Raw genomic sequence first — 109644 nt, forward strand, 5'->3', positions numbered from 1 at the left:
TCTCGTGGCTGTTCGGCATGCTGGTCATCGCGTGGGCCACGTTCGGCGGTCTGGGCGTTTATTCACACGTCCTGTTCAGCGCCCACATGGCGTCACACATGCTGCTGTCGATGGTCGCGCCGATCTTCCTCGTCCTCGGCGCACCCATGACCTTGGCGCTGCGCACGCTCCCGGGGCCGCGACAGCCGGGCGAGGTGTCACCGCGCGCGATGCTCCTGTCATTCCTGCACTCGCGGTTCTCGCGGTTCTTCACTCACCCGATCATTCCGCCGGTGCTGTTCGTCGGCAGCCTCTACGGCCTCTACTTCAGCGGCGCCTTCGAGTCGCTCATGGGCAACCACTGGGGCCACGCGCTCATGGAGCTGCACTTCCTCGCCGTCGGCACGTTGTTCTACTACGTCCTGATCGGCGTCGACCCCGCGCCACGGGCGATTCAACCGCTCGTACGCTTCGGGATGCTGCTGGTCACCGTGCCGTTCCACGCGTTCTTCGCTGTCGCGGTGATGTCGTCCAACACGGTGTTCGCCGGCGACTACTGGCGTTCCCTGGACCGGCCCTATCGCACGGACCTGCTCGCCGACCAGTACCTCGGCGGCGGGATGGCGTGGGCGATGGGCGAGATCCCGCTGATCCTGGTGATGGCCGCGATCCTCGTGCAGTGGTTCAAGTCCGATGCCCGCGAGGCGAAGCGGTTCGACCGTTCGGAGAGTCGTACGGGCGACGAGCAGCTCGAGGCCTACAACGCCCGCCTGCGCGACCTCGCCGAGCACGGAAAACGGCGAGACCCCTGAGGGATCCCGCCGTCGGCCGTGTCGTCGGTCAGAAGATGATCTGGCCGCCGGAGGTTGCCGCGCTGAAGCGCCGCTGGGCGTCAGCCCAGTTGGCGATGTTCCACCACGCCTTGACGTAGTCGCCCTTGACGTTGAGGTAGTCGAGGTAGAACGCGTGCTCCCACATGTCCAGCTGGATGATCGGGATCAGCGTCGCCGGGATGTTGTTCTGCTGGTCGAACAGCTGCACGTTGATCAGCCGCTGGCCCAGCGTGTCCCAGGCCAGGATCGCCCAGCCGGAGCCCTGCAGGCCCAGCGCCGACGCCTCGAACTGCGCACGGAACGCGTCGAACGAGCCGAAGTTGTCATCGATCGCCGCGCCGAGCTCGCCGTCGGGCTTGTCGCCGCCCTCGGGGGAGAGGTTCGTCCAGAAGATCGAGTGGTTGATGTGACCGCCGAGGTTGAACGCGAGGTTCTTCTCCAGCAGGTTGATCGTGTCGTGGGCCTCGGTGCTGCGCGCCTCTTCGAGCTTCTCGAGCGCGGTGTTCAGGCCGTTGACGTAGTTCTGATGGTGCTTCGAGTGGTGAAGCTCCATGATCTTGCCCGAAATGTGCGGATCCAGTGCGCCGTAGTCGTACGGCAGATCCGGAAGTGTGTAGTCAGCCACGATCCTCCTCGGGACGTGGGCACCTCGTGTGCCCGTTGTGTAGTTGTATGCGTTTCAACTGCCAGTCTGTCAGTCCTGTTCCCGTACGCAACGCCGGTGCCCAACCCGTGGGCAGCGCGCCCGTGTCCGCGGGCCGACGAGCGGTACGCATGTCCTAGTCTGTCTGTGGACATTCCGGGGGACCGACCACGACCAACGGCCACGACGTACGAGGAGGATCGAGATGGAGGAGCGCATCCTCACGATCCCCAACGCCCTCAGCTTCGTGCGCCTGTTGCTCGTCCCGGTGTTCCTCTGGCTCGTGCTCGGGCCGAGATACGACGAGCTCGCGCTGGCCGTCCTGATGGTCTCCGGCATCACCGACTACCTCGACGGCAAGCTGGCCCGCCGGCTCAACCAGACGTCCAAGATCGGCGCGATCCTCGACCCCGTCGCTGATCGGTTCTTCATCCTGGCCGTCGTGATCGGGCTCGGCTACCGCGACATCATCCCGTGGTGGCTCGCCGTGATCCTGCCGCTGCGCGACGTCTTCCTGTTCAGCCTCGTGCCGTTCCTGCGCACGCGCGGCTACAGCTCACTGCCGGTCCACTTCCTCGGCAAGGCCGCCACGGCGAGCCTGCTCTACGCCTTCCCGCTGCTGCTGCTCGGCGACGCGACCGGCACCGTGGCCGACCTCGCCAACGTGTTCGGCTGGGCGTTCACGATCTGGGGTGTGGCGCTCTACTGGTGGGGTGGCGTCCTGTACGCCTTCCAGGTGCGCCGGCTCATGACGTCGACAGCCCCCGTGGTCCGGAGCTGACATGTCCGAGCCGGAGGCGCCACAGCGGGCCGAAGGCCTGCTCGAGCAGATCGCGGACACCGCGCTCGACGACGACTACTACGTCGTACGCGCTGGCGACTACGCCCAGTCGCGGGAGTTCAACACGCCGCTCACGGCGCTCGTCCTCGCGGCCTTCGCCGTGCTCGTGATGATGGCCGCTGTCCAGACCCGCAACGACCGCCCGGCGACCGAGCGCGAGCGCAGCACGCTCATCAGCGACGTCGCGGCGCGCAAGAAGCTCCAAGCCAACCGAGAGGCGACGGCCGAGCGACTCCGCAAGCAGGTGGCCGACCTGTCGGCGTCCGTCGACCGGTTCGACCCGGCCTATCAGGACGTCCGGGTCGAGACCGGCGATCTTGCCGTCTCGGGCCCCGGCATCACGGTCATCGTGAGCCCCAGCACGCAGGACAACCTCGACGGCTCGATCACCGACGGCGACCTCCAGATCCTGGTCAACGGGCTCTGGTACGCCGGCGCCGAGGCCGTGGCGATCAACGGCCAGCGCATCGGCAATCTCACCGGCATCCACTTCGCCAACGATGCGATCAACGTCAACTACACCGACATCGCCCCGCCCTACCGCGTCGTCGCGATCGGCCCGAACGACACGCTGATGCAACGGTTCCAGGACAACCCGGCGGGCCACTACTGGGCTGCGCGGCAAGAGAATGCTGCCGTGCAGTTCGGCATGACACCATCGTCTGACCTGTCCGTTCCCGCAGTACCCAAGAAGCGCATGACGATCCGTCACGCGACAGCCATCAAGGGGGAAGAATGATCCCGGTCATCGGCCTGGCCATCGGCATTGCGGCCGGACTCCTCTTCGAGCCGACCGTGCCAACGGACCTGCAGCCGTACCTCCCGATCGCGATCGTCGCGGCGCTCGACGCTGTCATCGGTGCTCTGCGTGCTCTGGGAGAGCGGCGCTTCAACGACCGGGTGTTCGTGGTGTCGTTCATCTCCAACGTCGTGATCGCCGCGTTCATGGTCTATCTCGGCGACCAGCTCGGTGTGGGTTCACAACTGTCGACCGGAGTCGTGGTCGTGCTGGGCATCCGCATCTTCGCCAACGCGGCGGCGATCCGACGGAGGATCTTCCATGCCTGAGTCGCGGTGGCGGTCGCTCCTGCGGCCGACCTTTCCCCTGGTCACGGTAGCCGTCCTGCTGGGCATTCTCGGTCTCGCGATCGTGGCGCAGGTCCACGAGAAGGACAACGACGACTACTCGAACGTACGCGGAGACGACCTGGTCGAGCTGTTGAAGTCCCTCGATGCCGCCAACGAACGACTCGGCACCCAGATCGACGAGCTCACGAAGACCCGCAACGGCCTCCTCAGCAGCACCAAGCGCACCGAGAAGGCCGAGAAGCAGGCGAAGCTCCGCGCCGAGCAGCTCGCGATCCTCGCCGGCACGTCCGGCGCCACGGGACCCGGCGTGGAGGTCATCATCCAGGACCCCGACAAGGACATCGACGCCTCGGCGTTGCTCGACGCGATCGAGGAGCTCCGCGATGCCGGCGCCGAGGCCATCGCGATCAACGGCGTGGCCCGCGTCATCGCGCAGACCTACTTCCTCGACGAGGACGACGAGATCCGGGTCGGCGGACGCGAGATCAAGCGGCCCTACGTGATCGAGGCGATAGGGGACCCGTCGGTGCTCGCGGGGGCGGTACGCTTTCCCGGCGGACTCATCGACACGATCACGACGCGCGGTGGCACGGCGACCGTGACCAAGCAGGACAAGGTCACGATCACGGCGCTGGCCGACGTCACGACACCTGAGTACGCTCGACCATCATCCTGACCGGCTAGGAGCACGCGGTGATCCCTGAGGACCTCTACTACAGCGAAGAGCACGAGTGGGTGCGCCTCGACGAGGACATCGCGACGATCGGCATCACCGACTTCGCGCAGGACCAGCTCGGCGACATCGTCTATGTCGAGCTGCCTGCGGTGGGGGACCGGGTCGAGGCCGGCGCCGTGATCGGCGAGCTCGAGTCGACCAAGTCCGTGTCCGACATCTTCTCGCCGCTGTCCGGTGAGGTCGTGTCCCGCAACGATGCGCTCGACGGCGGGCCCGAGGTCATCAACTCCGACCCTTACGGCGAGGGCTGGCTCATCAAGCTGCGCACGTCCGAGGAGGAGCCCACCGCGGCCCTGCTCGAGGCCGAGGCCTACTCCGCGCTCGTCTCCGACTGACGATCACGGCGTGTCGCGATCGCGCGGGTGCTAAGTTGGAGATGAAGTCTCAACCCGTACTCAAGACCACGACTTTTCAGGAGTGAACCCGATGTCAACGCCGGACCACGAGCCCGACGGAACCGCCGGACCGGTGCCTCCGAGCGATGACACGACGCACATCCCCATCCTCGACGCCGACACCGAGGAGATGTCTGCGTCCGACGTCTCGGCGGTCGAGAACCTGCCGGCCGGGAGCGCGATGCTGCTGGTGCAGCGCGGCCCCGACTCGGGTGCGCGGTTCCTGCTCGACAGCGATGTCGTGACCGTGGGGCGGCACCCCGACAGCGACATCTTCCTCGACGACATCAGCGTCTCGAGGCGCCACGCAACCTTCACGCGCAGCGAGGCGGGCTACGCGATCGCCGACCTCGGCAGCCTCAACGGCAGCTACGTCAACCGTGACCGCATCGACAGCGAAGTGACGCTGGCGGGCGGCGATGAGGTGCAGATCGGCAAGTACCGCCTGATCTACTTCGCCGGAGCACTGAAGGACCAGGCGTGACGGAGCCGCTGCCGGAGCTGTCTCGCCTCGGCATCGGCAAGGTGCTCGACGAGCTCCTGCCAGAGTTCCCCGATCTCACGATCACCAAGATCCGCTACCTCGAGTCCGAGGGACTGCTGGAGCCGGAGCGTACGTCTTCGGGCTATCGCAAGTTCTCGTTCGGTGACGTCGAGCGGCTGCGATTCATCCTGCGCCAGCAGCGCGACAAGTTCTGGCCCCTGAGCCACATCCGGCAGGTCCTCGACGACCTGGACCGCGGCGTCGTGCCCGACACCGAGCTCGGCGGAGTGACTCGCGTGCCCCGGCTGAGCCTCGCGGCTGACGACCTGCCGACCGCTGACACGTTCGCCGAGCCCAAGAGCCATGTGCGCCTGTCGCGCGAAGAGCTGCTCGAGTCCGCCGGCATCGACTCGGACACGCTAGACGCGATCGAGGAGTTCGGCCTGATCGATCGTCGGCCCACCCAGACCTATTACGACGGCGAGGCCCTGCAGGTTGCCGCGCTGGTGGGACAGTTCGTCGAGCTCGGCATCGAACCGCGGCACCTGCGCATCTTCCGGACGGCCGCCGATCGTGAGGTGGCCCTGTTCGAGCAGGTCGTGACCCCGCGGGCCCGTCAGCTCGACAAGGAGGCCAGTGAGCAGGCCGTGTCAGCCCTCGCTGCGCTGTCCGTGCGCCTGCAGACCGTCCTGGTCAGAAGCCGATTGCGCGGTTAGCCCGGTGCGCGAGGTCGAAGTCGTCGGAGTCCGGGTCGAGATGCCGACCAACCAGCCGCTCGTGCTCCTTCGAGAGCTCGACGGTGGTCGCTACTTGCCGATCTGGATCGGTGCCGTCGAGGCATCCGCCATCGCGTACTCCCAGCAGGGCACTGTGACGGCGCGACCACTGACCCACGAGCTGATGCAGCACATCGTCGAGGCACTGGGCGATGAGCTCACCGAGGTGCAGATCATCGACGTGCGTGACGGCATCTTCTACGCCAACCTGATCTTCGCCTCGGGCTCCGAGGTGGAGGCGCGGCCGTCCGACTCGATCGCCCTCGCACTGCGTTCGGGCGCACGGATCCTGTGTGCCGAGGACGTCCTCGATGAAGCCGGCATCCTGGCGACGACCGACGAGGACGAGGAGATCGAGAAGTTCCGCGAGTTCCTCGACGAGATCTCGCCCGAAGACTTTGGTGAGACCGAGTGAGCTCTGCGAACGAGCGTCGAACCAGGTTGAGCGATCGCGGCGAAGCCGCCTGATGACGAAACCCCGTGAGTCGGAAGAGGCTCGCGCAAGCGGCAACCCTCAACCCTGAAGTGAGACTTCAGGCCGGCGACACGCCCGGTTTTGCGCTTGGTCGTTGCTTTGGCAAAGTCTCACCCTTACCTTGAGAGAACTACCGAAGGTACACGGATGTAGTTCGTGGAGGTAGTCTTCCCCAATACCAGCATTGGAAGGCATTCTCGATGATCGAGTCACGCGACGACGTCACGGCCACCACGCAAGCCGTGGCAGAGGCCAGCGACCAAGGCCTCCTGTTCACCGATGATGTCTCGCCGCTCCCTGAGGACGCGGGATTCCGCGGCCCGACCGCCTGCAGCGCCGCCGGGATCACCTACCGCCAGCTCGACTACTGGGCCCGCACCGGACTGGTCGAGCCGACCGTACGTTCGGCGACCGGCTCCGGCACGCAGCGCCTCTACTCGTTCAAGGACATCCTGCTGCTCAAGATCATCAAGCGTCTGCTCGACGCCGGTGTCTCGCTGCAGCAGATTCGCATCGCTATCGACCACCTCCGCGCCCGCGGCACCGACGACCTGACCCAGGTCACACTCATGAGCGACGGCGCCAGCGTCTACGAGTGCCGCTCCGCCGACGAGGTCATCGACCTGCTCCAGGGCGGTCAGGGCGTGTTCGGCATCGCGATCGGCGGTGTGTGGAAGGAGATCGAGGGCTCGCTCCACGAGCTCCCGAGCGAGCGCGCTGTCGAGATCAGCCTCGCCGACGACGAGCTCGCCGCTCGCCGCCGCGCCCGCCTGAGCTCCTAGGCAGCAGACCTCGGCATCGCCTTGGTAGGCTTGCGGTGCTGTCGACCGCGCGTGGGAGAGTTCGCCCAGGCGGCGCCGAAGGGGCAATTCCTCCCCGGAACCTCTCAGGCACCAAGGACCACGCGACCGAGGCAATTCTGGAGCCCTCAGCCTCGCGGCCGGGAGTGACAGAAGGGGAGGCGTAGTTCGACGCCTCTACCTTCGGGAGCTCCCTCGTGCCATCCGCATTCGCCAGTCGCCACATCGGTCCGACCCCGTCCGACCAGGACGCCATGGTTCGCCGGGTCGGCTACGACTCGCTCGACGCCCTGATGGCCGCCGCCGTCCCCTCCGGGATCCGCAGCGCCACGGCACTCAACCTGCCGGCCGCGCAGACCGAGACCGAGGCGCTCGCGACACTGCGTGACCTCGCCGGACGCAACAACCCTGGCGTGGCGATGATCGGCCTGGGCTACCACCCGACGGTCACGCCGCCCGTGATCCGGCGCAACGTGCTGGAGGACCCGTCCTGGTACACGGCCTACACGCCGTACCAGCCGGAGATCTCGCAGGGCCGGCTCGAAGCGCTGATCAACTTCCAGACCGTCATCGCCGACCTGACCGGTCTGACGACCGCGAACTCGTCACTGCTCGACGAGGGCACCGCGGTTGCCGAAGCCATGACCTTGATCCGCCGGGCGACCAAGGGCAAGGACACGCTGCCGATCATCATCGACGCCGGGCTGCTCCCGCAGACGCTCGCCGTGACGCACACGCGTGCCGAGGCGCTCGGGATCGAGCTCGTCGAGGCCGACCTGGCGGCCGGCGTGCCCGAGGTCGAGGCTGCCGGCACGATCATCGCCTACCCGCGCACTGACGGCCAGATCGTCGACCCCCGGCCAGCGATCGACGCGGCGCACGCTTTTGGCGGCCTGGCCGTCGTGGTGGCCGACCCACTGGCGCTCACGCTGCTCGCGTCGCCCGGCTCGATGGGCGCGGATGTCGTCGTCGGCTCGAGCCAGCGGTTCGGCGTGCCGATGTTCTACGGCGGACCGCACGCGGGCTTCATGGCAGTCCGTGAAGGCCTGGAGCGGCACCTGCCCGGTCGCCTCGTCGGTGTCTCTGTCGACAGCGCGGGCCGTCCGGCGTACCGGCTGGCCCTGCAGACCCGCGAGCAGCACATCCGCCGCGAGAAGGCGACGTCCAACATCTGCACCGCACAGGTGCTCCTGGCCGTTGCCGCGTCGATGTACGCGGTCTACCACGGTCCTGAGGGCCTTCGCGAGATCGCCCGTGAGGTCAACGGCTCGGCCCGGCTGCTGGCCGCCGGCCTGCGAGCTGGGGGAGTCGACGTCGCCGAGGGCGGCTTCTTCGACACCGTCGTCGCGCAGGTGCCGGGCGAGGCGGCCGGCATCGTCGCCAAGGCGCGCGAGGCAGGTGTCCACCTGAGGCTCGTCGACGCCGATCACGTCGGCATCACGACCAACGAGACGACGACGGGTGCGCACCTCGACGCGGTGTGGAACGCGTTCGGTGTGGCCGGGGTCGACGAGGCGCCTGAGTCCCTGCCGGCGGAGCTGCTGCGCACGGACGAGATCCTCACGCACCCGGTGTTCCACGAGCACCACAGCGAGACGCAGATGCTGCGCTACCTGCGCAAGCTCAGCGATCGCGACTACGCCCTCGACCGCGGCATGATCCCGCTGGGCTCGTGCACCATGAAGCTCAACGCGACGGCCGAGATGGAGCCCATCAGCTGGCCCGGCTTCGCCGACCTGCACCCGTTCGTGCCGGCCGAGGACGCCGCCGGGATGATCGAGCTCGTCGAGACGCTCGAGTCCTGGCTGGCTGAGGTCACCGGATATGCCGCCGTGTCGATCCAGCCCAACGCCGGGTCACAGGGCGAGTTCGCCGGTCTGCTGGCCATCCGGGCGTACCACCTGAGCCGTGGCGACGACCACCGCAACGTCTGCCTGATCCCGGCGTCGGCGCACGGCACCAACGCCGCATCCGCGGTCATGGCCGGCATGCGTGTCGTGATCGTCAAGTCGACGGACGAGGGCGAGGTCGACCTCGCCGACCTGCGCGCGCAGTGCGAGGCGCACGCCGACGATCTCGCCGCGATCATGGTGACGTACCCGTCGACGCACGGCGTCTACGAGCACGGCATCACCGAGCTGTGCGACATCGTGCACAGCCACGGCGGCCAGGTGTACGTCGACGGCGCCAACCTCAACGCGCTGCTCGGCCACGCGGCTCCCGGCCAGTTCGGCGGCGACGTCTCGCACCTCAACCTGCACAAGACGTTCTGCATCCCGCACGGCGGCGGCGGCCCCGGCGTTGGCCCGGTCGCCGTTGCGGAGCACCTCGTCCCGTTCCTGCCGACGCACCCGCTGCACCCCGTGGAGAGCAAGCGTGAGGGCGTGGGCGCTATCAGCGCGGCGCCGTACGGATCGGCCGGCATCCTGCCGATCCCGTACGCGTACATCGCGATGATGGGCGCTGATGGCCTGACCGAGGCGACATCGGTCGCCGTGCTGTCGGCCAACTACATCGCCAAGCGCCTCGAGAGCGCGTTCCCGGTGCTCTACACGGGCGACAACGGGCTCGTGGCGCACGAGTGCATCCTCGACGTCCGGCCGCTCTCGAAGGCGTCAGGGCTCAGCATCGACGACGTCGCGAAGCGGCTCATCGACTACGGGTTCCACGCGCCCACCATGAGCTTCCCGGTGCCGGGGACCCTGATGGTCGAGCCGACGGAGTCCGAGGACCTCGCCGAGCTCGATCGGTTCTGCGACGCGATGCTCGCGATCCGCGCCGAGATCGATGCGGTGACTGCGGGGGAGTACGCCGATGGCGACAACCCGCTCGTGCACGCCCCGCACACGATGCGCGACCTGCTCGACTGGCAGCACGCCTACTCGATCGAGACCGGCGCGTTCCCGGCCGGCTCGGTGGACGACAAGTACTGGCCGCCGGTCGGCCGGATCGACCAGGCGTACGGCGACCGCAACCTCGCCTGCTCCTGCCCCCCGATCGAAGCCTTCGCCGACCAACGCTGACGAGTCACTCCGGACGTGGTGACGAGTCACTTCGCGCACTGGAAGTGACTCCTCACCACGTCCGGAGTGACTCCTCAGCGCAACGGGAGTGACTCGTCAGCGGACGGTGGCGAACCAGTCGACGATGCGGTCCACGACGGGGCCCGGGGTCTTGACCCACATGACGTGGTGGGTCGTGCCGCCCTCGGGGACGGCGTCCTTCGTGTAGACCCAGCGGGTGGAGTGCTCGGGGTCGAGGAACGTCTCGACGAAGATCTTGTTGGAGCGGGACACCGCGTACGTGTCGCCCTGCAGCTGCACGACCAGCGACGGGGTCGTGATCCGGTGTGGCACGGCGAACGGGGGCTTGCCGGACCGGACGAACCGGGCCCACTCACGCATCAACGTACGGGCACCGGGCGCCCCGAAGAACGGCTTGGGCACGAACCCCCGGATCCGCGCCACGACCGGCACGCTGACGCCCATGAACAGCACCGGCAGACCAGCCATCGGGTACGACCGGAAGTGCGGCACGGAGGCGCCGATGGCCACGAACCCGTCGCTCGGCTCGTGGTGCAGCTCGTGACCGGCGGAGATCTGTGCGCCGAGGCTGTGTCCCAGCAGGATCACGGGACGATCGGGCTGGTCGGCTCGTGCCTTGGCCACCTCGTCGGCGATCACCGCCATCTCGCTGGCGTAGCTCCAGTCGTGTGAGCGCGACGCGATCGGCTCGCCGCGCTCGAAGCCTCGAGTCGACAGCGCCTTGGCCGCCCAGCCGCGTCGCTCGAACTCCGCGACGAGCGGCCGGTAGAAGCCGGATGGCACCGCCATGGCGGCGGAGATCAGGACGATCGGTTCGGACATGCCGGACATCATGACATGAGCGCTGTCACGGTCGGATGAGTCGGTAGGTTCGTCCCGTGACCGCACGCGACATCGACCTGCTCGAGACGGTCCTGATCACAACTCTGCAGGTCGCCGATGGACTGACGACGCAGGATCTGGAGCGCCCGACGCCGTGTGACGAGTTCAACGTACGACTGCTGCTCGAGCACGTCATCGGCTGGCAGCAGGTGACGGCCGCCTGCGCCGCTGATCGTGAAGCGCCCGTTCTCGACGGATCGCCCACCTACCGAGCGTCTTCCGACCTCGGGGGTGACCTGCGCGCGGCCTCGGCGACGCTGGTCACGAACCTGCGAGCGCGGCACGCCGAGACGATCACGATGCCGTACCGAGGGGAGACCCCGATGCGCGTCATGCTCGCCGAGCTGATCGCCGAGACCGTGATCCACACGTGGGACCTGGCTGTGGCTCGTGGGCAGGCGGTCGACTTCGACGCTGACGTCGTGAGCGCGGCTCACGACGGACTGACGCTTCTGCTGGGAGAGTCGTTCGCCGAGATGGGCTTCCGGGTCTCGGCTGAGACACCACCATCCGCGGATGACCTCGTACGTCTGCTCGTGCGCAGCGGCCGTGCACCAGGTGTCTGGCGAGTGTGAGGTCGCTCGCTTGGCTGTGCGCAGGTTTCGGCCCCGTGACAGCATCGATGACATGCCAGGGCCACGACTCGACCGCTACACGACACCTGATCATCCGAAGGCGATCGTGCTGCTGCTCCACGGCGGGCAGCAGCAGAATGTCGAGCCCGTCGAGAACACGCACGCGAGCTGGTGGCGGATGGCTCTCATGGCACGTTCACTGCGACGGTTCGCCCGCCGCAACGAGATCGCGCTGACCCTGCTGCAGTATCGCGTGCGCGGCTGGAACTCCGAGACCGATCCCGCGCCCGTCCGGGACACGCGCTGGGCACTTGCCCAGCTGACTGCGGAGCACCCGGGCGTACCGGTCGTGCTGGTCGGACACTCGATGGGCGGACGTACGGCCTGCCGTGCCGCCGACGACCCGGCCGTGGTCGGCGTCGTCGGGCTGGCGCCGTGGCTGCCGCCTGGGGAGCCCAACGGAGCGATCGGCGGCCGCTACCTGCGGGTGCTGCACGGCACGGTGGACCGGTGGACGTCACCGGCGGCCAGCAAGGCGTACGTCGAGAGGAGTCGGCACCTTGCGACGAGCGCGACGTGGCAGCCGGTGGAGGGCGCCGGGCACTTCATGGCCCGCCACCTGTCGACGTGGAGACGCTTCGTGGAAGACTCGGTCTCGGAGATCCTGACCGCCACCTCGCACGAGGAGGCCCCGAACGAAGGCATTGCGTGACCGACCTCGTGGCGTACGTCGTCGCCCTGGCTGCTGCCCTCGTCGGAGCATTCGCCGGTTGGCACACCTGGAAGCAGCGCCCGTTCAGCAATCCGCTGTTCTACGCGGTCGCGGCGCTCGAGGTCCTGCTCATCGCCCTGCTGATCGGCGGCTGCATCGCCCTGGGGTCGACCGATCGTGACGTGGACGGGGTGCTGTTCGTGTCCTATCTCGTCACGATCGTGGTCATCCCGCCCGCCGCCGTGCTGTGGGGGATCGCCGAGAAGTCGCGGTGGGGGACCGGTGTCGTCGTGGTCGCGATGCTGACGATCGCCGTGCTGTGCGTACGCCTGCTCGGCATCTGGAAGAACGCCTATGTCTGACACCTCCCACGGCTTCGGCCGCGTCCTCGTCGCGATCTACGCGGTGTTCGCGCTCGCCGCCTCGGCTCGCTCGATCGTGCAGCTCGCGACCAAGGCCGACGAGGCGCCGTTCGCCTACTCGATGTCGGCGTTCGCCGGCGTGGTCTACGTGGTCGCCACGATCGCGCTGGCCCGCAGCCTGCGAGGGCTGGCGCTGCTGACGATCAGCATCGAGCTCGTCGGAGTGCTCGTCACCGGCGTGCTGTCGCTCGTCGACGACTCGCTGTTCCCGGACCAGACGGTGTGGTCGGGATTCGGCGAGGGCTACGGGTTCGTGCCGCTCGTGCTGCCGCTCGTGGGACTGTGGTGGCTGCGGCGCACCACGTCGTCAGGGCAGAGCTAAGGCCCTACGCACTCATACCGCGTAGGGCCAGATCCATTCAATCCCGATGGCCACTCCAGCCTCGGTAGCGACACGGAGAAGTCTGGAATGAATTCCGAGTACGTCCTGCTCTCGCGGTGGCAGGTCGACCGCAGCCGGGAGTCGCTCTGGGACGTGCTCGAGGCCCTGCTCGAGACCCCGGACCCGCTGCCGTGGTGGCCGTCGGTGCAGGTCACGGCGTATGACGGCGACAACCTCGACGTACGGGCGGCCAGCGGTCTCGGGTATGCCGTGACGTTCCGGCTCGCCAACCTGGAGGCGCAGCGTCCCAGCCTGTTGAGCTTCACCTCCGAGGGTGATCTGCGCGGTCGCGGAGTCGTCACGTTCGTCGAGCTCACCGACGGCATCTCGGCGATGGACATCGACTGGCGGGTGGCCACGGACCGGCGGTGGATGCGCTGGACATCGTGGCTCCTGCGACCGGTGTTCATCGCCGGGCACCACATCGTGATGCGGCAGGGCGAGAAGCATCTCAACGCGTGGCTGGCGGCGCAGGACGGCTGACCCGGGCCTCCGGCTCCTCAGTCCGCGACCAGCTCGCGGCGCGCGTCGCCATGCACGCCTGAGCGACCTCGCACCCCTTGCCGACGAAGTGCTCGGCCGGTAGATCGTCGACTTCAACGGGGGCAGGGAGTCAGCGGGTCAGGCTCCGGGCCAGGCGGGGGAGAGCGTGACGACGTCGCCGAGGATCGTGATGGCCGGGGGTTCAGCGCCGACGGCTGCTGCTCGGTCGGCGATCGTGGCCAGCGTGCCGACCGTGACCCGCTGCCCGTCGCTGTAGCCGCTCTCGACGAGCGCGGCCGGTGTCTCGGAGTCGTGACCTGCGGCGATGAGCTCGGCAGCGGTCTCGGCGAGCCGCTTCACGCCCATCAGCATGACGATCGTGTGGGACCGGTTGCGCGGCAGATCGGCCAGTGACTCGTGGCCGGTGACGACCGTGAAGCCACGCGAGACGCCTCGATGCGTCACCGGGATGCCCGCTGCCGCCGCCACCGCGATCGCGCTCGTGACACCCGGCACGACCTCGACGGGTATGCCGGCATCGCGGCAGGCGATGAGCTCCTCGCCGCCGCGCCCGAAGACGTACGGGTCGCCGCCCTTGAGCCGGACGACGATCTTGCCCTGCTTGGCGCGGTCGACGAGGATCGCGTTGATCTCGTCCTGGGGGATGGGGTGATGGTCGGGCTTCTTGCCGACGTCGATGACCTCGACGTCGGGCGACAGCTCCGCGAGCACACCGTGGGGGGCGAGACGGTCGATCACGACGACGTCAGCCTCGGCCAGCAGTCGCCGGCCGCGTGTGGTCAGCAGGCCCGCATCGCCGGGTCCGCCGCCGACGAGGGCGACGAAGCCGTCGGGGTGATGCGTACGGTGGCGCAGCGGGAGCTCGCCCGACTGCAGAGCGGCGGCCACACCGTCGCGCAGCGCCGCAGCCCGTCCGGCGTCGCCGCCACCGCTGACCGCGACCGTGACGTCGTCGACGCGAGCGACGGCGGGGGACCAGGCGGTCGCATGATCGGGGTCGCCGCCCTTGAGGCACCAGATCTGGCGTGCCTCGGCGTCGTCAGCCACCTGGCCGTCGACGGCCGGATCGGCGGTCGCAGTCTGCACGAGCCATGCACCGTCGAGATCGCCGCTCTCATAGGTCCGCGCGACCCACTCGACCTCGCCCCGGTCGATCGACGAGGCGAGGGAGTCGGAGACCACCGGAGCGATCACGACGACCCGTGCGCCGGCGTCGAGCAGCGAGAGCGTACGCCGCGTGGCGACGTGTCCACCACCGACGACGACGACCGTGCGGCCGGTCACACGCAGGGTGAGCGGAAAGCTTCCGTTCGTACCCGAGGTCATACGAGAACTGTAGTCTCGCCGATCGCTTCCACGGCCGCCTTGGTGTCGAGCAGCGCATCGCCCACCATGCCTGCGGCCAGCGTGCCGCCGTCCTGCGCGTCGATCAGCAGGAAGGCGCCGGTGCCGCGGGCGTGGATGTACTCCTCAGCCGGGATCGGTGCCGCAAGACGCAGGGTCACGTGGCCGATGTCGTTGAGGCCGAGCGACTCGGCGGGCAGGAGCCGGGCGTTGTCGAGGTCGAGCTTGCCGCCGATGCCCTTGACCATGGCCTGGACGGTCTTGGTGCCGTGCTTGAGCAGCACCTTCGTGCCGGGCACGAGTGCGCCCTCGGCGAGCCAGGTGATCGTGCCGTCGATGTCCTGCGTGACAGGCGGGACGCTGCGGGACGTCACGAGCAGGTCGCCGCGCGAGATGTCGATGTCGTCGGCGAGCCGCAAGGTCACGGACTGCGGGGCGAACGCCTCGGCCAGCTCCTTGCCGGCGAAGTCGATGCCCGTGACGGTGCTCGTACGTCCGCTCGGCTGCACCGTGACGGCGTCGCCGACGCGCACGAGGCCGGACGCGATCTGGCCGGCATAGCCGCGGTAGTCGCGGAACTCGTCGCCGGCTGCCGACTGCGGGCGGATCACGAGCTGCACGGGGAAGCGGAGCGGCTCGGACTGCGGCGAGCCGACGGGGGAGAGCTGCTCGAGGTACGCGAGCAGGCTGGGCCCGTCGTACCACGGCGTACGGTCCGACCGGTCCACGACGTTGTCGCCGTCGAGGGCCGACACCGGGATCGTCGCGACGTCGTAGAGGCCGAGGCTGCGGGCCGACTCGAGGACCTCGTCGGACACCCGGTTGTAGGTCTCCTCGTCGAAGTCGACCAGGTCGATCTTGTTGACCACGACGATGACGTGTGGGACCCGCAGGAGTGAGGCGACTGCGAGGTGACGGCGGGTCTGCTCCTGGATGCCGTGGCGCACGTCGACCAGCAGCACCACGACGTCAGCGGTGCTGGCACCGGTGACGGTGTTGCGCGTGTACTGCACGTGCCCGGGGCAGTCGGCGAGGATGAACGAGCGCTCGGCGGTCGCGAAGTAGCGGTAGGCCACGTCGATCGTGATGCCCTGCTCGCGCTCCGAGCGCAGCCCGTCGGTCAGCAGGGCGAGGTCGGCCGAGGCGAGGCCACGGTCGCGGCTGACTCGTTCGACGGCGTCGAACTGGTCGGCGAGCACGGACTTGGAGTCGTACAGGAGGCGCCCGACGAGGGTGGACTTGCCGTCGTCGACCGAGCCAGCGGTCGCCAGGCGGAGCAGCGTCCTCATCAGAAGTAGCCTTCCTTCTTGCGGTCTTCCATGGCTGCCTCGGAGGCACGGTCGTCGGCTCGGGTCGCGCCGCGCTCGGTGAGCCGCGTGGCAGCGACCTCGACGATCACGTCGTCGACCGTGACGGCAGCGCTCTCGACGGCGCCGGTGCACGACATGTCGCCGACCGTGCGATAGCGCACCTGGCGCTTCTCGACGGTCTCGCCCTCACGCGGTTGCGACACCTCGCTGACGCTGATCAGCATGCCGTCGCGCTCGAACACCTCACGCTGGTGCGCGTAGTAGAGCTCGGGGAGCTGGATGTCCTCGGCGCCGATGTACTGCCAGACGTCGAGCTCGGTCCAGTTGCTGAGCGGGAACACGCGTACGTGCTCTCCGGGGCGGTGCTTGCCGTTGTAGAGGTTCCATAGCTCGGGCCGCTGGTTGCGGGGGTCCCACTGACCGAACTCGTCGCGCAACGAGAAGACGCGCTCCTTGGCCCGGGCCTTCTCCTCGTCGCGACGTCCGCCGCCGAACACCGCGTCGAACTTGTGGCTCGTGATGCCGTCGAGCAGCGGCTGGGTCTGCAACTGGTTGCGGGTGCCGTCGCTGCGCTCGCGCAGCCGTCCGTCGTCGATGTAGTCCTGCACGCTGGCGACCTCGAGCCGCAGGCCCAGTCGCTCGACCGTCGCGTCGCGGAACGCGAGCACCTCAGGGAAGTTGTGCCCGGTGTCGACGTGCATGACCGGGAACGGCACGGGGGCGGGCCAGAACGCCTTGACCGCGAGGTGCAGCATCACGACCGAGTCCTTGCCACCGGAGAACAGCAGCACGGGACGCTCGAACTCGGCAGCGACCTCACGGATGATGTGGATCGCCTCGGACTCCAGCCACTCGAGCTGGGTGAGACGGCGTTCGTCGATCAGGGTCATCGGTGCCTTTGCGTATGTCTGGTGCAGGGGATCAGGCGTGCAGGCCGCACTCGGTCTTGTCGAGCCCCGCCCAGCGGCCGGCCCGCGGGTCCTCGCCGGGGGCGACCCGGCGGGTGCAGGTTGCGCAGCCGATCGAGGGGTAGCCGTCGTTGACGAGCGGGTTGACGATGACGTCGTTGTCGTCGGCGTAGGCGAGCAGTTCGTCGAACGACCAGTCAGCGAGGGGATTGACCTTGACCAGGCCGTTCTTGTCGTCCCACGTCACGAACGGGGTGTTGGCGCGCGTCGGCGCCTCGTCGCGGCGTACGCCGGTGATCCACACCTCGTAGCCCTGCAGCGTGTCGTGGAGTGGCTCGACCTTGCGCATCTGGCAGCACAGTGCGGGGTCGCGTTCATAGAGCTTCTCGCCGAACTCGGCGTCCTGCTCGGCGACGCTGCGGCGCGGCTTGACGTCGACGATCGAGAGCTGCATCGACGACTCGACGGCGTCGCGGGTGCCGATCGTCTCGGCGAAGTGGTAGCCGGTCTCGAGGAACAGCGTGTCGACCCAGGGGAGGTGCCCGGCGACGACGTGGGGCAGGACGGCGTCGGCCATCGAGCAGGCCACAGCGGTGCGGTAGCCGAACTCCTCGGCGACCCACGCGAGGATCTCGGCGGTGTCGGACTCGGCGAACCGCTCCTGAGCGGCCTCGGCGATCGCCTTGAGCTCGTCGTTGCTGCGCCTCGGCGCGAGCAGCGACTCGCGCGACGACAGGTGAGCCGTACGCTCCTCGTCGTGGGCGATCTGCTGCTGGCGCCGCTCGGCAAGGGTGAGCACCGTGGGGGCCATGCTGCTCACCTCTTTCGGTCGTTGAACGGTCATCGTCCGCGCTCCAGAATAGGTCGCCCCTGTGCGCCGTCCCAGCACGTGGCGAACTGTCCGCATGACGGAACGCATATACGTGACCCAGGTCACATGGCCCGTGATTGAGGACGACGCGGCTGGGTAGTGCTCTCTGCGGTGGCCACCGTCACCCTGAAGAGAGGGAGAACACCCATGGCGTTCATCTTGTGGATCATCGCGGCGATCATCGCGATCTACGGAGTACTGCGTCTCGTCCGCGGAGACATTCTGATCGGCATCGTGCTGCTGGTCGTCGCGTGCGTCGTCGGGCCGGGGGGCTACAGCATCTTCAAATAGCTGAGCGAAGGGCCGCGCACATCGTGCGCGGCCCTTCGTCATGTCCGGCCAGTGGGGCTAGCCTCACTTCTATGCCCCGCTTCATCGACATCCACCCGGACAACCCGCAGCAGCGTTCGGTCGACCAGGCGGCAGCCGTGATCCAGGACGGTGGGCTCATCGCCTATCCGACCGATTCTGGGTACGCGCTCGGCGCCCAGCTGGGCAACAAGGACGCCCTCGACCGCATCCGCACGATCCGCCAGCTCGACGACAAGCACCACTTCACGCTCGTGTGCAAGGACTTCGCCCAGCTCGGCCAGTTCGTGCACGTCGACAACGCGATCTTCCGCGCGGTCAAAGCGGCGACTCCGGGGCCCTACACGTTCATCCTGCCGGCGACCCGCGAGGTGCCGCGGCGGCTGCTGCACGAGAAGAAGAAGACCGTCGGCGTACGCATTCCTGACAGCAGGATCGTGACGGCGCTGCTGACCGCCCTCGGTGAGCCCATGCTCTCCACGACCCTGATCCTGCCGGGCGGCACCGAGCCGATGACGACGGCGTGGGAGATCGCCGATGCCCTCGACGGTCAGGTCGACGCGGTCATCGAGTCGGGCGCCGACGTCATCGCCGAGCCGACGACGGTGGTCGACTTCTCCGACGGCTATGCCGAGGTCGTACGCGTCGGTGCCGGCGATCCTGCACCGTTCGAGTAGCCCCTAGACGTCGGTCGCGGGGCATACGATCGGCACATGGCCCAGCCGACGTATGTCCTGGTCCCCGGTGCCGGAGGCGTCGCGGCTTACTGGGCCCTCGTGCGCCGAGAGCTCGACGGGCGCGGGCTGCCCAGCATCGCCGTCGACCTGCCCGGCGACGACCCGGTCAAGGGTCTGCCGGCGTACGTCGACCTGATCGTCGAGGCGGCTGCCGGCATCGACGACGTCGTGCTCGTCGCCCAGTCGATCGGTGGGTTCAGCGGGTCCTGGGCGGCCGACCGGCTGCCGACGTCGCGCATCGTGCTGCTCAACGCGATGATCCCGCTCCCGGGCGAGACCGCAGGGGAGTGGTGGGATGCCACCGGCTCGGGCGAGGCGAGGCGGGACCACGACATCCGTGAGGGTCGCGACCCGGATGCCAACTTCGACCTCGAGACCTACTTCCTGCACGATGTCCCCGCCGACGCGCTCGCCGCTCTCGGCGACGGGGAGCACGGCGAGTCCGACGCGATCTTCGCCGCACCGTGGGGTCTCGACGCCTGGCCCGACATCCCGACCACGGTCCTCGCCGGGCGCAGCGACCGGTTCTTCCCGTACGCCTTCCAGCAACGGGTCGCGCGTGAGCGACTCGGCATCGAGGTCACGGAGGTGCCCGGCGGCCATCTGGCTGCGCTGAGCCAGCCCGTCGAGGTCACCCAGGCGATCGTCTCGGCACCCTGAACACCGAAAGGACGCATCATGGTCACGTACGGCACACCGTTCAGCGGCTTCTCCGTCTCCGACGTCCCGGCCGCCAAGGCGTTCTACGCCGACGTCATCGGACTGGACGTCGAGGAGTCGGAGGGCATGCTGCACCTCGCCCTGGGCGACGGGCATCACGTGCTGGTCTATCCCAAGGGCGAGGCGCATGTGCCGGCGTCGTTCACGGTGCTCAACCTGCCGGTCGAGGACGTCTCGGCCGCCGTGCGCGAGCTCTCCGAGCGGGGTGTCTCGTTCAAACGCTACGAGGGGATGCCGCAGGACGACGACGGTGTCATGAAGGGCAACGGACCCGACATCGCCTGGTTCACCGATCCGTCGGGCAACGTCGTCTCGGTCATCGGGGCACCCGGTCCGGGGCGATGACGGCGCGGCGAGATCGCGACAGCAGCACCAACGGCGCGGTCAGCACGATCATCGCGACCCCGGCCAGCATGAGCTGCTCGGGGGAGATCGCGTTGAGCGCCAGGGTGCTGAGCAGCGGCGCGGCGAAGCCCACGTAGGTGAGGCTGTAGAACACCGCGTTGAGCGTGCCGAGATCGTCGGGGTGGGCCAGGCTCTCGACCGTCGTCAGCCCGCCGACCAGGATCAGCCCGTACGCCGTGCCGAGCAGCATCGCCGCAGGCACGACGAGCCACGTGGCGCCCGACGAGGCGAGCAACAGGCCCGTGAGCAGCCCTGCGGCGCCTGCGGCGAGCCCGGCGCCGATGATCAGGCGCGGATCGGAGAGCCGCTTGCCCAGCGGCTGCACGGCGACGCCGGTCCACAAGGTGAGGCCGGTCAGCGCTCCGGTTACCGCGACGGGTGCGACGCCGATGTCGACGAAGGTCGGGATCGTCGCGAAGCTCGTCGCTGCGGCGCCAAACACCCACGGCGCCGTGAGCGTGACACCGAGCAGGAACCGCCGGGACCGCATCGCCTGCCAGACCTCCGACCTGCGGCGGCCTTCGTCCTTGGATCTCGGCACGAACGGCTCCGGAGCATGCCACGCGAGCGCGATGACGCCGACCATCAGCACGAGGTGCGGGACGTACGGCAGCACGGTGGGCCCGGGTAGCCACTGCGCGAAGATGCCGGCGACGAGTGGCCCGGAGCCGAAGCCGGCCGACAGGGCCAGCGCCGCGCGTCGAGCACCCGTGCCGGGCGGGCCGTCGGCCGACAGCTCCTTGACCCAGGCGCTGCCGGGCGCGAATGCCGCACCCGAGGCGATGCCCGCCACCAGGCGGCCGAAGAGCAGCACTCCGAGGTGGCCGCCGCCGACGAGCAGGATGACCGTGCCGATGAACGACAGGACGAGCACGGGCCGCATGACGCGGCGCCGACCGATCCGGTCAGAGATCGGTGCGACGATCAGCAGCGCCGGGACGAGACCCAGCGCGTACGCCCCGAACAATGCGGTGACGGCCTCGCTGGAGGCGCCGTCCTCCTCGCGATAGACCAGCAGCATCGCGGCGAACTGATTGGCACCCCAGCCAACGGCGAACAGGGCCGCGGCGACCCGCAGCCACGCAGGGAAGCGGCTCACGGGGTCACTGTAGGGGTGCCACCCCACGGTCAAGCCGTGCGGTCGGCGAGGTCGAGTCCGTAGAGCGCCTTGGCGCCGTCGATCTCGGGGACCAGGACCTGCCAGCCGCGGCCGTCGTAGAGCCGCGCCGCTGCACCGCCGTCAGGGGTGGTGGCCAGCAGCGCCTTCTGCTGCGGAAGGTCGTGGACGAGACGGTCGTGCAGCAAACCGGCGATGCCTTGTCCGCGATGCCTCGGGTCGACCACGATGTCGACGAGCTCGAAGTGGTCGCCGACCCAGTTCTCGACGATGTCCGCCGGTGCCGCGCCGGATAGCCAGTCGCTCCAGAACTGTCCGCGCTTGCCCGTGAACCCATAGGCGTAGCCGGAGGCCTGACCGTCCGTCGTCGCGAGGATCAGGCGGAAGCCTGCCCGGCGTGAGTGACGCGGGATCGTCGAGCTGACGAAGTTGTCGGCATCGAGCTGGCTCTCGGGCAGGCTCGGATCTCCATAGGCGGCGAGGTAGATCGCGGCAAGGGCTTGGCGGATCTCGGCGTCGATCTGCTTGCGCGTCACGGCCTGCACGGTCGTCGTCATGTCATCCCCAACCAGTTGCGATCGGCATTCATTCCGCGAGCTCCTCAGATGTGCCGGTGATCGACCCGCGGCATCCGGGGCCCGCGCCGCTCGCGGGTCGCGAACGGGCTCAGACGGATCAGCTGGACGACCCTGAAACGGTGGGGCCGCCAGGGCTCGAGCACCTCGGCCAGCTCCACGTCGTCGATCGGGCGGCCGAGCAGGGCGGTGCCGACGTCCTTGGCGACGTGATAGTCGCCGAACGGCACGGCGTCGGAGTCGCCGAGCGCCCGGATGCCGACCTCGGCGGCGGTCCACACCCCGACTCCGGGGATGCTCCGCAAGCCTCGATAGACCGCCTCGTGGTCGGCAGCGTGCGTCGTTGCAAGACGATCGACCTGAAGGCCGACGCGGGCGCAGGCCTGAGCCGTCCGGGCGCGCTGCGGGTCGACGCCGGCGCGGTGCCACTCCCACGACGGGATCGCGGCCCACTGCTCAGCAGCCGGGAACACGCGCAAGCCGGCCGGAGCAGGCCCCGGCGGCGGTTCGCCGAAGCGGAGCAGCAGGCGGCGCCAGGCGGCGAACGCATCGAGGCCGACCACCTTCTGCTCGATGACGGCGGCGATCAAGGCCTCGAGGACGCGTCCCGTGCGCGGCGTCCGAAGCCCGGCGTGGCGGCGGAAGGCGTCGATCAGGACCGGGTGCTGAGGCCGGAATCCCGAAGGGTCGTCCTCGGCACCGACCAGACCCGGCAGGCCGTCGAGCAGCTCCGCTGCGCCGGGACCCCACGCCTCTGCGCGCACGAGCGTCGGTTCGACCTGCCGCAGGGCGTACGTCACCGGGCCGCTCGCCATGCGACTCGTGCGCCAGAGGATGTTGCCGTCGCGACGGGTCGTCGGGTCACCCGGGCCGCGCCTGAGCAGGCTCAGGGTCAGCCATACGTTGATGGGGGAGTCGAGGCGCAGCTCGCGGACGAGGGAGACCTCGGACGCCGCGACCATGAGCCCAGTGTGCCTGTCGCCACCGACGGGCATCAGACGAGGCGGCGTCGCCGAGGACTGAGCCAGGAAAGGAGCCGGCGCCACCAGGACGAACGAGCCGTGGCTGCCTCGTCGCGTCGGATCTGCTCGAGCACCACTTTCTGGCGAGCGACCCGCGCGACGCGGCGCTCCTGCCACGCCGTGATCTCGTCGTCCGCGTCACGCAGGCGAGTGATGACCGGCGGGCCACCCTGCAGCTGGCGGCGTGCCTCGACGATGCGCGCGTTGAAGTCGTCGATCACCCGGCGGACGCCCTCCGTGGTGGTCTCGCGGTCGAGTGTCTCGTCCATGCGGGCGTCCTCGGTGCGCAGAGCCAGTGCCGGCGGGAGCACGCCGGTGATGCGTTCACGCTCGATGAGGCGCTTGAGCCACCAGTCGGGATCGTGAGGTGCGTCGAGGTCCGGGATCGGCTTGCCGGTGCCGGCCAGGTTGTCGAAGTCACCGCGCCGCATCGCCTGCTGGACCTGGAGCTCGACCCATTGGGCCTGGTTGGCGAGCCGGTTCTCTCGCGCCTCGGCCTCGGACTGCTCGTCCTCGTGATCGTCCGACGCCGTGGCCTCCGCCTCGAGGCGCGACCGGTATTCGTGCCTCTTGCGGTCGCTGGCACTCATCAGGATCACTCCTTCAGGTCGTACCTCAAGCCTAGCCGTCGCGCCTCAGCAGCACGACGCCGTCGACGAGGTCGCTGAGCTCGCCATGATGCATCGCCGTGCGCTCGCGGATCTCGGCGGTGACGACCTGCCAGCCGGGGAACAACGCGACTACCTCGTCGATGGTGAAGAGTCGCTCGGGGTGGTCCTTGCCGATGTGCGCCGACGGGTAGTGGCCCACGACGAGGAGGTGCCCACCCGGCGCGACGGCTGCGCCGAGTCCGCGGTACGCCTGGGAGCGAGGCGGGTCAGGGAGGTGGAAGAACTGGGCGGACACCAGGTCGTACCCGCCGGGTGGCGGAGGAGCGGCGACCAGGTCGGCGCGCTCGAACGCGATCTCGACGCCGGCCGCTGAGGCATGTCCGCGCGCCCGTTCGAGCGCCACGCCGGAGAGGTCGACGGCGGTCACGTCCCAGCCCCTCTGAGCCAGCCACACGGCGTCGGCGCCCTCGCCGCAGCCCACGTCGAGGGCCGTGCCGGGAGTCATCGTCGTGACTTCGGCGACGAGCTGCGCGTTGGGCTCGCCACTCCAGATCGAGCCTCGCTCGGCGTACATCGCGTCCCAATCGGCCGCATCGGACGTCATGCCACGACGCTATCGCGGCGAGCCACCGGGGCCTACGAGCGAGGACGTGCCGTGTGATTGACTCGGAAGCAGACATGTCGTCACTCCCACGTTCACGAGGCACCCATGACTGACCATCAGCTCATCGATCACATGGAGAAGCTCAGGTCCCGCCTGGAGGCCTGGCTCCGCGACCTCCCTCCGCGCGAACGACTCGACGAGCTCGGCACCGTACACGAGACGCTGCAAGCGATGAACCTGATGGTCAAGGCGTTGCGTCGCGACTCGCTCGTGGAGCTCGTCGACGAGTGGGGGATGGCGCGGGTCAGCGCAGCTCTGGGCGTTTCGGAGGACCGCATCCTTCGACTCATCGCCGAACCGGTTTCCTGACAGATTCTCGCGTCAGGCCGCCTCACATCGTGGGGCTCGCAGGGGTATTGCGGGCCGGTGTGAGGCGCGTTACAGTGCTGATCGACAAACCGAACCGAATTCAGGTTCAAGATCTCACCGGCCACGCACTGCGCGGCGCACGAGGAAGCGAGACCGTGATGACCAGTCCGGCTGAAGAGCAGACCGAGATATCCCAGAGGGTGCCGACCGGTTGTCCGGTCATCCATCTCGACGCATCGGCGCCGCTCGAGGCGGGGGCGCACTGGGCGAAGGCCAATGAGCTGCGGGAGGCCAGCCCGGCGTTCTTCAACAGCCACGCGCAGGGCTACTGGATGTTCACGCGCTACGACGAGGTCCGCGAGATGTATCAGCACCCCGAGATCTTCTCCAGCGAGTCGATCACCCCGTGGGAGCCGGACCCGGTCTACCGCTTCGTGCCCACGCAGATCGACCCGCCTGACCATGCCAAGTACCGCCAGCTGATCAGCCGTTGGTTCGCCCCCAACGCGATCAACCGGATCACGCCGGAGGCCCATGAGATCGGCCGCCGGCTCGTCGCCGACCTGGCATCCAAGGGGGCGTGCGACTTCGTCACCGACTTCGCGATGCGCCTGCCCACCGAGATCTTCCTGACGATCATCGGGGTGCCCAACTCCGACGCCGACCTGTTCGTGCCGTGGGTCGAGGAGTTCTTCGCTGGCTTCGGTGGCGACCTGGAGCAGCAGGCCGCGATGGGCGCCGCGCTCGGCGGCATCCGGGGCTATTGGGAGGACGTGCTGGCGGATCGTCGTCAGGACCCTGCCCCGCGTGAGGACGACTTCGTCTCGCTGCTCGTCAACTCGACGGTCGACGACGAGCCCCTCGGTGACGCGTTGATCCTCGACATCCTCACGGTGCTGGTGCTGGCCGGCCTCGACACGACGCGGGGCCAGCTCGGCTACCTGTTCCGGCACCTCGCCGAGAACCCGGCCGACCGGCAGCGCCTGATCGCCGAGCCGGAGCTGATCCCGACGGCGGTCGAGGAGTCCCTGCGGATGTACACGATCATCTTCGGCGACGGCCGCAAGGTCGCCCAGGACACCGACTTCCACGGCTGCCCGCTCAGCAAGGGAGACATGGTCTACGGACTCGTGTCCGGTGCCAACCGGGACCCGCGGATCTACGAGAACCCCGACGAGTTCGTCGTGGACCGCAAGGCCAACAACCACCTCGGATTCGCCGGTGGCCCGCACCGCTGCCTTGGCGCCCACCTCGCCCGCCGCGTGATGCAGGTCGCCGTCGAGGAATGGCTGAAGGTCATCCCCGACTTCACCATCGCGAGCGAGACGCCATTGATGGAGCGCGGCGGCGGGGCGATGATGACGCTGCTGAGCCTGCCGCTGACGTGGGAGGTCGCCTCATGAAGCTCACGGTCGACGTCAACATCTGCCGTGGTCACGGTCGCTGCTACTCGCTGGCCGAAGGCCTTCTGACGTACGACGAGGACGGCTACGTGACACCGCGTGGTCAAGCCATCGACGTGCCCGCCGACCAGGTGGACGACGCGCGCAACGCCGCGGACTCCTGCCCCGAAGGTGCGATCGACCTGCTCGAGGACTGAGCCGACGGCTCGTCGCGGGAGACCTGCAACGCCATGCTCCACAGCATGAGTCGCAGCTCGGCCCGACCGTCGATGTCCTGGGCGCAGCTCACGTCAGGTCTTCCTTGAAGCCCTGTCGCCACGACGGATAGCGCAGCTCCCAGCCGAGCTCGCGCTTGGCCTTGGCGTTGTCGAATGCTCGTCCCTCGGTCATCATCAGGACCGCGGCCTGGCCGGCGAGCAACCGGGCCAGCCAGACGGGTACGCGCATGGGTCGCTTCGCGCCGGCGCACTCCGCGAGATGGGGAAGCCACTCGTTGGCCGGTGCCGGGTCGTCGTCGGCAATGTTGAAGACACCTCTGGCCTTCTGCTCGATGGCCAGGACGGTGGCGCTCGCCGCGTCGTCGAGGTGCACCCAGGAGCTGTGTCCGGCGCCGTTGCCGACCAACGGGAACTGCCGCTTGCGGACCAGCTCGACCTGGTCGTCGGTCGCGCCGGGCCCGTAGAAGCCGCCGTAGCGCAGGATCGCGCCGTCCGCCTGGAGGACCGCCTCTTCGAGATGCTGGATGGCCTTCATGCCGGCGTTGGCGACCGTGCCAGGCATCAAGTTGAGCGGGTCCGCCTCGGTCTTGACCCAGCCGCCGGTCTGCTCGCCGTTCCAGCTGCCGTAGCTCTGAGCCACGACGTGGGGGACGGCATTGGCCTCAGCGGCGGCCAGCAGGTGGTCGATGCCTTCGGTGCGCAGGCGGTTCGTCGTGGCGAACCAACGATCCATGTGCTTGATGTCCGGCTTGCCCGCGATTGCGGTCATCTGGTTCACGATCACGTCAGGCTTGGCGTTGGCGACCGCCTCGGCGACCGACGCCTCGTCCAGCCCGTCCATCACGACGCCCTCCGCCCCGAGCTGGCCGAGGAAGGCCAGCTTGGCCGAGCTTGTCGTCGTCGCGGTCACATCGTGCCCGCGCGCCACGAGCTGGGGCACCAGCCGCCTCCCGAGAACTCCCGCTCCACCTGCCACGAACACGCGCATCGTCTTCACCCTTCTCGTCGTGAAATCTGTCCTTGAAGGTGTGACGAGACGGCGCGCCGGTATGTGACACGCACGTCTGCGCAACCGATGGTTGCGCATTTGGACATGTGATGCTACCTTGCTGTGCAACCAAAGGTTGCTATATCAGGAGGACGCATGGAGTACGCCAGCATCGACCGTGAGATCCACATCGACGCGCCGCCGGAGGTGGTCTTCGAGGTGATCAGCACCCCCGAGCACGTACGGGAGTGGTGGAGCGTGGACACGGACTTCGAGCCGGCGCCGGGATCGACCAGCGAGCTCGTGTGGGCCGATGGCGACAACCCCAGGGCGCATGTCGAGCAGCTGAGCGTCGTCGTCGCCGATCCGCCGCGGGTGTTCAGCTTCCGCTGGACCAATCCGGCGGGGGAGAGCGCGGTCGAGGGCAACTCCAACCTGGTGACGTTCGAGCTGGAGCCGTCGGGCGCCGGCACGTTGCTCCGCTTCAGCGAGACCGGATTCCGGGAGCGGGGGTGGGAGGCCGCTGTCCTGGAAGAGCGCTACCTCTCGCACAGCGAGGGCTGGGACCGGTTCGTGCCGATCATCAAGACGTACGCGGAGGGGCTGGAGGCGGCATGACGACCGCGATCGATGACGACCTGTGGTCGGCGATCGGCGATCCGACCCGTCGGCGCATGCTCGACCTGATGCTGCGCGGCGACGGCACCGCCACCTCGCTCAGCGAGCAGCTGCCGGTGACCCGCCAGGCCGTGGCGAAGCATCTCGGCGTGCTCGACCGCGTCGGCCTGGTCCGGGCCACCGCGGCCGGCCGGGAGAAGCGCTACCGCATCGACGAGGCGCAGTTCGCCCGCGCCGTCGCCCAGCTCAACGACGTCGGACGTACGTGGGATGCGCGACTCGACCGGATCAAGCGGATCTCCGAGGCGATCGCCAAGAGCCGGACCACAGAACCGTGAACGACCAGGCGACCGCGCCCGCGGCCGCTCGAGATCAGAAGGAGAGAACCATGGTGGACATCCTGCATCGGGTGGGAATCACGACATCGCAAGAGGCGGTCTACGAGGCGCTGACCACGATCGAGGGCCTGGCCGGCTGGTGGACCAGAGACGTACGCGGAGACGGCGATGCCGGCGGCGTGCTCCAGTTCCGTTTCGAGGGTGCGCCTGAACCGAACGGCTTCGACATGAGCGTGCTGGAGGCCAAGGCGGCCGACCGTGTGCTCTGGGAGGTTGTCGCGGGACCGGAGGAGTGGATCGGCACGCACGTCAGCTGGGACCTCACGACTGAGGACGACTACACGATCATCATGTTCGCCCACCGCGGTTGGCAGCAGCCCGGCGACTTCATGCACCACTGCAGCACGAAGTGGGCGACATTCCTCATGAGCCTGAAGGCGCTGTTGGAGACCGGCACAGGAGCACCGGCGCCCGACGACGAGCGCGTCAGCAACTGGCACTGAGGGGTCAGGCTGTCGGATCGGCGAACCAGATCGTGCGATGCGTCCACTGGCCCGGTCCGAGCCGCTGGCCGGAGCAGACGATCAGCGCGATCTGGGGAACGCCGTCCCGGGCGTAGTAGGGCGGATAGCCCTTGCTCGCCAGCACCTCGACCCGCTTGCTCACGGTGTAGCAGAGCTCGGACTTGGCTCCACGAAGGACGATGCGGTCGCCTTCGTGGAGCTTGTCGAGCATCACGTTGCCGACGGCGGAGCCATCGGGCCAGGTGTGGGCGTTGAGCAGCACGTTTCCACGATCCGACCCGGGCTTGATGCCCGGCCGGTCCCACGCGAACGTGAACTTGGCCGAGGTCGGAGGGACCCCCGGCACGTTGTTGCCGTCGCGGGGCAGCGCGAGAACATCGGCGTTCTTGACCACGTGCGGGATCGTGACGCTGGTCGGCGTGAACGGCGCGGTCGCCGGGTCGCCGCACGTCTTGGGTGCTTGGGGGACAGAGACCGGCTGGAGCGTGGGGGAGCCCATCGCGAACGGCCGGCCCCCCGCGTCGTCAGGCCTCAGCAGCCACGCGAGTCCGGCCGCGACCAGCAACGCGACGAGCAGCAGGACGACGGCGAGCCGCTTGGGCCCTGTGCCTCGGTGCTCGGCGGTCGTCATGCCTCAACGGTATGCCGTGGTGCCGCACGAGCGCAGGGCAACGCCACCCAAGGGAGCTAACGCGGGGACAGAACGCAGAACTCGTTGCCGTCGGGATCGGCCATGACGACCCAGCTGACGTCATCGCCCTGTCCGATGTCGATGTGCTTGGCACCGAGCGCGATCAGCCGTTCGACCTCTGCGTCCTGGTCGGTGCCGACCGGCGGAGCGATCTCGAGGTGGATCCGGTTCTTGCCGGTCTTCGGGTTGACCGGTGGCCCGCCCCACGACATCTTCGAGCCGCCCTCAGGCGCCTGGATCGCGGTCTCCTCGTCCTGGTCCCACACGAGGGGCCAGCCGAGCGCCTCGCTCCAGAAGTAGCCGACTGCCTGCGTGCCGTCGCAGTTGATCGCTCCGATGAAGGCGGTGTCGGCGAGGAAGTTGTTGCCCGCCGGAATGACACAGAACTCGTTGCCCTCGGGATCGGCCAGCACGATGTGGCCCTCTTCGGGGGTCTGCCCGACGTCGAGGTGCGTGGCCCCGAGCTCGAGCGCCTTGGCGACAGTCTGCTGTTGCTCGTCAGGTGTCGCGCTCGTCAGGTCGAAGTGGGTCTGGTTGGGCCCGGTCTTCTGCTCCTGGCTCGGGTAGAAGCTGACCCGGTACGCCGTTCCGTCCGTGGGCACGAGCTGGAAGCCGTCGTCGTCCGGGACGCTGTCCCAGCCCAGCAATGCGGCCCAGAACTGCGCCAGGCGCTCCGCGTCGTTGGCGTCGAAGGTCACCGAGTGGAGGTTGGACGTCATGCGATCGAACGTATCAACCCTGGGGCGCGAGCGTCACTCGTCAGACTCAGGCGGCGCGACGGGCAGCCGTACGGTCACGGTGAGACCGCCACCGGCCCGAGGTGCGAGGGTCAGGGACCCGTCATGCGCCTGCGTGATGCTCTTGACGATCGCCAGTCCGAGCCCGACGCCCGTGTGGTCGCTGCGGGCGCGTTCGGTGCCGCGTTGGAACGGCTCCGTGAGCGTCGGGACAACCTGCGACGAGAGCTGCTGGCCGGTGTTCTCGACCGTTAGCACCGCGCTCTGGCGGTCGACCGTCGTCGTGACCCATACGGTGCCCTGATCCGGCAGGTTGTGGACGATCGCGTTGTGCACGAGGTTGACCGTCATCTGGAGCAGCAGAGCGTGCGAGCCGATGGTGGAGGTGGTCTCGCCGGACGTCTTGACGGCGAGGCCACGCTGCTCGGCGAGTGGGAGGAGCGTCTCCGTGGCCTCCTCCGCGATGAGGGACAGGTCCACGCGCTCGCGGGTGAAGGACCGCCGGTCGGCGCGGCTCAGCAGGAGCAGGGCCTCGGTGAGGTCGATCGCCCGGGCGTTGACGAAGTGGAGCCGCTCGACCAGCTCGCCGTTGTCACGATCGGGGTCGTTGCGTGCCACCTCCAGCAACGTCTGCGTGATCGCCAGCGGGGTGCGCAGCTCGTGGGACGCGTTGGCTGCGAACCGTTGCTGCTCGGCGACCTGCGCCTCCAAGCGCGCCAGCATCGTGTCGAAGCTGTCGGCGAGCTCGCGGAACTCGTCCGTGCGACCCTCGAGCCGGATCCGGTGGGACAGGGAGCCCTCCGCGGCCAGACGAGTGGCATGCGTGAGACGGGACAGCGGGGCGAGCATGCGGCCTGCGAGCAGCCATCCACCGACGAGCCCGAACACGAGCAGGAACACCAACATCTGGGCTGCCCTCGGGACGAAGGCGTTCTGCAGGTCCGAGCGGTTGGGTCCGGAGCCGATCATGACCTCGGGAACATAGCGCAGGAGGAACACCCACACGACGGTCAGCAGCAACCCGCCCGCGACCATCAGGAAGGCGACGTAGCTCAGGGTGAGCTTGAGCCGAACGCTCAGGCCCGGCTCCCTATCCATGCTCGTCGCGCCTGTCTTCAGGAGCGGTGTCGATGCGGTATCCCACACCTGGGACGGTGGCGATGACCCACGGCTCGCCGAGTCGCTTGCGCAGCGCCGAGACCGTGATGCGTACGGCGTTGGTGAACGGGTCGGCGTTCTCGTCCCAGGCGCGCTCGAGCAGGTCCTCGGCGCTGACGACTCCACCTTCGGCCGCGATCAGGACCTCGAGCACCGCAAACTGCTTGCGGGTCAGTGCGACGTAGCGACCGTTGCGGAAGACCTCGCGCCGGAACGGGTCGAGACGCAGCCCGGCGATCTCGCGTACGGGCGGCCGGCTGTGGCCGCGCCTGCGGTCGAGGGCACGGAGCCGGAGCACCAGCTCCTGCAGCTCGAACGGCTTGGTGAGGTAGTCGTCGGCGCCGAGCTCGAAGCCTGACGCCTTCTCGTCGAGCCGGTCGGCAGCCGTCAGCATCAGGATCGGCATGCCGCTGCCTGACGCGACGATGCTCTCGGCGACCGTGTCGCCCGACGGTCCCGGGATGTCGCGATCGAGCACCGCGATGTCGTACGCGTTGATGCTCAGCATCTCCAGCGCGGTGTCGCCGTCTCCGGCGATGTCGGCGGCGATCGCCTCGAGTCGCAGCCCGTCGCGAATCGCGTCGGCCATGTAGGGCTCGTCCTCGACGATCAAGACACGCATTCCTCGATGCTACGAGCCGGACCGTATCGTCCGCGTATTGATTTCGACATACGTGCTGGCGACGCCGCATTTCCTTGACTGGTGGCCATGACCACAAGCACGCGACGCCGGACCCGGTCGACGGTCCTGGCCTCCCTCGCAATCCTGAGCGCGGTGCTCGTCGCCGACCTCGGATATCAGTCCTTCGCCGCCCGCTCCTCGTCGGCGACACCGCAGTCCGACACCAGGACCGGAAACGCGCGAGGGATCGCCGACGGGCGGGTGCCCAACGGTGCGACGGTCTTCGACGACGTTCCCGGCGTGGCCAAGCTCGACGAGGACTTGCGGACTGCGTTGCGCCGCGCCGCGACGGACGCCGGGATCGGGTTCCCCGTCAACAGCGGCTGGCGCTCCCGGGCGTACCAGGAGGGCCTGCTCGACGACGCGATCGCGAAGTACGGCTCGAGGTCGGAGGCGACGCGTTGGGTGGCTACCCCCGACACCTCGCTCCACGTGGGTGGCCGGGCCGTCGACATCGGCGGCACGGAGGCGCAGGCATGGCTGTCGACCCACGGTGCCGCGTACGGCCTGTGCCAGATCTACGACAACGAGCCCTGGCACTACGAGCTGCGGCCCGAGGCCGCTGGGACCGGCTGCCCGCCCAGGTATGCCGACCCGACCCACGATCCTCGGATGCGGCGGTGAGGTCGTGGGCCCTAAGTGCGCCGGCGGAGGCGATCGATCACGTCGCCCAGCACCATGACGATCGCGGCGGTCAGCACGACGCTGGCCACCGACACCGCGACCGTCGCGGCGACGAGCGCGATCACCGCCGCTTGCCCTGCAGCGTCCGATCCACCAACCGGTCGATGACCTCGGCGAGCGGCAGCCCGGCGGCGGCCATCATGCGGGGATAGCGGCTGTATGACGTCAGGCCGGGCAATGTGTTGACCTCGTTGAGCACGACAGTGCCGTCGTCCTTCAGGAACATGTCGACCCGCGCCAGGCCCTTGCACCCGAGGGCACGGTAGATCGCCTTCGCCGTCTCCTGGACGAGGGCGCGCGCGTCGTCGGAGATGTCGGCGGGCACGATCGGGGTCGAGTTGTCCGAGCCGCGCTCGGGCTCGGCCTCCTGGTGGATTCGGAAGAACCCGTGCGTGAGCGCAATGCGATCGACCTCGCCGGCAACCAGCCCGAACCGCTCGCCGAGGATCGCGCAGCCCACCTCGCTGCCGACGACCGCCTCCTCGATCAGCACCTTGGCGTCGTACTGCTTGGCGGTGACGATCGCGCTCAGCAGCTCGGTCTTCGACGACACCTTCGTGACGCCGAACGAGGATCCTGATCGGGCCGGCTTCACGAACACCGGATAGGTCAGGCCTTCGGGCTCGACGTTCTCGTTCGAAGAGACGATCCAGTGGCGCGGTGTGGCGATACCGGCCGCGGCAGCGACGACGTACGCGAGGGACTTGTCCATGCAGAGCGCCGAGCTCGGCACGTCGCAGCCGACGTACGGGATGCCGGTCAGCTCCAGCAGCCCCTGGATCGCGCCGTCCTCGCCCTGCTTGCCGTGCAGCACGGGGAACACCACGTCGAGCGGGATCGTCCGGTACGTGTCACCGTCCAGGGCGAGCAGCCCGTGCACCGAGCTGTCGGGCGACAGCACCGCAGGACTGCCCGTCGTCTCCCAGCCGGGCTCCGGGCTGTCGCACAGGGTCCAGGCGCCGCTCGTCGTGATCCCGACGTAGACCGGTTCGTACGTCTCCGGGTCGAGGTTGGCGGCGACCTCCCGTGCCGACTTGACCGAAATCGGGTGCTCCTCGGAGCGGCCGCCGAAGAGGATGGCGATCGTGGTCTTGCTCATGCGGGATGTCCGTTCTCGTAGGTCAGGCAGTGGGTGAGCGAGTCCTCGACGGCATCCGCGAGGGCGTGATCGGTGAAGAAGGCGGTGTGCGGGCTGATCAGCACGTTGGGCAGTGCCTGGAGCCGCATCAACGACGTGCGCGTGAGAGGCCGGTCGCGGCAGTCGGCGTAGAAGACGCCCTCCTCGCCCTCGACGACATCCAGCGCTGCGCCGCCGAGCCGGCCGCTCTCGAGGGCGGCGACCAGGGCCGCGTTGTCGATCAGCGGGCCGCGGCCGGTGTTGACGATGACCGCGCCGGGCTTCAGCCGGCCGAGACGACGGTGGTCCAGGAGGTGATGCGTCTCTGGGGTCAGCGGGGTGTGGAGCGTGACGATGTCGCTCACCCTCAGCAGCTCGTCCAATGAGACGTAGTCGGCGGCGGTGGTGCGGCGCACGTCGTGGGCCACCACCCGGCTGCCGAAGCCGCGCAGCCGGTCGATCACCGCCGCGCCGATGCGACCGGTCCCGACGACCCCGACAGTCAGGTCCCTGAGCTCCCTGCCGGGCACGTCGTGCAGCCGGTAGTCGTGGGCATCCGCACGGCGTACGACGGAGGTCGCGTGGCGCAGCGTCATCAGCATCAACATCAACGTGTAGTCCGCGACGCTGTCGGGGGAGTACGAGACGGTGCCGACCCTGATGCCGATGCTGGCTGCGTAGGCCACGTCGATGTGGTTGTCACCGATGCTTCGGGTCGAGACATACTCCACGCCGACAGTGCTGAGCGCGAGCAGCAGCGAGTCGTCGATCCGAGCCTTGTGGCCGACGCTGATGCAGCGGGTGCCGGCCGCCAGCTCGACGTTGTCCCTGCTCAGGGCCTCCTCGGCGATCGTGACCGTGACGCCGAGACGGGCTGCCAGCTCGCGGAACAACCTGGTCTCGTGCGGTCCGCAGCCGTACGCCGTGATCCCGGTGGCCACGGCAGGGGAGCGGTGCTGCAGGCGAGGGACTGCGGGACGTACCGAGGACCGGTGAATCATGTGTCGAGTCAAGGCGGCCGCGCGTTGCAGGTGCGTATGCAGTTTTGGATACGCCGACGATATGTGGGTCGGTGCCTATCGTCGGCGTATCGATTTCCCCATACGGGCCGGCAACAGCGGATTTCCTTCACTGGGAGGCATGAACAGCCATCATGAGGACTTTGTCCACGTCGACGAGCTGGTGCCGGGCATCCGCTGGGACGCCAAGTACGCCACGTGGGACAACTTCACCGGCAGACCGGTCGACGGCTATGAAGTCAATCGCATCGTCGGCACGACATCGCTGTGCGCCGCTCTGGAGGACGCGCGGGACAAAGCCGCGTCTCACGGTTTCGGCCTGCTGATCTGGGACGGCTATCGGCCCCAGCGCGCGGTCGACGCCTTCGTGCGCTGGTCGCGGCTGCCGGAGGACGGCCGCACCAAGGCCAGGCACTACCCGAACATCGAGCGAGCCGACATGTTCGACCAGGGCTACGTCGCCGCCAGGTCGGGCCACACCCGGGGAAGCACCGTCGACCTCACGCTCTACGACCTCCGGACGGGAGAGCTGGCACCCATGGGCGGCGACCACGACCTGATGGACGCCGTCTCGCACCACGACGCGCCGGGGATCCCACCACTCGAGGTCGGCAACCGCCGACACCTACGCTCCGTCATGGAGTCTTGCGGCTTCACCTCGTACGCCTGCGAGTGGTGGCACTACACGCTGACGGACGAGCCGTACCCGGACACGTACTTCGACTTCCCCGTCGCGTGACGGGCTGCCGCGTGGGGGATGATGTCGAGAAACCCTGACTCGCGGAGGAGACACATGGCGAAGTACCTCGTCCTCAAGCACTACCAAGGCGGTCCGGCTCCTGTCGTTGACTACCCGCCGATGGAGCAGTGGGCACCGGCTGACGTCGAGGCACACGTGCAGTGGATGCGCGACTTCGCGGAGCGGCTCAAGGAGTCGGGGGAGTTCGTCAGCCACATGGCACTGTCGCCCGAGGGCGCGTTCGTCCGGCACGGCGGCGAGGGCCGGCCACCCGTCACCGACGGGCCGTTCGCCGAGACCAAGGACCTGATCGCCGGCTGGCTCATGATCGACGTGGAGTCGTACGAGCGCGCGGTCGAGATCGCGGGGGACTACTCGGCCGCGCCGGGGCCGGGCGGCGTGCCGCTCTGCGAGTGGCTCGAGGTGCGCCCGTCGTACGGCGCCCCGCCCACGGTTGCTGACTGAGCCATGAACGAGAGCCTCCTGCGGGAGCTGATTCCCGCGGTCACGGGCGTGCTGGTGCACCGCGGTGCTGACTTTGCGACAGCGGAGGATGCCGTGCAGGAGGCGCTCCTGCGAGCGCTGGCGACGTGGCCGACCGATCCGCCGAACGACCCCAAGGGCTGGCTGATCACCGCCGCCTGGCGCAAGTTCCTCGACGCGACCCGGGCGGAGAGCTCACGGCTCGCGCGTGAGAACCGCGTGGCCGCAGAGCCCGCCCCGGGACCGGCCGACTCAGCTGACACGCTGCAGCTCTACTTCCTGTGCGCGCACCCCTCACTCACCCCGGCATCCGCAGTCGCGCTGACGCTCCGTGCGGTGGGCGGACTGACGACCCGGCAGATCGCCGAGGCCTACCTCGTGCCCGAGGCCACCATGGCCCAGCGCATCAGCCGGGCCAAGCGCATCGTCTCGGACGTACGCCTCGACGAGGCCGGGGACGTCGCGACTGTCCTGCGGGTGCTCTACCTGGTCTTCAACGAGGGCTACAGCGGCGAGGTCGACCTGGCCGAGGAGGCGATCCGGCTGACCCGCCAGGTGCGGGCGCTGACCGACCACGAAGAGGTGTCGGGCCTGCTCGCGCTGATGCTGCTGCACCACGCCCGCCGCGCGGCGCGCACCACAGCCGAGGGCGCACTCGTGCCGCTCGCGGAGCAGGACCGGTCCCGGTGGGACACCGGCATGATCCGCGAGGGTGTCGCCATCCTTCAGGAGGCGCTGGCGCGCGACCGCCTCGGCGAGTTCCAGGCGCAGGCCGCCATCGCCGCCCTGCACGCCGACGCACAGACCGTCGGCGAGACCGACTGGGTGCAGATCGTCGAGTGGTACGACGAGCTCGACCGCCTCACCGACAACCCGGTCATCCGGCTCAACCGCGCTGTCGCGGTGGGGGAGGCGGACGGGGCGCAGGCGGGTCTGGCCGCGCTCGAGCTGGTCGATTGCGAGGTCCCGAGACACCGGGCCGCCGAGGCGTACCTCCGAGAACGCGCCGGTGACCTCACGCTCGCCGCGCGGCTCTATGCCGACGCGGCCCGCGCTGCCAGCAACCTCGCTGAGCGTGATCACCTGACCCGTCAGGCAGCCCGGCTGAACGACGCCATACGAGGCTGAGCGAAGAACTTCTCCCGGCGATGTCGAGAACGCGTGATCGGCGCCGTCCCTGATGTGAAGCGACCATCAACGCAAGGAGACATCGGGAAATGACTGACCAGCGCAAGCTCATCGTCCAGCAGTGGGTCACCGTCGACAACATCGCCGCGGAGGAGGACGGCGGGCTCAGCTTCGTGACCGTCGAGCCGTTCTCCGACAGGACCGAGCCGGCGTACAAGGACACGATCATGGGGCTCATCGACTCGGTCGACACGCTGATCCTCGGCGCCAACACGTACGCCCAGTCCGTCGGCTATTGGCCGAACGCCGACGACCAGGGGGAGTACGGCGAGAAGCTCAACAGGCTGACCAAGGTCGTCGCCTCGTCCACGTTGGAAGACGCGCCGTGGGGCGACTTCCCGGCCGCGACGGTGACACGCGATCCCGTCGCGACGATCCGCGAGCTCAAGCAGCAGAGCGGCAAGGACCTCTGGCTGTGGGGGAGCCTGACGCTCATGCACTCCCTGCTGACGGCCGGCGTCGTCGACGAGGTCCGGCTGATGGTCTGCCCGACCACACGAGGCACGGGCACTCGCGTGTTCGAGGATCGGCAGGACCTCACGCTCGTCGGGGCCACCGGATTCCAGAACGGCGTGGCGCTCATGCGTTACGCGATCACGAAGTGAGGAGCTGACCATGAACCGCAATGACGTCTTCGACGTTCTGAACAAGCCGTACAGCCAGGAGCTGCTGGCCCGCGACGTGACCCGACTGGCGTACGTCGGCAAGGACGGCACGCCCCGTGCGATTCCGATCGCATTCGCCTGGAACGGTTCGACCATCGTGATGTCGACCGCCAAGAACTCGCAGAAGCTCGCCGCCCTCCGTGCCAATCCGGCAGTGGCCCTCACCATCGACACCGAGGTGCACCCACCCAAGATCCTGCTGATCCGCGGTGTTGCCGAGCTGGACTACGTCGACGGCATCCCGGACGAGTACCTCCAGATGACGAGCTCGTACGAGATGACCGCCGAGCAACGCGTCGAGTGGGAGGCGGAGGTCCGTTCGCTCTATCACGACGGCATGGTTCGGATCGTCGTCACGCCGACCTGGGCGAAGCTGATCGATTTCGAGACGACGCTGCCGAGTGCTGTCGAAGAATTGATGCTCAAGCGGGAGGAAAGGCAGCACGCGTGAGACATTTCGGGACAGCCTGTTGAAGGTGTGCCGAAGTCGTCACCGGGATGGTGATGTCACAAACGGACTTGTGGTGGACACTCCTAGGTATGCAGGAGCTCTCGTGAACGTTTCTGCGCCGCGCCGGCGCACTTTTCTGGGCCTCGCGCCGTTCGCCATCGCGACGGTCGCAGCCTTGCTGGCTGCGCCGTCGGCGCGGACCGATGCCGGTGTTGACGCCGTCGAGGTCCGCACGTCGAGTGCGCGCACGGCGAGTGGTTCGGCGGACCTGTCGAACGTCGTGTTCCTCGCAGCTGCGCCCGCCCCCGACCCGACCCCCGAGCCGGAGTCCGGGGGAGCGGCGGTCGACGAACCGGACGAGTCAGCCGCCATCGGTGAGCTCGCCATCTCCGAGGTGGTGATGGTCGCGAACACCGATGGGTCCGCGACCCTCTCCGCGACGTTCACGGGTGGCCGCGAGGCCATGGCGCTGAAGGCGGTGTCCATCAGCACCAAGGCCGGCGCTCTCGACGTGGCGAGCACCCAGATGTGGCTGCCGATCATCCCCGGCAAGGTCAGCCGGGCTGGGGACGCCTCTGACGCCGGGGGATTCGTCGTACCGCAAGGATTGGCGGCCGGCCAGGTGGTCCGTGTGCAGTTCCAGTTCGACAACGGCACGTGTGCAGCACTCACGGCAAGGACGGTGCAACGGACCAAAGCCCACGACGAGGTGTTCCCGACGGACGGCCGGAAGCTGGGGCCGGGCAGGCCGACAGCCTTCAAGGCGGGATGCAGCACGTAACCGTCCCGCGAGAGCCGGCAGGGGAGTGCGATCAGTCGTGCAGGGGATTGAGCGCCTGGTAGAGCGCATGGTCCTGCCATCTCCCCGCGATCTGGAGGTAGCTGGGAGCCAGGCCGAATCGGGCGAATCCGTTCTTCTCGAGCACGCGCTGCGACCGGGTGTTGTCAGCCAACGTGCCCGCCTCGATCCGGTGCAAGCCCAGTCGGCCGAACGCCACTTCTTTGATCTCGCTCAACGCGGCAGTGGCAAGGCCGCGCCCGTTGGCGTGCTCGCTGACCCAGTAGCCGACGCCGCAGGACTGGAACGGACCGTGCACGATGTTGCCGATGTTGATGCGGCCGACGACGTGGCCGCCCTCGTCGAGAATCACGTGGGGATGGGTCAGACCCTGCTCGTACCGCTCAAGAGCCTCCTCGACCACCGCGCGTTGTCCGTCGATCGTGAAGTAGTCAACGCCGCGGTCCGGCTCCCAGGGCGCGAGGAAGTCGCGATTCGTACGAAAGAGCTCCGCGAGAGCGGGGACATCCTCGAGAGTGAGGAGGCGGATCGCGTTCATCGCACCATCGTCGCGGACCGGAGGCTCGCCGGAGCCCGGGGGTTGCTTCAGCGCCCGGCCGCGACCACGTTCGCCCAGACCCGCCTGTCGTCGAGCAGCTCGAGCAGGTGCTCGTCGTGCTGATCCGCGCGCTGTGCGGTGAGCCATGCGTCACGCAGCTCGGCGCTTCCGGTACGCGTGACGGCCTGGGTGATGCGACGGGCGTCGTGAGAGTAGAAGCCGGTCTTGTCGGCGAGAGCACCGGCGATGCCGCGGAGCTGGACGCTGCGGCGCAGATCCAGCAGCACGACGGCGTCCTGCGCCCACACCGGCAGGCCGTCGAACTGCTGCGATCGCGGGAAGTCGGCGGGTTGGGACGGGCGTACGAACCAGATGAAGGACAGCACCTCCCACGGGTCGTCGATCTCGCGGAGGTTCGTGGCGGTGAGCTCGAGCCGGTCGGCCAGCACGACGCGGCGCAGCCCCAGGGCGTCGTCCGTCGAGTCGTTCACCCGGTCGAGCATCGAGGCGAGGGACGTCTGAACGGTGCGCGCCTGCGGGGAGGGCATCGCTCCGGTCGCGCGGTTGCGCTGGCGTACCGCCAGGTAGGCCGCACCCACGACGGAAGGCACGAGCACTGCGAGACCCGCGCACACCGCGACGAGGATGCCTGCGGCACGTGAGAACCGATAGTCGCCGTTGACCACGACAACGATCGCAATCACACCTGCGGCCGTCAGGAGCCAGCCGGCAGCGCCACATGCGGCACGCCGCAGTCTCACTCCGGCGCCGTGAACGACCAGAGGTGGTCGACGCCGTCCTTGACCGCGACGACGGCGACGTTCTGCGTCAGGTCCGACCGGTCGAAGAGCTGGCTGGTGCACGCGCCGACGCCGAAGCGCTCCTGGAACCACTGGGACAGCGGCCTGGAGCTCATGCCCTGCCAGCCGAAGAACGCGGCCTGCTTCTTGTTGCGGCCCTTGTAGGTGGACTTCTCGTCGGACTGGATCAGGTCCACAGGAAGGGCGGAGTTGATCGCCGCATCGATGGCGGCCAGATCGGGCGTCGTCGCGGTTGGGTCCCAGAACACGCGAATCACGAACCCGGTGCCCTTGCCGCCGGGGGCCTGGAAGCCACGGTAGGTCCCGACGTAGCGCGCGTCGGCCTGGCTCCAGAGGTCGAAGGCCGCCTTCGCCTGCTTCTTGGCGCCGATGACCTTCGGCTCGTCGGTCAGGGCTAGGAGTGCTTCCGGTGAGGTCATGGAAGCGGCGATCTGGGCGTGATGGGGCACGGGACGTCCTTCTCTCGTCGGGGGAGGGCCATGAGTCTAGGGGAACCGAGACAGCGCGTCGCTGACGGCTACGGTTGCTGGGCGCGAGCATGACAACGCGTAGGCCAGGGGAGCGGTTGAGGGGGAATTTGAAGGGCAGAATGTGCTCAGCGCGGCGGAAGTGCATGATTCCCTGTCGTATCGACGGTGTGCCGTTCGTGGGGTAGATAGGGGTTGGCCACAGCGGCTGCCCACACGACGAGGAGTCATGCGATGACGAAGTACCTGATCTCATTCCGCGAGGGCGCGATGGTGGACCTGTCGCACCCAGACCTTCCGGCCATCGCCAAGGCCGCAGGGGATGCCAGCCAGGAGGCCATGGACGCGGGCGTATGGGTGTTCGGCGGCGGACTGCTGCCCCAAGTGGCGAGCACGGTCACACCCGAAGGCATGGTGACCGATGGGCCGTTCCCGGAGACCAAGGAGTTCATCGGCGGGTTTGTCGTGGTCGACGTCGCATCGCGGGACGAGGCCCACAGATGGGCGGCCAAGCTTGCTGCGGCCTGCAGGTGCAACCAGGAGGTTCGGGTGTTCGACGAGCCGCCGCCCGAGCTCACCTGACTCCGACGTGCTTCGGGTCGTGGCGGCCGGGGAGAGGGCGACGGTGCAGTCGCGCCCTCACTGGTGCCACATTCTCCATTAGTTGACATAATGTGCATTATCGGACACGCGGGCTGGGCGATGCTCAGTCTGGCAGGGTCGAGCTGTGAGCCCGCGATACGACGTGCGCCCAGCCCTTCATCCAGACCTCGCGAGCGTCCTCGCGGTTCTGGCACAGAATCACGCTGATCCGCCGGCGAATGACGCGCTGGCGCCAGAGCGTGTGGCAACGACGAGCAAGCAGATTGCGATGTGGGAACGCATTCAGACCTCGCCTGACGTCACGATCACGTCGCTGAGAGCGCTCCTGGTGTCGTTGTCGGCACCGCCTGCCTCTCGATCCTTCCCAACATCACGTACGACTGTCGTCCCACGGCGTTCATCGAGGCCGTCGTCGTCTCGTACGCTCACCGGCGGCAAGGCGTCGCCAGATCGCTGATGGAACGCGTGATCAGCGACGCCAGGTCAGCCGGCTGCCACAAGCTCCAGCTGCTCAGCCACAAACGGCATGCAGCCGACGGAGCGCATGACCTCTATGCGAGCCTCGGTTTCACACCTGAGGCCGAGGGATTCCGCCTCTACTTGACATAACGAACCGCCCTGCGCGCAGCTAGAGCCGTGGCATGTGGGCCGCAAGGACGCTCGCCAAGAACCGGTAGTCCTCCATGATCGGCCCGGTGAGGCCCGGCTGCTCCTCGAAGTGGTCGCGGAGCCCCTTGGCCAGGTCCTCGATCCTGGTGTCCAGGTGACCGGGGTGCGTGGAGTGACGCCGCTCGTACGACCGCCATCGGCGCGCTGAGATCGTCAGGATCTCGTCGACGTTCTCGTGGCCGACAACGGGCGAGCCGTTCTCGCGAAGCTCGATCAGGGCGGCCCTGGCAGCGACCAGCGCTGCATCGTCCCTCCCTGGAGGACCGCCGGGTGTCGAGCTCGCCTCACCCACTGACGTACGCCGCCAGGTGCTTGCCGGTGAGCGTGGACTCAGCGCTGACGAGATCGGCCGGCGTGCCCTCGAAGACGATCGTGCCGCCGTCGTGTCCGGCACCGGGACCGAGATCGATGATCCAGTCGGCGTGCGCCATGACCGCCTGGTGATGCTCGATGACGACGACGGACTTGCCGGAGTCGACGAGCCGGTCGAGCAGGCCGAGCAGCTGCTCGACGTCGGCCAGATGCAGGCCTGTGGTCGGTTCGTCGAGCACGAAGACATCACCCTTCTCCCCCATGTGCGTCGCCAGCTTGAGCCGCTGCCGCTCGCCTCCCGACAACGTCGTGAGGGGCTGCCCGAGGCTGACATAGCCGAGGCCGACATCGGCAAGCCGCGCCAGGATCTTGTGCGCCGCCGGCGTGTGCGCGTCGCCTTCACCGAAGAACGGCAGCGCCTCGCTGACCGGCATGGCCAGCACGTCGGCGATGTTGCGACCGCCGAAGGTGTAGTCGAGCACTGACGCCTGGAACCGCCGGCCCTCGCACTCCTCACACGTCGACGCCACGGTGGCCATGACCCCGAGCTCGGTGTAGATGACGCCGGCGCCGTTGCAACTGGGGCACGCGCCCTCGGAGTTGGAGCTGAACAAGGCCGGCTTCACGCCGTTGGCCTTGGCGAATGCCTTGCGGATCGGCTCGAGCAGACCGGTGTAGGTCGCCGGGTTGCTGCGCCGTGAGCCCCGAATCGCAGCCTGATCGATCAGGACGACGCCCTCACGCCCGGCGACGGACCCGTTGATCAGCGAGCTCTTGCCCGACCCGGCGACACCGGTGAACACACACAGCACGCCGAGCGGGATGTCGACGTCGACATCGCGGAGGTTGTGGGCCGACGCGCCGCGGACCTCGAGCGCGCCCGACGGCGTACGTACGGACTCCTTGAGCGAAGCCCGGTCGTCGAGGTGCCGGCCCGTCACGGTGTCGCTCCCCCGCAACCCCTCGAGCGTGCCCTCGAAGCACACCGTGCCGCCGCCGGTGCCGGCGCCGGGCCCGAGGTCGACGACGTGGTCCGCGATCGCGATGGTCTCGGGCTTGTGCTCGACGACCAGCACCGTGTTGCCCTTGTCGCGCAGCTGGAGCAGCAGCGTGTTCATGCGCTCGATGTCATGCGGATGCATGCCGATCGTCGGCTCGTCGAAGACGTACGTGATGTCGGTGAGCGACGAACCGAGGTGGCGAATCATCTTGGTGCGCTGGGCCTCGCCCCCGGACAATGTGCCCGACGGCCGGTCGAGCGAGAGATAGCCGAGACCGATCTGGGCGAACGAGTCGAAGAGGTGCTGCAGCCCCGCGAGCAGTGGCGCGACCGACGAGTCGTCGATGGTGCGCAGCCACTCGGCGACGTCGCTGATCTGCATCGAGCAGACCTCCGCGATGTTCTTGCCCTTGACCTTGGAGGCGAGCACCTCCTTGGTGAGGCGGGTGCCGTCGCACTCCGGGCAGGTCTGGAACGTGACGGCACGCTCGACGAACGCGCGGATGTGCGGCTGCATCGCGTCGACGTCCTTGGACAGCATCGACTTCTGGATCTTGGGGATGATGCCTTCGTAGGTGAGGTTGATGCCCTCGACCTTGATCTTGGTCGGCTCTCGATAGAGCAGGTCGTCGAGCTCCTTCTTGGTGAACTTGCCGATCGGCTTGTCCATGTCGAAGTAGCCCGAACCGCTGAAGATGCGGCCGTACCAGCCGTCCATGCTGTAGCCGGGGATCGTCAGTGCTCCGCCGCTGAGCGACTTGGACTCGTCGTAGAGCGCCGTGAGATCGAAGTCGCTGACCGCGCCCATGCCCTCGCACCGCGGGCACATGCCGCCGAGATAGACCGCGTTGCGAACGACGCTCTTCTCCGTACGTCCGGCCTTGTCGGTGCTCATGACGCCGCTGGCCGTGCGGGTCGGCACGTTGAACGAGTAGGCGGTCGGCGGCCCGATGTGCGGCTCGCCGAGGCGGCTGTAGAGGATGCGCAGCATCGCGTTGGCGTCGGTGACCGTGCCGACGGTGGACCGCGGATTGGCACCCAGGCGCTCCTGGTCCACGATGATCGCCGTCGTCAGCCCGTCGAGGAGATCGACTTCGGGACGCGACAGCGACGGCATGAATCCCTGCACGAACGCGCTGTAGGTCTCGTTGATCATGCGTTGGGACTCGGCCGCGATCGTGCCGAAGACCAGTGAGCTCTTGCCCGAGCCGGAGACCCCGGTGAAGACCGTCAGACGGCGCTTGGGGATCTCGATGCTGACGTCCTTGAGGTTGTTCTCCCGGGCGCCCTGCACGCGGATCAGGTCGTGGCTGTCGGCCGTGTGCGGCTTGCTCGTGGCGCTCATGACGGGGCTAGCTCACTTCCTGGATGCGGATCATGTTGCCGGCGGGGTCGCGGAAGGCGCAGTCGCGGACGCCGTATGGCTGCTCGGTCGGCTCCTGGACGACCTCGGCGTTGGTGGCCTGGACCTTCTCGAACGTCCCGTTGAGGTCCTTGGTCGCCAGCAGGATCCAGCCGTAGGTGCCCTTGGCCATCATCTCTGAAATGACACGGCGCTCATCGTCGGTCACCCCGGGGTCGGCGGCGGGAGGCGCGAGCAGGATCGACGTCTCGGGCTGGTTGGCCGGGCCGACCGTGATCCAGCGCATCGTGCCCTGCCCGACGTCCTGGCGTACCTCGAAGCCGAGCGCGTCACGGAAGAACGCGACGGATGCCTCGGGGTCGGTGTGCGGAAGAACGGTGGTGTGAATCGTGATGTCCATGGCTGTCACCGTAGCGGCGGCTGGGGACGCAGCGCTTCTTGATTCCTGACCAGCTCATGGGCCGGCGACCGATCCGCGTCAGAGCAGTCGGCCCATCACGGCAGTGGCCGGATGTTCGGGACGCTCGACGTCCCGCCGGTCGGGCGTACGAGGCTCGGGTGGGTCGCGTTCTGGGCCACCACGGCGATCACGACGCAGGCGACGGCCACGTGCAGGACGGTGCGCCACCAGCGAAGACCGCATGCCAGCACCCGGCGCGCGACAACTGTTGTGGAGGCGTTCACACCCTGTATATGTCCAGAAGGGCGAAAATGTGACACCAAACTGCAACGCATCTCTGCGCGCAGGCGCCGAAATGGGCAGGACCGGCAGGAATCGCCCACTATTCTTGGCCCATGACCGACACCGAGCTGGCGACACGCCATGTCGCACCGCCGGTCGTGCGCAGCCTCGACATCACCGCCAAGGCCGGGCTGCTGATCCTGCTGGCGATCGCCTTGATGTTCCCCGACCTCGGTCACATGCGCGGCAAGGCGGCCGGCCTGCGCGCCATCACCTATCCCCTGCTCGCGTTCTCGGTCCCCGCGCTCTGGTACGTCTTCTGGCGCGACCGCGCGTCGTTCCCCTGGATCGCCGACCTGCTGGTGACGGTGACCTGCTTCACCGACACGCTCGGCAACCGCATGAACATGTACGACACGATCGTGTGGTTCGACGACTGGATCCACTTCATGAACACCGGCCTGCTCACCGCCGGCGTGATCCTGCTGACGCTGCACCGCACGGCGACCCTGCGAGCCACGATCGAGCGGGCTCTCGCGTTCGGCGCCACCGTGGCGATCGGCTGGGAGATCGCCGAGTACTACGCGTTCATCAGCACGTCCTCGGAGCGCCGTGGTGCCTATACCGACACGCTCGGCGACCTGTTCCTCGGCACCAGCGGCTCTGTCGTCGCGGCCCTCGTGGTGCACCGGCTCTGGCGGATGGGCCGGCTTGCATCGGCCGCCCCGCAGCTGGAGCCACTCGCCGCCTGACGCAGGCGGGATGAGCCCGGGGTGGGTCTGGACCCACTCCGTGCGGGGTCCCAGCGCCATCGTGCGCGCCTCCGAATCTCCATAGCGTCGAAGGCATGACAACTCAGCAGGACGTACGCCCACCCGATCGCTACGTCAGCCTGTTCGGTGACCTCATGCGCGACGTACGCGAGCAGGGCCTGCTCGAGCGGCGCCACCTCTACTACTGGACCCAGATCGGCCTCGCGGTCGGTGCCTTCGCGGCGATCTGGGTCGGCTTCGTCCTCGTCGGCAACTCGTGGTGGCAGCTCGCGCTCGCTGCTGCACTGGGCCTGGTGGTGACCCAGTTCGGTTTCCTCGGTCACGACGCCGCCCACCGGCAGATCTTCGCATCGGCGACGTGGAACGCCTGGGCGGCGAGGATCTTCGCGGGCGCGTTTGCGGGCTTGAGCTTCGCGTGGTGGCGGGCCAAGCACAACCTGCACCACAAGGCGCCCAACCAGGAGGGCATCGACCCGGACATCGCTGCCGGTGTCGTTGCCTTCACTCCCGCGATCGTCGCCGAGCGCACCGGCTTCGCCGGATGGTTCGCCCGGCACCAGGGCTGGCTGTTCTTCCCCCTGCTGACGCTCGAGGGGCTCAACCTGCACGCCGCGAGCGTCCAGGCGGCCCGCGACAAGACGTCGACCCAGCCGTGGCGCCGCACCGAGCTGGCGATCGTCGTGACCCGCCTGACGGCGTACGTCGCCGTGCTGCTGGCGTTCCTGCCGCTGGGCAAGGCCTTGGCCTTCTTCGCGGTCCAGATGGCGGTGTTCGGCGTGTGCCTCGGAGCGTCGTTCGCTCCCGCGCACAAGGGCATGCCGATCGTGCCGCCGGAGATGAAGCTTGACTTCCTTCGCCGTCAGGTCATGGTGTCGCGCAACGTCCGCGGCAACCCCGTCGTCGACTGGGCGATGGGCGGCCTCAACTACCAGATCGAGCATCACCTGTTCCCGAGCATGCCGCGGTGCAACCTCAAGAAGGCGCGGCCCACCGTGCGCGCGTACTGCGAACGCGAAGGGATCGACTACATGGAGGTCGGCCTCTTCCACTCGTACGCGATCGTGGTCGGCTACCTCAACAACGTGGGGCTGCGCGCCCGCGACCCGTTCGACTGCCCACTGGCCGCCCAGCTGCGCGGCTGAGCGCCATGACCTCGCCCGCGTACGTTCAGCGCTGCTTGCGCTTCGTGAGCAGCAGCTCGACGGCTTGCGCGACCCGGCGCTGTCGTGTCTCGTCCTTCTTGGCTCCGACGATCCAGTCGACATAGCTGCGCCTGTGGCTGAACGACAGCGACTCGAAGAACGCCTCGGCCTCCGGCGACGCGCGCAGTGCTTCGGCGAGGTCGTCGGGCGCCTTCATCTCGCGAGGTGTGGTGTCGAGGGTGATCTCGACGTCCACCTCGTCGCCGGCGGTGAGACCCGAGGCCGTTCGATTCTCGGCACTGAGCGGGATCATGAACCGGCCGCCCATGGGGGCCACCGTCGTCCGATACGTGTGGCCGCCGACCGTGACCGTGACGGGTGGCCGTTTGCCGCCCCCGAGCATCTCCACGACATCGGCGGGCACCTCGATGCCCGTCGCAGTCTTGCCGCCGAGCTCGACCGTGCTGTGGAACTCCATGCGCTGATCCTGTCACTGCCCATGCGCCCGTGTCAGTCGTAGACTCGCGCCATGACGACAGACCAGGGCATCCACGAGCACATCTCGGCACTCGTGGCCGAGGAGAAGGCGCTGCGTGAGCAGCTCAGCAAGCACGAGGTGACGCCGGGCGAGGAGCACGCCCGGCTGCAGAAGCTCGAGGTCGAGCTCGACCAGGCGTGGGACCTGCTTCGGCAGCGCAACGCCAAGCGGCAGTACGGCGAGTCGCCCGACGACGCTGCCGAGCGCTCGCCGGACGTCGTCGAGAAGTACCTCGGCTGAGCGTCCGCCACCCCGCACCAGTTTGAGCACGGGTGCAGGATTGCCGCATGCAGATCACTCGCTTTGGCCACGCGACCGTGCTCGTCGAGACAGCGGACGCCCGCATCCTGATCGACCCCGGTGCCTTCAGCCCTGACACGCCCTTCGAGCTGGAGGGTCTCGACGCGATCGTCGTGACGCATCAGCATCTCGATCACATCGACCAGAACCGGGCGCCTGCGTTGGTCGAACGCAATCCCGGAGCCGTGCTGCTGTGCGATCCCGAGACCGCTGGCGTGCTGGAGTTCGGCGACTGGCGTGAGAACGGCGAGGGCGTGGAGACCGCTGTCAAAGGGGTCACGCTTCGCGGAGTCGGCGTCCAGCACGCCGTGATCACGCCCGAGCTCCCCCGCGTCGGCAACGTCGGCGTCACGGTCAGTGCCGATGGCGAGCCGACCCTGTTCCACCCGGGCGACACGTATGCGTACGCGCCAGAAGGCGTCGACGTCCTTGCGGTGCCGTTGAGCGCGCCATGGGCCAAGGTCAGCGAGACCGTCGACTTCGTCCAGCGGGTCTCCCCCACGACCGTGTTCCCGATCCACGACCTCACGATCGCCGAGCTCGCGTACGGCATCTACTGGGGTCACGTGGCGAACTTCGGCGGCGTCGAGGACGCGCGCAAGCTGGGTCAGAGCGACTCCACCACCGCCTGACGAACCCTCGGCACGCCGAATCCGGCAGGAATTGAAATATCTCATAACTGAGATATGGTGAAAGACATGACCGTTCGCGACGACTATCTTTCCCGGATCGGGGCACTCATCCGTGACGCCCGCCAGCACAGCGGGCTCACGCAGGCCGAGCTTGCCACCGAGCTCAAGACCAGCCAGAGTGCGGTGAACCGCATCGAGAAGGGGCAGCAGAACTTGACGCTCGACATGCTCGCCCGCATCGGCAACGCGCTCGACTCCGAGCTCGTGACGGTGGGCACCTCGGGGCCCAGTCACCTTCGCGTCGCCGGCGGCACGACCCTTTCGGGTTCGATCGACGTCAAGTCGAGCAAGAACGCCGGTGTCGCCCTGCTGTGCGCCTCACTGCTCAACGCCGGCACCACGGTCCTGCGCAAGGTTGCTCGCATCGAGGAGGTCAACCGTCTCCTCGAGGTGCTGACCTCCATCGGCGTCAAGGCGACCTGGCTCAACGAGCAGAACGACCTCGAGCTGATCGTGCCCGAGAACCTCAACCTCGCCGCGATGGACGCCGAGGCGGCCAGGCGTACGCGCAGCATCATCATGTTCCTCGGCCCGCTGATGCACCGCTACGACGACTTCGAGCTGCCCTATGCCGGTGGTTGCGACCTCGGCACCCGCACCGTCGAGCCGCACATGACGGCTCTGCGACCGTTCGGCCTCAAGGTCGTGGCGACCGAGGGCAGCTACCACGCGACCGCGGCCAAGGGCGTCGGCCCGGAGCGACCGCTCGTGCTCACCGAGCGCGGCGACACCGTCACCGAGAACGCCCTGCTCGCCGCTGCGCGCTACGACGGCGTCACCGTGATCCGCAACGCCAGCCCCAACTACATGGTCCAGGACCTGTGCTTCTTCCTGGTCAAGCTCGGCGTCGGCATCGAGGGCATTGGCACCACGACGTTGCGGGTCACCGGAAAGCCGGTCATCAACTGCGACGTCGAGTACGCCCCGAGCGAGGACCCCATTGAGGCCATGAGCCTCATCGCGGCCGCCATCGTCACCAAGTCGAGCATCACGGTGCGTCGCGTACCGATCGAGTTCATGGAGATCGAGCTGGCGCTGCTCGAGGAGATGGGCTTCCAGTACGACCGCGGCGAGGAGTATCCCGCCGAGAACGGTGAGACCCGCCTCGTCGACATCACGACTCATCCGTCGGCGTTGCACGCGCCGATCGACAAGATCCACCCGATGCCGTTCCCCGGCCTCAACATCGACAACCTCCCGTTCTTCGCGGTCATCGCCGCGACGGCCGAGGGCCAGACGATGCTGCACGACTGGGTCTACGAGAACCGGGCGATCTACCTCACCGAGCTCAACAAGCTCGGCGCGTCGGTCAAGCTCCTCGACCCGCACCGCGTGCTGATCGAGGGCCCGACCCACTGGAGCGGCACCGAGCTGGTGTGCCCGCCGGCCTTGCGGCCCGCTGTGGTCATCCTGCTGGCGATGCTCGCCGCCAAGGGCACCTCGGTGCTGCGCAGCGTCTATGTCATCAACCGTGGCTACGAGGACCTGGCCGAGCGCCTCAACGCCCTCGGCGCCCAGATCGAGACCTTCCGCGACATCTAGGCCTCAGCCTCAGCCCCAGGCGCCGGCGACCTGACGCGTGGAGACGTTGACGCGATTCCACACGTTGATCGCCGCGATCGACAGGATCAACGCGCCGAGCTGCTGCTCGTCGTAGTGCGCGGCGGCCTCGTCGTACACCTCATCAGGAACGGCGTCCGACTGGTCGCTGAGCCGGGTGACCGCCTCGGCCAGTCCGAGCGCGGCCCGCTCGGCGTCGTCGAAGTACGGCACGTCGCGCCAGCCCGCCACGGTGTCGATCTTCTCGTCGGTTTCCCCCGCCTTGCGCAGGTCGCTGGCGTGCATTTGGAGGCATACGCTGCACCCGTTGATCTGGCTCGCGCGCAGGTTGACGAGCTCGAGCGTCGTCGGCGAGATCCCGGTCTTCAGGACGGCTTTGGTGAGGCTGTGGAGCGCCTCCATGGCGCCGGGGACGGCGATCGCCGGGTTGTCCATACGTGCCTGCATGATGGTTCTCCTCCAGTTCGTGTCACATCCGTGTTGTGTGATCCGTCAGGGCTGTGACGAACCACGAGAGGGGAATGTGACCGATGTCCGACACCGAGTTCCTGGCGGAGCGCTTCGAGCACAACCGCGACCATCTGCGTGCCGTGGCCTATCGCATGCTCGGATCACTGACCGATGCCGAGGACGCCGTGCAGGAGTCCTGGATCCGCCTGAGCCGCGTGGACGCGGACGATATCGACAACCTCGGTGGCTGGCTGACGACCGTCGTCGGACGGGTTTGCCTCGACATGCTGCGGTCGCGCAAGACCCGAGGTGAGCAACCCCTCGACGTACGCCCGAACGACCCGGTCAGCACGCCGGACAGCATCGATCCTGAGCACGAGGCGGAGCTCGTCGACTCGGTGGGCCTCGCGATGCTCGTGGTGCTGGAGAAGCTCACGCCCGCCGAGCGGCTCGCGTTCGTGCTGCACGACATGTTCGCGGTGCCGTTCGACGACATCGCAGCCATGATCGGACGTACGCCCGACGCCGCTCGCCAGCTTGCCAGCCGCGCCCGTCGACGTGTGCAGGGTTCGGATCCGGAGACCGGCACTCCCCTGCCCCAGCAGCGCGAGATCGTCGACGCCTTCATCTCGGCCGCGCGGGGCGGCGACTTCGAGGCCCTGGTCACGGTCCTCGATCCTGACGTGGTGCTGCGGGCCGACACGGGTCACGGCCCGCCCGTGCTGGTGCGCGGCGCGCGCAACGTCGCCAGCGGCGCGATCTCGTTCCGGACGCCGGGGCGCGAGAGCAGGCCCGTGCTCGTCGAGGGCGGCGTCGGCATCGTGGCGGTCGAGAACGGGCGGATCATCTCGGTGCTGCGACCGAGCTTCGCCGACGGCCGGATCGCCACGATCGACATCACGGCGGACCCCGACCGGGCGGCCGCGATGGAGGTGGAGTTCCTCGACTGATTGGCTCATGCCTCGACGCGCGGGAGCGGTCGATGCGGGTGGCCCCGGGAGGGCTTAGTTTGAGCGCGTGACCGGTTTCCTCGACGCCCCTCCTCTGGCGTTCGCGCACCGCGGCGGCGCCGGGACTGCGGGCAACGTGGGCATCGAGAACTCCCTCGCCGCATTCGCCCACGCGTACGACTTGGGCTACCGCTATCTCGAGACCGACGTCCGCATGTCCTCCGACGGGGTCGTGTACGCGATCCACGACGCTGCGCTCGATCGGCTGACCGGCAGCGCCGATCCGGTGGCCACGCTCACTGCGGAGGCGCTCGACCTGCAGCGGCTCGACGAGCGCGAGCCGTTCGCCCGCCTCGAGGCGCTCTACGAGGCGTTCCCCGATGCCCGGCTCAACATCGACGTGAAGTCCGACGACGCCGTGGAGGCAACCTGCGCGATCGTCGAGGCCCAAGGCGCCGTCGACCGTACGTGCCTGTCGTCGTTCTCCCACTCCCGGCTGGCGCGCATCCGCCGGCGCCTGCCGCGCGTGGCCACCTCCGCTTCCAGGCGTGAGGTCGCCGCCCTCAAGCTGCTCCCCCGCTGGTTGCTCAGGCCCAAGGCCGCGTGCCTTCAAGTGCCGGCGTCATTTCGCGGGCTCCGGGTCATCACGCCACGACTGGTCCGCAAGGCTCACGCGCTCGGTCTGCAGGTCCACGCCTGGACGATCGACGACGCCGACGAGATGCGCGCCCTGCTGGACCTCGGCGTCGACGGCATCATCACCGACCGCACCGACGTCCTCAAGGACGTACTGACCGCCCGAGGCACGTGGAGGGACCCGTCATGACCAAGGTCAAGGCCAATCCGGAGCAGAGGGCGTGGTTCTTCTACGACTGGGCCAACTCGGCGTACATCACGACGATCGGCACGGTGCTCTACGCTCCCTATTTGACGAGCGTGGCCGAGCGGGCCGCCTGCGGGTTCGTCGGCGATGACGACCGCAAGTGCGTCGAGCACCTCTCGGTGCTCGGGCTGTCGGTGTCGGCCGGTTCGTTGGTGTTCTACGTCGTCACGCTGGCGACCGTCATCTCGGCGTTCGTGCTGCCGATCGTCGGTGCGATCGCCGACCGCGTGGAGTCCAAGAAGACCCTGATGGCCGGTCTCGCCTGGTCGGGTGCGGCGGTCGCCGCGCTGATGTTCTTCGTCACCGGCACGAACTGGCAGCTCGGGGCCGGCCTGCTCGTCGTGGCCAACCTCTTCTACGCCTCGTCGATCGTGGTCTACGACGCGATCCTGATCGAGATCGCCGAGCCCGACGAACGCGATCGGATCTCGTCACGCGGCTGGGCGCTGGGATATCTCGGCGGCGGCCTCTTGCTGGCGGTCAACCTCGCGCTCGTCACGGTCAAGCCGTTCGGCCTGTCGACGGAGATGGCGGTGCGCATCAGCCTGCTGTCCGCCGCGATCTGGTGGGCGTACTTCACGCTGATCCCCTATCGCGGCATCAAGGACCGGGCGCCTCGCGGCGTGGTCCCCGTGGAGGGCACGTCGTTGATGCAGCGCAGCTTCGGCCAGCTCTTCCGTACGCTGCGCGAGCTCCGCAACTATCCGCAGACGCTGCTGTTTCTCGTGGCCTACCTGTTCTACAACGACGGCATCCAGACCGTGATCTACTCGGCGTCGGTCTATGGGGACAAGCAGCTGGGGTTCGAGACCAGCACCCTCATCGCGACGATCCTGATCGTGCAGTTCGTCGGCGTGGTCGGCGCGCTCGTGTTCGGCCGGCTCGCCGCGCGCATCGGCAGCCATCGCACGATCCTGTACGGCCTCGGCGTCTGGATCCTCGTCGTCTGCTTCGGTTACTTCCTGCCGGCTGAGCAGATCGTCCCGTTCCTGGTGCTCGCGGTGGCGATCGGACTCGTCCTGGGCGGCACGCAGGCACTGTCGCGTGCGTTCTTCTCCCAGCTCATCCCGCGTGGCCGTGAGGCGGAGTACTTCAGCCTCTATCAGGCGTGCGAACGCGGCACCAGCTGGCTCGGCACGCTCGTCTTCGGCGTCGTACATCAGCTGACCGACTCCTACCGGCCGGCGATCCTGGCCCTCATCATCTTCTTCGTCGTCGGTGGCGCACTCCTGTGGAAGCTCGACGCGCGACAAGGCATCGTCGAGGCCGGAAATCAGGCTCCCGCAATCGTGTGACCCCGCTGACGAGTACACCTTCGCGTTTAGGGGAATCTCATGTGCGTCATTTACGTTGTAAGAGGTAAGCAACACGAGAGGGGACGCACATGGCTGAACGTGCATTGCGAGGTGCTCGGCTCGGGACACAGAGCTTCGAGGACGAGCGCGGCGTGGAAATGGCTCCCCGTCAGCAGGTCGAGTACGTATGCCCCGACGGGCACACGTTCACGGTGACGATGGCGGACGAGGCGGAGATCCCGTTCGAGTGGGAAGACCCCAAGACCGGACAGATCGGTCAGCTCGCCAACGGAGTCAAGCCTGAGGGCAAGGCCGAGAAGCCGATCCGCACACACTGGGACATGCTGCTCGAGCGTCGCTCCGAGGCCGAGCTCGAGGAGATCCTCACTGAGCGGCTCGAGCTGCTCCGTGGTGGGGAGATCGGTCCGCCGCATCTCCACCGGCCCGCCAAGAAGAGTGCCGCGAAGAAGAGCACCACCAAGAAGAGCGCCTGAGACTCACGTCTCCGGCACGACCAAGGACCCCGGCTCCGGCCGGGGTCTTTCTCGTCCCCCGCTGGCCCGCCTTTCCAACTCGTCGCGGTGACAAGCAGCAACAGCTCCATCCGCAAGATCGGTGGGCCGACTACCCCCGGGGCTGGACCGGGTCCTGCACGAGCAGGTTGACCCACGTCCGGCCCAACCAGTCGGCGTACTGCTCGTCGCTCCAGCCGCGCTCGACCACCAGCTGGTGCCAAAGGTGCCCGTCGGTCATCGCCCAGATCAGGTCGCGGCACTCCTCCTCAGTGACCTTGAGCTGCCCGGTTGCCGCGGCTTCGCGCGCCATCACGGTCAGTCCCGCCAGGCGCTGTCCGTCCATCTCGGCCGCCATCTGGGCGGCGCTTGCCTCACTGGCAGCGGCGCCAAGCACCGACCTGACGAACGGCGTCATCCGACGTGCGGTCGCCGTGGAGAACCTCGCGTGCATCATGAACCGTGCGGCCAGGTCGGGCTCGGCCCGTATCGCCATCACCTCGGGCCGTTCGTGGAAGACGACCTCCTCGTCGTCACCGCCGACAGTCACGTCCCAGGTGCGGTGCAGCAGGGTCGGCTTGTTCTTGAAGGTGGCATAGATCGTCTCGGACGAGACACCCGCGCGCTCAGCGACCTGCGCGATGGTGGTGCGCCCGTATCCCTGCTCGACGAACAGGTCGTGCGCTGCGCGCAATATCGCGCGCTGGGTCTCGCGAGCCTGGGCTCGACGTCGGGTCGCGTCGTAGGGCCTCTTGACAGATTCATTCATTAGATACACCATCGCTGTATTGAACGTAGTAACACCACATCGAAAGTGTAGGTGATTGACATGACGGCATCCGACTGGTCCAGCGTGGCGGCTTCTTGGGAGGCCCACTCCGCAGGCATCGAGGAGACCAGCGCGACCGTGACCAGGGCCCTGCTCGCCGCCGCCGCGATCGCGCCGGGCGAGAACGTGCTTGAGCTCAGCGCGGGCACAGGGCACCTCGGCGCCCACTTGGCCGACCTGGTCGGGCCGGAGGGGTCGCTGGTCGCCAGCGATGTCGCGCCGGCGTTCGTTCGGGTGCTGGAGCAACGGCTCACGGACGTGCCCAATGCCAGCGTGGCGACCATCGATGCCGCCGCGATCGCAGGGCCACCCGCGGCCTACGACGTGGTGGTGTGCCGGATGGGCCTGATGTTCGTCCCGGAGCCGGTCGAAGCGCTGCGCGAGATCCGCCGCGTCCTGCGGCCCGGTGGCCGGCTCGCGGCAGCGGTCTGGGGCACACCCGACAACAACCCGTGGATGGTCAGTGTCGGGTTCGCCACGATGATGACCGGCCTGCTCAACGGACCCATGCCGACCGAGCCCGGCGGCCCCTTCTCACTCGGGGACCCCGACCAGCTCGAGAAGCTCGCTCGCGAGGCCGGGTTCGGCGACGTCTCGGTCGAGGTCGTCTCCTACAGCCGCCGGTACGCTTCCGCGGACGAGTTGTTCGACATGGTCCGCGTGCTTGCGCCCCCGATCGCGGCCGCCCTCAAGAGCGCCTCGCCCCAGCAGCTTGCTTCCGCCCGTACGACGGCGGCGGACTTCATCGCCCAGTACCGCCGCGACGACGGCTCGTACGACCTCCCGGCCAGCGCACTGGTGCTACTGGCCTCCTGATCGCCAGCCAACCATCACGCGAGCTTCAGGAGGTGGTCGGACGGGACGTAGTCGATCTTCCAATCTGCGAAGCAGCCCAAGACGCCGTCCACCGCTGTCACGTACCCGACCGCGAGTTTGAACGCCTCACCGGCATACGGGCACGCGCGCTCCTCAAGCTCAGCTTCCTCGGCGCCGGGTCAGGCGAATATCACGAAAAGGAAGAACTCCAGGAGGATCAGGCCACCCAGGATTGTGCCGACCAAGGCTCGTCCGGCTGGCCTCCCGCGCCCATCCATGAGACCCACCACGACGGCCGCGAGAGCCAGCAGGCCCATCACGATCCAGATCCAGCCGTTTGAGTCGTCGTCGCCGCTGATGAACATGCCGACGACATTGGCCACGACTGCGGCGCTCCCCAGGCCGAGGGCCAGCTGCGCTCTCGACGGTGTTGTGTCAGTGCGATGTGCGTCTGCCACGGTCCGCTCCGATTCTCGAAGGTGCCCCGCCTCGACGGTACGCTCGCCGGCGTCACGGCAGCAATAGTCACAAACGCACACGCCCGGCGACACCATGCGCAATCGCGACCAGCGAGTCTGTCCGCTGCGCGAGCGCAGTCTGGCTGACGACAATGCAGCCAAGCGCCCATCGCGGAGCGCCGCTCATGCCGGGCGTGGTGCACCCTTCGGGTCGGCAGGCATGCGTGACGCACCAGCTCAGTGGCGGACGCCGTACCGGATGTGGGTCGCCTCGGGGGTGTCGATCACGTGGCGGATCTCGAGCTCGATGAGCCCGGGCAAGACGTCGAAGAGGCGGCGACCTTCGCCCAGGAGGACCGGGATCTGGTGGATCTGGATCTCGTCGAGAACACCGGCCTCGAGGGCTCGCTGTGCGACGTTGGCGCCGCGGACCTGGACATTCTTGTCGGCGGCGGCAGCCTTCGCCTGTGCCATGGCGCTCTCGATGCCATCGGAGACGTAGGTGACCAAGGGGTAGCCCCAGCGGGCAGCCGGAGGGGGCGGGCGATGGCTGGGCACGAAGATGGGAAGCCCGCCGTGTGAACCACCCCAGTGGTCCATGAGTTCGGCAGTCCGGCGGCCGGCGAGGATCGCTCCAGCTGCATTCCACTCGTCCTCGAACTGCTTCACCGGTCGTGACGGATCCTGCGACTCGGCCCACGCGTGGAGCCGCTCGCCATCCTCACCACCAAGGTAGTCGTGGGCATCGGCGACAAAGCCGTCCAGCGAGACCGACATATCAAGCACCGAGAGTGACATGATTCCTCCTTGATTCGCTTCTGACTGGCGCGACCGTGATGGGCGCCTCTGCCAAGACCACGAAAGGGCGAGGCCCGATTCGACACCTCGACCAGCAAAAGAACTGATTTCTCCTGATATTCACTCTCGGCCTGGCTTCAGGCAGGGGTTCTGCGGACCCTAGACGCTCAGCACGTAGATGAGTTCCTCGATGCCGTCGTCGGACGCCGGCGCGTTCGCCTCCTGCGAGTGATCGCGGCGAAACCCGCACTTCTCGAGGACACGGATCGAACCGACGTTGTGCGCCACGACGTGGGCGCACAACGGTCGGACTGACACTTCGTCCAGCATCAGGGCGAGTGCCTGTGTCGCGATCCCGCGGCCCCAGAACTCGCGTCCGATCCAGTAGCCGAGCAGCTGCTGACCGTTGTCTGGCCAGCTGCCGATGTTGCCCGCCACCACGCCGTCGGCGACGATCGTCCGCGTCCAGAGGGTGTCGTCTCTGCGGAGCTTCGCCCAGTGCGCTGCGACCTGCTCCCTGTCGCGGGCAGGAAACGCTGCCATCTCGACCGCTTGGGGATCCGCCTGGTGGTCGAAGAAGACCTCGATGTCCCCGTCTTCGACGGTCCGGAGACGAACCGCGGGCCGTACGTCGTGGACTTCGGTCATCTCCAGTCACTCCTCGCCTCGATGGTCCCAACCATCCCACCGTCCGCCGACACCCTGCCGCCTGAAGAGTCCTCGAGGTGGTTCATACTTACGAACTGGTCGGTCTCGACAGAGGCTGGCTTCGCGGACGTGGTGTAGTTGCAGCACGCTTCCCTTCCAGGGAATGGGTCGAGGTTCAAATCCTCGCGTCCGCTCCACATTCCTCGGTCGGAGTCCAGCCACCGAAGCCTCCTCGCGCTGACCCATCGGCCAAGCCCAAGACTCAGCGAGGGGAAGACCTCCGCAGCCGCGCCGGCTTCGAGAGCAGCCGCTGGACGCCCCACACCGTCACACGCCAGAGCGCTTCGCGGACGATCCCACCGCTCATCTTGGACTCGCCCCGCTCACGCTCGACGAACGTGATGGGCACCTCGACGATCGTCATGCCGGTCGCCAGCACGCGGCGCGCCATGTCGATCTGGAAGCAATAGCCTTGCGAGGCCACTTCGTCGAGCGGCAGCTTCTCGAGCGTCTGCCGGCGGAAGGCGCGGTATCCCCCGGTGGCGTCCTTGACCGGGATGCCGAGCATCAATCGGGCATAGAACGTGCCGCCGCGGGAGATGAACCGCCGGTGCCAGGGCCAGTTGACGACTCCCCCGCCGTCGACCCACCGCGAGCCGAGCACCAGGTCGGCGCCCGCGTCGCTCGCGGCTAGCAGCTTGCCGAGGTCCTCGGGACGATGCGAGCCGTCGGCGTCCATCTCGACCAGCACGTCATAGTCGCGCTCGATGCCCCAGGCGAAACCGGCCCGGTATGCCGATCCGAGTCCTTGCTTGCCGCTGCGATGCATCACGTTGACGCGCGGATCGCTGGAGGCCAATGCATCGGCGATCTCGCCGGTGCCGTCGGGCGAGCCGTCGTCGGCGATCAACACGTCGACGCCGGGCTGCGCGAGGTGCAGCTGCTCGACGATCCAGGCGACGTTGTCGGCCTCGTTGTAGGTCGGGATGACGACCAGAGTGCGCGTCATGCCCGCGCCTCGGTGGATTCGCTCACGCCTTCAGGTGTCCTTCGTCGAGTGCCGAACCACCATGCTCCCAGACCCAGGACGACCAGTACGTACTCCAGCGGTGCGCCGATGATCAGTGCCGGAGTCTTGCCGGACGCGAGAGTGACCTTGGCGCTCAGGAACGCCGGCTCGTGCATCGGCGCACGCTCGACGCTGTGCCCGTGCGGGTCGACGACGCCGCTGATGCCGTTGGTCGACGGCACGACGACCCAGCGGCCGGTCTCGATCGCACGGAGGCGCGAGATGTCCCACTGCTGCTCGGGCTGCGAGGTGTTGGTGAACGCGGCGTTGCTGGTCTGGACGACGATCATCTGCGCCCCACCGTCGACCGCTCGACGTGTGACGCTGTCGTACGCGATGTCGTAGCAGATCGTGTCGCCGATCAACGTGTCGCCGATGCGCAGCGCACCGGGCTCGTGGCCGGCCAGCATGTCGCGCGGGATGTCCCGGGCGAGGCGGTTGACGAAGAAGCCCGCCTCCTTGCGCCACGGGACGTACTCGCCGAACGGCACCGGCTTCAGCTTGACGTAGCGCTCCCCCGGCCCGTTCGCCGTCCAGACCACGCCCTGGTTGTACGCCGTGGTGGCGGTCGGCCCGTCGAAGATGCCGCCGACGAGGATCGGCGCCTTCAGGCGAGCCGAGAGCGCCTGGATCTGGTCGCGGACGGACTCGTTGTAGTACGGGTCGACATCCGTCGCGTTCTCGGGCCAGAGCACCATGTCGGGCTGCGGCACCTTGCCGGCCTCGATCTGCTCGGCGAGCTTGGTCGTCTCCTCGACGTGCAGGGTGAAGATCTCGCCGAGCGGCCAGGTCAGGAACACGCCGGGCACGTTGCCCTGCACCAGGGCGACCTGCCGCGTGCCGTCGGCGCCGGCGATGCCGGTCGGCAGGATCGCTCCGACGCCAGCGAACGCCACGACGCCGGCGACGGAGACGGCCCGTGAACGCCACGCGGCGGAGGTGACCAGCACGACCAGCAGGCTGGCGACGAGCATCAGCACCGCGCTCAGGCCCGGCATGGCGACCAGCCGGGCGTACGCCTCGAAGGGCGTGTCGATCGAGGTGTGCGCCAGCCGGCCCCACGGGAACCCGGTGAACGGGAAGCGGCCTCGAGCCCACTCGCCCAGCACCCATACGGCGGCGCACCACAGCGGCCACCAGCGCAACCGCGCCGCAGCCCGGAGGGCCAGCATGATCGGCAGGTAGAACAGGGTCTCGGCGAGCACCAGTCCGACGTACGCACCATGGCTGACCGCGTTCATCCACCAGATCAGCGGCCCCATGAACGACACGCCGTAGAGCGCGCCGGTGACCATGACCGTACGTTTGCGGGCGTCCCTCAGCGCGTGCGCCAGCCACATCAGTCCGGCCATCGCCACGACCATGGCGAACGGCAGGTTGACCGGGTCGAAGTTGAACGAGGACAACACGCCCAGGGCGATGGCCGCGGGCCAAGCGACCCGACCGCCGACAGCTGGCGTCAGTGCCCTCGAGCCGGGTGCCGAAGCGCTGGCAACGAGAAGCCGCGGCAGCACCCAGCTCGGCGTCACAGGACGACGAGCCCGCGCGGCGTGTTGTTGAGCACCTCGAGTCCGTCGGCGGTGCACACGGCGATGTCCTCGATGCGGGCGCCGAAGCGGCCGTCGAAGTAGATCCCGGGCTCGATCGAGAACGCCATGCCTTCCTCGAGCACCAGATCGTTGCCCTCGACGATGTAGGGCTCCTCGTGCGTCTCCTGCCCGATGCCGTGCCCGGTGCGGTGGATGAACAGGTCGCCATAGCCTGCGTCGGCGATCACGGCGCGACCGACCGCGTCAATGGACTCTGCGGTGACGCCTGGACCGGCGTGCTCGCGTTGTATCCGCTGAGCCGCCTCGAGCACCGCGTACGCCTCGGCGTACGCGGCCGGGGCCGTGCCACCGGCGAGGTAGTTGCGCGTCGAGTCGGAGCAGTAGCCGGCCGGAGTGGTGCCGCCGATGTCGATGACGACGGGATCGCCGTGCTCGATGACGCGGTCGGAGACCTCGTGGTGCGGCGACGCCCCGTTGGGCCCGGAGCCGACGATGACGAAGTCGACGGTCTCGTGGCCCTCGTCGAGGATCGCGCGGGCGATGTCGGCGCCGACCTCACGCTCGGTGCGGCCGGGGCGCAGCCACTCGCCCATGCGGGAGTGCACCCGGTCGATCGCCAGGCCGGCCTCGCGCAGCGCGTCGACCTCGTCGGCATCCTTGCGGATGCGCAGCTGCTGGACGAGCTCACCGCCGAGCACCTGTCGCGCCTGCGGGAACGTCTCGCGGAACGCGAAGACCCGCGAGGCCCACATGTGGTCGTCAACGCTGATCGTGGCGGCATCGCCGACCAGCGTGGCGACCAGTGCGTACGGGTCATCGGTCTCGTTCCACGACTCGATGTGCATGTCGACACCCGAGGCGATGGCCGCAGGCTTCTCGAGGGTCGGGACGACGAGGGTCGGGTCACCGTCGGCCGGCAGGACCAGGCACGTGAGCCGCTCGAGGGGCAGTGCGACGTAGCCGGTCAGGTAGCGAAGATCCGCTCCCGGCGTGATGAGGAGGGCGTCGATGCCCTGCGAAGCGGCCAGTTGTTGTGCCTTGCGCCATCTGCTCACGAGAAGACGATACCTGCGGTGCCCTCGGGCATAGTCCGTGCACGCCGCAACCACACGTGACAGCCCTCATGACCCGACCTACTGTGAGGAAACCAACTCACGATCGGGGGATCACAGATGCGCAGACTCCTGCCATCCATCGCTGCCGTCACCATGACGGCCAGCCTTCTCGTCGCGGGTCCGGCCACGGCCACAAGCCATACGCCGAAACCTGTCGACACCAGCAAGCTCACCAAGGCCGTCACGGTCAACGGCATCGTCCAGCACCTGCGCCAGCTGCAGGTCATCGCCAACCGCAACGAGGGCACGCGAGCGTCCGGACTGCCCGGCCACACCGAGTCGGCCGACTACGTCTCCAAGAAGCTCAAGCAGGCCGGCTACACGGTGAAGCGGCAGAAGTTCACCTTCCCGTTCACCCGGGAGCTGGAGCCCGCGACGCTGACCCAGCTGACCCCGACCGAGCGCGAGGTCGAAACGCACACGATGGACTACTCCGGAACGGGCGACGTGACCGGGCCGGTCATCCCGACCAACGACGTCATGATTCCGCCCGCGGCCGAGCCGAGCAGCACGTCGGGCTGCGAGGCCTCGGACTTCGCCCCCGCCCCCGCTGAGCCGGCGATCGCTCTGATCCAGCGCGGTACGTGCACGTTCGGGGAGAAGGCCGTCAACGCGGCGGCGGCCGGCTATGACGCCGTCATCATGTTCAACGAGGGACAGCCGGGGCGCGACGAGCTGCTCACCGGCACGCTGGGTGACCCGATCGACATCCCGGTCGTCGGCGTCTCCTACGAGGACGGCGCAGCGCTCGCTGAGGACGGGGTCACGGCGAGGGTGACGACCAGGACCGAGACCGACCTCAACCGCGAGACCGAGAACGTCATCGCCGACCTGCCGGCGAAGGAGCTCAAGAAGACCAACGCCGACCAGGTCGTCGTCGTGGGCGCTCACCTCGACAGCGTCGCTGCAGGGCCCGGCATCAACGACAACGGCTCCGGCTCGGCGGCGATCCTCGAGATCGCCGAGCAGATGTCGGCGCTCAAGCTGACCAAGAAGCTCGAACGCCCGGTGCGGTTCGCGTTCTGGGGTGCTGAGGAGGCCGGCCTGCTCGGCTCCGAGCACTACGTCACCTCGCTGTCGGACACCGAGCTGTCGAAGATCTACGCCAACCTCAACTTCGACATGCTCGGTTCGCCCAACTACGTCCGCTTCGTCTATGACGGTGACGGATCCGCCGGGGGCGACGCCGGGCCGGCCGGTTCGGATGCGATCGAGGACGTCTTCACCGACTACTTCGGCGCGAAGAACCTGGCATCCGAGCCGACGGACTTCGACGGCCGGTCCGACTACGGACCGTTCATCGATGCCGGCATCCCGGCCGGTGGCCTGTTCAGTGGCGCCGAGGGCGTCAAGACGCCTGAGGAGGCCGCCGTCTACGGCGGCACGGCCGGTGAGCCGTACGACGCGTGCTATCACGCGGCGTGCGACGACATCTCCAACCTCAACACGACCGCGTTGCAAGAGCTCGGCGATGCCGCGGCGCATGCGACAGCCGTGTTGACGATGTCGAAGACGGGCCTGTTCCCCGACGGCAGCCTCAAGGGCAAGGCAGGCAAGTCCAGGGCCTCGGCCAAGGAGCCGCAGCTCGTACGCTGACCGGCTCGGCGGATCGGCGCCATCACCTGACCGGGTGGTGGCGCCGATCTCTGCATTCCACCCCAACGCGCGAGCTCTGGCTGCCATGATGTGGCGAGCGCTGAATGGGAGGAGACGCCGTGCTGCTGATGGACGGAGTGTTGGGACTGGTCGTCCTGGGCCTGTGGATCTTCTGCCTGCTCGATGTCATCTCGACCGATGAGTACGCGTGCCGCAACCTGAGCAAGATCTGGTGGCTCATCCTCGTGCTCTTCTTCCCCCTCATCGGCTCGATCGCGTGGCTCGTGGCCGGTCGGCCCGAGGCGAACCCGACGGCGTCGATGCCCTACAAGGGCAATCAGGGTCATCCGTCATTCCCCGAGTACGACCGTCCCGGGCGCGCCGTCGCGGCGAACCCCGAGGACGACGAGGCGTTCCTGCGCGGGCTGCGCGAGCGCGCCGAGGAGCAGCGTCGGACGTACCGGGAGAAGCAGCGCGAGATCACCGAGCGGCAGCGACGCGAGCTCGAAGAGGGCGACAGCACCGCCGGCTGAGCGACACGTCGCACTAGGCTCGGCTGCATGGCACACGGTCGACTGCTGCTCCTCGACAGCGCGAGTCTGTACTTCCGGGCGTTCTTCGGCGTCCCCGACTCCTTGAAGTCCCCGGACGGGACCGTCGTCAACGCCCTGCGCGGCATCCTCGACTTCACCTCGACGCTGACGACGAAGTACCAGCCTGAGGCGATCGTCGCCTGCTGGGACGACGACTGGCGGCCGCAATGGCGGGTCGACCTCATCCCGTCCTACAAGACGCAGCGCCTCGACGTCGAAGGCGGCGAGGCCGACACGACCGGCGGCCTGCTGGGTCCCCAGGTCCCGCTGATCGCCGAGGCGTTCGCGCTGCTGGGCATCCCTGTCGTCGGCGCACCCGACGCCGAGGCCGACGACATCATCGGCACGTTCGCCTCGACGTGGGACGGACCCGTCGACATCGTGACCGGCGACCGCGACCTGTTCCAGCTCGTCGACGACGACCGTGACGTACGCGTGCTCTACGTCGCTCGTGGGGTCTCCAACCACGACATCGTCGACAACGCCTGGATCCGGGCCAAGTACGGCATCGACGCGTCGCAGTACGTCGACTTCGCGGTCATGCGGGGTGACGCGTCCGACGGCCTCCCGGGCGTCGCCGGCATCGGCGACAAGACCGCGGCAGTGCTGCTCAAGGAGTTCGGCGACATCGATGGCATCCTTGCCGCGGCGCAGGACCGGTGGTCGTCGATCAAGCCCCGCGTACGCCAGTCGCTGCTCGACTCGGGCGACTACATCGCCGCCGCACGTACGGTCGTGGCGGTCAAGCGCGATGCCTGCGACTTCGAGGTGCTGACGGCGCCCGTGCAGGAAGAGGCGTTCCGGGAGTTCGGCGAGACGTGGGGTCTCGGTGGCGCCACCGACCGAGCCCTGACCGCCCTGCTCGCTGATTGAGATCCCTGCTGACCGAATGGCTAGCTCGTGACGCTGGTGTAGGCGACGACGCCGCGGCGGAGCAGGTCGAGCGACTCGCGGGCGGTGTCCCGCAGCGGGCCGGGTCCGGCGGCGTCGGCGATCTGCGCCACGACGTCGATCAGCTGCTTCATCGCGCGCACGAAGTCACCCGCCGCGAGGTCCATCTGGCCCAGCACGTCGTCGAGCGATGCGCCCATGCTCCACTGCCACACCGCGTGCGCGAACCCGAAGTCGGGCTGGTGCAGGAACCTCACCCGGTGCTCCCGCTCGAGCTGCTGCAGCTCGGTGCAGAGGTTGGTCATGGTGTCTGCGACCGTGCGCACGGCCTCGGTCGGATAGCGCGGCGTCGGCGCCTCATCGGCGTTGCGCGACTCGTAGGTCAGGCCGCTCACGACCGCGGCGAACTCAGCCGCTTCGAGGCCGTTCCACACGTTCCCGCGCAGGCACTCGCTGACGAGCAGGTCGAGCTCGCTGTAGAGGCGCTGCAGGCGTTTGCCGTCGTCAGTGACCTGGTCGCCATCGAGGTAGCCGAGCACGTCGAGCACCTCGCAGACCCGGTCGAACTGTCGCGCGACGGTGTTGGTGCGGGACTCGATGCGGCCGCGCTGGTTGGACGTGTCGCGCTCGAGCTTGAAGTAGCGCTCGGCCCAACGGGCGTGCTTCTCGCGGTCGGGACAGCTGTGGCACGGGTGGTTGCGCAGCTTGTCGCGGATCGCGGCGATGCGTGGGTCCTCGCGCGAGATGTTCTCGCGGTAGGGCTTGTCCTGCCGCCAGGCGACGCCCTCGGCGCGGTTGCGCAGCTGCGACGCCAGGTCTCGGCGTGACTGCGGATTGCGGGCGTTGAAGGACTTGGGGATGCGCATCGTCGTGATGGGCGCGACCGGAGTGTTGAAGTCGACCATCGCGAGCCGGCGCGCGTGCCGGTTGGCGGTCAGCACCATCGGCCGCGGCCCGTCGGTGTCGGTCGTACGACCCGGATCGAGCACCACCGCGATGCCGGCCCATCGGCCGACCGGCACGTTGATGACATCGCCGGGCTTGAGCTTCACGAGGGACTCCATGACGTCCTGGCGGTCGGCGGCCCGACGCGCCTTGGAGCCTGACGCCTCGATGTCGCTGAGCTCGCGGCGCAGTGCTGCGTACTCCATGAAGTCGCCCTTGTCGCACTCGACCTGCTCGCGATAGCCCTCGAGCGCCTCGTCGGCCCGTCGGATCTGCGTGGCGAGCCCGACGACTGCCCGGTCGGCCTGGAACTGCGCGAACGACTGCTCCAGCAGCTCGCGGGCGATCGTGCGGCCGACCTGTCCGACGAGGTTGACCGCCATGTTGTAGGACGGCTGGAACGACGAGTTGAGCGGGTACGTTCGTGTGCTGGCGAGCCCGGCGACCTGCTTGGGGTCGAGCCCCGGTTGCCAGAGCACGACGCCGTGCCCCTCGACGTCGATGCCACGGCGACCGGCGCGACCGGTCAGCTGGGTGTACTCCCCCGGCGTGATGTTGGCGTGCGTCTCGCCGTTCCACTTCGACAGCTTCTCGATCACGACCGAGCGGGCCGGCATGTTGATGCCGAGCGCCAGCGTCTCGGTGGCGAAGATGATCTTGACCAGGCCGTCGCTGAACAGCAGCTCGACGCACTCCTTGAACGTCGGCAGCATGCCGGCGTGGTGCGAGGCGATGCCGCGCACCAGCGCGTCACGGAACTCGTAGTAGCCCAGCACGTGCAGGTCGTCCTCGGGCAGGTGCGCGCACGTGGCGTCGACGAGGGCGCCGATCTCGGCCTGCTCCTCAGGTGTCGTGAGGGTCAGCCGAGCGTCGAGGCACTGCTTGACCGCCGCGTCGCAGCCGACGCGGCTGAAGATGAAGCAGATCGCCGGCAGGAGCCCCTCGGCATCGAGCCGCTCGACGACCTCGACCCGGCTCGCCGTCCGATGTCGGCTGCGTGGCCGCTTGCCGCCCTTGCCCGGCCGCCCCTTGTGCATACGGGTGAACTGCCAGTCGTCGCGGGCGATGCGGGTCAGCGCCTGGTTGACCTCGACGCCCTCGTCATCGGCGCTGGACTCGAACAGCGGGAACATCTTGCGGCCGACGAGCACGTGCTGGTGCAGCGGCACGGGGCGCCGCTCCTCGACGATCGTCACGGTGTCGCCGCGGACCTCGGTGAGCCAGTCGCCGAACTCCTCGGCGTTGGAGACCGTCGCCGACAGCGAGATGACCGAAACGGACTCCGGCAGGTGGATGATGACTTCCTCCCACACGGCGCCACGCATGCGGTCGGCGAGGTAGTGCACCTCGTCCATCACGACGTAGCCGAGCGTGTCGAGCGTGCGCGATCCGGCATAGAGCATGTTGCGCAGCACCTCGGTCGTCATCACGACGACGGGTGCCTCACCGTTGATCGTGTTGTCGCCGGTCAGCAGACCAACGTTCTCAGCACCGTGACGGGCGACGAGGTCGGCGTACTTCTGGTTGGACAACGCCTTGATCGGCGTCGTGTAGAAGCACTTGCGACCGGTCTCGAGGGCCACGTGCACCGCGAACTCGCCGACGATCGTCTTGCCCGATCCGGTCGGCGCCGCGACCAGCACCCCGTGCCCGTCCTCGACCACCTTGCACGCCTCGACCTGGAAGTCGTCGAGGTCGAACGCGTAGTGACCGCGGAAGGCGGCCAAGTGGGGATAGGCCCGGGCGGCGCGGGAATGGGCGTACTTCTCGGCCGGGGAGGTCATATGTCCAGACTACGCGGGGCGGGGTGATCCATCGGTCACGGCGCGGGCGGAGCGAAGACGCGCAACGCACGGGGTTGCACGGTCGTCGTCATGGGCAGCGGGCCCAGGCGTTCGCCGTCGCCGTACGCCACGATGCCGGGCGACGAGAGCGTCACCTCGCGGACCAGATGACGCTCGAACTCGGGCATCGTGACGTGCGTGCCCTTGTAGAGCTTGGGGAACACCCGGATGAGCTTGGACTTGCTGACCGGGTTGATGACCACGACGTCGAGCAGGCCGTCGTCCATCGAGGCACCCTCGCAGATGCGGATGCCGCCGCCGAACGACGGGCCGTTGCCGACCGCGACGAGCATCGCCTCGCGCTCGATCGTGCGGCCGTCGAGCGTCAGGGTGAACGCCAGCGGCTCGAACTTGCGCAGCTCCGCGAGGATCGCGAGGTTGTATCGCATGTTGCCGCGCGGCCAGGTCATGGCGTTGGCGCGCTCGTTGACCTTGGAGTCGAAGCCCGACGCGATCACCGTGGCGACGTACGCCTCGCCGGTGCGGGCCAGATCGACCGTACGGACGTGCCCGGCGACGATCAGGTCGACCGCCGCATCGACGTCCTTGACCGGGATGCCCAGCGACCGGGCGGTGTCGTTGCCCGTGCCCGCGGGGATCAGGCCGAAGGCGAGGTCGGAGTCGGCGACATGGTCGAGCACCCCGTGCAGGGCCCCGTCTCCCCCGACGACGATCACCCCGTCAAGACCGCTGTCGATCGCCTGTTTGAGCTGGTCACGGGCGGTTGACGCGTCCTCGCCCTGGATGCGGGTCGTCACGTGTCCTGCGTGCCCCAGGCGTTCTGCCGCCTGCGCCGCGATGGCCTCCCCGCGGCGCTTGCCGGAGGTCGGGTTGACGACGAGCGCGTAGTGCATGCGAGAAGCGTAGAGGCTAGTCCTCGTCGAGCGAGGACACTTGGTCGTCGGCGAGCTCATCCGGGGCCGCCTTGGCCCGCTTGCGATCCGTCAGCTTCGCGATGACCTCGGAGATGAGATAGAGAACCGTCATCGGCGCCGCGAGGAACAGCATCGTCAGTGGATCGGTGCTGGGGGTGGCGACTGCCGCGAAGATGAAGATCCCGATGATCGTCCACGGCCGTGCCCGCGCGAGCTGTCGCGCGCTGACCAGCCCCAGCCGGTTGAGCATGACCACGACGAGCGGGATCTCGGCGGCTACGCCGAAGACCAGCACGGTGCGGATGACGAAGTTGAGATAGTCCTCGAGCGACAGCAGCACGTCGACCGACTCCGGCGCGAAGCTGATGAGCACCTGGATGCCCTTGGGCAGCACGAGGTAGCCGACCGCGACGCCACCGGCGAACAGCGGTGCGCCGGTGGCTGTCAGCAGGAAGGCCCAGCGCTTCTCGTTGCGGTGCAGCGCGGGAAGGATGAATCCCCAGATCTGCCAGATCCACACCGGGCTGGAGATCACGAGCCCGATGCTCAGGGCCAGCTTGAGCCGGAAGCTGAACGCGCTGCCCACTCCCCCGTTCAGGACGAGGTCAGCCTGGAATCCTTTGCGTTCGAGGAGCGGCTTGATGCCGTCGACGTACGGCTGCTTGAGGAAGTCGAAAGCCTGCGGATAGATGATCCAGCCGACGATCGTGCCCACCACGATGGCGAGCACGCCAATGACCAGTCGCCGACGCAGCTCGCGGAGATGGCCGACCAGCGGCATGGTGCCACCGGGTGGAGTGGCACTGCCGCGCCGAAGCGCCAAGCGTCAGGCCTGTTCGGGCTTCTTGTCCGGCTCGACAGCCTGCACGGTCTCGAGCGACGCCGGCTTGACCTCGTCGTCATCGTCGTCGTGCAGCGCCTTGACCTCGGTCTTGAAGATGCGGAGCGCCTTGCCGGAACCGCGGGCGAGCTCGGGGAGCTTCTTGCCGCCGAACAGCAGCAGCACGACTCCGAGCACGACGAGGATCTCAGTGGGGCCGATCTGGCGGAACATGGCTACTCCTTGGGGGACGGTTCACTCATCATCATACGCGCGTAGTGCGCGTAAAGCGTGACTGGACACTTCATTGGCCAATTCTTGGGGTTCGATGACCGTCACGGATCCGGCGTTGCGGAGCACCAGGCGCCGCAGCCAGGCCCAGTCGGCGCCGTAGAGCTTGGCGCGCCAGACGTTGTCGTCGCTCTGCTCGAGCAGGTCGACCTGGTAGTACTCCGTCAGCCAGTGCGCTCGCGGATGCAGGTCGACCAACGCGTACGGGGTTGCCTCGCCGACCGTGAAGATGCCGTCGGAGAGGTCGCGCTCCTGGACGTCGTGGTCCTCGGCGTCGACCTCGGTGACCTGCGCATCGATGACGCGGTCGAGCCGGAAGAACCGCAGGTCCTCGGCCCGGAGGCACCACGCCTCGAGGTAGAGCTTGCCCTGCTCGGTGAACAGGCGGCGTGGGTCGACGGCGCGTACGGACTGCTCGTCCCGCGCGACCGTCGCATAGGTCAGCTGCAGGCGCTTGCCGTTGGCCAGGGCGTGCACGATCGACGAGTGGATCGCGGGATCGACCTGGTCGACGACGACGTCCACGGGCGCAGCGGCACTGTCGCCGACCGCGCTCTCGAGCTTGGCCAGCGCGCTGTCGATCACCGTGAGCTCCGAGCCGCTCGCGGAGGCGCGCAGCGTGCGAAGCGCGACGATCAGCGCCACCCCCTCACGCGCACTGATGCGCAGCGGACGCGTCATGAACTCGGCGTCGCGGATGTGGACGACGCCGTCCTCCTCCAAGGCCGTGAGGTCGAAGTCGATGAGCTCGCCGGCGTACTCCCCCGTGCCGGTGTACATCAGCAGACGGAGGTCATCGCGGATGACCCGAGGGCTGACGCCGAACTCGGCGGCGACCTCGTTGACGGGGATGCCGTCGTTGCCCTGCAGATAGGGCACCAGCGCCAGCATCCGTACGACTTGCTGCCTGGAACGGCTCACGTGGGAGCCCCCAGGCTGCCGTGCGCCGCTGCCTTGAGCCGCTCGATCACGGCTTCGCGTACGTCCGGGGGTGACAGCACGACCACGTCAGGGCCGTAGGACGCCACCTCGGAAGCGAGCTCCCAGCGCGATGAGTAGCGGATCTCCACCTCGTCGAGGTCGTCGCTCAACGGCGTGACCTTCTCGGCGAGCCGACGGAGCGACTGCCCGCGGCCGGCGCGGATGCGCAGCACCGCCGCGATGTCGGACGCCGGCGGGAACAGCTCACGGGCGATGTCCTTCATGTCGACGTCCTCAGGTACCTCGTAGGACCCGGGCGCACCGATCGTCTCGACCTCGCCGACGACGCGCGAGAGCCGGAAGATGCGGACCTCCTCGCGATCGAGGTCGAATCCCCCGACATACCAGCGGTCGTGCCACGAGATGATGCCCCAAGGGCAGAGGTGGCGCTCCATCGGCTCGCGGCCGGGTCGCGCATACACGAACGAGACCGGGATGCGTCGCGTGACGGCCTCCCACATGCTGTCGAACGACGGCTCGTCGGTCGACAGCTTGGGCTCGGCCATGCGCAGCACACTCGTGTCGACGTCGACACCGATGGCCTTGAGCTTGACCAGAGCCGTCGTCGACTCGCTTGCGAGGCCGGCGTGCTCCCAGACCTGCGTCGCGAGCCCGATCACCGCCGCCTCCTCGCGCGTCAGCTCGAGATCGGGCAGCTCGGCCTCGTCCCTGCGGATGCGATAACCGGGCTCGTCGTTGAAGTACTTGTCGTTCTGGCCCATCTCGACGGTGATGCCGAGCTCGCGCAGCTCCTCCTTGTCGCGCTCGAACTTGCGGTCGAACGCCTGGGGCGTCGAGTCGCGGTAGTCGGCGATCGACTCGCGGATCTGGTCCTTCGTGAGGTACTGGCGACTGACCAGCAACGCGAAGATGAGGTTCATCAACCTCTCGGTCTTGCGTTCGGCCATGTCAGGAGGATGTCAGGAAGCGTCGAGCAAGTCGACCGCGAAGATCAGCGTGTCGCCCTTGCCGATCTTGCTGTTGGCCGGCGGCTTGTCACCATAGGCGGTGTCGGACGGGCAGACGATGACGACCCGGCTGCCGACGTTCTGGCCGATGAGCGTGTCATTCCAGCACTTGATGAGGCCCTCGCCACCGATCTGGAAGGACGCGGGCTGCTTGGACCACGACTCGTCGAACACGGTTCCGGTCGGGTAGACCTGACCGACGTACTGGACCGTGAGGGTCTGGCCCGACTTGACCTTGGCGCCCTTGCCCTGGATCACGACGTCAGCGCTCTCCTTGGTCTTCTTCTTGTCCATCGTCTTGGTCTTGACGAAGCTGACGGGGTGCTTGTCGGCATCGAGCTTGAGCGCCGGCAGGTCAGAAGGCAGCTTCTTGCTCGTGCCGGTGACCTCGGTGGGCACCTTGGCGACGATGTCGAAGAGGAACACCATCGTGTCGCTCTTCTTGATGTTGTAGGAGGGCTGGCCCGCGTCGCCGAAGCCGTCCTTGGGCGGGATCGCCACGAGGATGCGGCTGCCGACCTTCTGGCCCACGAGTCCCTTGACGAACCCGGGCAGCACACCGCCGTCGGAGACGGTGAACGTGACGGGCTTCCCGCTGGCGTAGGTGCTGTCGAACTGCTTGCCGGTCGTGCCGTTGACGCCCGCGAGGCTGATCTTCAGCGAGTCGCCGGAGACCACCTTGTCGCCGCCGCCCTCCTTGAGCACCTTGGTCGTCGTCTTCTTGACCTTGAAGCCCTTGTCCACCGTGAGCTTGGGGGTCTTGGCCGAGCTGACCTTGATGTCGTCGAGACCTCCGCCGCCGGAGTCGCTGCTACCACCGCATCCAGCGAGAACGAGGCTGGAGGCAACAACAGCTGCCAGGAGAATTCGACGCACGGGAACGACCTTCGCGGTGGGAAAACAGATCGTCGGCCATCCTAACGACAGCGGACAAGCCGTCCGTCGTCACATCCCGTCGATCAGCCGCTGCACTCGCTCGTCGTGCGACCTGAAGGGGTCCTTGCACAACACGGTGCGTTGCGCCTGGTCGTTGAGCTTGAGATGGACCCAGTCGACCGTGAAGTCACGACGGCGTTCCTGGGCCCTCTTGATGAAGTCGCCGCGCAGGCGCGCCCGGGTGGTCTGGGGCGGTATGGACTTGGCGGCGAACACGTCGAGGTCGTTCGTGACGCGGGCGACGGCGCCCTTCTTCTCGAGCAGATAGAAGATGCCGCGGTCGCGCCGGATGTCGTGATAGGCGAGGTCGAGCTGGGCGATGCGTGGATCACCCCAGCTGAGCCCGTGGACGTTGCGGTAGCGGTCGAGCAGCTTGTACTTGATGACCCAGTCGATCTCGCGCTCGACGAGCGACAGGTCCTCGGACTCGACGGCCTTGAGCGTACGCTCCCAGAGATCGAGGGCCCGGGTGATCGTCGGCGTGTGCAGGCCGTGCTTGTCGACGAACTCGGCGGCCTTGCCGAAGTATTCGGCCTGGATCTCCAGCGCCGACAGCTCGCGGCCGTTGGCCAGCTGCACCTTGCGCCGGCCCGTCATGTCGTGGGCGATCTCACGGATGGCGCGGATCGGGTTGTCGAGCGTCATGTCGCGCATCGACACGCCGCCCTCGATCATCCGAAGCACCAGATCGGTCGTCGCGACCTTGAGCAACGTCGTGGTCTCGCTCATGTTGGAGTCGCCGACGATGACGTGCAGGCGGCGGAAGCGCTCGGCGTCGGCGTGCGGCTCGTCGCGGGTGTTGATGATGGGCCGTGACCGGGTCGTGGCGCTCGACACGCCCTCCCAGATGTGCTCGGCGCGCTGGCTGACCGAGAAGATCGTGCCGCGCGGCGTCTGCTGGATCTTGCCGGCCCCGCAGATGATCTGGCGCGACACCAGGAACGGGATCAGGACGTCGGCCAGGCGGCTGAACTCACCCTGCCGGCTGACGAGGTAGTTCTCGTGGCAGCCGTAGGAGTTGCCGGCCGAGTCGGTGTTGTTCTTGAACAGGTAGATGTCGCCCTCGACGCCGTCATCGGCGAGCCGCTTCTGGGCGTCGATCATGAGGCCCTCGAGGATGCGCTCCCCTGCCCGGTCGTGCGTCACCAGGTCGACGAGATCGTCGCACTCGGGCGTCGCGTACTCCGGGTGGCTGCCGACGTCGAGGTAGAGACGGGCGCCGTTGCGCAGGAAGACGTTGCTGCTGCGGCCCCACGAGACGACGCGGCGGAACAGGTAGCGAGCGACCTCGTCGGGCGACAGCCGGCGCTGGCCCTTGAACGAGCACGTGACGCCGTACTCGTTCTCGATACCGAAGATCCGCCGGTCCATGACGTCAGCCTAGTCGCGCGCGCCAGCCGCCGCGGTGCGGCGCGCGAAGGTCATCGACTTGTAGCGCGACGAGTCAGCCGACGCAGGTTGGCTCGGGAACCCGCTCACCGAGCGCCTCGAGGGCACTTGGATCGGCGGGCACGGCAGGCCGGCGGCGCTTGCGCACGACCCTGATCGCGACCGCGGCGACGATCGCGCCCGCCACCGTGGCGACGACGAGCGGGGTGTTGTTGAGCAGTCCGCTCGCGGCGAGTCCGGCTCCGGCCCCGACCCAGACGCTCGACCACGCGACTGCGCCCAGCACGGATGCCAGGGCAAAACGCGGATAGCGCAGGTGTGCGGCACCGGCGACCGCCGGCATGACGGTGCGGACGAACGGCAGCAGCCGGCTCACCAGGATCGCCCAGAAGCCGTGCGCCTGCATGAGCTCCGATGCCCGGTCCCAGCGGTCGAGACCGAGCCGGGCGATCAGCCGCGAGCTGCGCAGCCGAGGGCCGCTGAGTCGCCCGATGACATAGCCGAGGTGGTCACCTGCGCTGGCGCCGAGCGCGACGGCGATGCCGAGGAACAGCAACGGCAGCACGCCATCGACGTTGGTGGCCAGGCTCGAGATCGCCACCTCCCCGGGCAGGATCGCGCCGAGGCCGAGGCCCGACTCCGCAAGGGCGAAGACGAATCCCAGCAGCGACGTCACCATGACGGCGTCGGCTCAGCAGGTTCCGGTGATGGGACGGGCGACAGTCGGGTCGCGATGGCGATGCCGATCCCGACCACGGCGGCGCCGGCCATGGCGTCGAGCACCCAGTGGTTGCCGGTCGCGATGACCACGAGAGTCGTGCCCGCGACGTAGAGCAGGGAGACGATGTGGCCGGTGCGCTTGACGTAGCGCCACATGGCCCAGGCCACCCAGACGGTCCAGCCGACGTGCAGTGACGGCATCGCGGCGAGCTCGTTGGTCAGCCCGCCCAGACCTGCCGGTGCCGAGGCGTGACCTGACCACCAGCCGTACCCGGCCGACTGCGCGAGCGTGTCGACGTAGCCACCCATCAGGCGTGGCGGAGCCGTCGGGATCAGCACGTACGCCGCCAGGCCGATCGCCGAGCCGATGACGAGTCCGTTGCGCGCCCGGCGATAGTCGCTGCGGTGCTTCCAGAAGATGAACGCCAGCACGGCGGGCGTCACGAGATAGTGCAGTGAGGCGTACCAGAACGACATCGGCACCGCGATCGACGGCACGGCTGAGAGTGCCGAGTTGATCGACGACTCGAGGTTGATGTGCAGGAAGCGCTCGACGTCGAGGATGTCAGCGGCGCGACGACGAGCGATGCCGAGATCCTTGTCGGCCAGCAGCCGGCTCGCGCTGTAGCCGAACCACAGGGCTGCGAGCAGCACGACCTCGCGCACGCCGGGATGGATCCGTAGCCGATTTCGTACCGCAGGACTTCGCTCCGCCACACCGCTCTGTCGAGCAGGGTTCGGGGTCGTGAATGGCGAGTGCCAGGCGGTGATGGACATCGTCAGGCCTCAGTCGGCTTCGAGCATCGTCGAGGCGGTCATGAAGGACTCCAGGGTTATGCGGATAGTGTCTCCACTTATCCAAGCACAACCGGAGTGCGGTTTCCACTTCGACACAGGTGAGGTGGATCACCTCGATCGGAGCTCGTGTACGTGACGCGAATGCGCCAGTCGTTCAGCTCTCCAGCGCGGCCACGACGTCGGCGTCCCTGAGCCGGCGGAACTTGCGCGGCTGGGTGCGCGAACGGGTCAGGACGGCGATCTCGAGCGCCGACGACTCGACGCTGCGCGGCGGTGTCGTGTCCTGGCCCAGAGCCGTGACGGCAACGCGAATCGCCTCAGCGAGCGTCAGGCCGGGCCGGTAGTGCTCGCCGAGATAGGTCTCCACGAGCTCGCTCTGCCCGCCCATCACGCCGAAGCCCTGGATGTCGGCGACTGAGCCGTCGTACATCAGTCGATAGATCTGGTCCTGCGCCGGTTCGTCGCCGAGCTCGCCGACGAAGATCTCGACCTCGTAGGGCTTCTCGCCGCCCGAGGAGAAGATCGTGCCGAGCGTCTGCGCGTACGCGTTGGCGAGTCCGCGCGCCGTGACGTCACGACGGTCGTAGGAGTAGCCGCGCAGATCGGCCAGGCGTACGCCGGCGATGCGCAGGTTCTCGAACTCGTTGTAGCGGCCGACCGCGGCGAAGCCGATGCGGTCGTAGATCTCGCTGATCTTGTGCAGGGCCTGGGACGGGTTCTCCGCGACGAACAGGATGCCGTCGTCGTAGAGGACCACGGCCACGCTGCGGCCCCGGGAGATTCCCTTGCGGGCGAAGTCCGCCCGATCCTTCATCAGCTGCTCGGGCGAGACGTAGAACGGTTGCGTCATCGGGTCGGTCCTCTCACGTCAGGGGGGCCGAGGGGCCGTCTGGGCGGCCCATGCGGGCGGCGATGACCTGGTCGGCGATCGCTGCCGTCTCGTCTTCGGAATAGGCGCGGTAGCCGTTGGCGGTGATCGCACCGACCATCGGGAAGATGCGACGGGCCAGGTCGGGGCCACCCGTCGCGGTGTCGTCGTCAGCGGCGTCATACAGAGCCTGGATCGCGGCGGTCACGGCGTCGGTCTCGCTCATGCCTTCGCGGTAGAGCTTCTTGAGCGAGCCGCGCGCGAACGTGGAGCCGGATCCGACGGAGTGGAACGCTCGCTCCTCGTTGCGGTTGCCGGTGACGTCGAAGGCGAAGATGCGCCCGACACCGGCGTCGAGATCGTAGGCGGCGAAGAGCGGCACCACGGCGAGGCCCTGCATGGCCATGCCGAGGTTGTTGCGGATCAGCGCGGCGAGGCGGTTGGCCTTGCCGTCGGTCGACAGCACCGTGCCCTCGATCTTCTCGTAGTGCTCGAGCTCGACCTGGAACAGCCGGGTCATCTCGACGGCGAGCCCGGCCGTGCCGGCGATGCCGACGCACGAGTACTCATCGGTCGGGAAGACCTTCTGGATGTCGCGTTGCGCGATGACGTTGCCCATCGTCGCGCGCCGGTCGCCGGCCATCACGACGCCACCGTCGAACGTCGCGGCGACGATCGTGGTGCCGTGGGTGACGCCCGCGAGGCTGCCGGCGTCGGTCACGCGGGCAGCCGGCAGCAGCTCGGGAGCTCTGACGGAGAGGTAGTCGGCGAAGGACGAGGTTTCGGACAGTCGAGTGCCATCAGGCAGCATCACTGTCCGCCCTTCTGCACGAAGCTGCGGACGAACTCCTCGGCGTTCTCCTCGAGCACGTCGTCAATCTCGTCGAGGATCGAGTCGACGTCGTCATCGAGCTTTTCCTTGCGCTCGGCGTCGACCTCGGTGGTGTCGGCCTGCGCCTCGGGCTCGCTCGCCTTGCGGGTGCTCTTGTGCTGCTGTTCGGACATACCCCAACCCTATCCCGGTCAGGCCAGACGCGGCGTGACCTCGACGTTTCGGTTGAGGCACGGTTGGGCACTGGATCGTCGGGTACGGGATGACAGAACGTCTGGTTGAGCACACAGCCACGACGTCAGCGGGCGGGGACCGAGCACCAATCCAGGAGACGGCCCCCGCCCGCCTCCAACCTCACGGCTTGATGTACGAGTTGGCGCGAGCGACGACGCTGCGCACGTAGTCCTCGGAGTGGTTGTAGGAGAAGATCGCCTGAGTCCAGCCCTCGCCCGTTTGGAGGTCGCGACCCGAGGCGCACAGGTAGCGCCCGGCTGCGTAGGCCGCGTCGATGATGTTGTTGGGGTCGGCGGTGCCGTCGTGGTTGCCGTCCGAGCCCCATGTGCGCCAGGTCGACGGGATGAACTGCATCGGCCCCACCGCGTGGTCCCACTCGGTGTCGCCGTGCCATCGCTCGGACTGCTCGTCGGACGGGATGCGTGCTGTGCCGGCCGACCCGTCGAGCGCCGGCCCGACGATGGGGCGGGTCGTCGTGCCGTCGGCACGAAGCCGGGTGCCGCCATTGGTGCCGTGGCCTGACTCGATCGCGCCGATGCCCGCCAACGTGGTCCAGCCGACATGGCACTTCGGCTGCTCACGCTCGAGGCGTACGGACGCCAGTGCGTACGCCTCGAGCGCCACCGTGCCGATGCCGGTCTGCCGTGAAGTGGTGGTGAGCCACGACGCCGCGATGCGCTCCCCCGACGGCTCGGGCTGAGGTGCGACGGGCTCGGAGACGGGCTTGACCGGCGCCATCGTCGTCGTGGGCGTCGGCTGCGCGCGTGGGGCGGACGAGGGTGACTTCGCGAGCAGGGCGGCCGAGACGATGAGCGCGGCAACGCCGCACACGGCGGTCAGCGCGATCAACGCGGAGATGCGTCGCTCACGACGAGCTGCTTGGTCTGACACGGCGTCATCGCCCTGTGATGGCGGCGAACAGCTCGCTGGCGGTGTTGCTGGTCTCGAAGAGCCGACCGACGTGCTCGGCGGTGCCACGCAGCGGTTCCATCGTCGGGATGCGCTGCAGGGAGTCCTGGCCGGGCAGGTCGAAGATCACCGAGTCCCACGACGCGGCGGCGATGTCCTTGGAGAACTTCGCGAGGCACATGCCGCGGAAGTAGGCCCTGGTGTCGCGCGGCGGGTCGGTGACGGTGGCGGCGATCTGGTCGTCGGTCAGCAGCCGGTCCATGCGGTTGGTGCGGATGAGCTGGTGATAGAGCCCCTTGTGCAGCCGGATGTCGTGGTACTGGACGTCGACGAGGTGCAGCTTGGCGTGATCCCAGTCGAGGCCGTCGCGCTCGCGATAGCGCTCGAGGAGCGCGAGCTTGGCGACCCAGTCGAGCTCGCGGACGCACTCCATCGGGTCGCGGGCGAGCCGGTCCAGCACGCTCTCCCACCGGCGCAGGACGTCGTCGGTCTGCTCGTCGGATCCCTCGCGGGCGACGAACTCCTTGGCGAGGCGGAGGTACTCCCCCTGCAGCTCGAGCGCCGTGACGGTGCGGCCGTCCTCGAGCTCGACCTTCTGCGTCAGCGTCGGATCGTACGAGATGTCGTGCAGCGCGGTGACCGGCGCCGACAGGGCGAGGCTGCGGGTCAGGAAGCCCGCCTCGATCATCGCGAGGACGATCGACGTGGTGCCGTGCTTGAGGTAGATCGCGGTCTCGGAGCAGTTGGCGTCGCCGATGATGACATGCAGCCGGCGATACTTCTTGGGGTCGGCGTGCGGCTCGTCGCGGGTGTTGATGATGGGCCGCTTGAGCGTCGTCTCGAGCCCAACACCGACCTCGAAGTAGTCGGCGCGCTGGCTGATCTGGAACGCGTGGACGCTGCCGTCCTGCTTCTGACCGACGCGGCCGGCGCCCGTGAACACCTGGCGGGACACGAAGAACGGCGTGAGGTGCTCGACGATCTGGTCGAACGGCACGTCGCGGCGCATGAGGTAGTTCTCGTGCGCCCCATAGGAGGCGCCCTTGTTGTCGACGTTGTTCTTGTAGAGCACGATCGGCGCGGTGCCGGGAATCTTGGCCGCGAGCTCGGCACCCAGGCGCATGACGTTCTCGCCGGCCTTCTCCCACAACACGACGTCGAGCGGGTTCGTGACCTCGGGGCTCGAGTACTCCGGGTGCGCGTGGTCGACGTAGAGCCGGGCGCCGTTGGTCAGGATGATGTTGGCGAGGCCCATGTCCTCGTCGGTCAGCTGCGACGGGTCGGCGACCTCACGACTCAGGTCGAACCCCCGGGCGTCACGCAGCGGGTTCTCCTCCTCGAAGTCCCACCGCGCCCTGCGGGTCAGCCCGTGCGCTGCGGCGTACGAGTTGACGACGTGCGTCGACGCGACCATCGGGTTGGCGTGCGGCTGGCCCTGCACCGCGATGCCGTACTCGACCTCACTCCCCTGCACGCGCCTCACTGTCATGCGCCCAGCCTACGGTCCCCGGGGTGGCGTCACGCGCGGTGACACCGTCTGCGACGAGGCGGCCGACCAGGGCGCGGGCATCGGCCATCGCTTCGGGCTGCGCGCCGGCGGTGAGCTGCACGATGGCGCCCTCGTGCACCAGAGCGACCTCGCGGCCCCGGCGCTCGGCGTCCGGGATGTCCAGCTCGCCGATGAGCCCGATGTAGTAGTCGCGGGTCCAGATCTTCTCCTCGGCGATGATCGGCAGGCCATCGTGCCCCGTGCCGGCCAGCTCGGCGTACGCGTTGACGAACCCGCACCCGCGGGAGTTGACCGCCATCCAGCTGCCCAGCGCGTCGAGCACCGCCAGGACCCGGTCCGGGCCCGGCACAGGCTGGTGCTCCTCGACGTAGGCCGTCGCGTAGTCGTGCCACCGGTCGCACCGCTGCCGCAGGTAGGCCGTGATGAGGCCGTCCTTGGACCCGAACCGGTCGTAGATCGTCTTCTTCGTCGTCTCGGCCTCTTCGGCGATGCGCTCGACCCCGACGGCTCGCAGCCCGTGTTCGTAGAACAGCCCAGCTGCGGTGTCGAGGATGCGGTGCGCGGTGGGAGTCATGGTCGGCTGGGTGACAGTGGTCATACGAACTCCTTCGGTTACTACACTGCAAGTATACCGACCGGTATGTTTCTGTGACGGCATGCCGACAGATCAACGCTCGCGGGTCCTGCCATCCATCGCGCTCGTCGTCTTGTGGAGCTCTGGTTTCATCGGGGCCGAGCTCGGCACGCGCCAGGCACCCGCCTCGGCCCTGCTCGCCTGGCGCTATCTCGTCGCCGGAGGGATCCTCGTCGCACTGTGCGTGTGGCGGCGGGAACACATCGACCGGTCCGGCATCCGCCGGCAGGTGGTGCTCGGTCTCCTGTGCCAAGCGGCCTACCTGGGCATGACGGTGAGTGGCGTCGGCCTCGGCGTGCCGTCGGGCACGTCTGCCCTGGTCGCCTCGATGCAGCCCTTGGTGGTCATCGCCCTGGCGGCGCTCGTGCTGGCCGAGCGCGCACGCATCGCGCAGTTGCTGGGACTCGGCCTGGGCCTCACGGGTGTGCTGCTGGTGGTCGGCGGCGACCTCGAGTCGGGCAACGCGCCGTGGTGGGCGTACGGCCTCCCGTTCGCCGGGATGCTCTCGCTCTCGCTGGGCACGGTGCTCCAGCAGCGATGGCGGCCCAAGGAGTCGGTGCTGGCCTCGATCACGGTCCAGACGATCGCCGCCGCCGGGGCGTTCTGGTTGCTGGCACTCCTCGAGGGGACTGCGGGCTCTCCGACTCCCCCGGCATTCTGGGTCGCCATCGCGTGGGTCGTCCTGCTCTCGAGCTTCGGGGGCTACGGGACGTATCTGTTCGTCAGTCGTACGCAAGGGGCCACCCACGCCAGCACCCTGCTCTACCTCACACCCCCGACCACGATGGTCTGGGCAGCCCTGATGTTCGGCGATCAGCTCTCGCGTGCTGGATTGGTCGGCATGGGCGTCTCGGCGGTCGGAGTGATCGTGGCGCTCAGGTCGGCGAGCCGGTCCCGTCGCGATGCGTCTTTGGTCTCATCGGCGAGCGCGAGCTCGTGAACGGATTCGGAGACCGCTAAGGTGGTAGTTGCGCAACGCAACCATCTGGAGGTCTGAGTGAGCGTCGGAGCATCGAGCAGGACCACGAGTCGCTGGGGACGCGATCACCCGCACTACCGATGGATCGCGCTCTCCAACACGACGCTGGGCGTCCTGATGGTGACGATCAACTCGTCGATCGTGATCATCTCCCTGCCGGCGATCTTCCGTGGCCTGCACCTCAATCCCCTCGAGCCCGGCAACGTCGGCTATCTGCTGTGGCTGCTCATGGGATTCCTGCTCGTGTCTGCGGTGTTCGTCGTGACATTCGGCCGCCTCGGCGACATGTATGGCCGTGTGAAGATCTACAACCTCGGCTTCATCGTCTTCGCGATCTCTTCGGTCGCGACGGCGCTCGATCCTCTCGACGTCGGCGCCGGAGCCATGTGGTTGATCCTGTGGCGCGTCCTACAGGGCATCGGAGGCGCCATGCTGTTCGCGAACTCGACGGCGATCCTGGCCGACGCCTTCCCAGCCACGCAGCGCGGCATGGCGCTCGGCATCAACCAGGTCTCGGCCATTGCCGGGTCCTTCCTCGGCCTCGTCATCGGCGGACTCCTGTCCGAGTGGCACTGGCGTGCGGTGTTCTGGGTCAGCGTCCCGTTCGGCGTCCTCGGCGCGGTGTGGTCCTGGAAGTCGTTGCAGGAGCTGGGCGAGAGGCGCCCCGGCAAGCTCGACATCCCGGGCAACCTGACCTTCGCCGTCGGGCTCTCCGCTGTCCTCGCCGCGATCACGTACGGCATCCAGCCCTACGGCGGGCACACCATGGGGTGGCTCAACCCGTGGGTGCTTCTCGGACTGATTGGTGGGACGGTCCTGCTCGGGGCGTTCTGCATCATCGAGACCCGGGTCGCGGATCCGATGTTCGACATGAGCTTGTTCAGGATCCGGGCCTTCAGCGCCGGCAACTTCGCCGGGCTGCTTGCCTCGATCGCGCGTGGCGGCATGCAGTTCATGCTCATCATCTGGCTCCAGGGAATTTGGCTCCCCCTTCACGGGTACGACTTCGAGTCCACCCCGCTGTGGGCCGGCATCTATCTCCTGCCGCTGACCGTCGGCTTCCTTGCCGCTGGCCCGATCTCGGGGGCGCTCTCCGACCGCTACGGCGCCCGTTGGTTCGCCGGCGGCGGCATGCTGCTCGTCGCGGCGACGTTCGTCGGCCTGCTGCTGATCCCGACCGACTTCCACTACTGGATGTTCGCGCTGCTCATCCTGCTCAACGGGGTCGGCTCCGGGCTCTTCTCGGCGCCCAACACGTCGTCGATCATGAACAGCGTCCCGGCACGCCAGCGCGGTACGGCGTCAGGCATGCGCGGCACGTTCTTCAACTCCGGGACGTCGCTGTCCATCGGCCTGTTCTTCTCGCTGATGATCGTCGGCCTGGCGAATGCGCTCCCCCGGGCACTCACTGACGGTCTCACGGCTCAGCACGTGCCCCATGCGACGGCAGAGCAGATCGGCAACCTGCCGCCCGTCGGATCGCTGTTCGCGGCATTCCTCGGCTACAACCCGATCGAGAGTCTCCTCGGGCCGTCCGGCGCACTCGGGACCATCCCGAAGGCCAACGCTGACACTCTGACCGGGAAGACGTTCTTCCCGCACCTCATCTCCGAGCCGTTCCACCATGGGCTCATCGTGGTGTTCACCGCAGCGGCCCTGATGTCGGTCATCGCCGCGATCGCCTCGATGCTTCAGGGCAAGAAGTACGTCCATGACGACTCGGTCGACGCGGCCGTAGCCGCTGAGATCGTCGAGGAGTCCGTCGTCAGATGAGCACCTTGCCGAGGTGCACGCTGAGCTCGGCCTCGGCGTAGTAGCCGAACGCCGGTATGTCGCGATAGCCCGCCGAGCGATACATGGCGATCGCCTCGGGTTGCTCCAGCCCGGTCTCGAGGATCAACCGGGTGACGCCGGTTTCGACGGCGGTCCGCTCCAGCTCGGCGAGGATCAGGCGCGCCAGTCCGCGACGCTGAAACGCCGGGCGTACGTACATGCGCTTGATCTCGGCGTCGTCCCACTCGGCGAGCGGCTCGTGGCGGCGCCAGCCACCCATGGCCGCCGGCGCGTCATCGACGTAGACCATGAAGAACCGGCCGTGGGGTCCGTCGAACTCGGACGTGTCGACCGGCGCCGTGTCGCCCTCGCCGCCGTAACGCCGCACGTACTCCGCCTGCACCTCGGCGGTGAGGAGCTGCGCGTCGGCGCTGTCGTAGGTCGCCGCGCGCAGCTCAAGGCTCACTGCGGGTGGTTCAGCGGACAGCTCGGTCAGAGGTACTGACCGGTGTTGGCGACGGTGTCGATCGACCGGCCCGGCTCGTTGCCGCTCTTGCCGGAGATGAGGGTGCGGATGAACACGATGCGCTCACCCTTCTTGCCCGAGATCCGCGCCCAGTCGTCGGGGTTGGTCGTGTTGGGCAGGTCCTCGTTCTCCTTGAACTCGTCGAGGCAGGCCTGCAGCAGGTGCTGCACCCGCAGGCCGCGCTGACCGTGCTCGAGCAGGTCCTTGATCGCCATCTTCTTGGCCCGGTCGACGATGTTCTGGATCATCGCTCCGGAGTTGAAGTCCTTGAAGTAGAGGACTTCCTTGTCGCCGTTGGCGTACGTGACCTCGAGGAACTGGTTGTCCTCGGACTCGGTGTACATACGCTCGACCGTGCGCTGGATCATGCCCGTCACGCAGGCCTGGCGGTCGCCGCTCCACTCGGCCAGGTCGTCCGCGTGCAGCGGCAGGCCGGCAGTGAGGTACTTGCTGAAGATGTCGGTCGCCGACTCCGCGTCGGGACGCTCGATCTTGATCTTGACGTCGAGGCGGCCGGGTCGCAGGATCGCCGGATCGATCATGTCCTCGCGGTTGGAGGCGCCGATGACCAGGACGTTCTCCAGGCCCTCGACGCCGTCGATCTCGCTCAGGAGCTGCGGGACGATCGTGTTCTCGACGTCGGAGGAGACACCGGAGCCGCGGGTGCGGAACAGCGAGTCCATCTCGTCGAAGAACACGATGACCGGGGTGCCCTCGCTGGCCTTCTCGCGCGCACGCTGGAACACCAGGCGGATGTGCCGCTCGGTCTCGCCGACGTACTTGTTGAGCAGCTCCGGGCCCTTGATGTTGAGGAAGTAGGAACGGCCTTCCTCACCCGTGCGCTCCGAGACCTTCTTGGCCAGCGACGCCGCGACCGCCTTGGCGATCATCGTCTTGCCGCAGCCCGGAGGGCCGTAGAGCAGCACGCCCTTGGGCGGCTTGAGCTCGTGCTCGATGAAGATCTCGGGGTGCAGGTAGGGCAGCTCGACGGCGTCGCGGATCGACTCGATCTGCTGGCGCAGGCCGCCGATCGACTCGTAGTCGATGTCCGGCACCTCTTCGAGCACCAGGTCCTCGACCTCGCTCTTGGGGATGCGCTCGTAGACGTAGCCCGACCGGGAGTCGAGCAGCAACGAGTCGCCGGGACGCAGCTTGATGCCCTCGAGGGACTCGGCGAGCCGCACGATGCGCTCCTCGTCGGCGTTGCCCATGACCAAAGCGCGCTCGTTGTCGGCCAGGATCTCCTTGAGCGAGACGACCTCGCCGACGAGCTCGAAGTCGAGCGCCATGACGACGTTCATGGCCTCGTTGAGGATGACTTCCTGGCCCTTCTGCAGGGCTTCCTTGTCGACCGACGGGCTGACGTTGACGCGCAGCTTGCGGCCGCCGGTGAACACGTCGACGGACTCGTCGTCGTTGCGCTGCAGGAACGTGCCGAAGCCAGTCGGCGGCTGCGCCAGCCGGTCGACCTCTTCCTTGAGCGTCACGATCTGGTCGCGCGCCTCGCGCAGCGTCGACGTCAGGCGCTCGTTCTGCGAGCTGGTCGCAGCCAGCTTGGCCTCGAGCTCGGAGAGCCGCGAGTCGGTGGATCCTTCGGACCCGAGTCGGCGCCTGAGGTGCTCGACCTCCGCGCGCAAGTAGGCGAGCTCCTGCTGGGATTCGCTCGACTGGATGGACTCGTTGTCGGTCATGGCCACCTCCTGCTCGTACACCTGACCCTACCCGTCAACGCCATGGATGCGGTTGTCATCTCAGACACAGCAAGAGTGTCTTTTGGATGACTTTGTGAGCGAGGGTCTATTCGGCGACGAAGCCGGCCGGCCGCGGGCCGTGATAGTCCGGGCCGTACGCGCCGGGTGCCGGCCGCCGCGACTTCTCCAGCGAGGTCTGTCCGGGTGCCATCCTGCGGGCGGTCACGAGGAACGCGGTGTGGCCGTTCATCTTGTGGTCGGGGCGGACGGCGAGGCCTTCGAGGTGCCAGTCGCGCTCCAAGGTCTCCCAGGCGCGGGGCTCGGTGAACCCGCCCTGCTCCCGTACGGTCTCGACGAAGCGCGAGAGCTGGGTCGTGGTCGCGACATAAGCGCAGAGGATTCCGCCCGGCACGAGTCGGTCGGCAGCGAGCGGGATGCAGGTCCACGGGTCGACCATGTCGAGGATCAGACGGTCGATCTCCGTCTCGGTGATGACCTCGCGCACGTCTCCCACCGTGAGCGTCCAGCCGGGCGGGTTGGGGCCGGCGACCTGGTGCACGTTGCGCACCACGTTCTCGGCGAAGTCCTCACGGATCTCGTAGGAGCCGAGCGTGCCCTGCGGCCCGATCGCGCGCAGCAGGTATGACGTGAGGCTGCCGGACCCGGCCCCGGCCTCGACGACGCGGGCACCGGGATAGATGTCGGCTTGGGTGACGATCTGCGCGGCGTCCTTGGGATAGATGATCGCGACACCGCGCGGCATCGATACGACGTACTCGAACAGCAGCGGCCGGAACACCTGATAGGGCGCGCCCATCGACGACTCGATGACGATCCCCTCGGGGTGGCCGATCATGTCGTCGTGGCTGATCTGGCCCTTCTTGGTCGAGAACGCCGTGCCGGCCTCGAGCTGCACGTTGTGCTTGCGGCCCTTGGGGTCGGTCAGGCGTACCCACTCGCCGGGCTCCAGGGGTCCGCTGCGCATGAAGGAGGTCATCGTCGTCCTGCTCTGTAGGCCTCGTCGACGGCTCGGGCAGTGAGCACGCCGTAGATCGTTCCATCGGCCTCGACCAGCGCGTACGCCTCGGCGGGTCGCGCGGCCATGGCCTTGAGCAGCTCGGCGCCGTGGAGGTCGACCGAGAGCTGTTCGGCGTTGGGAGGTGGGGTTGCTCCGGGGAACCCGATGCTCCGCGCGTCGAGGGAGTTGATCCGCGCGGAGCGTCCGGCGTGGCTGAGGGCATCGCCGGCGCCCTGCCACAGGAACCACGCGATCAGGACGGCGATGACGACGTCGATCCCGAAGGTCGGCTCGTCGGTGCGCGTGAAGGCGTACACCACGACCGCGACGGCGGTGAGGCGGCCGAGCCACGCAGCGATGCGGATGCCGACCTCTTCGCGACCGGTGACCTGCCAGATGATGGCCCGGAACACCCGTCCACCGTCGAGCGGCAGGCCCGGCAGCATGTTGAAGATCGCCACGAGGATGTTGACCTGGGCGACCGCGCGCACGACGTCGGCAGACGTGCCGTCGAGGGCGGGTTCGACGGCGAAGCAGGCGAGGCCGATCGCCAGCGACGACAGCGGGCCGGCGATCGAGACCGACAGCTCCTGCCAAGGGGTGCGGCTCTCCCCCTCGATCAGCGTCTCGCCGCCGAACAGGTGCAACGTGACGGAGTGGACGCGCATGCGGAACCCGCGGGCCACCGCGACGTGCGCGAGCTCGTGGATCAGCACCGAGACGTAGAGCGCCAGCACGAATGCCGTCGCGAGGACGTACGGATTGGAGTCGGTGCGGTCCTCGAACCGCGAGGCGAACAGCACCACCAGCGCGACGCCCATGATCAGCAGGGACGGCCGGATCAGCAGGTCGACGCCGGCCAGGCGGCCGAGGCGCCACGTGCCGGGCTGCGGGGGTGAGCTCACCGAGACAACCTATCGGGTTGCGTGGCGTGATTCGATTCGTCGGTGGGCCGAACTACTGTGCTGGCATGGACGACTCCGACACCCCGCTGACCGTGCGCCGGTCGCTGTCACCGAGCCGTGCCGGCGACTTCCAGAACTGCCCGCTGCTCTATCGGTTCCGCACGATCGACAGGTTGCCCGAACCGGCCGACCCGGTCATGGTGCGAGGCACGCTGGTGCACGCCGTGCTCGAGGACCTCTTCGGCGAGCCGGCCCCCGGTCGTACGCTCGACCGGGCCGTCGAGCTGCTGCCCGGCGAGTGGGACAAGCTGCGCGCCGAGGAGCCTCGGCTCGCCGAGCTGTTCACCGCCGACCAGGCCGCCGATGAGACCGCCTGGCTGGCATCGGCCGTCGACCTCCTGCGCACGTACTTCGACATGGAGGACCCGCGCTGGCTCGAGCCCGCGTCGCGTGAGGAGCGGGTCGGCTACGAGCTCGAGTCCGGCGTCACGTTCGCCGGCATCGTCGACCGCATCGACATCGCGCCCGACGGTCGCATCAGAGTGGTGGACTACAAGTCGGGAAGATCACCCAATCCTCGGTTCGAGGACAAGGCGATGTTCCAGATGCGGTTCTACGCTCTGGTCATCTGGCGCACCCGCGGTGTCATCCCGACGCTGCTGCAGCTCATGTACTTCGGCGACGGTTCGTTCCTGACCTACGAACCGGATGAGCAGGAGCTGCTGGCGACGGAGCGCAAGCTCGTGGCCCTGTGGGAGGCCATCGAGCGAGCGATCGAGCTGCGCGACTTCCCGCCACGCAAGAGCGGGCTCTGTGGCTGGTGCGCGCACAAGGCGCTGTGCCCCGAGTTCGGTGGCACTCCCCCGGAGATGCCGCTGTTCGAGATCGTGAACGTGCCACAGGCGTCCTGAGAGCCCACTACCGTCTGGACATGACAACACCTCTGGCCGAAGTCCTCGCCGCAGTCCCGAGGCTCAACGACCCGGGCGAACCGTTCTCGTTCGCCGCCGAGGGCGACACGATCGTCGGCACGTGGGACATCGTCAAGGCGACCTCGCTCTATCCCGACGAGATCACCTCGATCGACAAGGACTTCCGCATCACCGTGACGTTCGACGTCGACAAAGGCACCTTCGACTTCAACGAGCTCCACACCGAGACCGCCGGATCGGTCGACGCTGAAGGAGCCGGTTTCGAGAAGAGCTTCTTCTCCGGCAAGAGCACCCGCAAGGAGTTCAGCTTCGAGTTCGGCGGCGTCAACAAGACCGACGACGGCGTCTCGGTGGCACCGGTGACCTACTCGTTCTCGACGAAGCGCATCAAGGAACCGCTGTTCACGTTCCTCGAGCAGCACGGGTGGCACCGCAGGAAGGGCTTCCTCAGCGGTCTGTTCAACCGCTAGACGAACAGGGGGTCGAGGTCATCCGGCTTGACGCCCTCGAGTGTCGGGATCTGGACCCGGCGTTCCGCCTCGTCGACATTGACGAAGTGCGGCACCACGAGCACGTCGCAGCCGGCGGCATTGGCCGAGGCGGCACCGGTGCCGGAGTCCTCGATCGCGAGGCAGTCCTCGGCGTCGACGCCGAGCAGCTCCGCCGCCAGCAGGTACGGGTCGGCATACGGCTTGGGCCGCGAGACGATGTCGCCCGTGACGACGGCCTTGAACGGCAGCGACGCGGCCACCGGGTCGGCGATCGGCGCGTACGACATCGTGACGAGCGCCTGCGGCACGCCTGCGGAGTCGAGCGCCTCGATGAGCTCGCGGGCTCCGGGTCGCCACTCGATGTGGTCGGACAGGGCCGAGGCGAGCTGGTGGACGAGGTAGTCGACGACGTCCTCGGCCGACATCTCGATCTCGAGCTTCTCGCGGATGTAGTGGCCGGACTTGATCAAGGAGTTGCCGACCAGCGCGAGGCCGTCCTCCTCGGTCCAGATCTTCCCGTGCTCCGCGGCCAGAGCGTGCTCGGCGGCCATCCACAGCGGCTCGGTGTCGACGATGGTGCCGTCGAGATCCCACAGGACGGCTGCGTATTGAGTCACCCAACCACCGTAGAACAGGCCGAGTCGTCGGTCAGAAGCGGTCGAGGTTGTTGTTCACGTCCTCGGCCACGCGGACGCCGAGATCGGTCATCTCCTGCAGCTGCCCGTCCGTGGCCTTGCGCTCGGCACCCGGCTCATCGAGGCGCACGGCGATGCTGAGGAAGCGTCCTTCCGTGGGCGGGTAGGCCGCGATGCTGACCCACTTGTCGCGCCAGCAGGCGGTGACCGGCCCCCATCCCTTGACCGTGACGGGTCGGCATCCATCCGACCGCTGATCGACCTTCTTGGGGGTCGGGCTGCCGGTGTCGGGGTCGGCGACCACCGTGATGTAGGACACTCCGGTGGTGTTGGCCGACATCCGGCACTCGACCGAACCGGTGCCTGGCGCCGCCGAGACCAGGTTCGGTGCCTTGACCTTCACGTCGTCACCCAGCACCGGCGTGATGAGGCTGGTCGTCACCAGCCCGCAGTAGGCGCCGTCGACCTCGGTCGGAGTCGGCGTGGGGGTTGGCGGCGACTCCTGCGACCCGCCGTCGCAGGCGCCGAGCAGCAAGGCGGCTGACGCAAGGACCATCAGCCCAGCCCGGAAAGGGATCGGGATCATCCCTGGGTCGGCTCTCGCTCGCTGTTGAGCTCCCGGTCGAAGGCGTTGGCCATCTCCTCGTTGAGGTCGTTCATGTCCTTGTAGGGGTTGCTGTTGAAGAACTGGTCCCACTGATCGTTGGTGACGGAGGTGCGGTCGAGGAACAGGTCGGGGTTGAACACCCGCTGACCCGTCGCGGTGGTGGTCAGGATCGACCGGTCGACGCCGGGGAACGGGTCGGGCTGCCCGCCTGGGTTGGGCTGCTCGCCCAGCAGTCCCCGCTGCAGCAGCTCGTTGCCGAGCGCGTAGCGAAGGCTGTCCTCGACCGACGTGCGGTAGTCACCCCCCGCGGCCGACGGCGTGCTCGTGATCTGGTTCTGCACCGCCTTGATCAGCTCGCCCTTGCCGAGGTCGACCGCCGTCTGGAGGCTGTCGGCCAGCTCAGGCGCGATCTTGCCGGCACCCGGGATGAAGCTGGTACCGATCTCGAAGGCCTTGGCGACGTACGCGTTGCGCGTCTTCTCGGCCATCGCCTCGTCGTTGTAGACGTCGTCCGACGCGTTGACCAGGGTGCCGAGCACGTCGCCGATGTTGGCGGTGTTGAGGTTGACCCCGCTGTCACGGAACGCAGTCATGTCGATCGGGCCGTTGCCTTGAGCGTTCACGAAGTTGCCCAGCGGACCACCGACCTCGTGATCGATGCCGGCACGTGCCACACCGGCGAGGAGAGTCTCGAGCCCGACCTTGGAGTCGGAGTGGCCGATCTCGCCGACCACCCGCAGGAGATCGGACTCACTGATGTCGAGCACTCGCCCGGAGCCGGTGGCACCGCTGACCGTGGAGTAGATGTCGTCGGCGTAGCCCGCTCCGATGGCGCCCAGGCTGTCGGTCATGTCCTCCCAGACGTGCCACTCGTTGTCCATGTCACCGTCGAGCGGGCCTCCGGCGTCGGCAGTGCCCAGCTTGTCGTGGTCGCCGGTGCCACTGTTGTCGGCAATCATCTGGAACACGTCGGTCGCCAGGCGCGCGGCTTCCTCGTCGGTGTAGTCGCCGGACTTGCCCTCGGTGCCGCCGATCGTGGCCGCCTGGAGGGCCTCGCCGAGGCCATCGCCCTCGTCGCTGTCGACGGAGTCCGAGAACGTCCGGTGGAGCATGAGGTACTCGAGCCGATCCTCGTCGACCTGACCGTCCGAGTCCATGAAGAATCGCTGCGCGCCCTCGGGAGACGAGCCCATGCCGGCGAGGAGGTTGGCCATGCCGTCGGTCGCCAGTCCGCCGGAGACGGTGTAGACCGGATCGCCGTTCTCGTTGACGAACTCGGTGATCTCGACCTTGTCGGGATCGCGGATCCACGTCCCTTCCGCGCCGTTGAGCGGGCCCCACACGGGACCATCGCCCTTGCGTTCCCAGTCGAGGACGTCGCTGCTGAGCTTGTCGATGAAGTCCGGGTCGTAGTTGGCTCCGGACTCGCCGCCTTCGCGGATCAGCAGGGTGAGTGCTGCCGCGTTCTGCGGGTGGTCTTCGTCAGTGATGGACCTGAACCAGTCGTCGGCCAGGGCGTTGCCATCGACGGAGTCGGATCGGCTGTAGGTCGCCAGGGTGACGCCGGCTGCGTTCATGAACGTGTCGTACAGCTCCAGCTGGGGCGGACCGTTGAGCTGTCGAGCGCTGCCGTCGTCGTGCTCGCCGGCACCGAAGACCTGGTAGTTGAGCTCGACGATCGCGTCGCTCATCTCCTGAGGCGTCACGCGGCTGTAGAGGCGCTCGGCGAATGGTGCTGCGCCCTGGAGGAAAGCCATCAGGGCTACGGTCTCGTTGTCGATGTCCTGAGGATTCTCGATGTCGTCGGCGACACGATCGGCGATCTGCTCCTGGACGGCCGGCGAGATGACATCGCCGAGGCCCGCCGGCAGGTCGTCCTTGTGCGCGAGGATCCACGCGAGCTGCTCCTCGTCCGACAGCTTCCCGATCGTGTTGCGGTAGTACTGCAGCTTGTCGTCCTCGGTCAGCTTCAGGTCCGGCCAGAATCCCGCCGCCGTCAGCGGGATCAACCCGGCCCGGATGAGCTCGCGTACGTTCTCGGTCGTCGGGCCTTGACGGAACTTGGTCGCGATGGTGTCGGCGTCGTCGTCCAGCTTGCCCACGGCGCGCTGGTAGCGAGGGGTCAGGTTGGCCTTGATGCGCGGGCCGATCACGCCTGCGGTGGCACTGGCGTCGTCGTCCTCGGTCTCGGTCTCCGCTGCTGCCTGACCGGCATAGCGCAGGGCCGACGCGAGGTCCACGCGGTACTGGTGGTTGATCGCGCTGACCTCGGTGTCGAACGTGTCGACCATGTCCGCGTAGCTGTTGATCAGTCCCACCGCGTAGTGGCCCTTCATCGCGAGGGCCTTGGCTGCGGCTGTAGCGGTTTCGACGTTGGCCCGGACGGCTGTCGTGATGTCGCCGTCGAGGCTGTTGGCCACCCTGACGGAATCACCCTCGAGCTCGCCTGCCAGGGCTTCTATGGTGCCGGCGTTGAGTCCCGGATCTTCGGCATCCGCCCGGATGCTGTCACCAGTGACCCCGGCGTGCAGCTCGTTGTAGTACTCGAACGGACCCGTTTCGCGGTCGACCATGCTTTCCCCCAGTTGTGCTAGTCACCGTCGCATCGACCATACCCAAAGGGGGCGGCTGGCGTCCCTCTGAGCAACTGCGTCCACGCGGGGCAGCCTTCCGACACGACCTTGCCGATCGTGAGATACTGACTGCACATGGTTCGGGAGCTCCCGAGGCCCAGGCGAGCCCGCCGCCGGCTGGAGCTCCCCAGCATTCCTACCGATCAACTCCTCGAGGATTGCTTGTGTCTCACACCCCCAACCTTCGTCCTGACGCCACGTCTGCCCTGACCGAGCTGTTGCAGAGCCGGATCATGGTGCTGGACGGCGCGATGGGTACGGCGATCCAGCGTGATCGCCCCGACGAGGCGGGCTATCGCGGCGAACGGTTCGCCGACTGGCCGTCCGACGTCCAGGGCAACAACGACCTCCTGACGCTGACCCAGCCCGACATCATCGCCGGCATCCACCGCGAGTACCTCGAGGCCGGCGCGGACATGATCGAGACCAACACGTTCAACGCGCAGGAGATCTCGCTCGGCGACTACGGCATGGAAGAGCTCTCCTACGAGCTCAACTACGAGTCCGCACGGCTGGCCAGGCGCGAGTGCGACGCGATGACCGAGCGCACGCCCGACAAGCCGCGCTACGTCGCCGGCGCGCTCGGACCCACGACACGTACGGCGTCGATCTCGCCCGACGTCAACGACCCCGGTGCCCGCAACGTGACCTACGACCAGCTCGTCGAGGCCTACAAGACCGCGGCCAAGGGCCTGGTCGACGGCGGCTCCGACGTCATCTTCATCGAGACGATCTTCGACACGCTCAACGCCAAGGCGGCGATCTTCGCGGTCGAGACGATCTTCGAGGAGTACGACCGGCGCTGGCCCGTCATCATCTCCGGCACGATCACGGACGCCTCCGGGCGTACGCTCTCGGGCCAGGTGACCGAGGCGTTCTGGCACTCCGTCCGGCACGTCAACCCGCTCCTGGTCGGCCTCAACTGCGCGCTCGGCGCCAAGGAGATGAGGCCCTACATCGCCGAGATGGCCCGCATCGCCGACACGTACGTCAGCTGCTATCCCAACGCAGGACTCCCGAACGCGTTCGGAGAGTACGACGAGGAGCCGGACCAGACCGCGGCGATCATCGAGGAGTTCGCGGACAGCGGCTTCGTCAACCTCGTCGGTGGTTGCTGTGGCACCACACCGGCGCACATCGCCGCGATCGCCCAGGCGGTCGAGGGCAAGGCTCCGCGCACGCCCGTCGAGGCGAGCCCGGCACTCCGGCTGTCGGGCCTCGAGCCCGTGACCGTCGTCGAGGACACGCTCTTCGTCAACGTCGGTGAGCGGACCAACATCACCGGCTCCGCACGGTTCCGCAACCTGATCAAGGCCGGCGACTACACCGCCGCGCTCGCGGTCGCCCGCCAGCAGGTCGAGGCCGGCGCGCAGGTCATCGACATCAACATGGACGAGGGCATGATCGACGGCGTCGCGGCCATGGACCGCTTCACCAAGCTCGTGGCCACCGAGCCCGACATCTGTCGCGTACCGACCATGATCGACTCCTCGAAGTGGGACGTCATCGAGGCCGGGCTCAAGTGCGTCCAGGGCAAGTCGATCGTCAACTCGATCTCCATGAAGGAGGGCGAGGAGAAGTTCGTCCGCGAAGCGCGTCTGTGCCGCAAGTACGGTGCGGCCGTCGTCGTCATGGCCTTCGACGAGGAGGGCCAGGCCGACAACCTCGAGCGCCGCAAGCAGATCTGCCAGCGGGCGTACGACATCCTGGTCAACGAGGTCGGGTTCCCGCCCGAGGACATCATCTTCGACCCCAACGTGTTCGCCGTCGCGACCGGCATCGAGGAGCACGCCAACTACGGCGTCGACTTCATCGAGGCCACGCGCTGGATCAAGCAGAACCTGCCCGGCGCGCTGGTCTCCGGCGGCGTCTCCAACGTGTCGTTCTCGTTCCGGGGCAACAACCCCGTGCGCGAGGCGATCCACGCGGTGTTCCTCTATCACGCGATCAACGCCGGCATGGACATGGGAATCGTCAACGCCGGTGCCCTCGAGGTCTACGACGAGGTGCCCGAGCTGCTGCGCGACCGCATCGAGGACGTCATCCTCAACCGGCGGCCAGACTCGACCGAGCGACTGCTCGAGATCGCCGCCGACTTCGCCGGCGACGGCTCGGTCAAGGAGGTCGCATCCGAGGAGTGGCGCTCGCTGCCCGTCGGTGAGCGGATCACCCACGCGCTCGTCAAGGGCATCGACGAGTTCGCCGAGTCCGACACCGAGGAGCTCCGCAAGCTGATCTCCGAGCGTGGCGGCCGCCCGATCGAGGTCATCGAGGGCCCGCTGATGGACGGCATGAACGTCGTCGGCGACCTGTTCGGCGAGGGCAAGATGTTCCTCCCCCAGGTCGTGAAGTCGGCGCGTGTCATGAAGAAGGCCGTCGCCTACCTCATCCCGTTCATCGAAGCCGAGAAGCAACCCGGAGACGTCGAGCGCAGCAACGGCAAGGTCGTCATGGCCACCGTCAAGGGCGACGTGCACGACATCGGCAAGAACATCGTCGGCGTCGTGCTGCAGTGCAACAACTACGACGTCGTCGACCTCGGTGTCATGGTGCCAGCCCAGAAGATCCTCGACGCGGCCAAGGAGGAGGGCGCCGACGTCATCGGGCTCTCCGGGCTCATCACGCCGTCGCTCGACGAAATGGTCAACTTCGCCGCCGAGATGGAGCGCCAGGGCTTCGACATCCCGCTCATGATCGGTGGTGCCACGACGTCGCGCGCACACACGGCCGTCAAGGTCTCGCAGAAGTATCACGGTCCGGTCATCTGGGTGAAGGACGCGTCGCGCTCCGTACCCGTGGTCGCGGCCCTGCTCTCTGACGAGCAGCGACCCAAGCTGTTGGCCGAGACCGAGGCCGACTACGCCGAGCTGCGCGAGCGTCACGCTGCGCGTCAGGACACCCGCAAGCTGCTGCCGATCGCCTCGGCCCGCGCGAAGGCGGCGCCGATCGACTGGAGCGGCTACACCCCGCCGCGCCCACGCATGCTGACGCAGCAGGTGCGTGACGCGCACACTGACGACTACCACGCGTCAGGTGGGCCGACGCAGTTCGTCAAGACGTTCACGGACTACTCGCTCGAGGAGCTGCGCCCCTACATCGACTGGCAGCCGTTCTTCAACGCCTGGGAGATGAAGGGTCGCTACCCCGACATCCTCAACAACCCGACGAGTGGTGAGGCCGCGCGCAAGCTCTACGAGGATGCGCAGGTCATGCTCGACCGGGTCATCGAGGAGAAGTGGATCCGCGCCAACGGTGTGTTCGGGCTGTTCCCGGCCAACCAGGTCGCCGGCGACGACACCGAGATCTACACCGACGAGACGCGCACCGAGGTCAAGGCGGTGCTGCACCACCTCCGCCAGCAGACCGAGGGGCGCGAGGGATCTGCCCGCAAGTCGCTCGCCGACTTCGTGGCGCCCAAGGACTCCGGCCTGCGTGACTACGTCGGCGCGTTCGCGGTCACGGCCGGCATCGGCATCACCGACCGGATCATGGCGTTCAAGAAGGAGCTCGACGACTACAGCGCGATCCTGCTGGAGTCACTCGCCGACCGCCTCGCCGAGGCCTTCGCCGAGCGCCTCCATGAGCGCGTACGCAAGGAGTTCTGGGCGCATGCGCCCAACGAGGCCCTCAGCAACGAGGAGCTCATCAAGGAGTCCTACGCCGGCATCCGTCCGGCGCCGGGCTATCCCGCGTGCCCGGAACACACCGAGAAGCAGACGATCTGGGAGCTGCTCGACGTCGAGGCCAACACCGGCATCGAGCTCACCGAGAGCATGGCGATGTGGCCGGGTGCCGCGGTCAGCGGTCTCTACTTCTCACACCCGGAGTCGCAGTACTTCGTGCTCGGGCGCATCGGCCGCGACCAGGTCGAGGACTACGCCGAGCGCAAGGGCTGGAGCGTCGACGAGGCCGAGAAGTGGCTGTCGCCCAACCTCGGCTACCGCACGGAGAACGAATAAGCCGCGCGACCTCCTTCGGCCTGTCCCCTCGGCGTACGTGCTGCGGGGCTAGGCTGAAGGAGTGACCGCAGAACCCAGCATCCCGCAGCTCAGAGACCCGTGGATGGTGGCCGCCTTCGAGGGGTGGAACGACGCCGCCGATGCCGCATCCGGCACGGTTGACCACCTCATCGAGGAATGGGACGCCGAGCTGCTGATCGAGCTGGACCCTGAGGACTACTACGACTTCCAGGTGCACCGGCCGCAGGTGCACAACGGCGACGACGGCGACCGGCTGATCACCTGGCCGGCCCCGATGATCTATCACGCGCGCCCCAAACGCGGCGAGCGCGACGTGCTGCTGCTCCGAGCGCCCGAGCCCAACTTCCGCTGGAAGGCGTTCTGCTCGACGGTGCTCGGTGTCGCCAAGCTGGCCGGGGTCACCGAGCTGATCACGCTGGGCGCGCTGCTGGCGGACTCGCCGCACACGCGCCCCGTGCCGGTCAGTGGCTCGACGACGGATCCCGTGCTGATGGAGCGCATGTCGCTGCTCCCCTCGACGTACTCAGGTCCCGTCGGCATCACGTCGGTGCTCAACGAGATGGCGTCGCAGGAGGGCATCGCCTCGGCTTCGCTGTGGGCAGCGGTCCCCCACTACCTCGCCGAGCCGCCGTGCCCCAAGGCCACGCTGGCCCTGCTCGGCGCGATCGAGGACGCCATGGGCCTGCCGCTCCCCCAGGGCGTACTCGTCGAGATGACCGATGCCTGGCAGCGCGGAGCAGAGGACCTCACGTCCCGTGACGAGGAGATCGCCGAGTACGTCGAGGCGCTCGAAAACGAACGCGACACGAGTGACCTGCCGGAAGCCTCCGGCGATGCGATCGCGCGTGAGTTCGAGCGCTACCTGCGCCGCCGCAGCGACGACCCGGAGTAGACGCTCGCTGGGAGTGACGTTTGCGCGGCGACACGCCGCGGCGGACGACCGAGCGTCACGCTCAGCGCGGTCCGCGGAGCCCTTCGCGGAACGAGGTGCCCACCTTGAGGAGGCTCGGCAGCCAGAACACGATGACGCCGACCACGAGAGCTGGCCCGAAGCCGGTGAACATGTAGACCACGGCCATGACAGCTGTGATGGCCCACCGCAGGATGTTGAGCTGCTCCTCTGATGGGCGACGCATCACAACGCGACGCCGAGCAGCGCGTCGACCGCAGTGCGTACGGTGCGGCCGGCCTGAGGGTCGGCGGCGGAGTCGTCAGCTGCCCACGCATCGATCGCGGCAAGCGCCGCGGGTGCGTCGAGGTCGTCGGCCAGAGCGGCGCGTACGGCCTGCAGCACCTCGGTGCCCGAAGGGGCGAGCGTACGGCTGACGGCGTCACGCCACGTCGCGAGCCGGACTTCAGCCTGGGTGATCTCGTCGTCGAACCACTCCCAGTCGCTGCGGTAGTGGTGCGCCAGCAAGGCCAGACGGATCGCCATCGGGTCGCGGCCGTCGGCCCGAAGCTGCGAGACCAGCACGAGGTTGCCCTTGGACTTCGACATCTTCTCGCCCTCGAAGCCGACCATGCCGGCGTGGACGTACGCATCAGCGAACGGCTCGTGCGTCACGACCGTGGCCTCGGACGCCGACATCTCGTGATGCGGGAAGACGAGGTCGGATCCACCACCCTGGACGTCGAACCTGACGCCGAGGTGCTCCAAGGCGATCGCCGCGCACTCGACGTGCCAGCCGGGCCGGCCCGTGCCGAGGCGGGTCTCCCACGACGGCTCACCGGGTCGCTCCGCCTGCCACAGCAGACAGTCCAGGGGGTGCTTCTTGCCGGGGCGATCGGGGTCTCCCCCGCGCTCGGGGAAGATCCGGAGCATCTCGGCCTCGTCGAGTCCGGACACGCTGCCGAAGCCGGCGTCGGCGTGCACGTCGAAGTAGAGGTCGTCATCGACCTGGTAGACCGATCCGGCCCGGTCCAGCTTGTCGATGAGGTCCACGACGAGGTCGATCGTCTCGACCGCGCCGACGTAGCTGGCCGGCGGGATGATGCGCAGCGCTGTCATGTCCTGGCGGAACAGCTCGATCTCCCGTGCGGCGAGGTCGGACCACTCGACGCCGGTCGCCTGCGCCCGTTCGATCAGCGGGTCGTCGACATCAGTCACGTTCTGCGTGTAGTCGACGTCGAGCCCACGGTCGAGCCACGCACGCTGGAGCAGGTCGAACGCGAGGTAGGTCGAGGCGTGACCCATGTGGGTCGCGTCGTACGGCGTGATGCCGCAGACGTACATCCGGGCCGAGCCGCTGGGGTCGCTCGGGCGTACCTCACCCGAAGCGGTGTCGTGGACGCGTACGACTGGCCCCTCACCGAGTCCGAGATCGCCCAAGGACGGGACATCGGGACGTGACCAGCTGCGCATGAGGCGAGCGTATCGGCTGGCTGGCTGCGGCCTGTCGACGGCGTCACCCGTTGAGACCGGGGGCAGAATGACGTCGTGATCATCGACTGCGCGGTCTATCGCGACGGAATTCGTGAATCGACCAAGGATGACAAGCACTCGCTCGACGCCGCTCTGGCCGGCCTCGGTGAGGACGACTTCCTCTGGATCGGCATCGGCAACCCCACCACCGACGAGATGCATCGCGTTGCGGAGTCGCTCCGTCTGCACCCGCTCGCCGTCGAGGACGCTCTGGAGGCACATCAGCGGCCCAAGGTCGAGCGATACGAGGACCACCTGTTCATGTCGATCCGCACGGTGGCCTACAGCGACGACGACATCCGTACGCACGAGGTCAACATCTTCCTTGGCCGCAACTTCCTGCTGACGGTGCGCCACGGCGGCCCGACGCTCAAGGAGGCTCGTCGCGCCGCGGAGGCCATGATCGAGCCGCTCTCGCACGGGCCGACCGCTGCGCTGTACGCCGTCGTCGACAACATCGTGGATCACTACGAAGCGGTCGCCAGAGAGCTCGAGATCGACGTCCAGGAGGTCGAGTCCTCCGTGTTCTCGGCGGAGCGGTCCAACGACTCGACCCGGATCTATCGGCTCAAGCGCGAGACGCTGGAGTTCCGCCGCGCGGTGCTGCCGCTCAAGGAGCCGATCATGCGGTTCGCGCAGGGTTCGATGCCCGAGGACGCGCGGCCGTATTTCCGCGACATCGGTGACCACCTCTCCCGCGCCGCGGAAGCCATCGACTCGATCGACCACCTGCTCGACAACGCGCTGCAGGCCCACCTGGCGCAGCTGAGCGTGCAGCAGAACGAGGACATGCGCAAGCTCACGGCCGGTGCCACGATCTTCGCCGTGCCGACCGCGATCGCCGGAATCTACGGCATGAACTTCGAGCACATGCCGGAGCTCACGTGGACGTACGGCTATCCGATCTGCGTCGCGGTGATCGGCGGGCTCTGCCTCTACATCTACCGCCGCTTCAAGCGCTCCGGTTGGCTGTAGTTGACGACAATCGCGCAGGACGGACTTCATGCCAAGATCTGTCCCATGTTCAAGAAGCGCGCGAGTTCGGAGCCTGAAGCGGAAGCACCTGATCGCGAAGGTCGCTCCAAGCTCCACTACGCGGCGCTTGAGAACGACGCCGTAGAGGTTCGGCGATGCCTGTCCGCGGGCGAAGACGTCAACGCCGTCGACCGCCAGGGGTTCACACCGATGCACTTCGCCGCGCAACAGCTGGCGGTCGACGCTCTACGGGAACTTGCCGAGGCGGACCCTGACGTGACACTCGCCAACACGTTCGGCAACACAGCCTTGTGGACAGCAGTGTTTGCGGCGAACGCTTCACCGCAGCTCGGCGGCGAGGTTGTTCGCCTACTCATCAGCCTCGGGGCCGATCCTGATCACGTGAACCATGCGGGCAAGAGCCCGAGGGACATGGCCGAGACGCTCGGGCGCGATGAGGTGCTCGAGCACATGCAATAGGTCGGAGTCGGACTGCCGGGGATTGTTCGGGGAAGACAAATGCGTGACCGACGAGCACGCGCCGGAGCTCACCTGGACATACGGGTGGTCATGATCTCGTCGTACGGCTAGCGACCGACGATGAGGATTTGAGGTCGTCCTGGCGACCCAAGTCCCTCAGCGTGCGTCAAGCTGTGCCGAAGCCGTCAGCTCACGGTGACGGTTGACGTCATGACACCCGTCGCGACCAGCGCGAGGACCAGGACGCCGAGGGCGACGCGGTAGACCACGAAGGGCGTGTACGACTTGCGGCTGACGTACTCCAGCAACCAGTGGATCACGGCGAGCCCGACGACGAACGACACGATGGTTGCGACGATCGTGGGACCCGGTCCGTAGGCGTTGGCCTGGCCGGGGATGTCCTTGAGGTTGTAGATGCCGGCGCCGAGCACGGCCGGGATCGCGAGGAGGAAGGCGTAGCGGGTGGCTGCGCGTCGCTCGTAGCCCAGCAGCAGTCCCATGCTGATCGTGCCGCCGGAGCGCGAGACTCCCGGGAACAGCGCGCACGACTGGGCGAGGCCGAACAGGATGGCGTCGCGGGTCGTGAGCTTCTCGATCGGCCGGTTCTTGAGGCCCCAGCGCTCGGCGAAGCCGAGGATCAGGCCGAACACGATCAACGCGACGGCGATGAGCGCGACGCGGCGGAACTCGTGCTTGATCGCGTCCTGGAACAGCAGGCCGAGGATCACGATCGGCACGGAGCCGATGATGACGAACCAGCCCATGCGCCACTCGAGCGCCTCGCGGGCGCTGGCGCTGAACAGGCCGCGGATCCAGCCGGAGGCGATCGTGACGATGTCTCGCCAGAAGTAGATCACCACGGCGAGCTCGGTGCCGATCTGGATCACCGCGGTGAACGCCGCACCCGGATCGTCCCAGCCGAAGAACTTGGGGAAGATCGCGAGATGCGCGCTGCTGGAGATGGGCAGGAACTCTGTCAGGCCCTGAAGGAGACCCAGGACCACGGCACGGAGGAAATCCACTGTGCGAGCCTACCGGGCTGCCTTCACCCGCCCGACTAGCCTTGCGGCATGCAGTATCGCCGCGTTGGTGCATCGGGGCTGGAAGTGTCACGGCTCGCGCTCGGCACCATGACGTGGGGCACGGCTGTCGACGCGTACGACGCAGAGGAACAGCTGTCGACGTTCCTCGACGCAGGCGGCACCTTGGTCGACACGGCGCCGATCTACGGCGACGGCGCGTGCGAGGAGCTCCTCGGCACGTTGATCAACAAGGCCGACGCGCGTGGCCGCATCGTGCTGGCCGGCAAGGCCGGGCTGATCAAGCGCGGCGACCGCATCGATCGCGACAGCTCGCGGCGGACGTTGCTCGACCAGCTGGACCTTTCATTGCGCCAGCTCGGCACGGATCACCTCGACCTGTGGCAGATCCACACGTGGGACGCAGAGACCCCGATCGACGAGACGCTCGGCACGCTCGAGCACGCCGTGCGGACGGGGCGCACGCGCTACGTCGGCATCTCCAACTACAGCGGGTGGCAGACGGCGCTGGCGCACACGTGGCTCGCGGAGCGGGCCGACGCGCTCCCGTTGATCAGCACACAGGTCGAGTACTCCCTCGTACGCCGTGAGGCCGAGGACGAGGTCCTGCCGGCCGCGCGGCACCTCGGCATGGGCGCGCTGGCGTGGTCGCCTCTCGGCCGCGGCGTGCTGACCGGCAAGTATCGCGGCGGCGTGCCCTCCGACTCACGCGCCGCTGATCCCGCGTGGGAGGCGTTCGTCGGGAAGTACCTCACCCCGCAGAAGTCCGCGGTCGTCGAGGCTCTGGCGCGGGCCTCCGAGGGCCTCGACGTCACGATCGCGCACGTCGCTCTCGCCTGGCTGCTCGCCCGGCCCGGAGTTGCCTCGGCGATCGTCGGAGCTCGTACGACTTCACAGCTGCAGGAGAACCTGGCGTCGGAGGACCTCGAGCTGCCGCCCGAGATCGTCCAGGCCCTCGACGACGTGTCGGACAGCGCAAGATGAGAGGTGAGTCAATGATCGAGTACGAGTTCTGGAACCTCACGATCGACCGCACCAAGTCGCGTACGGCCGTGTGCCGCATGCTGACCGACGCTGCGGAATATCAGGGGTGGGAGCTCGACCGATTGCGCAAGGACGACACCGGGCAGCGCACCGTCGTCCTGCGCCGCAAGATCCTCCGCATGCGCAGCACGCTCTGACGCGCTAGATCAGGTTCAGGAACTCGTCGAACACGCGGGAGCCGAACTCCAGTGCGTCGACCGGCACGCGCTCGTCGACGCCGTGGAACAGTGCGGTGAAGTCGAGGTCTGCGGGCAGCCGCAGCGGCGTGAAGCCGTACGACGTGATGCCCAGCTTGTGCCACGCCTTGGCGTCGGTGCCGCCGGACATCAGGAACGGTGCGATGTGCGCGTCGGGGTCCTGGCTGTGCAGCGCCACGGTCATGGCGTCCACGAGGTCGCCCTCGAAGGCGTACTCCAGCGCAGCGTCGGTGATGTGCGTCTCGACCGTCACGTTGGCTCCGACGATCTCCTGGACGGCCGGCAGGAACGAGTCGGCGTGGCCGGGCAGGTAGCGCCCGTCGACGTACGCGATCGCCTCGCCGGGGACGACGTTGTGCTTGTAGCCGGCCTCCAGCATCGTCGCGTTCGTGGTGTTGCGCATGCCTGCGCCGATCATGCGGATCGCCGGGCCGAACTGCTCCAGCAGCTCATCGGCACTGCCTTCCTTGCCGGTGAGCTCACGGACCTTGCCCAGCAGCAGCTCCATCGAGGGTCCGGGCTCGTCAGGCCACTGGTGCTCCCCCAGCGTCACGAGCGCCTGTGCGAGGTGGATGACGGCGTTGTCGTCGTTGCGCATCGATCCGTGGCCGGCGGTGCCGCGCGCCCGCAGGCGCATCCAGGCGATGCCCTTCTCGCCGGACTCGATGAGGTAGAGCCGCTTGCCACCGACCTCGGTCGAGAACCCGCCCACCTCTCCGATGGCCTCGGTGCAACCCTCGAACAGGTCGGGGTGGTGCTCGACCAACCAGTGCGCCCCGAGCACACCGCCGGCCTCCTCGTCGGCGGTGAAGACCAGCGTGATGGGCCGGTCCGGGATCGCACCGGCACGCTGACGCGCGCGTACGACCGACAGGAGCATCGCGTCGAAGTCCTTCATGTCGACCGCACCGCGGCCGTACAGGTAGCCGTCGACGACCTCGGCGGCGAACGGGTCGACCTGCCAGTCACTCCCCCGCGCCGGCACGACGTCGAGGTGCCCGTGGATCAGCAGACCGGGGCGCGGCGAGTCCTGGTTGCCCCACCGGGCGACGAGGCTGGCGCGGCCGGACTCGGACTCGAAGATCTGCGACTCGATGCCGACCTCGGCCAGCGATCCGGCGACGTACTCGGCGGCCTTGCGCTCCCCCGGCCCGGAGTCGTCACCGTAGTTGGAGGTGTCGATCCTGATCAGGTCGCGGCAGATGTCGAGTGCTTCGGATTCCGGCGAGTACCCCATGTGGCGATGGTACGTGTGGGAGTGCGCTCGGCAAGTGGTCCCTGAGCGGGCCGGGGGATCAAGGGCCTGCGGGTGCGAGCAACCGGTCGATCACGCGCGAGAACATCCGTGTGCTCACGGCTCGGGTGAACCCGTCGAACGCCCGGGGCACTCCGCGTACGTGGAGGTCCTCGCGCCACGTCACCCGACTGCCTGCCGGCAGCGCGTCGACCTGCACCTCGGCCCATCCCGTCACGACGCGCCCACGCTTCTCCAGGCGGCAGAACGCTGGCTCCCGCCACTCCACGATCTCCATGCGGTCGTCGAACGTGAGCCGCCAGATGCCCGTACGAGCGATGAATCCGTCGTCGGTGCGGATGATGCGCGTCAGTGGCACGTGTTGACCGTGCTGCTCCCAGTCGGTGAGCCGCCGCCAGGTCTCTTCGGGCGGCAGGTGCACCTCGCGCACGATCTCGAAGAGGGCCACGGCATCATCGTAGGCATGCGCACCATGCCGTTCACCTCGATCGACGACGTCAAGGACAAGCTCGCCGGCGCGGGCTATCTGGCCTCCGACGCCGTGGCGACCACCGTCTTCCTGGCCAGCGAGCTGGGCAAGCCCCTGCTCGTCGAGGGGCCAGCAGGGGTCGGCAAGACCGCCCTGTCGAGCGCGGTCGCCCAGGCGTGCGGAGCCGCTCTCGTACGTCTGCAGTGCTACGAAGGCGTCGACGAGGCGCGGGCGATCTACGAGTGGAACCACGCCAAGCAGTTGCTCCGCATCACGGCGGGCAAGGACGAGACGTGGGACGAGGCGCGCAACGACATCTTCAGCGAGGAGTTCCTGCTCGCCCGCCCCCTGCTCACGGCGATCCGCAACGAGGGCCCGACGGTCCTGCTGATCGACGAGACCGACAAGGCCGACGTCGAGATCGAGGGACTGCTGCTGGAGGTGCTCGGCGACTTCCAGATCACGGTGCCCGAGCTCGGCACGATCACCGCCACGAGCCGGCCGTTCGTCGTGCTGACGTCGAACGCGACCCGTGAGCTCTCCGAGGCCCTCCGCCGCCGCTGCCTGTTCCTGCACATCGATTTCCCCGACGCCGAGCTCGAGCAGGCGATCGTACGTCTGAAGGTGCCCGAGCTGGACGCGACGCTCGGTGACTCCCTCGTGCGGGTCATCAACGCCCTGCGGACCATGCCGCTGCGCAAGGCTCCGTCGGTCTCGGAGACGATCGACTGGGCTCGTACGCTCGTGGCCCTCGGCGCCGACATCCTCGACGACCAGGTCGTCAAGGAGAGCCTCGGCGTGATCCTCAAGCATCAGGACGACCTCGAGAAGGCCACCGCGCGCCTCGACCTCGACGAGGTGCTCGGCGCGTCATGAGCACGACACGAGTCGGTGAGCCGGAGGCGCAGGACGTCGCCGGCCGACTCGTCGAGTTCGTCACGGCGCTGCGCTCCAAGGGCATACCGGCCGGCACCAGCGAGACGGTCGACGCCGCAGCGGTCGTCGAGGTGCTGGGCATGAGCGACCGGCCGCAGCTCCGCGAGGGCCTCGCGTCGGCACTCGTGCGCCGTGGCGGCCAGCGCGACGTGTTCGACATGACGTTCGACCTCTTCTTCCCCGCCGGTGTCGGTGCACCGCAGGCGGCACGGGAGACCGACGAGGACTTCGATCTCGACGACCTGCGGGACCTCTTGGCCATGGCGTTGGCCGAGAACGACCTGCGGGCGCTGGAGCAGGTGGCCGAGATCGCCGTCGACCTGCTCGGCGGGGTCGGCACCGAGGGCACGCCGACGGGCGGGTGGTCGGCGTACCAGACCCTGGAGCGGCTGAGGCCGCAAACACTGCTGGTGCAGGCGCTGGGGCAACGCGGTGAGGGCGGCGGCGGTCAAGGCCAAGGGCAGGGCGGCAGTCAGGGGCAGGGCGGCGGGTTCACCGACCGCCTCGAGCGCGACGAGGTGCGCACCAACATCGACCGCTTCCGCGCGATGGTCGCGAGCGAGGCTCGCCGCCGGACCGCCGAGCTGCGTGGGCGTGAGGTCGTGACCCGGCACGCGGTCCGTACGGGCAGTGATCGCATCGACTTCCTCAGCGCCAATCAGCAACAGCTCGAGGAGCTCAGCCGCATCGTCAGACCGCTGTCGCGCAAGCTCGCCACCCGGCTGGCTGCACGCCGTCGCAAGGCCAACCGCGGGCGCATCGACATCCGTCGCACGCTGCGCCGGTCGATGTCGACCGGCGGCGTGCCGATCCGCCCGGTGTACGCCAAGCCGCACCCGTCCCGGCCCGAGCTCGTCCTGCTCTGCGATGTGTCAGGTTCCGTGTCGGGGTTCTCGAGCTTCACGATGCATCTCGTGCAGGCACTGAGCGGCCAGTTCAGCAAGGTGCGGGTGTTCGCGTTCGTCAATGCCATGGCCGAGGTGACCGACCTCGTCAAGGACGGCGGCGACGACCTCGCGAGCCGGATCGCCCGCGAGGCCCGCATCACCAAGTGGCACACGAGCAGCGACTACGGCGAGGCGTTCGCCGACTTCCACGCCGACCACATGACGGCGATCGGCCCGCGCACCGCCGTGCTGGTGCTCGGCGATGCTCGCAACAACAACCAGGACCCCAACCTCGGCGCGCTCCACGCGATCAACCAGCGCGCGAGGCGTACGTTCTGGCTCAACCCCGAGCACTCGATGCGCTGGGGCCTCGGCGACTCGATCGCGCCGACGTACGCCGACGTGGTCGAGATGCACGAGTGCTGCAACGTCGATCAGCTGACGAAGTTCATCACCCGGCTGCTGCCGGTCTGAGTCAGCGCGGTGCCATGCGGATCGCGCCGTCGAGGCGGATCGTCTCGCCGTTGAGCATGGGGTTGGCCACGATGTGCGCGGCGAGGGCACCGTACTCGGCCGGGTCGCCCAGGCGACTCGGGTGCGGGACCTGCTTGCCCAGCGACGCCCGGGCGTCCTCGGGCAGCGACGCGAGCAGCGGGGTGTCGAACAGGCCCGGTGCGATCGTCATGACGCGGATGCCGATCGATGCGAGGTCGCGGGCGATCGGCAGCGTCATGCCCACGACGCCACCCTTGGAGGCCGAGTAGGCGGCCTGGCCCATCTGCCCGTCGAACGCGGCGACCGAGGCGGTGTTGATGATGACGCCGCGCTCCTCGCCGACCGGCTCGAGCGCGGCGATGCGGGCGGCGGCCAGGCGCAGGACGTTGAACGTGCCGATCAGGTTGATCTCGATGATGCGCTGGAACTTGTCGAGCGGGTACGGGCCCTGCTTCCCGACGGTCTTGATGGCATCGCCCGTCCCGGCGCAGTTGACGGCGACACGGAGGTCGCCGAGCTCGGCCGCCACGTCGAGTGCCTCGTTGACGGCTGCCTCGTCGCGGACGTCTGCGGCGGCGAAACGCACGACGTCGCCAAGCCGCTCAGCGACATCCGCGCCGGGTGAGCCGGGAAGGTCGAGGACGACAACCTTGGCGCCGGCTTCGACGAGTGCCTCGACGGTCGCGAGGCCCAGCCCTGAGGCGCCACCGGTGACGAGGGCGACGGAGTTCTTCACATCCATGAACGGTCCTTTTCCTGATTCCTGGCACTGATTGATCCAGAGTCGGCCCCTACGATCCCACAGGCGTCCGTAAGATCATCTCGTGATCCGTGCGACAACCCGTCAGCTCCCATGAGCTGGGCGACCTGGGACCAGGCCGCCATCGCCTCGGCGGCGAGCCTCATCGCCTGGCTGCTCCTCCGGATGCTGCCCGCCAACCGGGTGCGCAACGCCTTGCTGCCGGCGTTCAGCGAGTTCGCCCTGATCTCGGCGCTCTACTCGGTCTGGCGACTGGCCCGCGAGCTGCCGTTCACGCACCCCGAGGGCGCCATGGAGCGCGCCGAGGCGATCGATCGCCTGCAGAACTTCCTGCACCTGCCGACCGAGATCTCGATGCAGCACTTCGTGGTGCACTACGACTGGCTCGCCGCGGCGACCAACGACTACTACGCGACGGTGCACGTGCCGGCGCTGCTGATCTTCCTCGTGTGGTTGTTCATCCGGCACCGCGACCAGTATCCGCACTGGCGCAACGGGCTGGCCGGGCTCACGGCGTTCTGCCTCGTCATCCGCTTCATCCGCGTGGCGCCGCCCCGGTTCGTGCAGGATCTCGGCTTCGTCGACCTGTCGGACAAGCACGGATTCGACGTCTATGGCGACGTCGGCACCGGCATCTCCGACCAGTTCGCCGCGATGCCGTCGATCCACGTCGGCTGGGCTGCAGTCGTCGCGCTCGGCGTGTTCTCGGTGACGACGAGCAGATGGCGGTGGTTGATCGTGCTGCACCTGCCGGTCACGATCTTCGTGGTGGCGGCAACCGGGCACCACTGGTGGCTCGACGGCTTCGTCGCCATCGCGCTGCTCTGGGTGTCGCTGAGGGCCGACACGTACGTGCGGGAGCGGCTGGCACGGCGCAAGGAACTCGTCCCTGAGGTCGCGCCAGCCGCCTAGCCCAGGGCGATCAGCCCGGCGCGACGACGTCGGCCGGCACGTCCTCCTTCTTGGCGTTCATCACGAACACCGCCACCAGCAACGACACCGTCAGCAGCATCGCGCCCCAGAAGAATGCGACGTGATAGCCGTGGACCAACGCGTTGCCGGGCGCGGCCTTGGGCGACTCGCTGAGGTGATCCGCGAGGTAGGCCGTGACCGCGCCGGCATACAGCGTGTTGAGCAGGGCCGTGCCCAGCGAGCCGCCGACCTGCTGCGACGTGTTGAGCAGCGCGCTCGCTACGCCCGCGTCGTGGGTGCCGATGCCGACGAGTGAGGTGCTCGACGCCGTGATGAAGACGCCCGCCATGCCGATGCTCATGAGCAGCAGCGACGGCAGGACGTATCCCCAGTAGGACGTGTCGGCGGTGATCTGCGTCAGCATCAGCATGCCGACGATGGCCAGCGCCAGACCCGGGATCATGATTGGCATGGGCCCAATGCGTGGCAGCAGGTTGGACACGAACCCGGCCGCGCCGATGACGCCCAGGCTGAACGGCAGGAACGCGAATCCTGACTCCAACGGCGTGTAGCCCATCGTGATCTGGAAGTAGAACGTCATGAACAGGAACATCGCGAACAGGCCCGCGCCGACGAAGAAGAACACCAGGTAGGAGCCGCCGCGGTTGCGGTCGAGCGCGACCCACAACGGCAGCAGAGGTGTGCTGGTGCGGCGCTCCCAGACGACGAACGCGATCAGGAGCACGACGGCGATCGCCAGGAACGTGATCGTCGACGGGTCGGTCCAGCCCTGGACCTCCGTGCTCTTGCCCGGGTCCTTGAGCTTGGCGGCCTGCGTGAAGCCGTAGACCAGCGACACGAGACCGAGGGACACCAGGACCGCACCGGGGATGTCGTACTTGGTGTTGCCGTGGGCCTTGCTCTCCTTGACGACTCGCACTGCAGCGAGGGCCGTGACGAGGGCGATCGGGACGTTGACGCCCAGGCACCAGCGCCACGAGGCGTACTCGGTCAGCACACCGCCGACGATCAGGCCGATCGCCGCACCTCCGCCGGAGATCGCGCCGAAGACACCGAACGCGGTGGCGCGCTCCTTGGGCAGCGTGAACGTCACCGAGATCAGCGAGAGCGCAGCCGGTGCCAGGAGCGCGGCGAACGC

The 109644-nt window shown here is 68.0% G+C and carries 125 protein-coding genes, 1 tRNA gene, 1 pseudogene and 1 riboswitch (2 of these 128 only partly in view); of the genes and pseudogenes, 63 read left to right on the top strand and 64 right to left on the bottom strand.

Going from position 1 to position 109644, the window contains the following annotated elements; all coding sequences use genetic code 11:
* Positions 1–791, top strand: the end of a protein-coding gene (locus ESP70_RS00895; RefSeq protein WP_149687507.1) for a bifunctional copper resistance protein CopD/cytochrome c oxidase assembly protein. Its footprint begins 1168 nt before the window's first position; 791 of the gene's 1959 nt are visible here — the last part of the coding sequence; its start codon lies off the left edge, out of view; its stop codon occupies positions 789–791.
* Positions 792–819: 28 nt separating this feature from the next.
* Here ESP70_RS00895 and ESP70_RS00900 read toward each other — a convergent pair whose 3' ends face one another.
* Positions 820–1437 (bottom strand): superoxide dismutase, encoded by a 618-nt coding sequence (locus ESP70_RS00900; protein WP_056214047.1) that lies wholly within the window; start codon positions 1435–1437, stop codon positions 820–822.
* A gap of 223 nt (positions 1438–1660) precedes the next feature.
* Here ESP70_RS00900 and clsA point away from each other — a divergent pair, with 223 nt between their 5' ends.
* From clsA to gcvP, 10 genes are all read left to right on the top strand, one after another.
* A complete protein-coding gene (clsA, locus tag ESP70_RS00905) occupies positions 1661–2236 on the top strand; it encodes a cardiolipin synthase ClsA (RefSeq protein ID WP_149687508.1) in 576 nt (191 codons plus the stop codon).
* A gap of 1 nt (position 2237) precedes the next feature.
* On the top strand, positions 2238–3035 hold the full coding sequence (locus tag ESP70_RS00910) for a DUF881 domain-containing protein (protein WP_149687509.1): 798 nt from the start codon (positions 2238–2240) through the stop codon (positions 3033–3035).
* Complete coding sequence (locus ESP70_RS00915; protein ID WP_056214038.1) at positions 3032–3364, top strand: small basic family protein; 333 nt, start codon at positions 3032–3034, stop codon at positions 3362–3364. The genes ESP70_RS00910 and ESP70_RS00915 overlap by 4 nt, the downstream gene beginning before the upstream one ends.
* Positions 3357–4061: a DUF881 domain-containing protein gene (locus ESP70_RS00920; protein ID WP_149687510.1), complete on the top strand. Its 705-nt coding sequence runs from the start codon at positions 3357–3359 to the stop codon at positions 4059–4061. Before ESP70_RS00915 ends, ESP70_RS00920 begins: the two co-directional genes overlap by 8 nt.
* A gap of 17 nt (positions 4062–4078) precedes the next feature.
* On the top strand, positions 4079–4456 hold the full coding sequence (gcvH, locus tag ESP70_RS00925; protein ID WP_149687511.1) for a glycine cleavage system protein GcvH: 378 nt from the start codon (positions 4079–4081) through the stop codon (positions 4454–4456).
* Between the two features lie 91 nt (positions 4457–4547).
* Positions 4548–5000, top strand: coding sequence for an FHA domain-containing protein (locus tag ESP70_RS00930; RefSeq protein ID WP_149687512.1), 453 nt, complete (start codon positions 4548–4550; stop codon positions 4998–5000).
* On the top strand, positions 4997–5716 hold the full coding sequence (gene ftsR / locus ESP70_RS00935) for a transcriptional regulator FtsR (protein WP_188110427.1): 720 nt from the start codon (positions 4997–4999) through the stop codon (positions 5714–5716). The genes ESP70_RS00930 and ftsR overlap by 4 nt, the downstream gene beginning before the upstream one ends.
* A gap of 4 nt (positions 5717–5720) precedes the next feature.
* The gene (locus ESP70_RS00940; protein WP_149687513.1) at positions 5721–6191 is read left to right on the top strand and encodes a bifunctional nuclease family protein; all 471 of its coding nucleotides are present in this window, start codon (positions 5721–5723) and stop codon (positions 6189–6191) included.
* A 260-nt stretch (positions 6192–6451) separates the two neighbouring features.
* Entirely contained in the window at positions 6452–7033 is a 582-nt protein-coding gene (locus tag ESP70_RS00945) for a MerR family transcriptional regulator (protein WP_149687514.1), read from the top strand.
* Positions 7034–7075: 42 nt separating this feature from the next.
* Positions 7076–7164: riboswitch (glycine riboswitch) on the top strand.
* An 84-nt stretch (positions 7165–7248) separates the two neighbouring features.
* Positions 7249–10074 carry an aminomethyl-transferring glycine dehydrogenase gene (gene gcvP / locus ESP70_RS00950; RefSeq protein WP_149687515.1) on the top strand — a complete coding sequence of 942 codons (2826 nt, stop codon included), beginning with the start codon at positions 7249–7251 and terminating at the stop codon, positions 10072–10074.
* 96 nt (positions 10075–10170) lie between these two features.
* On the opposite strand, the gene ESP70_RS00955 is transcribed toward gcvP, so the two are convergent.
* Complete coding sequence (locus ESP70_RS00955; protein ID WP_149687516.1) at positions 10171–10917, bottom strand: alpha/beta fold hydrolase; 747 nt, start codon at positions 10915–10917, stop codon at positions 10171–10173.
* Positions 10918–10973: 56 nt separating this feature from the next.
* Between ESP70_RS00955 and ESP70_RS00960 the strand changes: the two genes are divergently transcribed.
* The 5 genes from ESP70_RS00960 to ESP70_RS00980 all read left to right on the top strand — a co-directional run bounded on the left by ESP70_RS00960 (position 10974) and on the right by ESP70_RS00980 (position 13551).
* Complete coding sequence (locus ESP70_RS00960) at positions 10974–11552, top strand: TIGR03086 family metal-binding protein (RefSeq protein ID WP_149687517.1); 579 nt, start codon at positions 10974–10976, stop codon at positions 11550–11552.
* Positions 11553–11604: 52 nt separating this feature from the next.
* Complete coding sequence (locus ESP70_RS00965) at positions 11605–12264, top strand: alpha/beta hydrolase (RefSeq protein WP_149687518.1); 660 nt, start codon at positions 11605–11607, stop codon at positions 12262–12264.
* Positions 12261–12626 (top strand): hypothetical protein, encoded by a 366-nt coding sequence (locus ESP70_RS00970; RefSeq protein ID WP_149687519.1) that lies wholly within the window; start codon positions 12261–12263, stop codon positions 12624–12626. Before ESP70_RS00965 ends, ESP70_RS00970 begins: the two co-directional genes overlap by 4 nt.
* The gene (locus ESP70_RS00975; protein WP_149687520.1) at positions 12619–13008 is read left to right on the top strand and encodes a hypothetical protein; all 390 of its coding nucleotides are present in this window, start codon (positions 12619–12621) and stop codon (positions 13006–13008) included. The genes ESP70_RS00970 and ESP70_RS00975 overlap by 8 nt, the downstream gene beginning before the upstream one ends.
* 87 nt (positions 13009–13095) lie before the next feature.
* Complete coding sequence (locus ESP70_RS00980; RefSeq protein ID WP_149687521.1) at positions 13096–13551, top strand: SRPBCC family protein; 456 nt, start codon at positions 13096–13098, stop codon at positions 13549–13551.
* A gap of 138 nt (positions 13552–13689) precedes the next feature.
* On the opposite strand, the gene cobA is transcribed toward ESP70_RS00980, so the two are convergent.
* The 4 genes from cobA to ESP70_RS01000 are packed head-to-tail and all read right to left on the bottom strand — an operon-like array spanning position 13690 to position 17945.
* Entirely contained in the window at positions 13690–14898 is a 1209-nt protein-coding gene (gene cobA / locus ESP70_RS00985; protein ID WP_149687522.1) for a uroporphyrinogen-III C-methyltransferase, read from the bottom strand.
* The gene (locus ESP70_RS00990; protein WP_149687523.1) at positions 14895–16205 is read right to left on the bottom strand and encodes a sulfate adenylyltransferase subunit 1; all 1311 of its coding nucleotides are present in this window, start codon (positions 16203–16205) and stop codon (positions 14895–14897) included. Before ESP70_RS00990 ends, cobA begins: the two co-directional genes overlap by 4 nt.
* On the bottom strand, positions 16205–17116 hold the full coding sequence (gene cysD / locus ESP70_RS00995) for a sulfate adenylyltransferase subunit CysD (protein WP_149687524.1): 912 nt from the start codon (positions 17114–17116) through the stop codon (positions 16205–16207). Before cysD ends, ESP70_RS00990 begins: the two co-directional genes overlap by 1 nt.
* A 31-nt stretch (positions 17117–17147) precedes the next feature.
* Positions 17148–17945: a phosphoadenylyl-sulfate reductase gene (locus ESP70_RS01000; protein WP_149687525.1), complete on the bottom strand. Its 798-nt coding sequence runs from the start codon at positions 17943–17945 to the stop codon at positions 17148–17150.
* A 207-nt stretch (positions 17946–18152) separates the two neighbouring features.
* Here ESP70_RS01000 and ESP70_RS19925 point away from each other — a divergent pair, with 207 nt between their 5' ends.
* The 4 genes from ESP70_RS19925 to ESP70_RS01015 all read left to right on the top strand — a co-directional run bounded on the left by ESP70_RS19925 (position 18153) and on the right by ESP70_RS01015 (position 20116).
* A complete protein-coding gene (locus ESP70_RS19925) occupies positions 18153–18296 on the top strand; it encodes a GPGG-motif small membrane protein (protein WP_188110428.1) in 144 nt (47 codons plus the stop codon).
* A 71-nt stretch (positions 18297–18367) separates the two neighbouring features.
* Positions 18368–18991, top strand: coding sequence for an L-threonylcarbamoyladenylate synthase (locus tag ESP70_RS01005; protein ID WP_149687526.1), 624 nt, complete (start codon positions 18368–18370; stop codon positions 18989–18991).
* A gap of 36 nt (positions 18992–19027) precedes the next feature.
* On the top strand, positions 19028–19711 hold the full coding sequence (locus ESP70_RS01010) for an alpha/beta fold hydrolase (RefSeq protein ID WP_149687527.1): 684 nt from the start codon (positions 19028–19030) through the stop codon (positions 19709–19711).
* Between the two features lie 18 nt (positions 19712–19729).
* Positions 19730–20116, top strand: coding sequence for a VOC family protein (locus ESP70_RS01015; RefSeq protein WP_149687528.1), 387 nt, complete (start codon positions 19730–19732; stop codon positions 20114–20116).
* On the opposite strand, the gene ESP70_RS01020 is transcribed toward ESP70_RS01015, so the two are convergent.
* From ESP70_RS01020 to ESP70_RS01040, 5 genes are read right to left on the bottom strand one after another with little or no spacing between them, the layout of a single operon-like run.
* The gene (locus ESP70_RS01020) at positions 20088–21275 is read right to left on the bottom strand and encodes an MFS transporter (RefSeq protein WP_149687529.1); all 1188 of its coding nucleotides are present in this window, start codon (positions 21273–21275) and stop codon (positions 20088–20090) included. The genes ESP70_RS01015 and ESP70_RS01020 overlap by 29 nt on opposite strands.
* 29 nt (positions 21276–21304) lie before the next feature.
* Positions 21305–21850 carry a GNAT family N-acetyltransferase gene (locus tag ESP70_RS01025; RefSeq protein ID WP_149687530.1) on the bottom strand — a complete coding sequence of 182 codons (546 nt, stop codon included), beginning with the start codon at positions 21848–21850 and terminating at the stop codon, positions 21305–21307.
* A gap of 44 nt (positions 21851–21894) precedes the next feature.
* Positions 21895–22830, bottom strand: a complete 936-nt coding sequence (locus tag ESP70_RS01030) for a DNA-3-methyladenine glycosylase family protein (RefSeq protein WP_149687531.1) — start codon at positions 22828–22830, stop codon at positions 21895–21897.
* A 32-nt stretch (positions 22831–22862) separates the two neighbouring features.
* Positions 22863–23480, bottom strand: a complete 618-nt coding sequence (locus ESP70_RS01035; protein ID WP_149687532.1) for a DnaJ family domain-containing protein — start codon at positions 23478–23480, stop codon at positions 22863–22865.
* Between the two features lie 31 nt (positions 23481–23511).
* Entirely contained in the window at positions 23512–24105 is a 594-nt protein-coding gene (locus tag ESP70_RS01040) for a class I SAM-dependent methyltransferase (RefSeq protein ID WP_149687533.1), read from the bottom strand.
* A gap of 105 nt (positions 24106–24210) precedes the next feature.
* Between ESP70_RS01040 and ESP70_RS01045 the strand changes: the two genes are divergently transcribed.
* The 3 genes from ESP70_RS01045 (at position 24211) to ESP70_RS01055 (ending at position 26074) form a co-directional block, all read left to right on the top strand.
* Entirely contained in the window at positions 24211–24474 is a 264-nt protein-coding gene (locus tag ESP70_RS01045; RefSeq protein ID WP_149687534.1) for a hypothetical protein, read from the top strand.
* Positions 24475–24632: 158 nt separating this feature from the next.
* Positions 24633–25877, top strand: coding sequence for a cytochrome P450 (locus ESP70_RS01050; protein ID WP_149687535.1), 1245 nt, complete (start codon positions 24633–24635; stop codon positions 25875–25877).
* Positions 25874–26074, top strand: a complete 201-nt coding sequence (locus tag ESP70_RS01055; protein WP_149687536.1) for a ferredoxin — start codon at positions 25874–25876, stop codon at positions 26072–26074. Before ESP70_RS01050 ends, ESP70_RS01055 begins: the two co-directional genes overlap by 4 nt.
* An 88-nt stretch (positions 26075–26162) precedes the next feature.
* Here the strand turns inward: ESP70_RS01055 and ESP70_RS01060 are convergent, their stop codons facing one another.
* A complete protein-coding gene (locus tag ESP70_RS01060) occupies positions 26163–27083 on the bottom strand; it encodes an NAD-dependent epimerase/dehydratase family protein (protein WP_149687537.1) in 921 nt (306 codons plus the stop codon).
* 156 nt (positions 27084–27239) lie between these two features.
* Between ESP70_RS01060 and ESP70_RS01065 the strand changes: the two genes are divergently transcribed.
* Genes ESP70_RS01065 through ESP70_RS01075 form a run of 3 tightly spaced genes read left to right on the top strand, consistent with a single transcriptional unit; the run spans position 27240 to position 28542 of the window.
* A complete protein-coding gene (locus tag ESP70_RS01065) occupies positions 27240–27701 on the top strand; it encodes an SRPBCC domain-containing protein (protein WP_149687538.1) in 462 nt (153 codons plus the stop codon).
* Positions 27698–28039 carry an ArsR/SmtB family transcription factor gene (locus ESP70_RS01070; protein ID WP_149687539.1) on the top strand — a complete coding sequence of 114 codons (342 nt, stop codon included), beginning with the start codon at positions 27698–27700 and terminating at the stop codon, positions 28037–28039. The genes ESP70_RS01065 and ESP70_RS01070 overlap by 4 nt, the downstream gene beginning before the upstream one ends.
* 50 nt (positions 28040–28089) lie before the next feature.
* Positions 28090–28542, top strand: coding sequence for an SRPBCC family protein (locus ESP70_RS01075; RefSeq protein WP_149687540.1), 453 nt, complete (start codon positions 28090–28092; stop codon positions 28540–28542).
* Between the two features lie 4 nt (positions 28543–28546).
* Here ESP70_RS01075 and ESP70_RS01080 read toward each other — a convergent pair whose 3' ends face one another.
* The 4 genes from ESP70_RS01080 to ESP70_RS01095 are packed head-to-tail and all read right to left on the bottom strand — an operon-like array spanning position 28547 to position 31771.
* Positions 28547–29194, bottom strand: coding sequence for a class F sortase (locus ESP70_RS01080; RefSeq protein ID WP_149687541.1), 648 nt, complete (start codon positions 29192–29194; stop codon positions 28547–28549).
* A gap of 56 nt (positions 29195–29250) precedes the next feature.
* Entirely contained in the window at positions 29251–29973 is a 723-nt protein-coding gene (locus ESP70_RS01085) for a VOC family protein (RefSeq protein WP_149687542.1), read from the bottom strand.
* 33 nt (positions 29974–30006) lie between these two features.
* Positions 30007–31089: a sensor histidine kinase gene (locus tag ESP70_RS01090; RefSeq protein WP_149687543.1), complete on the bottom strand. Its 1083-nt coding sequence runs from the start codon at positions 31087–31089 to the stop codon at positions 30007–30009.
* Positions 31082–31771, bottom strand: a complete 690-nt coding sequence (locus ESP70_RS01095) for a response regulator transcription factor (RefSeq protein WP_149687544.1) — start codon at positions 31769–31771, stop codon at positions 31082–31084. The genes ESP70_RS01090 and ESP70_RS01095 overlap by 8 nt, the downstream gene beginning before the upstream one ends.
* Before the next feature lie 87 nt (positions 31772–31858).
* Here ESP70_RS01095 and ESP70_RS01100 point away from each other — a divergent pair, with 87 nt between their 5' ends.
* Entirely contained in the window at positions 31859–32455 is a 597-nt protein-coding gene (locus ESP70_RS01100) for a M15 family metallopeptidase (protein ID WP_149687545.1), read from the top strand.
* A gap of 121 nt (positions 32456–32576) precedes the next feature.
* Here the strand turns inward: ESP70_RS01100 and vanA are convergent, their stop codons facing one another.
* Both vanA and ESP70_RS01110 read right to left on the bottom strand, forming a co-directional pair.
* On the bottom strand, positions 32577–33614 hold the full coding sequence (gene vanA, locus ESP70_RS01105) for a D-alanine--(R)-lactate ligase (protein WP_149687546.1): 1038 nt from the start codon (positions 33612–33614) through the stop codon (positions 32577–32579).
* A complete protein-coding gene (locus tag ESP70_RS01110; protein ID WP_149687547.1) occupies positions 33611–34633 on the bottom strand; it encodes an NAD(P)-dependent oxidoreductase in 1023 nt (340 codons plus the stop codon). Before ESP70_RS01110 ends, vanA begins: the two co-directional genes overlap by 4 nt.
* A 139-nt stretch (positions 34634–34772) precedes the next feature.
* Here ESP70_RS01110 and vanX point away from each other — a divergent pair, with 139 nt between their 5' ends.
* From vanX to ESP70_RS01140, 6 genes are all read left to right on the top strand, one after another.
* Positions 34773–35390 (top strand): D-Ala-D-Ala dipeptidase VanX, encoded by a 618-nt coding sequence (gene vanX / locus ESP70_RS01115; protein ID WP_149687548.1) that lies wholly within the window; start codon positions 34773–34775, stop codon positions 35388–35390.
* 54 nt (positions 35391–35444) lie between these two features.
* Positions 35445–35855, top strand: coding sequence for a YciI family protein (locus tag ESP70_RS01120; protein ID WP_149687549.1), 411 nt, complete (start codon positions 35445–35447; stop codon positions 35853–35855).
* 3 nt (positions 35856–35858) lie between these two features.
* The gene (locus ESP70_RS01125; protein ID WP_149687550.1) at positions 35859–37001 is read left to right on the top strand and encodes an RNA polymerase sigma factor; all 1143 of its coding nucleotides are present in this window, start codon (positions 35859–35861) and stop codon (positions 36999–37001) included.
* An 89-nt stretch (positions 37002–37090) separates the two neighbouring features.
* Positions 37091–37666, top strand: a complete 576-nt coding sequence (locus ESP70_RS01130; RefSeq protein ID WP_149687551.1) for a dihydrofolate reductase family protein — start codon at positions 37091–37093, stop codon at positions 37664–37666.
* A 10-nt stretch (positions 37667–37676) separates the two neighbouring features.
* Positions 37677–38177, top strand: coding sequence for a pyridoxamine 5'-phosphate oxidase family protein (locus ESP70_RS01135; protein ID WP_149687552.1), 501 nt, complete (start codon positions 37677–37679; stop codon positions 38175–38177).
* A gap of 103 nt (positions 38178–38280) precedes the next feature.
* Positions 38281–38958, top strand: a complete 678-nt coding sequence (locus ESP70_RS01140; protein WP_149687553.1) for a hypothetical protein — start codon at positions 38281–38283, stop codon at positions 38956–38958.
* A 31-nt stretch (positions 38959–38989) separates the two neighbouring features.
* Here the strand turns inward: ESP70_RS01140 and ESP70_RS01145 are convergent, their stop codons facing one another.
* The 3 genes from ESP70_RS01145 to ESP70_RS01155 are packed head-to-tail and all read right to left on the bottom strand — an operon-like array spanning position 38990 to position 40784.
* Positions 38990–39514: a GNAT family N-acetyltransferase gene (locus tag ESP70_RS01145; protein ID WP_149687554.1), complete on the bottom strand. Its 525-nt coding sequence runs from the start codon at positions 39512–39514 to the stop codon at positions 38990–38992.
* A gap of 47 nt (positions 39515–39561) precedes the next feature.
* On the bottom strand, positions 39562–40275 hold the full coding sequence (locus ESP70_RS01150) for a hypothetical protein (protein ID WP_149687555.1): 714 nt from the start codon (positions 40273–40275) through the stop codon (positions 39562–39564).
* Positions 40272–40784: a hypothetical protein gene (locus tag ESP70_RS01155; RefSeq protein ID WP_149687556.1), complete on the bottom strand. Its 513-nt coding sequence runs from the start codon at positions 40782–40784 to the stop codon at positions 40272–40274. Before ESP70_RS01155 ends, ESP70_RS01150 begins: the two co-directional genes overlap by 4 nt.
* Positions 40785–41036: 252 nt before the next feature.
* Here ESP70_RS01155 and ESP70_RS01160 point away from each other — a divergent pair, with 252 nt between their 5' ends.
* Positions 41037–41384: a YciI family protein gene (locus tag ESP70_RS01160; RefSeq protein ID WP_149687557.1), complete on the top strand. Its 348-nt coding sequence runs from the start codon at positions 41037–41039 to the stop codon at positions 41382–41384.
* Positions 41385–41726: 342 nt separating this feature from the next.
* Positions 41727–42014 (top strand): annotated as a pseudogene (locus ESP70_RS20640) (GNAT family N-acetyltransferase); the annotation flags it as partial.
* Between the two features lie 19 nt (positions 42015–42033).
* Here ESP70_RS20640 and ESP70_RS01170 read toward each other — a convergent pair.
* The 4 genes from ESP70_RS01170 to ESP70_RS01185 all read right to left on the bottom strand — a co-directional run bounded on the left by ESP70_RS01170 (position 42034) and on the right by ESP70_RS01185 (position 45433).
* On the bottom strand, positions 42034–42366 hold the full coding sequence (locus tag ESP70_RS01170) for a hypothetical protein (RefSeq protein ID WP_149687558.1): 333 nt from the start codon (positions 42364–42366) through the stop codon (positions 42034–42036).
* Positions 42359–44731: an ATP-binding cassette domain-containing protein gene (locus ESP70_RS01175; protein ID WP_149687559.1), complete on the bottom strand. Its 2373-nt coding sequence runs from the start codon at positions 44729–44731 to the stop codon at positions 42359–42361. The genes ESP70_RS01170 and ESP70_RS01175 overlap by 8 nt, the downstream gene beginning before the upstream one ends.
* A gap of 7 nt (positions 44732–44738) precedes the next feature.
* Positions 44739–45149, bottom strand: a complete 411-nt coding sequence (locus ESP70_RS01180; RefSeq protein WP_149687560.1) for a VOC family protein — start codon at positions 45147–45149, stop codon at positions 44739–44741.
* Positions 45150–45244: 95 nt separating this feature from the next.
* The gene (locus ESP70_RS01185; RefSeq protein WP_149687561.1) at positions 45245–45433 is read right to left on the bottom strand and encodes a hypothetical protein; all 189 of its coding nucleotides are present in this window, start codon (positions 45431–45433) and stop codon (positions 45245–45247) included.
* A gap of 111 nt (positions 45434–45544) precedes the next feature.
* Here ESP70_RS01185 and ESP70_RS01190 point away from each other — a divergent pair, with 111 nt between their 5' ends.
* Both ESP70_RS01190 and ESP70_RS01195 read left to right on the top strand, forming a co-directional pair.
* Entirely contained in the window at positions 45545–46183 is a 639-nt protein-coding gene (locus tag ESP70_RS01190) for a DUF2238 domain-containing protein (protein ID WP_149687562.1), read from the top strand.
* A gap of 95 nt (positions 46184–46278) precedes the next feature.
* Positions 46279–47346, top strand: a complete 1068-nt coding sequence (locus tag ESP70_RS01195) for a fatty acid desaturase family protein (RefSeq protein WP_149687563.1) — start codon at positions 46279–46281, stop codon at positions 47344–47346.
* A 25-nt stretch (positions 47347–47371) separates the two neighbouring features.
* On the opposite strand, the gene ESP70_RS01200 is transcribed toward ESP70_RS01195, so the two are convergent.
* Positions 47372–47824: a YdeI/OmpD-associated family protein gene (locus ESP70_RS01200; protein ID WP_149687564.1), complete on the bottom strand. Its 453-nt coding sequence runs from the start codon at positions 47822–47824 to the stop codon at positions 47372–47374.
* Between the two features lie 51 nt (positions 47825–47875).
* Here ESP70_RS01200 and ESP70_RS01205 point away from each other — a divergent pair, with 51 nt between their 5' ends.
* The 3 genes from ESP70_RS01205 to ESP70_RS01215 all read left to right on the top strand — a co-directional run bounded on the left by ESP70_RS01205 (position 47876) and on the right by ESP70_RS01215 (position 50418).
* On the top strand, positions 47876–48124 hold the full coding sequence (locus ESP70_RS01205; RefSeq protein ID WP_149687565.1) for a DUF2630 family protein: 249 nt from the start codon (positions 47876–47878) through the stop codon (positions 48122–48124).
* A gap of 47 nt (positions 48125–48171) precedes the next feature.
* A complete protein-coding gene (locus ESP70_RS01210; protein WP_149687566.1) occupies positions 48172–48816 on the top strand; it encodes an MBL fold metallo-hydrolase in 645 nt (214 codons plus the stop codon).
* A gap of 66 nt (positions 48817–48882) precedes the next feature.
* The gene (locus tag ESP70_RS01215; protein WP_149687567.1) at positions 48883–50418 is read left to right on the top strand and encodes a UDP-N-acetylglucosamine 1-carboxyvinyltransferase; all 1536 of its coding nucleotides are present in this window, start codon (positions 48883–48885) and stop codon (positions 50416–50418) included.
* Positions 50419–50427: 9 nt separating this feature from the next.
* On the opposite strand, the gene ESP70_RS01220 is transcribed toward ESP70_RS01215, so the two are convergent.
* A complete protein-coding gene (locus ESP70_RS01220; protein ID WP_149687568.1) occupies positions 50428–50883 on the bottom strand; it encodes a carboxymuconolactone decarboxylase family protein in 456 nt (151 codons plus the stop codon).
* Positions 50884–50966: 83 nt separating this feature from the next.
* Between ESP70_RS01220 and ESP70_RS01225 the strand changes: the two genes are divergently transcribed.
* From ESP70_RS01225 to ESP70_RS01240, 4 genes are all read left to right on the top strand, one after another.
* Entirely contained in the window at positions 50967–51836 is an 870-nt protein-coding gene (locus ESP70_RS01225) for a sigma-70 family RNA polymerase sigma factor (RefSeq protein WP_149687569.1), read from the top strand.
* Positions 51837–51903: 67 nt separating this feature from the next.
* A complete protein-coding gene (locus ESP70_RS01230; protein WP_149687570.1) occupies positions 51904–52662 on the top strand; it encodes a glycerophosphodiester phosphodiesterase family protein in 759 nt (252 codons plus the stop codon).
* Positions 52659–54014 carry an MFS transporter gene (locus tag ESP70_RS01235; RefSeq protein WP_149687571.1) on the top strand — a complete coding sequence of 452 codons (1356 nt, stop codon included), beginning with the start codon at positions 52659–52661 and terminating at the stop codon, positions 54012–54014. Before ESP70_RS01230 ends, ESP70_RS01235 begins: the two co-directional genes overlap by 4 nt.
* Before the next feature lie 89 nt (positions 54015–54103).
* Complete coding sequence (locus tag ESP70_RS01240) at positions 54104–54508, top strand: RNA polymerase-binding protein RbpA (protein WP_056213854.1); 405 nt, start codon at positions 54104–54106, stop codon at positions 54506–54508.
* Positions 54509–54638: 130 nt separating this feature from the next.
* Here ESP70_RS01240 and ESP70_RS01245 read toward each other — a convergent pair whose 3' ends face one another.
* The gene (locus ESP70_RS01245; protein ID WP_149687572.1) at positions 54639–55295 is read right to left on the bottom strand and encodes a TetR/AcrR family transcriptional regulator; all 657 of its coding nucleotides are present in this window, start codon (positions 55293–55295) and stop codon (positions 54639–54641) included.
* A 60-nt stretch (positions 55296–55355) separates the two neighbouring features.
* Between ESP70_RS01245 and ESP70_RS01250 the strand changes: the two genes are divergently transcribed.
* Positions 55356–56171 (top strand): class I SAM-dependent methyltransferase, encoded by an 816-nt coding sequence (locus tag ESP70_RS01250; protein WP_149687573.1) that lies wholly within the window; start codon positions 55356–55358, stop codon positions 56169–56171.
* A 179-nt stretch (positions 56172–56350) separates the two neighbouring features.
* Here ESP70_RS01250 and ESP70_RS01255 read toward each other — a convergent pair whose 3' ends face one another.
* The 3 genes from ESP70_RS01255 to ESP70_RS01265 all read right to left on the bottom strand — a co-directional run bounded on the left by ESP70_RS01255 (position 56351) and on the right by ESP70_RS01265 (position 58075).
* Positions 56351–56554, bottom strand: coding sequence for a hypothetical protein (locus ESP70_RS01255; RefSeq protein ID WP_149687574.1), 204 nt, complete (start codon positions 56552–56554; stop codon positions 56351–56353).
* Positions 56555–56866: 312 nt separating this feature from the next.
* Positions 56867–57427 carry a dihydrofolate reductase family protein gene (locus ESP70_RS01260; RefSeq protein WP_149687575.1) on the bottom strand — a complete coding sequence of 187 codons (561 nt, stop codon included), beginning with the start codon at positions 57425–57427 and terminating at the stop codon, positions 56867–56869.
* A 159-nt stretch (positions 57428–57586) separates the two neighbouring features.
* Entirely contained in the window at positions 57587–58075 is a 489-nt protein-coding gene (locus ESP70_RS01265; RefSeq protein WP_149687576.1) for a GNAT family N-acetyltransferase, read from the bottom strand.
* On the opposite strand from ESP70_RS01265, the gene ESP70_RS19930 reads away from it, so the two are divergent.
* Both ESP70_RS19930 and ESP70_RS01270 read left to right on the top strand, forming a co-directional pair.
* Complete coding sequence (locus ESP70_RS19930; protein ID WP_188110535.1) at positions 57995–58213, top strand: hypothetical protein; 219 nt, start codon at positions 57995–57997, stop codon at positions 58211–58213. The genes ESP70_RS01265 and ESP70_RS19930 overlap by 81 nt on opposite strands.
* A tRNA-Gly gene (locus ESP70_RS01270) sits at positions 58199–58272 on the top strand. The genes ESP70_RS19930 and ESP70_RS01270 overlap by 15 nt, the downstream gene beginning before the upstream one ends.
* A 65-nt stretch (positions 58273–58337) precedes the next feature.
* Here ESP70_RS01270 and ESP70_RS01275 read toward each other — a convergent pair.
* The 3 genes from ESP70_RS01275 to ESP70_RS01285 all read right to left on the bottom strand — a co-directional run bounded on the left by ESP70_RS01275 (position 58338) and on the right by ESP70_RS01285 (position 61749).
* Positions 58338–59084, bottom strand: coding sequence for a polyprenol monophosphomannose synthase (locus ESP70_RS01275; protein ID WP_149687577.1), 747 nt, complete (start codon positions 59082–59084; stop codon positions 58338–58340).
* Positions 59081–60553: an apolipoprotein N-acyltransferase gene (gene lnt / locus ESP70_RS01280; protein ID WP_149687578.1), complete on the bottom strand. Its 1473-nt coding sequence runs from the start codon at positions 60551–60553 to the stop codon at positions 59081–59083. The genes ESP70_RS01275 and lnt overlap by 4 nt, the downstream gene beginning before the upstream one ends.
* A 116-nt stretch (positions 60554–60669) precedes the next feature.
* Complete coding sequence (locus tag ESP70_RS01285) at positions 60670–61749, bottom strand: M24 family metallopeptidase (RefSeq protein WP_149687579.1); 1080 nt, start codon at positions 61747–61749, stop codon at positions 60670–60672.
* Between the two features lie 117 nt (positions 61750–61866).
* Between ESP70_RS01285 and ESP70_RS01290 the strand changes: the two genes are divergently transcribed.
* From ESP70_RS01290 to ESP70_RS01300, 3 genes are all read left to right on the top strand, one after another.
* A complete protein-coding gene (locus ESP70_RS01290; RefSeq protein ID WP_149687580.1) occupies positions 61867–63405 on the top strand; it encodes a M28 family peptidase in 1539 nt (512 codons plus the stop codon).
* 128 nt (positions 63406–63533) lie between these two features.
* Positions 63534–63938 carry a PLD nuclease N-terminal domain-containing protein gene (locus ESP70_RS01295; RefSeq protein WP_149688519.1) on the top strand — a complete coding sequence of 135 codons (405 nt, stop codon included), beginning with the start codon at positions 63534–63536 and terminating at the stop codon, positions 63936–63938.
* A 27-nt stretch (positions 63939–63965) separates the two neighbouring features.
* On the top strand, positions 63966–64871 hold the full coding sequence (locus ESP70_RS01300) for a 5'-3' exonuclease (protein ID WP_188110430.1): 906 nt from the start codon (positions 63966–63968) through the stop codon (positions 64869–64871).
* A 20-nt stretch (positions 64872–64891) separates the two neighbouring features.
* Here ESP70_RS01300 and ESP70_RS01305 read toward each other — a convergent pair whose 3' ends face one another.
* From ESP70_RS01305 to ESP70_RS01380, 16 genes are all read right to left on the bottom strand, one after another.
* Entirely contained in the window at positions 64892–67618 is a 2727-nt protein-coding gene (locus ESP70_RS01305; protein ID WP_149687581.1) for a DEAD/DEAH box helicase, read from the bottom strand.
* A 35-nt stretch (positions 67619–67653) separates the two neighbouring features.
* Entirely contained in the window at positions 67654–68532 is an 879-nt protein-coding gene (locus tag ESP70_RS01310) for a diacylglycerol kinase (RefSeq protein WP_149687582.1), read from the bottom strand.
* Positions 68533–68548: 16 nt separating this feature from the next.
* Positions 68549–69334, bottom strand: coding sequence for a twin-arginine translocase subunit TatC (gene tatC, locus ESP70_RS01315; RefSeq protein WP_149687583.1), 786 nt, complete (start codon positions 69332–69334; stop codon positions 68549–68551).
* Positions 69335–69379: 45 nt separating this feature from the next.
* Positions 69380–69607, bottom strand: coding sequence for a twin-arginine translocase TatA/TatE family subunit (gene tatA, locus ESP70_RS01320; protein WP_056213825.1), 228 nt, complete (start codon positions 69605–69607; stop codon positions 69380–69382).
* A 21-nt stretch (positions 69608–69628) separates the two neighbouring features.
* On the bottom strand, positions 69629–70585 hold the full coding sequence (locus ESP70_RS01325) for a helix-turn-helix transcriptional regulator (RefSeq protein WP_149687584.1): 957 nt from the start codon (positions 70583–70585) through the stop codon (positions 69629–69631).
* Positions 70582–71553: a helix-turn-helix transcriptional regulator gene (locus tag ESP70_RS01330; protein WP_149687585.1), complete on the bottom strand. Its 972-nt coding sequence runs from the start codon at positions 71551–71553 to the stop codon at positions 70582–70584. Before ESP70_RS01330 ends, ESP70_RS01325 begins: the two co-directional genes overlap by 4 nt.
* A gap of 12 nt (positions 71554–71565) precedes the next feature.
* Entirely contained in the window at positions 71566–72489 is a 924-nt protein-coding gene (locus ESP70_RS01335) for an FKBP-type peptidyl-prolyl cis-trans isomerase (protein ID WP_149687586.1), read from the bottom strand.
* Positions 72490–72558: 69 nt separating this feature from the next.
* A complete protein-coding gene (gene pafA / locus ESP70_RS01340; protein WP_149687587.1) occupies positions 72559–73920 on the bottom strand; it encodes a Pup--protein ligase in 1362 nt (453 codons plus the stop codon).
* Positions 73921–73993: 73 nt separating this feature from the next.
* On the bottom strand, positions 73994–74617 hold the full coding sequence (locus ESP70_RS01345) for a DedA family protein (RefSeq protein ID WP_149687588.1): 624 nt from the start codon (positions 74615–74617) through the stop codon (positions 73994–73996).
* Entirely contained in the window at positions 74611–75324 is a 714-nt protein-coding gene (locus ESP70_RS01350; protein ID WP_188110431.1) for a phosphatase PAP2 family protein, read from the bottom strand. Before ESP70_RS01350 ends, ESP70_RS01345 begins: the two co-directional genes overlap by 7 nt.
* Positions 75325–75610: 286 nt before the next feature.
* Entirely contained in the window at positions 75611–76306 is a 696-nt protein-coding gene (gene prcA, locus ESP70_RS01355) for a proteasome subunit alpha (protein WP_149687590.1), read from the bottom strand.
* 13 nt (positions 76307–76319) lie between these two features.
* The gene (gene prcB, locus ESP70_RS01360; protein ID WP_149688521.1) at positions 76320–77135 is read right to left on the bottom strand and encodes a proteasome subunit beta; all 816 of its coding nucleotides are present in this window, start codon (positions 77133–77135) and stop codon (positions 76320–76322) included.
* Positions 77135–77329: a ubiquitin-like protein Pup gene (locus tag ESP70_RS01365; protein WP_056213795.1), complete on the bottom strand. Its 195-nt coding sequence runs from the start codon at positions 77327–77329 to the stop codon at positions 77135–77137. The genes prcB and ESP70_RS01365 overlap by 1 nt, the downstream gene beginning before the upstream one ends.
* 181 nt (positions 77330–77510) lie before the next feature.
* Positions 77511–78281: a lytic transglycosylase domain-containing protein gene (locus tag ESP70_RS01370; RefSeq protein ID WP_149687591.1), complete on the bottom strand. Its 771-nt coding sequence runs from the start codon at positions 78279–78281 to the stop codon at positions 77511–77513.
* Positions 78282–78285: 4 nt separating this feature from the next.
* On the bottom strand, positions 78286–79788 hold the full coding sequence (gene dop, locus ESP70_RS01375) for a depupylase/deamidase Dop (protein ID WP_149687592.1): 1503 nt from the start codon (positions 79786–79788) through the stop codon (positions 78286–78288).
* Positions 79760–80407, bottom strand: a complete 648-nt coding sequence (locus ESP70_RS01380; RefSeq protein WP_188110432.1) for a TetR/AcrR family transcriptional regulator — start codon at positions 80405–80407, stop codon at positions 79760–79762. Before ESP70_RS01380 ends, dop begins: the two co-directional genes overlap by 29 nt.
* Before the next feature lie 58 nt (positions 80408–80465).
* Between ESP70_RS01380 and ESP70_RS01385 the strand changes: the two genes are divergently transcribed.
* Both ESP70_RS01385 and ESP70_RS01390 read left to right on the top strand, forming a co-directional pair.
* Entirely contained in the window at positions 80466–81383 is a 918-nt protein-coding gene (locus tag ESP70_RS01385) for a DMT family transporter (protein ID WP_149687594.1), read from the top strand.
* Between the two features lie 57 nt (positions 81384–81440).
* The gene (locus ESP70_RS01390; protein ID WP_246161734.1) at positions 81441–83195 is read left to right on the top strand and encodes an MFS transporter; all 1755 of its coding nucleotides are present in this window, start codon (positions 81441–81443) and stop codon (positions 83193–83195) included.
* On the opposite strand, the gene ESP70_RS01395 is transcribed toward ESP70_RS01390, so the two are convergent.
* From ESP70_RS01395 to ESP70_RS01410, 4 genes are all read right to left on the bottom strand, one after another.
* Positions 83188–83661, bottom strand: a complete 474-nt coding sequence (locus ESP70_RS01395) for a GNAT family N-acetyltransferase (RefSeq protein ID WP_223148580.1) — start codon at positions 83659–83661, stop codon at positions 83188–83190. The genes ESP70_RS01390 and ESP70_RS01395 overlap by 8 nt on opposite strands.
* A 26-nt stretch (positions 83662–83687) precedes the next feature.
* Entirely contained in the window at positions 83688–85412 is a 1725-nt protein-coding gene (gene arc, locus ESP70_RS01400) for a proteasome ATPase (protein ID WP_149687595.1), read from the bottom strand.
* Between the two features lie 106 nt (positions 85413–85518).
* Positions 85519–86409 carry a tRNA (adenine-N1)-methyltransferase gene (locus ESP70_RS01405; protein ID WP_149687596.1) on the bottom strand — a complete coding sequence of 297 codons (891 nt, stop codon included), beginning with the start codon at positions 86407–86409 and terminating at the stop codon, positions 85519–85521.
* Positions 86406–87335 (bottom strand): site-2 protease family protein, encoded by a 930-nt coding sequence (locus ESP70_RS01410; protein WP_149687597.1) that lies wholly within the window; start codon positions 87333–87335, stop codon positions 86406–86408. Before ESP70_RS01410 ends, ESP70_RS01405 begins: the two co-directional genes overlap by 4 nt.
* Before the next feature lie 65 nt (positions 87336–87400).
* Here ESP70_RS01410 and ESP70_RS01415 point away from each other — a divergent pair, with 65 nt between their 5' ends.
* Together ESP70_RS01415 and ESP70_RS01420 are read left to right on the top strand one after the other, a co-directional pair.
* A complete protein-coding gene (locus ESP70_RS01415; RefSeq protein ID WP_149687598.1) occupies positions 87401–88246 on the top strand; it encodes a RecB family exonuclease in 846 nt (281 codons plus the stop codon).
* A 20-nt stretch (positions 88247–88266) separates the two neighbouring features.
* A complete protein-coding gene (locus ESP70_RS01420) occupies positions 88267–88737 on the top strand; it encodes a hypothetical protein (protein WP_149687599.1) in 471 nt (156 codons plus the stop codon).
* On the opposite strand, the gene ESP70_RS01425 is transcribed toward ESP70_RS01420, so the two are convergent.
* Genes ESP70_RS01425 through ESP70_RS01435 form a run of 3 tightly spaced genes read right to left on the bottom strand, consistent with a single transcriptional unit; the run spans position 88734 to position 92573 of the window.
* Positions 88734–89375 carry an HAD family hydrolase gene (locus ESP70_RS01425; protein ID WP_149687600.1) on the bottom strand — a complete coding sequence of 214 codons (642 nt, stop codon included), beginning with the start codon at positions 89373–89375 and terminating at the stop codon, positions 88734–88736. The genes ESP70_RS01420 and ESP70_RS01425 overlap by 4 nt on opposite strands.
* 31 nt (positions 89376–89406) lie before the next feature.
* Positions 89407–89949 carry a hypothetical protein gene (locus ESP70_RS01430; RefSeq protein ID WP_149687601.1) on the bottom strand — a complete coding sequence of 181 codons (543 nt, stop codon included), beginning with the start codon at positions 89947–89949 and terminating at the stop codon, positions 89407–89409.
* Positions 89950–89975: 26 nt separating this feature from the next.
* Positions 89976–92573, bottom strand: coding sequence for a hypothetical protein (locus ESP70_RS01435; protein WP_149687602.1), 2598 nt, complete (start codon positions 92571–92573; stop codon positions 89976–89978).
* A 224-nt stretch (positions 92574–92797) separates the two neighbouring features.
* Between ESP70_RS01435 and metH the strand changes: the two genes are divergently transcribed.
* Positions 92798–96592, top strand: a complete 3795-nt coding sequence (gene metH, locus ESP70_RS01440) for a methionine synthase (protein ID WP_149687603.1) — start codon at positions 92798–92800, stop codon at positions 96590–96592.
* 61 nt (positions 96593–96653) lie between these two features.
* Positions 96654–97505: a PAC2 family protein gene (locus ESP70_RS01445; RefSeq protein WP_235503580.1), complete on the top strand. Its 852-nt coding sequence runs from the start codon at positions 96654–96656 to the stop codon at positions 97503–97505.
* A 61-nt stretch (positions 97506–97566) separates the two neighbouring features.
* On the opposite strand, the gene ESP70_RS01450 is transcribed toward ESP70_RS01445, so the two are convergent.
* On the bottom strand, positions 97567–97749 hold the full coding sequence (locus tag ESP70_RS01450) for a hypothetical protein (protein WP_149687604.1): 183 nt from the start codon (positions 97747–97749) through the stop codon (positions 97567–97569).
* Positions 97749–98975, bottom strand: coding sequence for a cysteine--1-D-myo-inosityl 2-amino-2-deoxy-alpha-D-glucopyranoside ligase (gene mshC / locus ESP70_RS01455; RefSeq protein WP_149687605.1), 1227 nt, complete (start codon positions 98973–98975; stop codon positions 97749–97751). Before mshC ends, ESP70_RS01450 begins: the two co-directional genes overlap by 1 nt.
* Positions 98976–99050: 75 nt before the next feature.
* Between mshC and corA the strand changes: the two genes are divergently transcribed.
* Positions 99051–100010 carry a magnesium/cobalt transporter CorA gene (gene corA / locus ESP70_RS01460; RefSeq protein ID WP_149687606.1) on the top strand — a complete coding sequence of 320 codons (960 nt, stop codon included), beginning with the start codon at positions 99051–99053 and terminating at the stop codon, positions 100008–100010.
* A gap of 45 nt (positions 100011–100055) precedes the next feature.
* Positions 100056–100490, top strand: coding sequence for an ankyrin repeat domain-containing protein (locus tag ESP70_RS01465; protein ID WP_149687607.1), 435 nt, complete (start codon positions 100056–100058; stop codon positions 100488–100490).
* A 185-nt stretch (positions 100491–100675) separates the two neighbouring features.
* Here the strand turns inward: ESP70_RS01465 and ESP70_RS01470 are convergent, their stop codons facing one another.
* Positions 100676–101512 carry an undecaprenyl-diphosphate phosphatase gene (locus ESP70_RS01470; protein ID WP_149687608.1) on the bottom strand — a complete coding sequence of 279 codons (837 nt, stop codon included), beginning with the start codon at positions 101510–101512 and terminating at the stop codon, positions 100676–100678.
* Between the two features lie 48 nt (positions 101513–101560).
* Between ESP70_RS01470 and ESP70_RS01475 the strand changes: the two genes are divergently transcribed.
* Positions 101561–102514, top strand: coding sequence for an aldo/keto reductase (locus tag ESP70_RS01475; RefSeq protein WP_149687609.1), 954 nt, complete (start codon positions 101561–101563; stop codon positions 102512–102514).
* An 11-nt stretch (positions 102515–102525) separates the two neighbouring features.
* Complete coding sequence (locus ESP70_RS01480) at positions 102526–102711, top strand: DUF5703 family protein (RefSeq protein WP_149687610.1); 186 nt, start codon at positions 102526–102528, stop codon at positions 102709–102711.
* Between the two features lie 4 nt (positions 102712–102715).
* On the opposite strand, the gene ESP70_RS01485 is transcribed toward ESP70_RS01480, so the two are convergent.
* Positions 102716–104008, bottom strand: coding sequence for a M20/M25/M40 family metallo-hydrolase (locus ESP70_RS01485; protein ID WP_149687611.1), 1293 nt, complete (start codon positions 104006–104008; stop codon positions 102716–102718).
* A gap of 58 nt (positions 104009–104066) precedes the next feature.
* On the bottom strand, positions 104067–104474 hold the full coding sequence (locus ESP70_RS01490) for an SRPBCC family protein (RefSeq protein WP_149687612.1): 408 nt from the start codon (positions 104472–104474) through the stop codon (positions 104067–104069).
* 15 nt (positions 104475–104489) lie between these two features.
* Between ESP70_RS01490 and ESP70_RS01495 the strand changes: the two genes are divergently transcribed.
* Together ESP70_RS01495 and ESP70_RS01500 are read left to right on the top strand one after the other, a co-directional pair.
* On the top strand, positions 104490–105371 hold the full coding sequence (locus ESP70_RS01495) for an AAA family ATPase (RefSeq protein WP_149687613.1): 882 nt from the start codon (positions 104490–104492) through the stop codon (positions 105369–105371).
* Positions 105368–106792 carry a VWA domain-containing protein gene (locus tag ESP70_RS01500; protein ID WP_149687614.1) on the top strand — a complete coding sequence of 475 codons (1425 nt, stop codon included), beginning with the start codon at positions 105368–105370 and terminating at the stop codon, positions 106790–106792. Before ESP70_RS01495 ends, ESP70_RS01500 begins: the two co-directional genes overlap by 4 nt.
* 1 nt (position 106793) lies before the next feature.
* On the opposite strand, the gene ESP70_RS01505 is transcribed toward ESP70_RS01500, so the two are convergent.
* A complete protein-coding gene (locus ESP70_RS01505; RefSeq protein WP_149687615.1) occupies positions 106794–107555 on the bottom strand; it encodes a 3-hydroxyacyl-CoA dehydrogenase in 762 nt (253 codons plus the stop codon).
* 111 nt (positions 107556–107666) lie between these two features.
* On the opposite strand from ESP70_RS01505, the gene ESP70_RS01510 reads away from it, so the two are divergent.
* On the top strand, positions 107667–108485 hold the full coding sequence (locus ESP70_RS01510; protein WP_149687616.1) for a phosphatase PAP2 family protein: 819 nt from the start codon (positions 107667–107669) through the stop codon (positions 108483–108485).
* A gap of 10 nt (positions 108486–108495) precedes the next feature.
* Here ESP70_RS01510 and ESP70_RS01515 read toward each other — a convergent pair whose 3' ends face one another.
* Positions 108496–109644, bottom strand: partial view of an MFS transporter gene (locus ESP70_RS01515; protein WP_149687617.1) — the 3' portion only. It continues 366 nt past the right edge of the window; the window shows 1149 of its 1515 coding nt (coding positions 367–1515); its start codon lies off the right edge, out of view; the stop codon is at positions 108496–108498.

Source organism: Aeromicrobium ginsengisoli (assembly GCF_004134905.2).
Taxonomy (GTDB): domain Bacteria; phylum Actinomycetota; class Actinomycetes; order Propionibacteriales; family Nocardioidaceae; genus Aeromicrobium; species Aeromicrobium ginsengisoli.

Coding starts and splice junctions, on each gene's coding strand:
- ESP70_RS00955 (WP_149687516.1), bottom strand. CDS start 10,917: ATGTCCGAACCGATCGTCCTGATCTCCGCCGCCATGGCGGTGCCATCC.
- ESP70_RS01065 (WP_149687538.1), top strand. CDS start 27,240: ATGGAGTACGCCAGCATCGACCGTGAGATCCACATCGACGCGCCGCCG.
- ESP70_RS01290 (WP_149687580.1), top strand. CDS start 61,867: ATGCGCAGACTCCTGCCATCCATCGCTGCCGTCACCATGACGGCCAGC.
- ESP70_RS19925 (WP_188110428.1), top strand. CDS start 18,153: ATGGCGTTCATCTTGTGGATCATCGCGGCGATCATCGCGATCTACGGA.
- prcB (WP_149688521.1), bottom strand. CDS start 77,135: ATGCTGCCTGATGGCACTCGACTGTCCGAAACCTCGTCCTTCGCCGAC.
- ESP70_RS00910 (WP_149687509.1), top strand. CDS start 2,238: ATGTCCGAGCCGGAGGCGCCACAGCGGGCCGAAGGCCTGCTCGAGCAG.
- ESP70_RS01415 (WP_149687598.1), top strand. CDS start 87,401: ATGGACGACTCCGACACCCCGCTGACCGTGCGCCGGTCGCTGTCACCG.
- prcA (WP_149687590.1), bottom strand. CDS start 76,306: ATGACGCAACCGTTCTACGTCTCGCCCGAGCAGCTGATGAAGGATCGG.
- ESP70_RS01040 (WP_149687533.1), bottom strand. CDS start 24,105: ATGACGTCCGATGCGGCCGATTGGGACGCGATGTACGCCGAGCGAGGC.
- ESP70_RS01005 (WP_149687526.1), top strand. CDS start 18,368: ATGCCCCGCTTCATCGACATCCACCCGGACAACCCGCAGCAGCGTTCG.
- ESP70_RS01210 (WP_149687566.1), top strand. CDS start 48,172: ATGCAGATCACTCGCTTTGGCCACGCGACCGTGCTCGTCGAGACAGCG.
- ESP70_RS01330 (WP_149687585.1), bottom strand. CDS start 71,553: ATGGCCGAACGCAAGACCGAGAGGTTGATGAACCTCATCTTCGCGTTG.
- ESP70_RS01235 (WP_149687571.1), top strand. CDS start 52,659: ATGACCAAGGTCAAGGCCAATCCGGAGCAGAGGGCGTGGTTCTTCTAC.
- ESP70_RS00945 (WP_149687514.1), top strand. CDS start 6,452: ATGATCGAGTCACGCGACGACGTCACGGCCACCACGCAAGCCGTGGCA.
- cysD (WP_149687524.1), bottom strand. CDS start 17,116: ATGACCCTGATCGACGAACGCCGTCTCACCCAGCTCGAGTGGCTGGAG.
- ESP70_RS01305 (WP_149687581.1), bottom strand. CDS start 67,618: ATGACCTCCCCGGCCGAGAAGTACGCCCATTCCCGCGCCGCCCGGGCC.
- ESP70_RS01195 (WP_149687563.1), top strand. CDS start 46,279: ATGACAACTCAGCAGGACGTACGCCCACCCGATCGCTACGTCAGCCTG.
- ESP70_RS01245 (WP_149687572.1), bottom strand. CDS start 55,295: ATGAATGAATCTGTCAAGAGGCCCTACGACGCGACCCGACGTCGAGCC.
- ESP70_RS01405 (WP_149687596.1), bottom strand. CDS start 86,409: ATGACCTCCTTCATGCGCAGCGGACCCCTGGAGCCCGGCGAGTGGGTA.
- ESP70_RS01500 (WP_149687614.1), top strand. CDS start 105,368: ATGAGCACGACACGAGTCGGTGAGCCGGAGGCGCAGGACGTCGCCGGC.
- ESP70_RS01125 (WP_149687550.1), top strand. CDS start 35,859: ATGAACGAGAGCCTCCTGCGGGAGCTGATTCCCGCGGTCACGGGCGTG.
- ESP70_RS01300 (WP_188110430.1), top strand. CDS start 63,966: ATGGCACACGGTCGACTGCTGCTCCTCGACAGCGCGAGTCTGTACTTC.
- ESP70_RS01135 (WP_149687552.1), top strand. CDS start 37,677: ATGAACCGCAATGACGTCTTCGACGTTCTGAACAAGCCGTACAGCCAG.
- vanX (WP_149687548.1), top strand. CDS start 34,773: ATGAACAGCCATCATGAGGACTTTGTCCACGTCGACGAGCTGGTGCCG.
- ESP70_RS01120 (WP_149687549.1), top strand. CDS start 35,445: ATGGCGAAGTACCTCGTCCTCAAGCACTACCAAGGCGGTCCGGCTCCT.
- ESP70_RS01510 (WP_149687616.1), top strand. CDS start 107,667: ATGAGCTGGGCGACCTGGGACCAGGCCGCCATCGCCTCGGCGGCGAGC.
- ESP70_RS01505 (WP_149687615.1), bottom strand. CDS start 107,555: ATGGATGTGAAGAACTCCGTCGCCCTCGTCACCGGTGGCGCCTCAGGG.
- vanA (WP_149687546.1), bottom strand. CDS start 33,614: ATGAGCAAGACCACGATCGCCATCCTCTTCGGCGGCCGCTCCGAGGAG.
- ESP70_RS01240 (WP_056213854.1), top strand. CDS start 54,104: ATGGCTGAACGTGCATTGCGAGGTGCTCGGCTCGGGACACAGAGCTTC.
- ESP70_RS00965 (WP_149687518.1), top strand. CDS start 11,605: ATGCCAGGGCCACGACTCGACCGCTACACGACACCTGATCATCCGAAG.
- ESP70_RS01055 (WP_149687536.1), top strand. CDS start 25,874: ATGAAGCTCACGGTCGACGTCAACATCTGCCGTGGTCACGGTCGCTGC.
- ESP70_RS01130 (WP_149687551.1), top strand. CDS start 37,091: ATGACTGACCAGCGCAAGCTCATCGTCCAGCAGTGGGTCACCGTCGAC.
- ESP70_RS01485 (WP_149687611.1), bottom strand. CDS start 104,008: ATGGGGTACTCGCCGGAATCCGAAGCACTCGACATCTGCCGCGACCTG.
- pafA (WP_149687587.1), bottom strand. CDS start 73,920: ATGGACCGGCGGATCTTCGGTATCGAGAACGAGTACGGCGTCACGTGC.
- ESP70_RS00920 (WP_149687510.1), top strand. CDS start 3,357: ATGCCTGAGTCGCGGTGGCGGTCGCTCCTGCGGCCGACCTTTCCCCTG.
- ESP70_RS01070 (WP_149687539.1), top strand. CDS start 27,698: ATGACGACCGCGATCGATGACGACCTGTGGTCGGCGATCGGCGATCCG.
- ESP70_RS01465 (WP_149687607.1), top strand. CDS start 100,056: ATGTTCAAGAAGCGCGCGAGTTCGGAGCCTGAAGCGGAAGCACCTGAT.
- ESP70_RS01110 (WP_149687547.1), bottom strand. CDS start 34,633: ATGATTCACCGGTCCTCGGTACGTCCCGCAGTCCCTCGCCTGCAGCAC.
- ESP70_RS01100 (WP_149687545.1), top strand. CDS start 31,859: ATGACCACAAGCACGCGACGCCGGACCCGGTCGACGGTCCTGGCCTCC.
- ESP70_RS01480 (WP_149687610.1), top strand. CDS start 102,526: ATGATCGAGTACGAGTTCTGGAACCTCACGATCGACCGCACCAAGTCG.
- ESP70_RS01160 (WP_149687557.1), top strand. CDS start 41,037: ATGACGAAGTACCTGATCTCATTCCGCGAGGGCGCGATGGTGGACCTG.
- ESP70_RS01205 (WP_149687565.1), top strand. CDS start 47,876: ATGACGACAGACCAGGGCATCCACGAGCACATCTCGGCACTCGTGGCC.
- ESP70_RS00980 (WP_149687521.1), top strand. CDS start 13,096: ATGAATTCCGAGTACGTCCTGCTCTCGCGGTGGCAGGTCGACCGCAGC.
- ESP70_RS01475 (WP_149687609.1), top strand. CDS start 101,561: ATGCAGTATCGCCGCGTTGGTGCATCGGGGCTGGAAGTGTCACGGCTC.
- ESP70_RS01010 (WP_149687527.1), top strand. CDS start 19,028: ATGGCCCAGCCGACGTATGTCCTGGTCCCCGGTGCCGGAGGCGTCGCG.
- arc (WP_149687595.1), bottom strand. CDS start 85,412: ATGACCGACAACGAGTCCATCCAGTCGAGCGAATCCCAGCAGGAGCTC.
- tatC (WP_149687583.1), bottom strand. CDS start 69,334: ATGCCGCTGGTCGGCCATCTCCGCGAGCTGCGTCGGCGACTGGTCATT.
- ESP70_RS01220 (WP_149687568.1), bottom strand. CDS start 50,883: ATGCAGGCACGTATGGACAACCCGGCGATCGCCGTCCCCGGCGCCATG.
- ESP70_RS01090 (WP_149687543.1), bottom strand. CDS start 31,089: ATGGATAGGGAGCCGGGCCTGAGCGTTCGGCTCAAGCTCACCCTGAGC.
- ESP70_RS01145 (WP_149687554.1), bottom strand. CDS start 39,514: ATGAACGCGATCCGCCTCCTCACTCTCGAGGATGTCCCCGCTCTCGCG.
- ESP70_RS01495 (WP_149687613.1), top strand. CDS start 104,490: ATGCGCACCATGCCGTTCACCTCGATCGACGACGTCAAGGACAAGCTC.
- ESP70_RS01060 (WP_149687537.1), bottom strand. CDS start 27,083: ATGCGCGTGTTCGTGGCAGGTGGAGCGGGAGTTCTCGGGAGGCGGCTG.
- ESP70_RS00915 (WP_056214038.1), top strand. CDS start 3,032: ATGATCCCGGTCATCGGCCTGGCCATCGGCATTGCGGCCGGACTCCTC.
- tatA (WP_056213825.1), bottom strand. CDS start 69,607: ATGTTCCGCCAGATCGGCCCCACTGAGATCCTCGTCGTGCTCGGAGTC.
- ESP70_RS01225 (WP_149687569.1), top strand. CDS start 50,967: ATGTCCGACACCGAGTTCCTGGCGGAGCGCTTCGAGCACAACCGCGAC.
- ESP70_RS01000 (WP_149687525.1), bottom strand. CDS start 17,945: ATGGCCCCCACGGTGCTCACCCTTGCCGAGCGGCGCCAGCAGCAGATC.
- ESP70_RS01450 (WP_149687604.1), bottom strand. CDS start 97,749: ATGCGTCGCCCATCAGAGGAGCAGCTCAACATCCTGCGGTGGGCCATC.
- ESP70_RS01035 (WP_149687532.1), bottom strand. CDS start 23,480: ATGAGTGCCAGCGACCGCAAGAGGCACGAATACCGGTCGCGCCTCGAG.
- ESP70_RS01080 (WP_149687541.1), bottom strand. CDS start 29,194: ATGACGACCGCCGAGCACCGAGGCACAGGGCCCAAGCGGCTCGCCGTC.
- ESP70_RS01380 (WP_188110432.1), bottom strand. CDS start 80,407: ATGACCACTGTCACCCAGCCGACCATGACTCCCACCGCGCACCGCATC.
- ESP70_RS01295 (WP_149688519.1), top strand. CDS start 63,534: ATGGACGGAGTGTTGGGACTGGTCGTCCTGGGCCTGTGGATCTTCTGC.
- clsA (WP_149687508.1), top strand. CDS start 1,661: ATGGAGGAGCGCATCCTCACGATCCCCAACGCCCTCAGCTTCGTGCGC.
- ESP70_RS00975 (WP_149687520.1), top strand. CDS start 12,619: ATGTCTGACACCTCCCACGGCTTCGGCCGCGTCCTCGTCGCGATCTAC.
- ESP70_RS00930 (WP_149687512.1), top strand. CDS start 4,548: ATGTCAACGCCGGACCACGAGCCCGACGGAACCGCCGGACCGGTGCCT.
- ESP70_RS01345 (WP_149687588.1), bottom strand. CDS start 74,617: ATGGTGACGTCGCTGCTGGGATTCGTCTTCGCCCTTGCGGAGTCGGGC.
- ESP70_RS01045 (WP_149687534.1), top strand. CDS start 24,211: ATGACTGACCATCAGCTCATCGATCACATGGAGAAGCTCAGGTCCCGC.
- ESP70_RS01215 (WP_149687567.1), top strand. CDS start 48,883: ATGACCGTTCGCGACGACTATCTTTCCCGGATCGGGGCACTCATCCGT.
- ESP70_RS01265 (WP_149687576.1), bottom strand. CDS start 58,075: ATGACCGAAGTCCACGACGTACGGCCCGCGGTTCGTCTCCGGACCGTC.
- ESP70_RS01260 (WP_149687575.1), bottom strand. CDS start 57,427: ATGTCACTCTCGGTGCTTGATATGTCGGTCTCGCTGGACGGCTTTGTC.
- ESP70_RS00990 (WP_149687523.1), bottom strand. CDS start 16,205: ATGAGGACGCTGCTCCGCCTGGCGACCGCTGGCTCGGTCGACGACGGC.
- ESP70_RS01190 (WP_149687562.1), top strand. CDS start 45,545: ATGACCGACACCGAGCTGGCGACACGCCATGTCGCACCGCCGGTCGTG.
- ESP70_RS01085 (WP_149687542.1), bottom strand. CDS start 29,973: ATGACGTCCAACCTCCACTCGGTGACCTTCGACGCCAACGACGCGGAG.
- ESP70_RS01015 (WP_149687528.1), top strand. CDS start 19,730: ATGGTCACGTACGGCACACCGTTCAGCGGCTTCTCCGTCTCCGACGTC.
- ESP70_RS01275 (WP_149687577.1), bottom strand. CDS start 59,084: ATGACGCGCACTCTGGTCGTCATCCCGACCTACAACGAGGCCGACAAC.
- ESP70_RS01075 (WP_149687540.1), top strand. CDS start 28,090: ATGGTGGACATCCTGCATCGGGTGGGAATCACGACATCGCAAGAGGCG.
- ESP70_RS01200 (WP_149687564.1), bottom strand. CDS start 47,824: ATGGAGTTCCACAGCACGGTCGAGCTCGGCGGCAAGACTGCGACGGGC.
- mshC (WP_149687605.1), bottom strand. CDS start 98,975: ATGCGCAGCTGGTCACGTCCCGATGTCCCGTCCTTGGGCGATCTCGGA.
- ESP70_RS01385 (WP_149687594.1), top strand. CDS start 80,466: ATGCCGACAGATCAACGCTCGCGGGTCCTGCCATCCATCGCGCTCGTC.
- ESP70_RS01420 (WP_149687599.1), top strand. CDS start 88,267: ATGACAACACCTCTGGCCGAAGTCCTCGCCGCAGTCCCGAGGCTCAAC.
- ESP70_RS01365 (WP_056213795.1), bottom strand. CDS start 77,329: ATGTCCGAACAGCAGCACAAGAGCACCCGCAAGGCGAGCGAGCCCGAG.
- ESP70_RS01025 (WP_149687530.1), bottom strand. CDS start 21,850: ATGACGACGACCGTGCAGGCCGTGACGCGCAAGCAGATCGACGCCGAG.
- ESP70_RS01030 (WP_149687531.1), bottom strand. CDS start 22,830: ATGGTCGCGGCGTCCGAGGTCTCCCTCGTCCGCGAGCTGCGCCTCGAC.
- ESP70_RS01310 (WP_149687582.1), bottom strand. CDS start 68,532: ATGCACTACGCGCTCGTCGTCAACCCGACCTCCGGCAAGCGCCGCGGG.
- cobA (WP_149687522.1), bottom strand. CDS start 14,898: ATGACCTCGGGTACGAACGGAAGCTTTCCGCTCACCCTGCGTGTGACC.
- ESP70_RS01050 (WP_149687535.1), top strand. CDS start 24,633: ATGACCAGTCCGGCTGAAGAGCAGACCGAGATATCCCAGAGGGTGCCG.
- dop (WP_149687592.1), bottom strand. CDS start 79,788: ATGACAGTGAGGCGCGTGCAGGGGAGTGAGGTCGAGTACGGCATCGCG.
- ESP70_RS01095 (WP_149687544.1), bottom strand. CDS start 31,771: ATGCGTGTCTTGATCGTCGAGGACGAGCCCTACATGGCCGACGCGATT.
- ESP70_RS01180 (WP_149687560.1), bottom strand. CDS start 45,149: ATGGACATCACGATTCACACCACCGTTCTTCCGCACACCGACCCCGAG.
- ESP70_RS01430 (WP_149687601.1), bottom strand. CDS start 89,949: ATGGTCCTTGCGTCAGCCGCCTTGCTGCTCGGCGCCTGCGACGGCGGG.
- ESP70_RS01435 (WP_149687602.1), bottom strand. CDS start 92,573: ATGGTCGACCGCGAAACGGGTCCGTTCGAGTACTACAACGAGCTGCAC.
- ESP70_RS01175 (WP_149687559.1), bottom strand. CDS start 44,731: ATGAGCGCCACGAGCAAGCCGCACACGGCCGACAGCCACGACCTGATC.
- ESP70_RS01250 (WP_149687573.1), top strand. CDS start 55,356: ATGACGGCATCCGACTGGTCCAGCGTGGCGGCTTCTTGGGAGGCCCAC.